The 91,778-nt window shown below is 30.3% G+C and carries 82 protein-coding genes; 41 read left to right on the top strand and 41 right to left on the bottom strand.

The window, feature by feature from the left end; translation table 11 throughout:
• Positions 1–203: 203 nt before the first annotated feature.
• The 4 genes from EAH69_RS09610 to EAH69_RS09595 form a co-directional block, all read right to left on the bottom strand.
• Positions 204–926: a GLPGLI family protein gene (locus tag EAH69_RS09610; protein ID WP_121934985.1), complete on the bottom strand. Its 723-nt coding sequence runs from the start codon at positions 924–926 to the stop codon at positions 204–206.
• 169 nt (positions 927–1,095) lie between these two features.
• Entirely contained in the window at positions 1,096–1,824 is a 729-nt protein-coding gene (locus EAH69_RS09605) for a GLPGLI family protein (protein ID WP_121934984.1), read from the bottom strand.
• A 60-nt stretch (positions 1,825–1,884) separates the two neighbouring features.
• Positions 1,885–2,583, bottom strand: coding sequence for a GLPGLI family protein (locus EAH69_RS09600; RefSeq protein WP_121934983.1), 699 nt, complete (start codon positions 2,581–2,583; stop codon positions 1,885–1,887).
• Between the two features lie 83 nt (positions 2,584–2,666).
• Positions 2,667–3,389 carry a GLPGLI family protein gene (locus tag EAH69_RS09595; protein WP_121934982.1) on the bottom strand — a complete coding sequence of 241 codons (723 nt, stop codon included), beginning with the start codon at positions 3,387–3,389 and terminating at the stop codon, positions 2,667–2,669.
• Positions 3,390–3,887: 498 nt separating this feature from the next.
• Between EAH69_RS09595 and EAH69_RS09590 the strand changes: the two genes are divergently transcribed.
• Both EAH69_RS09590 and EAH69_RS09585 read left to right on the top strand, forming a co-directional pair.
• Positions 3,888–4,583, top strand: coding sequence for a zinc metallopeptidase (locus tag EAH69_RS09590; protein WP_121934981.1), 696 nt, complete (start codon positions 3,888–3,890; stop codon positions 4,581–4,583).
• Positions 4,584–4,661: 78 nt separating this feature from the next.
• On the top strand, positions 4,662–5,228 hold the full coding sequence (locus EAH69_RS09585) for a hypothetical protein (protein WP_121934980.1): 567 nt from the start codon (positions 4,662–4,664) through the stop codon (positions 5,226–5,228).
• Positions 5,229–5,274: 46 nt separating this feature from the next.
• Here the strand turns inward: EAH69_RS09585 and EAH69_RS09580 are convergent, their stop codons facing one another.
• The 3 genes from EAH69_RS09580 to EAH69_RS09570 all read right to left on the bottom strand — a co-directional run bounded on the left by EAH69_RS09580 (position 5,275) and on the right by EAH69_RS09570 (position 8,800).
• Positions 5,275–7,050 carry an AMP-dependent synthetase/ligase gene (locus tag EAH69_RS09580; protein ID WP_121934979.1) on the bottom strand — a complete coding sequence of 592 codons (1,776 nt, stop codon included), beginning with the start codon at positions 7,048–7,050 and terminating at the stop codon, positions 5,275–5,277.
• A 125-nt stretch (positions 7,051–7,175) separates the two neighbouring features.
• On the bottom strand, positions 7,176–7,412 hold the full coding sequence (locus tag EAH69_RS09575; RefSeq protein WP_121934978.1) for a hypothetical protein: 237 nt from the start codon (positions 7,410–7,412) through the stop codon (positions 7,176–7,178).
• Between the two features lie 11 nt (positions 7,413–7,423).
• Positions 7,424–8,800, bottom strand: coding sequence for an MATE family efflux transporter (locus tag EAH69_RS09570; RefSeq protein WP_230466771.1), 1,377 nt, complete (start codon positions 8,798–8,800; stop codon positions 7,424–7,426).
• 155 nt (positions 8,801–8,955) lie between these two features.
• On the opposite strand from EAH69_RS09570, the gene EAH69_RS09565 reads away from it, so the two are divergent.
• Positions 8,956–9,918 carry an NAD(P)H-dependent flavin oxidoreductase gene (locus tag EAH69_RS09565; RefSeq protein ID WP_121934976.1) on the top strand — a complete coding sequence of 321 codons (963 nt, stop codon included), beginning with the start codon at positions 8,956–8,958 and terminating at the stop codon, positions 9,916–9,918.
• A gap of 3 nt (positions 9,919–9,921) precedes the next feature.
• Positions 9,922–10,785: an acyl-CoA thioesterase gene (locus EAH69_RS09560; protein ID WP_121934975.1), complete on the top strand. Its 864-nt coding sequence runs from the start codon at positions 9,922–9,924 to the stop codon at positions 10,783–10,785.
• Here EAH69_RS09560 and EAH69_RS09555 read toward each other — a convergent pair.
• Positions 10,782–11,348: a DUF4126 domain-containing protein gene (locus EAH69_RS09555; protein WP_317124740.1), complete on the bottom strand. Its 567-nt coding sequence runs from the start codon at positions 11,346–11,348 to the stop codon at positions 10,782–10,784. The two genes, EAH69_RS09560 and EAH69_RS09555, sit on opposite strands and share 4 nt — an antisense overlap.
• A gap of 399 nt (positions 11,349–11,747) precedes the next feature.
• On the opposite strand from EAH69_RS09555, the gene udk reads away from it, so the two are divergent.
• The 6 genes from udk to EAH69_RS09525 are packed head-to-tail and all read left to right on the top strand — an operon-like array spanning position 11,748 to position 19,254.
• A complete protein-coding gene (udk, locus tag EAH69_RS09550) occupies positions 11,748–12,368 on the top strand; it encodes a uridine kinase (protein WP_121934991.1) in 621 nt (206 codons plus the stop codon).
• The gene (locus tag EAH69_RS09545; protein ID WP_121934973.1) at positions 12,368–12,745 is read left to right on the top strand and encodes an FtsB family cell division protein; all 378 of its coding nucleotides are present in this window, start codon (positions 12,368–12,370) and stop codon (positions 12,743–12,745) included. The genes udk and EAH69_RS09545 overlap by 1 nt, the downstream gene beginning before the upstream one ends.
• Positions 12,738–14,015, top strand: coding sequence for a methylmalonyl-CoA mutase family protein (locus EAH69_RS09540; protein WP_121934972.1), 1,278 nt, complete (start codon positions 12,738–12,740; stop codon positions 14,013–14,015). The genes EAH69_RS09545 and EAH69_RS09540 overlap by 8 nt, the downstream gene beginning before the upstream one ends.
• Positions 14,016–14,042: 27 nt before the next feature.
• On the top strand, positions 14,043–15,212 hold the full coding sequence (locus EAH69_RS09535) for a class I SAM-dependent methyltransferase (protein WP_230466770.1): 1,170 nt from the start codon (positions 14,043–14,045) through the stop codon (positions 15,210–15,212).
• 57 nt (positions 15,213–15,269) lie between these two features.
• Entirely contained in the window at positions 15,270–17,417 is a 2,148-nt protein-coding gene (locus EAH69_RS09530) for an FUSC family protein (protein WP_121934971.1), read from the top strand.
• A gap of 37 nt (positions 17,418–17,454) precedes the next feature.
• Positions 17,455–19,254 (top strand): ABC transporter ATP-binding protein, encoded by a 1,800-nt coding sequence (locus tag EAH69_RS09525; RefSeq protein WP_121934970.1) that lies wholly within the window; start codon positions 17,455–17,457, stop codon positions 19,252–19,254.
• 32 nt (positions 19,255–19,286) lie between these two features.
• On the opposite strand, the gene EAH69_RS09520 is transcribed toward EAH69_RS09525, so the two are convergent.
• Both EAH69_RS09520 and EAH69_RS09515 read right to left on the bottom strand, forming a co-directional pair.
• Positions 19,287–19,505 carry a hypothetical protein gene (locus EAH69_RS09520; RefSeq protein ID WP_121934969.1) on the bottom strand — a complete coding sequence of 73 codons (219 nt, stop codon included), beginning with the start codon at positions 19,503–19,505 and terminating at the stop codon, positions 19,287–19,289.
• Positions 19,459–20,025 (bottom strand): hypothetical protein, encoded by a 567-nt coding sequence (locus tag EAH69_RS09515; RefSeq protein WP_121934968.1) that lies wholly within the window; start codon positions 20,023–20,025, stop codon positions 19,459–19,461. The genes EAH69_RS09520 and EAH69_RS09515 overlap by 47 nt, the downstream gene beginning before the upstream one ends.
• A gap of 120 nt (positions 20,026–20,145) precedes the next feature.
• Between EAH69_RS09515 and EAH69_RS09510 the strand changes: the two genes are divergently transcribed.
• The 5 genes from EAH69_RS09510 (at position 20,146) to EAH69_RS09490 (ending at position 26,480) form a co-directional block, all read left to right on the top strand.
• The gene (locus EAH69_RS09510) at positions 20,146–20,838 is read left to right on the top strand and encodes a hypothetical protein (RefSeq protein WP_121934967.1); all 693 of its coding nucleotides are present in this window, start codon (positions 20,146–20,148) and stop codon (positions 20,836–20,838) included.
• Between the two features lie 146 nt (positions 20,839–20,984).
• Entirely contained in the window at positions 20,985–22,367 is a 1,383-nt protein-coding gene (locus tag EAH69_RS09505; RefSeq protein WP_121934966.1) for a TolC family protein, read from the top strand.
• Between the two features lie 4 nt (positions 22,368–22,371).
• The gene (locus tag EAH69_RS09500) at positions 22,372–23,364 is read left to right on the top strand and encodes an HlyD family secretion protein (protein ID WP_121934965.1); all 993 of its coding nucleotides are present in this window, start codon (positions 22,372–22,374) and stop codon (positions 23,362–23,364) included.
• Positions 23,365–23,370: 6 nt separating this feature from the next.
• Positions 23,371–24,552 carry an ABC transporter permease gene (locus tag EAH69_RS09495; RefSeq protein ID WP_121934964.1) on the top strand — a complete coding sequence of 394 codons (1,182 nt, stop codon included), beginning with the start codon at positions 23,371–23,373 and terminating at the stop codon, positions 24,550–24,552.
• Positions 24,553–24,587: 35 nt separating this feature from the next.
• A complete protein-coding gene (locus EAH69_RS09490) occupies positions 24,588–26,480 on the top strand; it encodes an ABC-F family ATP-binding cassette domain-containing protein (protein WP_121934963.1) in 1,893 nt (630 codons plus the stop codon).
• Between the two features lie 64 nt (positions 26,481–26,544).
• Here the strand turns inward: EAH69_RS09490 and EAH69_RS09485 are convergent, their stop codons facing one another.
• Positions 26,545–30,261 carry a metallophosphoesterase gene (locus tag EAH69_RS09485; protein WP_121934989.1) on the bottom strand — a complete coding sequence of 1,239 codons (3,717 nt, stop codon included), beginning with the start codon at positions 30,259–30,261 and terminating at the stop codon, positions 26,545–26,547.
• 25 nt (positions 30,262–30,286) lie between these two features.
• Here EAH69_RS09485 and EAH69_RS09480 point away from each other — a divergent pair, with 25 nt between their 5' ends.
• Positions 30,287–31,477: a Pycsar system effector family protein gene (locus EAH69_RS09480; protein ID WP_317124739.1), complete on the top strand. Its 1,191-nt coding sequence runs from the start codon at positions 30,287–30,289 to the stop codon at positions 31,475–31,477.
• A gap of 5 nt (positions 31,478–31,482) precedes the next feature.
• Here the strand turns inward: EAH69_RS09480 and EAH69_RS09475 are convergent, their stop codons facing one another.
• The 4 genes from EAH69_RS09475 to EAH69_RS09460 form a co-directional block, all read right to left on the bottom strand.
• Positions 31,483–33,792: a hypothetical protein gene (locus tag EAH69_RS09475; RefSeq protein WP_121934962.1), complete on the bottom strand. Its 2,310-nt coding sequence runs from the start codon at positions 33,790–33,792 to the stop codon at positions 31,483–31,485.
• A 69-nt stretch (positions 33,793–33,861) separates the two neighbouring features.
• Positions 33,862–34,617 (bottom strand): peroxide stress protein YaaA, encoded by a 756-nt coding sequence (yaaA, locus tag EAH69_RS09470; protein WP_121934961.1) that lies wholly within the window; start codon positions 34,615–34,617, stop codon positions 33,862–33,864.
• 21 nt (positions 34,618–34,638) lie between these two features.
• Positions 34,639–35,259 (bottom strand): L-threonylcarbamoyladenylate synthase, encoded by a 621-nt coding sequence (locus EAH69_RS09465; RefSeq protein WP_121934960.1) that lies wholly within the window; start codon positions 35,257–35,259, stop codon positions 34,639–34,641.
• Positions 35,260–35,394: 135 nt separating this feature from the next.
• Positions 35,395–36,486: a M42 family metallopeptidase gene (locus EAH69_RS09460; RefSeq protein ID WP_121934959.1), complete on the bottom strand. Its 1,092-nt coding sequence runs from the start codon at positions 36,484–36,486 to the stop codon at positions 35,395–35,397.
• Between EAH69_RS09460 and EAH69_RS09455 the strand changes: the two genes are divergently transcribed.
• The 4 genes from EAH69_RS09455 (at position 36,485) to EAH69_RS09440 (ending at position 40,085) form a co-directional block, all read left to right on the top strand.
• Positions 36,485–37,189 carry a DUF4294 domain-containing protein gene (locus tag EAH69_RS09455; protein ID WP_230466769.1) on the top strand — a complete coding sequence of 235 codons (705 nt, stop codon included), beginning with the start codon at positions 36,485–36,487 and terminating at the stop codon, positions 37,187–37,189. The two genes, EAH69_RS09460 and EAH69_RS09455, sit on opposite strands and share 2 nt — an antisense overlap.
• A 69-nt stretch (positions 37,190–37,258) precedes the next feature.
• On the top strand, positions 37,259–38,245 hold the full coding sequence (gene pfkA, locus EAH69_RS09450; protein WP_121934958.1) for a 6-phosphofructokinase: 987 nt from the start codon (positions 37,259–37,261) through the stop codon (positions 38,243–38,245).
• 46 nt (positions 38,246–38,291) lie between these two features.
• Positions 38,292–39,296 (top strand): type I glyceraldehyde-3-phosphate dehydrogenase, encoded by a 1,005-nt coding sequence (gap, locus tag EAH69_RS09445; RefSeq protein WP_121934957.1) that lies wholly within the window; start codon positions 38,292–38,294, stop codon positions 39,294–39,296.
• A gap of 195 nt (positions 39,297–39,491) precedes the next feature.
• On the top strand, positions 39,492–40,085 hold the full coding sequence (locus EAH69_RS09440) for an RNA polymerase sigma factor (protein ID WP_121934956.1): 594 nt from the start codon (positions 39,492–39,494) through the stop codon (positions 40,083–40,085).
• Between the two features lie 291 nt (positions 40,086–40,376).
• On the opposite strand, the gene EAH69_RS09435 is transcribed toward EAH69_RS09440, so the two are convergent.
• The gene (locus EAH69_RS09435; RefSeq protein WP_121934955.1) at positions 40,377–41,828 is read right to left on the bottom strand and encodes an aminoacyl-histidine dipeptidase; all 1,452 of its coding nucleotides are present in this window, start codon (positions 41,826–41,828) and stop codon (positions 40,377–40,379) included.
• A gap of 87 nt (positions 41,829–41,915) precedes the next feature.
• Between EAH69_RS09435 and EAH69_RS09430 the strand changes: the two genes are divergently transcribed.
• Positions 41,916–44,144 carry a T9SS type A sorting domain-containing protein gene (locus tag EAH69_RS09430; RefSeq protein ID WP_121934954.1) on the top strand — a complete coding sequence of 743 codons (2,229 nt, stop codon included), beginning with the start codon at positions 41,916–41,918 and terminating at the stop codon, positions 44,142–44,144.
• A gap of 58 nt (positions 44,145–44,202) precedes the next feature.
• Here EAH69_RS09430 and EAH69_RS09425 read toward each other — a convergent pair whose 3' ends face one another.
• Positions 44,203–45,237, bottom strand: a complete 1,035-nt coding sequence (locus EAH69_RS09425; RefSeq protein ID WP_121934953.1) for a M28 family peptidase — start codon at positions 45,235–45,237, stop codon at positions 44,203–44,205.
• 135 nt (positions 45,238–45,372) lie between these two features.
• Between EAH69_RS09425 and EAH69_RS09420 the strand changes: the two genes are divergently transcribed.
• Together EAH69_RS09420 and aspS are read left to right on the top strand one after the other, a co-directional pair.
• Positions 45,373–47,058, top strand: coding sequence for an amino acid permease (locus EAH69_RS09420; RefSeq protein ID WP_121934952.1), 1,686 nt, complete (start codon positions 45,373–45,375; stop codon positions 47,056–47,058).
• Between the two features lie 126 nt (positions 47,059–47,184).
• Positions 47,185–48,945 carry an aspartate--tRNA ligase gene (gene aspS, locus EAH69_RS09415; RefSeq protein ID WP_121934951.1) on the top strand — a complete coding sequence of 587 codons (1,761 nt, stop codon included), beginning with the start codon at positions 47,185–47,187 and terminating at the stop codon, positions 48,943–48,945.
• Between the two features lie 66 nt (positions 48,946–49,011).
• Here aspS and EAH69_RS09410 read toward each other — a convergent pair whose 3' ends face one another.
• The 6 genes from EAH69_RS09410 to EAH69_RS09385 all read right to left on the bottom strand — a co-directional run bounded on the left by EAH69_RS09410 (position 49,012) and on the right by EAH69_RS09385 (position 53,939).
• Positions 49,012–49,461 carry a c-type cytochrome gene (locus tag EAH69_RS09410; RefSeq protein ID WP_230466768.1) on the bottom strand — a complete coding sequence of 150 codons (450 nt, stop codon included), beginning with the start codon at positions 49,459–49,461 and terminating at the stop codon, positions 49,012–49,014.
• Between the two features lie 98 nt (positions 49,462–49,559).
• Complete coding sequence (locus EAH69_RS09405) at positions 49,560–50,120, bottom strand: biliverdin-producing heme oxygenase (protein WP_121934949.1); 561 nt, start codon at positions 50,118–50,120, stop codon at positions 49,560–49,562.
• Positions 50,121–50,243: 123 nt separating this feature from the next.
• Positions 50,244–52,406 carry a S46 family peptidase gene (locus EAH69_RS09400; RefSeq protein ID WP_121934948.1) on the bottom strand — a complete coding sequence of 721 codons (2,163 nt, stop codon included), beginning with the start codon at positions 52,404–52,406 and terminating at the stop codon, positions 50,244–50,246.
• 223 nt (positions 52,407–52,629) lie between these two features.
• On the bottom strand, positions 52,630–53,160 hold the full coding sequence (locus EAH69_RS09395; protein WP_121934947.1) for an adenine phosphoribosyltransferase: 531 nt from the start codon (positions 53,158–53,160) through the stop codon (positions 52,630–52,632).
• A gap of 60 nt (positions 53,161–53,220) precedes the next feature.
• Positions 53,221–53,622 carry an acyl-CoA thioesterase gene (locus EAH69_RS09390; RefSeq protein WP_121934946.1) on the bottom strand — a complete coding sequence of 134 codons (402 nt, stop codon included), beginning with the start codon at positions 53,620–53,622 and terminating at the stop codon, positions 53,221–53,223.
• Between the two features lie 53 nt (positions 53,623–53,675).
• Positions 53,676–53,939, bottom strand: coding sequence for a hypothetical protein (locus tag EAH69_RS09385; RefSeq protein ID WP_121934945.1), 264 nt, complete (start codon positions 53,937–53,939; stop codon positions 53,676–53,678).
• A gap of 254 nt (positions 53,940–54,193) precedes the next feature.
• Here EAH69_RS09385 and dnaA point away from each other — a divergent pair, with 254 nt between their 5' ends.
• Genes dnaA through EAH69_RS09370 form a run of 3 tightly spaced genes read left to right on the top strand, consistent with a single transcriptional unit; the run spans position 54,194 to position 56,808 of the window.
• Complete coding sequence (gene dnaA / locus EAH69_RS09380; RefSeq protein ID WP_121934944.1) at positions 54,194–55,621, top strand: chromosomal replication initiator protein DnaA; 1,428 nt, start codon at positions 54,194–54,196, stop codon at positions 55,619–55,621.
• Positions 55,622–55,645: 24 nt separating this feature from the next.
• The gene (locus EAH69_RS09375; RefSeq protein WP_121934943.1) at positions 55,646–56,092 is read left to right on the top strand and encodes a low molecular weight protein-tyrosine-phosphatase; all 447 of its coding nucleotides are present in this window, start codon (positions 55,646–55,648) and stop codon (positions 56,090–56,092) included.
• An 8-nt stretch (positions 56,093–56,100) separates the two neighbouring features.
• Positions 56,101–56,808: an SAM-dependent methyltransferase gene (locus tag EAH69_RS09370; protein WP_121934942.1), complete on the top strand. Its 708-nt coding sequence runs from the start codon at positions 56,101–56,103 to the stop codon at positions 56,806–56,808.
• Here EAH69_RS09370 and EAH69_RS09365 read toward each other — a convergent pair.
• A complete protein-coding gene (locus EAH69_RS09365) occupies positions 56,805–57,449 on the bottom strand; it encodes a SanA/YdcF family protein (protein WP_121934941.1) in 645 nt (214 codons plus the stop codon). The genes EAH69_RS09370 and EAH69_RS09365 overlap by 4 nt on opposite strands.
• 101 nt (positions 57,450–57,550) lie before the next feature.
• Here EAH69_RS09365 and EAH69_RS09360 point away from each other — a divergent pair, with 101 nt between their 5' ends.
• The 3 genes from EAH69_RS09360 to EAH69_RS09350 all read left to right on the top strand — a co-directional run bounded on the left by EAH69_RS09360 (position 57,551) and on the right by EAH69_RS09350 (position 59,104).
• Complete coding sequence (locus EAH69_RS09360; protein ID WP_121934940.1) at positions 57,551–58,342, top strand: HipA family kinase; 792 nt, start codon at positions 57,551–57,553, stop codon at positions 58,340–58,342.
• Positions 58,320–58,703, top strand: coding sequence for a DUF3037 domain-containing protein (locus EAH69_RS09355; RefSeq protein ID WP_121934939.1), 384 nt, complete (start codon positions 58,320–58,322; stop codon positions 58,701–58,703). The genes EAH69_RS09360 and EAH69_RS09355 overlap by 23 nt, the downstream gene beginning before the upstream one ends.
• Before the next feature lie 74 nt (positions 58,704–58,777).
• Positions 58,778–59,104, top strand: coding sequence for a single-stranded DNA-binding protein (locus tag EAH69_RS09350; RefSeq protein WP_121934938.1), 327 nt, complete (start codon positions 58,778–58,780; stop codon positions 59,102–59,104).
• Between the two features lie 61 nt (positions 59,105–59,165).
• On the opposite strand, the gene EAH69_RS09345 is transcribed toward EAH69_RS09350, so the two are convergent.
• The 8 genes from EAH69_RS09345 to EAH69_RS09310 all read right to left on the bottom strand — a co-directional run bounded on the left by EAH69_RS09345 (position 59,166) and on the right by EAH69_RS09310 (position 67,320).
• On the bottom strand, positions 59,166–60,389 hold the full coding sequence (locus EAH69_RS09345) for an aminotransferase class V-fold PLP-dependent enzyme (protein WP_121934937.1): 1,224 nt from the start codon (positions 60,387–60,389) through the stop codon (positions 59,166–59,168).
• Between the two features lie 153 nt (positions 60,390–60,542).
• Positions 60,543–61,862: a Fe-S cluster assembly protein SufD gene (sufD, locus tag EAH69_RS09340; RefSeq protein WP_121934936.1), complete on the bottom strand. Its 1,320-nt coding sequence runs from the start codon at positions 61,860–61,862 to the stop codon at positions 60,543–60,545.
• A 108-nt stretch (positions 61,863–61,970) separates the two neighbouring features.
• The gene (sufC, locus tag EAH69_RS09335; RefSeq protein WP_121934935.1) at positions 61,971–62,726 is read right to left on the bottom strand and encodes a Fe-S cluster assembly ATPase SufC; all 756 of its coding nucleotides are present in this window, start codon (positions 62,724–62,726) and stop codon (positions 61,971–61,973) included.
• A gap of 110 nt (positions 62,727–62,836) precedes the next feature.
• Positions 62,837–64,294: a Fe-S cluster assembly protein SufB gene (gene sufB / locus EAH69_RS09330; RefSeq protein ID WP_121934934.1), complete on the bottom strand. Its 1,458-nt coding sequence runs from the start codon at positions 64,292–64,294 to the stop codon at positions 62,837–62,839.
• Between the two features lie 3 nt (positions 64,295–64,297).
• Positions 64,298–65,206: a hypothetical protein gene (locus EAH69_RS09325; RefSeq protein ID WP_230466767.1), complete on the bottom strand. Its 909-nt coding sequence runs from the start codon at positions 65,204–65,206 to the stop codon at positions 64,298–64,300.
• Positions 65,163–65,492, bottom strand: coding sequence for a HesB/IscA family protein (locus EAH69_RS09320; RefSeq protein ID WP_121934932.1), 330 nt, complete (start codon positions 65,490–65,492; stop codon positions 65,163–65,165). Before EAH69_RS09320 ends, EAH69_RS09325 begins: the two co-directional genes overlap by 44 nt.
• 106 nt (positions 65,493–65,598) lie before the next feature.
• Positions 65,599–66,573, bottom strand: a complete 975-nt coding sequence (trpS, locus tag EAH69_RS09315; protein ID WP_121934931.1) for a tryptophan--tRNA ligase — start codon at positions 66,571–66,573, stop codon at positions 65,599–65,601.
• Positions 66,574–66,675: 102 nt separating this feature from the next.
• Positions 66,676–67,320, bottom strand: a complete 645-nt coding sequence (locus tag EAH69_RS09310) for a carboxypeptidase-like regulatory domain-containing protein (RefSeq protein ID WP_121934930.1) — start codon at positions 67,318–67,320, stop codon at positions 66,676–66,678.
• A gap of 93 nt (positions 67,321–67,413) precedes the next feature.
• On the opposite strand from EAH69_RS09310, the gene EAH69_RS09305 reads away from it, so the two are divergent.
• The 3 genes from EAH69_RS09305 to EAH69_RS09295 all read left to right on the top strand — a co-directional run bounded on the left by EAH69_RS09305 (position 67,414) and on the right by EAH69_RS09295 (position 69,652).
• Positions 67,414–68,358, top strand: coding sequence for an energy transducer TonB (locus EAH69_RS09305; protein ID WP_121934929.1), 945 nt, complete (start codon positions 67,414–67,416; stop codon positions 68,356–68,358).
• Positions 68,359–68,508: 150 nt separating this feature from the next.
• Positions 68,509–68,700 (top strand): C4-dicarboxylate ABC transporter, encoded by a 192-nt coding sequence (locus EAH69_RS09300; protein ID WP_121934928.1) that lies wholly within the window; start codon positions 68,509–68,511, stop codon positions 68,698–68,700.
• Positions 68,687–69,652 (top strand): PstS family phosphate ABC transporter substrate-binding protein, encoded by a 966-nt coding sequence (locus EAH69_RS09295; RefSeq protein ID WP_121934927.1) that lies wholly within the window; start codon positions 68,687–68,689, stop codon positions 69,650–69,652. The genes EAH69_RS09300 and EAH69_RS09295 overlap by 14 nt, the downstream gene beginning before the upstream one ends.
• A gap of 58 nt (positions 69,653–69,710) precedes the next feature.
• Here the strand turns inward: EAH69_RS09295 and EAH69_RS09290 are convergent, their stop codons facing one another.
• From EAH69_RS09290 to EAH69_RS09280, 3 genes are all read right to left on the bottom strand, one after another.
• Positions 69,711–70,286: a nuclease-related domain-containing protein gene (locus EAH69_RS09290; protein WP_121934926.1), complete on the bottom strand. Its 576-nt coding sequence runs from the start codon at positions 70,284–70,286 to the stop codon at positions 69,711–69,713.
• A gap of 97 nt (positions 70,287–70,383) precedes the next feature.
• Complete coding sequence (locus EAH69_RS09285; RefSeq protein WP_121934925.1) at positions 70,384–71,346, bottom strand: PorP/SprF family type IX secretion system membrane protein; 963 nt, start codon at positions 71,344–71,346, stop codon at positions 70,384–70,386.
• A 35-nt stretch (positions 71,347–71,381) separates the two neighbouring features.
• On the bottom strand, positions 71,382–74,447 hold the full coding sequence (locus EAH69_RS09280) for a T9SS type B sorting domain-containing protein (protein ID WP_121934924.1): 3,066 nt from the start codon (positions 74,445–74,447) through the stop codon (positions 71,382–71,384).
• Positions 74,448–74,564: 117 nt separating this feature from the next.
• On the opposite strand from EAH69_RS09280, the gene EAH69_RS09275 reads away from it, so the two are divergent.
• Both EAH69_RS09275 and EAH69_RS09270 read left to right on the top strand, forming a co-directional pair.
• Positions 74,565–76,151, top strand: coding sequence for a peptide chain release factor 3 (locus EAH69_RS09275; protein ID WP_121934923.1), 1,587 nt, complete (start codon positions 74,565–74,567; stop codon positions 76,149–76,151).
• 67 nt (positions 76,152–76,218) lie between these two features.
• The gene (locus tag EAH69_RS09270) at positions 76,219–76,950 is read left to right on the top strand and encodes a DUF4197 domain-containing protein (protein ID WP_121934922.1); all 732 of its coding nucleotides are present in this window, start codon (positions 76,219–76,221) and stop codon (positions 76,948–76,950) included.
• 19 nt (positions 76,951–76,969) lie between these two features.
• Here EAH69_RS09270 and EAH69_RS09265 read toward each other — a convergent pair whose 3' ends face one another.
• From EAH69_RS09265 to EAH69_RS09250, 4 genes are all read right to left on the bottom strand, one after another.
• Positions 76,970–79,168 (bottom strand): ATP-binding protein, encoded by a 2,199-nt coding sequence (locus tag EAH69_RS09265; RefSeq protein WP_121934921.1) that lies wholly within the window; start codon positions 79,166–79,168, stop codon positions 76,970–76,972.
• A gap of 33 nt (positions 79,169–79,201) precedes the next feature.
• Complete coding sequence (locus EAH69_RS09260; RefSeq protein ID WP_121934920.1) at positions 79,202–79,903, bottom strand: hypothetical protein; 702 nt, start codon at positions 79,901–79,903, stop codon at positions 79,202–79,204.
• A 159-nt stretch (positions 79,904–80,062) separates the two neighbouring features.
• Positions 80,063–81,937: a S9 family peptidase gene (locus EAH69_RS09255; protein WP_121934919.1), complete on the bottom strand. Its 1,875-nt coding sequence runs from the start codon at positions 81,935–81,937 to the stop codon at positions 80,063–80,065.
• A 119-nt stretch (positions 81,938–82,056) separates the two neighbouring features.
• Positions 82,057–82,863 carry a hypothetical protein gene (locus EAH69_RS09250; protein ID WP_121934986.1) on the bottom strand — a complete coding sequence of 269 codons (807 nt, stop codon included), beginning with the start codon at positions 82,861–82,863 and terminating at the stop codon, positions 82,057–82,059.
• Between the two features lie 295 nt (positions 82,864–83,158).
• Here EAH69_RS09250 and EAH69_RS09245 point away from each other — a divergent pair, with 295 nt between their 5' ends.
• The 3 genes from EAH69_RS09245 to EAH69_RS09235 all read left to right on the top strand — a co-directional run bounded on the left by EAH69_RS09245 (position 83,159) and on the right by EAH69_RS09235 (position 85,799).
• Complete coding sequence (locus EAH69_RS09245) at positions 83,159–83,467, top strand: hypothetical protein (RefSeq protein WP_121934918.1); 309 nt, start codon at positions 83,159–83,161, stop codon at positions 83,465–83,467.
• Between the two features lie 103 nt (positions 83,468–83,570).
• A complete protein-coding gene (locus EAH69_RS09240; protein WP_121934917.1) occupies positions 83,571–85,115 on the top strand; it encodes a SulP family inorganic anion transporter in 1,545 nt (514 codons plus the stop codon).
• 48 nt (positions 85,116–85,163) lie between these two features.
• Complete coding sequence (locus tag EAH69_RS09235; protein ID WP_121934916.1) at positions 85,164–85,799, top strand: carbonic anhydrase; 636 nt, start codon at positions 85,164–85,166, stop codon at positions 85,797–85,799.
• A 49-nt stretch (positions 85,800–85,848) separates the two neighbouring features.
• On the opposite strand, the gene EAH69_RS09230 is transcribed toward EAH69_RS09235, so the two are convergent.
• Positions 85,849–86,313, bottom strand: coding sequence for a type I restriction enzyme HsdR N-terminal domain-containing protein (locus EAH69_RS09230; protein WP_121934915.1), 465 nt, complete (start codon positions 86,311–86,313; stop codon positions 85,849–85,851).
• 3 nt (positions 86,314–86,316) lie between these two features.
• Between EAH69_RS09230 and holA the strand changes: the two genes are divergently transcribed.
• From holA to EAH69_RS09210, 4 genes are all read left to right on the top strand, one after another.
• Complete coding sequence (gene holA / locus EAH69_RS09225) at positions 86,317–87,327, top strand: DNA polymerase III subunit delta (protein ID WP_121934914.1); 1,011 nt, start codon at positions 86,317–86,319, stop codon at positions 87,325–87,327.
• 95 nt (positions 87,328–87,422) lie between these two features.
• A complete protein-coding gene (trxB, locus tag EAH69_RS09220) occupies positions 87,423–88,367 on the top strand; it encodes a thioredoxin-disulfide reductase (RefSeq protein ID WP_121934913.1) in 945 nt (314 codons plus the stop codon).
• Positions 88,368–88,521: 154 nt separating this feature from the next.
• Positions 88,522–89,631: a TlpA family protein disulfide reductase gene (locus EAH69_RS09215; protein WP_121934912.1), complete on the top strand. Its 1,110-nt coding sequence runs from the start codon at positions 88,522–88,524 to the stop codon at positions 89,629–89,631.
• Between the two features lie 190 nt (positions 89,632–89,821).
• The gene (locus tag EAH69_RS09210; protein ID WP_121934911.1) at positions 89,822–90,406 is read left to right on the top strand and encodes a GLPGLI family protein; all 585 of its coding nucleotides are present in this window, start codon (positions 89,822–89,824) and stop codon (positions 90,404–90,406) included.
• Between the two features lie 38 nt (positions 90,407–90,444).
• Here EAH69_RS09210 and EAH69_RS13950 read toward each other — a convergent pair whose 3' ends face one another.
• The gene (locus tag EAH69_RS13950) at positions 90,445–90,621 is read right to left on the bottom strand and encodes a hypothetical protein (protein ID WP_230466764.1); all 177 of its coding nucleotides are present in this window, start codon (positions 90,619–90,621) and stop codon (positions 90,445–90,447) included.
• Positions 90,622–91,778 lie beyond the last annotated feature (1,157 nt).

The following is a 91,778-nucleotide window of genomic DNA, read 5'->3' as shown; positions in this document are numbered from 1 at the left end:
TTTACTTTTCTTGCCATAAAAAATGCCCCCAAAAGTGTCTAACTTTTTGGGGGCAGTGTATTTTTAGTTGGCTTTTTTGTTTTGAATCTATTTCATCATATTATTATAAAATCGGAGTGAGAAGCTGAAATATATTCAGCTTGACAATAACTTAAATACAAAGCAAATTCATCATATTGAACTTGTTTCAAAATCGCATCGTATTAATCAATCTTTGTTTCAACTTTATTGTTTTTGATTTCCTCGAATTTCTTATTCTGTTCCTCTACAATTTTATTAAATTCTTTCTGAGAAACCACTTTTCCTTTTGTTGGTTTTAGAATTTTTAATTGAGGCTCGATTGAAATTTTATCGGCAATAAATGTACGGTGATGACGACCATTTTTATTATTAAAATAATGTGTAAATTTAACTATCAAACCAGGTAATTCACCGTATCCATTTGGTCCAAATTTTAAGGATAAACTAGGAACAAACCAAGCTTCATATTCTAAATAATCATTTTTATAAGTAGCTTTTCTTGTTTCATACCCTAAATGCGTTCCTCGTTCCCGCTCTATTTTCCATTCGACTATATTCAATAAATCTTTGATAATATATTTACCGTTGTAATCAGCCTCATAAATATATTCTCTTGTTTCTAAATTAAGATACGTTTTTCCTAATGGACCAGAAATAGCTGGTTTTTCCATTTCTTGCGAATTATTTACACGCTGTACATCTTCAAAAACTGCTTCGTTTTTGTCGATAAATAAAGTATAATAAGTGATTATTTCGTTCGAGTTTTTATATAAATTCAGTAAATGTTCATCTTTTACAATAGAGATATCAAACGAATTTTTGTAACTGTATTCAACAACAACTTTATCTTGTGCATAATTAAATATAAAAAATAGTAGAAATATTAATGTTAATTTTTGCTTCATAAAACAAATATACTATAAAAGCCAACTTTATAGTTGGCTTTTATATTTTGACTCTGTTTCATCATATTATTATAAAATCGGAATGAGAAGCTGAAATAAATTCAGCTTGACAATAACTTTAATACAAAGCAAATTCATCATATTGAACTTGTTTCAAAATCGCATCGTGTTAATCAATCTTTGTTTCAACTTTATTGTTTTCAATTTCAGCTTCTATTCTCAGGATTTTATTAAAATAAACTGTAAAATCATCAACCATCATCAATTCCCCTTTTGTTGGTTTAATAATTTTAGCTTTATCATTTAAATCAACTTTAGTTGCTGTATATATATGCTGATGCACACCATCATCTTGATCTAAAATTATTTTCAATTTTAAAATCAATCCTGGTAATCCAAAAATATTTCCAGGTCCAGTTTTATATGGTAAACTTGGCGCAAACCAAGCTTCGTATGTAATATTAAAACGTTTGGCTACTGCTTTTTTAACATCGTATCCTAAAATTTTATCATATTCTCTTTCTAATAACCAATTGTATTTAGTAACGGTATCTTTTACAATAAAGTTTTTTCCTTTAAAATTAATTGGATCTAATGTATAATTCTCCAATATATTATTATACAAATTGGCTGAAGGAACACTATAAGGTTCTACATCAAATACATTTTGACTATTATTAATTTTCTCTATTGAATTAAAAATTGATTCTTCTTTTGTTGTGATTAATTGATATTCTCCTGTATTTTTATTTGAAGCTTTATAAATTGCTAAAGTTCTAGCATCTGAAGATTTTGTAAGATCGTATTTATAATTAAAGATATAGTCAACAACTAATTTCTCTTGCGCATAATTAGATATAAAAAATAGTAGAAATATTAATGTTAAATTTTGCTTCATAAAACAAATATACTATAAAAAGCAAACCTGTCATCTTGAACTCGTTTCAAGATCGCATTGTTAATCAATCTTTGTTTCTACACCTATATTATCCGAATTTTGTTTTGCTTCCAATTCATTATTTAAAATTTTGAACTTTTCTCTCGAAATTTCAATTCCTTTGGTAATTGGTTTTAATTCTAAATTTTTAACAATTTGAATATTTGTAGCTTTAACTATATAGTTAGGTTCAATACTATCATTCATAAACGTTTCAACTCGAAGAACTAAACCTGGCAAACCAATATAATCTTCTGGACCAAATTTAGCTGGTAAATCAGTAGCATACCAAACTTTTATACTCCAATTATCTTTTTTATAAGTAGCTATCTTAACATTATAGCCTAAATATTTAGAGCTTTCTCTCAGTAAAGTATAATTATATTTTACATTAATTGAATCTGAAACTATATAAGTTTTGTTACCAATTGTTTCCTCTTTTTTGGAAATATTATTCGTAAAATCATAAAAGGTATTTGGTGTGAAATTTCCAATTATTTTAAATTTATTCCCTTGATTATTCAAAATTTTATCAATTTTATAATAATAACTTTTTCCCTTAGTAATTTGTAATTTATAAGGTTTTGGTTCTTTTAAGAATTTATAAAACTCATCTACAACCCCAGTTTTATCTTTTTGTCTTTGAATAATAGACAATTCATAATCAATGATTAAATCATCTTGTGCTTGTAAAAAAAAATGAAACAGATAAAAATGCAACTGATAGTAGTTTTTTCATTTAATGTAAATTATTATTTTTCAAATAAATAAATAAATAAATAAATAAATAAATAAATAAGGTTTTAATCTATTTTCTTATTCACTCTATTATTAAGCATTTCTTGTTGTCTTTTCATCATTTCCTCAACATATTCATTATAACCTTCTTTCGAAATAACTTCACCTTTTGTTGGCCTCTCAATTTTAGCCTTATCATTAATTTTAACATCAAATGCAGTCGTTATTTTCTTGTGTCCTTGTGCATCAATTTCAGTTAACTGAAGAATAACACCAGGTAATCCGTTGAATTTAAAAGGTCCACTTTTAAAATTTAGACTTGGAGCAAACCAAGCTTCATAAGTATATTTCCCATCAATTGCAATTGCTTTTTTTACATCATAACCTAATAATTTTGATTTATCCTTTTGAATTGTCCAATTGTAAGTTGATAACGAGTCAGAAACAATAAAAACCTTACGAATCATATTTTTTAACTCAACTAATTCTTTTGTTTCATAATTAACATAATAAGAATCTTTTGGTGGTAATATTGATAATTTACCTACACCTTTGTCTTGCTGATTATTTAATTTTTCTATTGGATTAAATACTGCTTCTGTTTTGGAAGTTACCAAACTAAATTCGGCGGTATTTTCGTTTGAGGATTTATAAAAATCAAGAGTTGAAGATTTATCTGCTTTGCTTAAATCAAAAGCATATTCAAATTTGTATTGAATTTCTAATTTTTCTTGCGCATTAACAAAGAAAACTGAAGCAAACAAAGCAACAGATAGTAATTTTTTCATATTTATGTTTTAATAAAAATATATAAAAAAAGTATAATCCTTTATGAATTATACTTTTATTTAATTAAAATTTAACATTATTGCAATATTGTTAAATAATATCGTAATATTTTAAGGCATTCCAAATTCCATCCTCATCAGCCGAAGTTGTAGTAAAATCAGCTGCCTGTTGAATATTTTTTTCAACATCGCTTATTCACCATAAATTGATAAATCTAACTTTATTTATGATAAAATCTCATATATATCCACAATCTTACCTTTATCTATCACTTTTATTAATAATCGTGAATATATTTTTCTAATAAGATAATTTCATTGAAATTTAACATCTTGAATAAGAAGTAAATCAAAAATAAAATATGTATTTTACTTTAAAATTACAGCTTCTATAGCCTAAAGAATCTGAATTTATATATTTTTGTAAAGGTTATTCTTGTTGGAATAATTTTTGATTAAGTATTATTACAAAATTACAAATTAATTATATTTTAAAAAATGGGTGGATATTACATTCTAATCGGATTGTTCATGCTTATCAGCATGGGTGTATCTTCACAATTAAAAAGAAAATTCGCAAAATACTCTAAAACGTTTTTAGCAAACGGAATGAGTGGACGAGAAATCGCCGAAAAAATGCTTGCAGATAATGGAATTACTGATGTAAAAGTAATTTCAACTCCAGGTCAGTTAACTGACCACTACAATCCAGCAGATAAAACTGTAAATTTATCGGAAGTTGTTTACCACGAACGTAACGCTGCCGCTGCCGCTGTTGCTGCGCACGAAGTTGGCCATGCGGTACAACATGCTGTCGGTTACAGTATGTTACAATTTCGCTCGAAAATGGTTCCTATGGTGAATATTGCATCAAACTTAAATCAATGGATTTTAATGTTAGGTGTAATGACTATGGCTGGATCTGGAAATACAACATTATTATGGATTGGTATCGCATTATTTGCTGTAACTACGGTTTTTGCTTTAGTTACTTTACCTGTAGAATACGATGCATCTAACCGTGCATTAGCTTGGTTTCAGAAACATAATATGTTATTACCAAACGAATTTGACGGAGCAAAAGACTCATTAAAATGGGCTGCACGTACTTATTTAGTTGCTGCTATTGGATCATTATCACAGCTAATTTACTTTGTGTTAATGGCAGTTGGTGGCGGAAGAAATGACGATTAATAAAAGAAATCATATTGATAAAAAAGAGTCTGAATTATTCAGGCTCTTTTTTTATTTTATTTTACCTATTTTTAAAACATGAGAAAATTAGGTTTAGGGCTTTTATTAGCTGCTGCAACGATTAATGCACAAGAAAAAGAAATACCATCAAAAGTATTTTGGAATAATTTACAAAAACATTGTGGAAAAGCTTACGAAGGAAAATTAGCAGATTTTGTTAAGAATGATGATTTTTCTGGAAAAGAATTAAAAATGCATGTAATTTCATGTAAACCAAATGAAATTAAAATTCCATTTCATGTTGGTGATGATCATTCTAGAACTTGGGTTTTAACTTATGAGAATGATGTAATTAAACTAAAACACGATCACAGACACGAAGATGGTTCTGAAGATAAAGTAACTCAATACGGTGGAACGAATCCAAATCCAGGTTTTGAAAAATTTCAAATGTTCCCTGCTGATTTAGAAACTCACCAAAGAATTCCTTACGCATCTACAAACGTATGGTGGATTACATTAGACGAAAAAAAATATACTTACAACTTACAAAGAGCTGGTTCTGATAATAAATTCACAGTTGAATTTGATTTAACGAAAGAAGTTGAAAAACCACAAGCACCTTGGGGTTGGACTGGTAAATAATAATTTATTTAATAAAAAACCTGAAGAAATCTTCAGGTTTTTTTGTTTATTTTTTATCGTATAATCGATTGTAAACATCTTGGTATTTAGCTAAAACGAATTTACGTTTCAATTTTAAAGTAGGCGTTAATAACCCTTCATCAACTGTCCATTCTTCCGGAACTAATTCAAATTTTTTGATTTGTTCCCAATGTCCAAAACCTTGGTTATAAATATCAATTTCTGATTGTATTTCTTTAATCAATAATGGATCTTTTGCAAGCTCTTCATTAGACACAGAAACATTAATTCCTTTTGAGACTAAGAAATCTTTAGCTACATCAAAATTTGGTTTAATGATAGCGCATGGCATTTTTTCACCATCACCAACAACCATTACTTGCTCTATAAAACGAGATTCTTTAAATTTATTTTCGATAACTTGTGGAGCAATATATTTCCCTCCAGAAGTTTTAAACATTTCTTTTTTACGGTCTGTAATCTTTAAAAGTCCATTTTCTAACACACCGATATCTCCTGTTTTAAAATATCCGTCTTCTGTAAATACTTCTTTTGTTTTTTCTTCATCCTTATAATAACCAGAAAAAACTGATGGTCCTTTCACCATAATTTCACCATCATCTGCAATTTTCACATCTAATCCTGTTAGTGGTTTCCCTACAGTTCCAATTCCAAACCATCCTTTTTCCATTTTATTAACCGAAATAACTGGAGATGTTTCAGTTAAACCATATCCTTCTAAAATAGGAATTCCAGCTCCCCAAAATAAATGATTTAGTCTTGGTGCTAAAGGCGCTGAACCTGAAACCATACAACATAATTCACCTCCAACACCTTCTTTCCATTTAGAGAAAACAATTTTAGATGCAATAGCGTGTTTTAATTTAAATATGGAACCATGATTAGCATATGGATCGTAACCTTCTACAAGACTTAAAGCCCACATAAATATTTTAGTCTTTAAACCACCTGCTGTAGAACCAGTGTTATAAATTTTATCATATACTTTTTCTACTAAACGAGGAACAACTGTCATTACATGAGGTTTCACCTCTTTCATATTTTCACCTAAAGTCTCTATACTCTCTGCATAATAAATTCCATTTCCTATATATTGATATAAATAAATCAACATACGCTCGAAAACGTGATTAATAGGTAAAAATGACAAAGATTTTGCCAATGGAGGAAAAACGGGAACACGTTCAGCACTACGAATTGTATTAGAAACAATGTTGTCATGAGTTAATACAACACCCTTTGGACGACCAGTAGTACCTGAAGTGTAAATTAAAGTAACTATGTCAGAAGGTTTAATTAAATTCTTTAAACTTTCTACTTCATGTTGTGTAGAATCATCACTCCCTAAATCTAAAATTTCTTTCCAATTTGCTGCACCTTCTACTTGATCAAAAGTGTAAATAGCAACTAATGAAGATACCTTATCTTTAACATCTGAAATTTTTTTGAATAATTCGGCATCAGAAACGACACAAAATTTAGATTCTGAATTATTTAATATATATTCAAAATCCTCAGGAGATAGAGTTGGATACATTGGAACTGATATGGCACCAACTTGCTGCATACCAATATCTGCAACATTCCATTCTGTTCGATTGTTAGAAGTTACAATCGCGATTTTATCTTGGGGTTTGATTCCTAGTTTTAGTAATCCTCGACTGAATGCATTAGCTTGTCCAATATATGATGCTGTAGATGTTTTAATCCATTCACCATTTACTTTCGTAACTAATGCATCCTCTCGAGGCGCCTTCTCCAACTGATAATAAGGGAAGTCGAAAAGTCTTTTAATTTCCATTGATATTTTCTCGTTTTTTTGTTAATGCCAAAATAAGACTATTTTTAAATAAAACAATAACAATTATCGAGAAATAACGTATTTAATACACCAATATTAAATACATTTATCAATTAAAGACAACATTACTCATCTCCTTCTAATTCAGCCATTTCTTTATCATAGAAATCTAAAGCTAATTCAATTAAAGCCGCTACCTCTGTATCGAAGTCCTCAGCATCTTCTTCATCAGATAAATCTTCAAACCACTCTACTTCATCAGTTTCTACATCTAATAAAAAACGTGGATAATCTGTATGTAAAATAAAGATTTTATCTGGAAAATCTGAATTGTCAGCGATTAAAAACTTTGGTAATTCCATTGTATATAATTTTATGAATTTTCAATAATTAATTTTTTTGTTTGTTGATGGAAACGGTAAACTAACATAATTGCAGAAACAGTAAGTCCGATTCCTAAACCTATCCACATTCCGAATGCACGCATTTCAAAAACAATCGCCAATACAGTTCCAATTGGTATTGCAATTAACCAATATGCTACAAATGTAAGAATTGATGGAACACGAACATCGGTCATTCCTCTCAATGCACCTAAAACTACAAGTTGTAAACCATCTGATAATTGAAATAATGATGCGATTATCAATAATTGTGCTGCAAGATTGATTACTTCAGTATTTTCAACATAGATTGTAGGTAACTGATAACGTAATAAAATAAATCCTAATCCACAGACAAACATAAATCCTATAACCATCCATACACATGACCAACCAGCCTCTCGCAATGTTTTGTAATCTTTTAAACCTAATTGATTACCAATACGAACAGTTGCTGCTACACCTAATCCAGTACACATCATAAATGTTGTTGAAGCTAAATTAATAGCAATTTGATGCGCAGCTAAATTAACCTTTGCCAATTCTTGATCGGCTAATGAATTTGTAAACGTATATCCACATATGAATGCAGCTGTTGAAAAGGCACTCATTTCAAAGAAGGAAGTTAAAGCAGTAGGAATTCCAATATTTGAAATCTTTTTAAAATATTTTTTCTGAATATTTTTAAATGAAACAAGCTGTAAAACTTCACGTGTTTTACTAAAATTAAAAAGCACGACTAATAAGAAAACCATCATTACAACACGAGCCACAAATGTTCCCCAAGCTGCACCTTCAACTTCTAAACGAGGGAATCCCCAGTTTCCATAAATCCAACCATAATTAAGACCTATATTGACAATATTTCCTAAAATAGTAGCAATTGTTACAGGAATTGTAAGTGATAAACCTTCTGATAACTGTCTAAATGATTGAAAAATCATCAACGGTATCATCGAGAAAGTCATAATATTTAAATAAGGTATACAAGCATCTATTACATCAACAGGCTGTTTCATGTAATGTAAAAGTGGTTTTGCAAAAGTGATTAAAAGAAACAGTAAAATAGATAATGATACATTTAATATTAAACTGTGTGTAAAATAATTTGCAGCACTTTTCTTATCACCTTTTGCATCTTCAGCAGCAATTAATGGAGAAAGAGCAAAACTAAATCCAAAAGCAAAGACTAAAACTGCAAAAAATAATGAATTTCCTAAAGAAGTAGCAGCTAAAGCAACTTTACTAATACTTTCATCTTTAATATTATCAAATTTACCACCCAATCCTCCGACCATGATAGTATCAATGATATTTACAGAAATCTGACCAGCTTGTGTTATCATAACTGGTATTGCCAATTTCATGTTGCGTTGTAAATGTTCCTTTAAAGTCACGAGTTAAAATTTATACAAAGATAATTTAAGGTATCATACTTTCTTAATAAAATAATTATTCACGCATAATATTCTTATATTTTTATAACTTGCAAATCAAATAACCACAAAAAAAATATTTCATTATGACATTTGACGAGTTTAAACAGAATTTAGAAATCCCTCTAATTTCATCTCCAATGTTCTTAGTTTCAAGAACTGAACTAGTTATCGAAGCATGCAAAAACGGAGTTTGCGGAACTTTCCCTTCATTAAACGGAAGGTCTTCTGAAGATTTTGAAAATATGCTAATAGAAATAACGACAGAGTTAAAGAAATTTGAGGAAGAAACTGGTAAAAAAGCTGCCCCATTTGGTGTTAATATTATTGTAAATCAAACGAATCCACGTATTCAACCTGATTTAGAATTATGTGCAAAATATAAAGTACCATTAATTATCACCTCTTTAGGAGCTGTTAAAGAAATTGTAGATGCAGTGCATGCATATGGTGGGTTGGTTTTCCATGATGTGATTAAAAAACGTCATGCTGAAAAAGCGAGTGAAGCCGGTGTTGACGGTATTATTGCTGTAGCAGCTGGTGCTGGTGGCCACGCTGGTACTTCTAATCCATTTGCTTTAATTGCAGATATAAAATCTGTTTACAATGGTCCAGTAATTTTAGCTGGATGTTTAAATACAGGTAATGATGTGGCTGCAGCATTAGCAATGGGAGCTGATTTTGCTTATATGGGAACTCGTTTTATAGCTACAAAAGAAGGATATGCAGATGATGCTTATAAAAATATGATTATTGATTCTACCTTAGAAGATATCATTTACACTCCGCATGTATCAGGAGTAAATGCTAATTTCTTAACGAAAAGTTTGGCTTTAGCAGGAGTCGATTTGACGGAAGAGAAAGAAGAAGATTTTTCTAAGTTAAATGGTGAAGGACAAAAAGCATGGAAAAACATTTGGTCAGCAGGACACGGAGTTTCTGGAATCCATGATATCCCTACAACAAAAGAATTAATAGATCAAATTAAAGCTGAATACAAAGCTGTTCTTCAAAAAAACAAAGAAGAATTAGAAAAATTGAAATATTAATAAATGAATACAACTACTGAACTAATCAACCTAATAACACTAAAAAAAATTGGTGAAAATTTATTTGAAGGAAGAAGTTCATACATGGGTAGTCCAAACGTTTTTGGTGGACAAGTAGTAAGCCAAGCTTTATATGCAGCTTACCAAACTGTCCCAGAAGATCGTTTTTGTCACTCGTTACACTCTTACTTTATTTTACCGGGAAATTTAGAAATTCCTATTGAATATGAAGTAACTATTCTTCGTGATGGTGGAAGTTTCACAACACGTTCAGTAACTGCAAAACAAGAAGGAAAAGCTATTTTTATGATGGCTTGTTCTTTTCAGATAGAGCAAGATGGATATGAGCATCAAATTGATATGCCAATTGTTAAATCGCCAGAAGAATTAGTAAGTTGGACTGATATTTTAGAACAATTTGGTACATTATTACCAAAAGCAATTCATAATTTTATTGCTGCTGAACGTCCATTAGAATTTAAACCAACAGTGATTCAGAATCCATTTGAAAAAGTAGATTATGAACCAATCAGTAATACATGGATTAAATTTAACGAAGCTGATATGGATTTATCAATTCCAACAATTCAACAATTATTAGCATATTGTTCAGATTACAATGTATTAGCTACTTCTTTATTACCACACGCTTCTAAAGCACATTTTGGTAATACGCAAGTTGCAAGTTTAGACCATTCAATTTGGTTCCACAGAAATACAGATTTAAAAGATTGGATTCTTATAAATGTAGAATCCCCAAGCGCATCAAACACAAGGGGATTCAATAAAGGTTCTATTTTTAATCGTTCTGGCAAACTGATTTGTAGTATAACTCAGGAAGGTTTAATGCGACCTAAACAAGCTTAAGAGTTAGGATTTTCAAGTAAAATTTCTGCACGTTTTTTTACTTTCTTCCAAACTCTAATTACAGTTATTACAAGTATTATAGCGATAATAAATGCCAATGGTGCAATTACAATCGCTATAATACTTAAAAATAACGATCCTAATGTTTCACCAGTATTTACCAAAAAGTTGCCTATACCTCCAGTAGTGGTTGTAGATATAGCCCTAGCTGTCGCTGTGGTTGTACTAATTGCAGCAGCTGTACCACCACCTGCAATAATTGCTAAAGCCCAAGTTGCTACTTCATTCATTTCTGTCAGCGTTGCACCTACCGCAAATGTACCAGCTACTGCAGCTAAAGGCACAGAAATAGTATCTAACATATTATCAATTACAGGAACATAATAGGCACCAATTTCTATTATCATTGCAATACCTAATGTAATAATCGCTGGCCAGCTACCAACCCATTGTAAATCTTGGTCTATTTCAATATAATTACCTGTAAGTTTAGTTGCTAAACTTAAAATAAATAAAGGCAGAAAAACTCTAAAGCCTGAGGCTGCTGCCAAACCTACTCCCAAAAAAAGGGATAATAGCGTACTTCCTGAAAAGAAATCCATAGTAATTTTGTTTTTTTTGTGTGGTTTTATACTATAAATATATGATAAAATTCTATTTTTTATCCGTTAAATTTTCTTTTCCTTTGCAGACGGTTTGATTTTTAAAATCGAATATTTAAAATTCAGTCGTAACCTATACCTAACGATTCTATAAATGAATGTCTCATTCACTCTATGAATACAATTCAAAACTCTGAATTTTAATTGTCAAATTTTTGACTTCATTCCACCAAATCTGTAAGAATAGTGATTAATTTCGTTTCATTATTGATATTTTTTTATCTTTAGATGAAATTTAATTAAGAACGAATCTTGCCAGTAAATAAAATGGATAATAATAACAAAAATACACGTTCAAAAATGTTAGTTATAGGAATTGCAGGAGGAACTGGTTCAGGAAAAACAACCGTAGTTAATAATATTTTACGCGACTTAAATACAGAAAGCGTAATCGTGATCTCTCAAGATAATTATTATAAAGATAATCACGATATGCCTTTAGAAGAAAGATCAAAAATCAACTTTGATCACCCAAGATCAATTGATTTTGATTTATTAAAGGAACATGTTCGTGCGCTTAAAAATGGAGAAACAATTGAACAACCTGTTTATTCATTTATCACTCATACGCGTACAGGTGAAACTATTTTAACTCACCCACAATCTGTGATTATTGTAGAAGGGATTTTAGTTTTAACTGATGCTGAATTACGTGAATTATTTGATGTAACAATCTTTGTACATGCTGATTCTGACGAAAGATTAATTCGTCGTGTTCGTCGTGATATCCAAGAAAGAGGACGTGATTTAGATGAGGTTTTATCTCGATATCAAGACACTCTAAAACCAATGCACCAACAATTTATTGAACCTTCTAAAAATTATGCAGATATCATTATCCCTAACATGAAAAAAGGACATTCTGTTGCGGTTAAGATCTTATCTTCTGTAATTAAAGAAAAACTGAATACAACTAAATAATGAACAAATTTGTCGGAAAATTTATTTCTTTAGAGAAATACGAAAAATATAAACCATACATGAAATGGATGAAATATGTGATTAACCCATATTTTATTATTAGTGTATGTTTTATTATTTGGATGGCATTTTTCGACCAAAATTCATTAATAACACATAAAGAATTAGACAAGCAAATTCGTGAATTAGAAGCTGATCAAACCTATTTTGAACAACATTTAAAAAACGAAAATGCTAAATTAAAACTACTACAAGACAATCCTGCTGAAATTGAACGTATTGCTCGTGAGAAATTCTTTTTAAAGAAAGACAACGAAGATATTTTTATTATTCAGCAAGAAGTTCATAAAAAACCACAAAAAACAACGAATGAGTAATTTATTTGATGAATTTAATGCCATTTCTGAAAAAGAATGGAAAAACAAAGTTCAAGTTGAATTGAAAGGATTAGAATATAATGAAACTTTAGTTTGGGGAACAAATGACCAAATTAATGTAAAACCATTATACACTAAAAAAGATGTAAACTATTCAGAAATTCAACCATTACCACGTAAAAATTCAGATTGGAAAATCATTTCAAATTATACTGAAAATGATAAACAAGATTATACTTTTTTATATGGTTATGAGATTAAATATAATCAATTAAAAGAAAATAATAACATTCCAAACTATTTAGATTTATTCATTAATTTGGACGAAACTAATAGTATTGATGGTTTAGAAGAGTTAAAAAACTTAAAATATTTAAACTTAGATATTTTTGGATTTTACGCTCAGAATGGGTTATGGCAAACTGAAACAAAGGACGAGGCTTTTGATTTAGTAAAAAAAGCTATTACTAATCCAAATTTCGAAAAGGCGATTGCTATACAAGGAGAAGTTTACCAAAATACTGGAGCTACTCACGTACAGCAATTAGCAATTACATTAGCTCATGCAGTTGAATATTTAGAAAAATTTGGTCCTGAAATCGCAGATAAAATGTATTTCCGTTTTGCTGTTGGAAGTAATTATTTCTTTGAAATTGCAAAATTACGCGCATTCCGTTTCCTTTGGAAATTGATTTTAGATCTATATAATGTAGAAAGTGAAGCTGTTGTTTACACAACAAATTCATTAAGAAATAAATCTAAATTAGACCGTTACAATAATGTTATCCGTACTTCTGTAGAAGCCAATGCTGCTATTTTAGGAGGAAGTGATATTATCAATATTCAGTCGTATGATTCTTTATACGAAACAACAGATTTTGGTTTAGAATTAGCTGCAAAACAGCAACTTTTATTACAAAAAGAATCTAATTTAGACCAATTTACTGATCCTGTTGCAGGTTCTTTCTATATTGAGAGTTTAACAAATCAAATGGCTGATAATGCGTTAGAATTATTTAAGACCATTCAAAATGCTGGCGGATTTATTAAAGCTTTAGAAAATGAAACAATACAAGATTTCATTTATACTAGTGCTAAAAAAGAACAGAAAGAATTTGATACAAACGAAATTAATTTAGTCGGTGTAAACAAATTCAAAAATCCAGATGAAAAGTTAGAAATAGTAAAAAAAGAAAAAGTAGTTAAACCTGCTTTATTTGTACCAATTGTACCTTCTCGTTTGGCTGAAAAAATTGAAAAAAATTCATAAAACAATCTGAATTAAAAGGCAATTTTAATGATTAACAATACAATTTTAACTCCTGAATTTCAGGAGTTTTTACTTTCTATAGAAAAAGAAGACATACGTACGATTGGTTTAAAAAAATCGCCATTTAATGATGTTACATCTGCTGAAGTCGCTCAACAACTAAAAGGTTTACAAGTTGCAAAGCATAAATTTCCTACTTTTTATCAGACAAAAGGTATTTACTTTCCTCCTTCTGTTAATTTAGAACAAGCAAGTTCTGAGGCGACAGCAAACTACAAAGCATCTTTGGTAAAAGGTAAAAAATTAATAGATTTAACTGCAGGTTTAGGAATTGATACAATTGCTTTTTCAAATACATTTGAAGAAGTTATTCATATTGAACAAAATCCTGATTTAAGTGAAATTGTTGCTCATAATGTTTCCATATTAAATAAGAATATCAGATGTTTTAATGGAACTTTTGCTGAATATTTCGCTCAAAATTCTAATGAAAAATATGATCTAATTTATTTAGATCCTGCAAGAAGAAATGATTCTGGAAGAAAATTTATTTTAGAAGATTTAGAACCAAATATTTTAGAATACATTCCTATTTTCTTTGAAAAAAGTAATCAAATAATGGTAAAATTATCACCATTATTAGATTTATCTTTAACAATACAACAAATTCCATCAATTAAAGAAATTCATATCGTTGCGCTTAAAAACGAGGTAAAAGATTTCTTGATTATTTTAGAGAAAGATTTTGAAACCACAAATCCTAAAGTCGTTTGTGTTAATTTAGAATCTTATCAAGATGATTTTTCATATCAATTTGAAGAAGAAGCTGAATCTTACGCATCATTTGGTGGACTAAAAAAATACATTTACGAACCTAATGTATCTATACTAAAAGCTGGTGCATTTAAAAAGATTTGTGACAATTATAACGTATTAAAATTACATCAAAATACACATCTCTACTCATCAGATCAATTGATTGAAAATTTTCCGGGACGAATTTTTAAAATTGAAGAAATTATTAAAAATCCAAAAAAAGAAATTGCTAAATCAAAAGCGAATTTACTTGTCAAAAATTATCCTGATTCTATCGATGTGATTAAGAAAAAATATAAAATTAATGATGGCGGAAAAACCACAATAATTTTTACACAAAGTATCGATGGAATTCATATCTTAAAAACTACAAAAATCTAAAGTTCCAAACCATAAAATCTTTTTATTTTTGTAGCGTAACATTATAAGCCAATACAATTGCAATACAAAACTAAAATAGAGAATTTTATAAATAGTGAAATGTTTTCAGATGGATTGAAAACAGCATTTTCTATAATTTTACCACCTCTTATTTTAGGTTTTTTTGGTAAAATAGATATCGGTGTAAATATCTCATTAGGAGTTATTTTAACACATATGTGCGATATTCCTGGAATTATGAAAGATCGTCGCAATTTTATGCTACTTTCTATCATTTGTACATTTATCATCTCTTATATTACCAAAACAATATTTGAAAACACTTGGTTAATCTTCGGATTACTTCCTCTCATTACATTTTCTATGTCCATGCTTACAGTTTATGGACAAAGAGCTACGAATTTGGGTATGTCGGTCATGCTTTGTTACGTTATGTCGTTATCAAATTCGTCTATAGAGCATGGTTATTCTCCTTTAAATAATTCATTAATGGTATTAGTTGGAGGATTGTGGTATTTATTTATTAGTTTATCAATCTCTCAATTTAGACCATATAAGATGGCTCAACAATCTTTAGCAGATTGTATGAATCACATTGCGGAATATATTCGAATTAAGAGTAAATATTACGATACGACGTTAGATTTTCAGAAAATAACCCAAGAACTTTTAGAGGAACAAATCCTAATTAGCGAAAAGCAGGATATGGTTCGCGAATTGGTTTATAATAACAAAAAACTAATTAAAGACACCACAGTAATTGGACGTTCTTTAGTTTTTATCTTCTCTGATTTAAACGATATTTTCGAAAGTTTTAATGCAACGCATTTTGAATATGAAAAAATGCATGAAAAATTTGGAAAAGATGAAGTTTACAGACAAATTAATAAAGTCAGTAACAAAATTTCTTTAGAATTAAAATCTATTGCTTTTCATATCAATACATCAAGAAAACCAAATTCTAAATTTGATTTTGAAAAAGAACTTTTTAAGTTAAAAGAGCAAATTGATTTATATGATGATGATGATAAAATTGTTTTGAATAACATTTATCTTAATCTAAAACATATAGTACAAAAAATAGGATTTATTCATCGATTCTTCTATGAAGTAAACGTAAAGGAGAAGAAAAAAAATCCCTACGAGCATTTACAACATTTTACTGCTCCTAAAGAATATACGTTTAAAAAATTAAAAGATCATTTAAATTTAAAATCATCTATTTTCAGACATGCTTTACGATTAAGTATAGTTATGGTTTTAGGGTTTTTATTGACTTTTTTCATTCCTAATTCCGAACATAGTTATTGGATTCTTTTAACTATTCTCGTAATTATGAAACCTGGTTTTAGTGTTACAAAAAAACGTAATTATCAGCGACTTTTAGGAACACTATTTGGCGGATTAATAGGAGTCTTTATCGTTTATTTTGTACCTAATCCACTTATTAAATTTGTTATCATGCTAATCTTAATGATTTTTGCATATACTTATTTAAGACATATTTACGTAATTGGAACTTTGTTTCTTACAGCTTACATTCTAATTTCATTCAGTTTTATCACAGAATATAATACGTTTGATATTATTGGAGAGCGCTTGTTAGACACTTTGATCGGTGGCTCAATGGCATTTATTTCAAGTTATTTAATTTTCCCTGCTTGGGAAAGTAAAAACATTCATCAAACGTTTCAAAAAGCGTTGATTGCTAACTATGAATTTTTGTTCAGAATTTTCTCTTTCGTTATTCGACGCGAAATGAATATGACCGATTATAAATTAGCACGAAAAACAGTTTATGTAAACATGGCTAACGTTACATCTGTCTTCCAACGTGTAATTTCTGAACCTAAAAACACAAAAATTAATGCAAAGGAATTAAACCGATTTACAATTTTCAACCATTCTTTCGTGTCATATTCATTAGGATTATTGGAGCTAATGCAGCGTAAAAAGAATTTAATTGTTAGAACTGAACATATCGATTTAATGATTAAAATATTGAATGATTTATATACTGTAATTCTAATTTTTGGAGATTACGAGCTTAAAAATCATCCAAATGATTTATTAAACGATTATCAAACTCCGATTTTATTCAACGAAATTGAAGACCATAACCAAGATTTAATCATGGAAATCTTAGAATTAATAGAAGAAATTGTATTTGATTTAAGAAAAGTTTCCCAAAAGATGAATTGGTAAAAAAAATTGAGCTAAATTACATAACACACTATTCCTTATGAATTTAGCTGAATTATTTAAAAATCTAAAGCCTTATGTTTGGCCCTACAGAACACTTGTAATAGCCACATTAACTTTAACGCTTATAGGTTCTTTTGCGGCTCAAGTAAACGCCTTAATCTTACAATATACTGTAGATTCTGTCAATGAATTAGTTGAAGACGGAAAGGGATTAGATGCAGGATTAAAAATTTTAACTTTTATTTCTATTGTCTTATTAGTGAAAGAAATTCTCAATTTATTTATCACTTTTGGACAAAAATATTTTGGTGAAAAACTTCGAATTTACGTTTCAAGAGATTTAGCACAAGCTATTATCGAAAAAATCTTGACGTACAGAATGGCTTTTTATACCAATCAAGACAATCAATCAGGGAAATTACAAACACGTATTGATCGCGGAATCGAAAGTTTAACACGCTTGGTACAGAATTTTTTCATCGATATTTTACCACTTTTCACAAATTCTATTGTTGCTCTATTTTTAATGTTTAATGCCAATGTTTATGTTGGTTTAGTTGGGCTTTGTATTATACCTATTTATTTTTGGATTACACAACGACAAGCGAATAGATTAGGCGGTTGGAGAAGAAATATGCGTAATTATCGTGAACAAAAATCGCAAGGAATTATCGGTATTATAGACTCTATTACAGTGATAAAATCCTTTAATCGAGAAGACATTGAAGCGAAAAAACAATTAGACATACAGATTCAATTAACCGATAATCAACTACAAACACGTAAAACAAGTTTCTTTTATGACGGAATAAAAACCTTTATCGAACAGATTGGAGTGGTTTTAATTATCATTCTTACAGCATATCTTGTTTTAGACGGACAAATGACAATTGGTGCGATAATGTTTCATATTCTGTTATTTAATAATGTCTCTGCTCCTATCCGTCAATTGCATCGAATTTATGATGAAATGAATGATGCGATGATATATTCAGAAAGCTTTTTTAGTATTATTAATGCGGAAGAAGAAACTGAAACTTCAGGAAATTATATTCCAACCGAATTAAAAGGAGAATTCAAGATAGAAAATGTAGATTTTTATTACCCCAATGGATTGCATGCCTTAAAAAATATAAATATGACGATTCAACCCAATAAAATTACTGCATTGGTTGGATTATCAGGTGCCGGAAAAAGTACTGTTATTAATTTATTGGATAAATTTTATCTTCCAAATAATGGTAAAATCTATTTGGACGGAATTGATATCGAAGAATATGACACTAAATATCTAAGAGAAAATATTGGTTTAGTTCTACAAAAAAATCACATTTTTAATGGAAGTATAGAAGAAAATATTCGATACGGAAACATTGATGCAACTGAAGAAGAAATAATTGATGCTGCTAAAAAAGCATATATACACGATCAAATCTTATTACTTCCTGAAGGTTATCAATCCAAAGCATTATTACTTTCTGGTGGACAACAACAACGTATTGCAATTGCAAGAATGTTTCTTAAAAATCCTCCAATCATCTTTTTAGATGAACCTACTGCAAGTTTGGATGCGATTGCAACAGAGCAAATTAAAAATAGTTTAGATGCTATTAAAAAAGGTCGTACAGTTATTATTATTTCGCACAGCATTTCCCAAATCATTGATGCAGATTATACGTATGTAATGAAACAAGGTGAAGTTGTAGAAGACGGAACACACGACGAAGTTTACAAAATGAACGGGACCTATAAAGAGATTTTTGATGCGATGGCTAAAAGTTTGAACATTGATAAAATCGCTAAAACCATGGACGACGATGACGAAGAAAACTTTTAATAAAAAACGCAACTCAATCGAGTTGCGTTTTCTTATTGTATAGATTTTATATTTTCTAAATAATAATTAATTGTAGATAAACGATTAATTAAATCATAGTAAGTTGGAGAAATTTCATCATCCAAATCATCTTTGTGTACAAGTTTATTATTTTTATAAAATTTTATTTTATTAGTTGATTCACCAAAGATTATGAATTCATTTTTAACTTTTTTTGGTAATGTAAAATCTATTGCATAAACTTTTTGCATAATTAATTTTTAGATAAGCTTTATTTACTTGTGCCGTTTCATTTCTTATTAAATCATCGTATCTGAAGGTTTTATATTGAATTGAACCGTTTTTCTTTAATGAAAATTTCACTCGAACTGTAGCTCCATTATAATAAGTCTCAGAAAATCTAATCTCATCATAATCCAATAAATTTCTATTCACTTTTTGACGAACTAACAATCTAGTTTCAGAAAAAATGGTGTCTTTAGAAACCTTCTCTATTTTCATAATAGGATTCATTTTACTTTCCTTTGGATATTTTTGTGCGTTATATTCCCAGTAAGAAGCTGAATTATAAATAGAATCCCCTTCAAAACTGTAAACTGGATTTCTAAATGGAGGCATTGGCTCTGGTATTGGTTCTTCCATTTCATTATCTCTTAAATAGTTTGGATTATCAATCATTATCCAAGTTCCTTGTACAGCTTCTTTATACATTTGATCATTAGAATTACAAGCTGTCAAAATCGTAAAAATTAAAAGAAATAAATATTTCATTCTTAAATATTATTGTTGAGATAAATATAAGTTTTAAATAGTAAAACTTAATTATTTTGAAAATAAGATTATAATTTTAATAAAATTTTAACTACCTTTAATACAATAAGTTGGTTGTTTATGGTAAGATTTCTGTTAATATTAGGAATTACATCTTTTATGATTAATGGATGTAAAAAAGATAATCAAGAAAATTTTCTTGAAAATTCTGATGCAAAGTTTAATACATTATTAGCATACGACTACGCTATAGATGTTCCTGTAAACAATCCTGGAGTTGTAATACATATTGATTCACTTTCATTTTTTAAATCGGAATCTCTTCAAAGTGATAAATCTAAAGAGACTAAGAATTTAATCTCAAAAATTCAGGAACTTGATAAAAATTTTGATGTATATCAAATAGTAAAGGATAATACAATCAAGATTTTAAACGAGAATAACTATAATTATACAATCTTAGATGATTTTAAAAAATCAGATTTCCCAAAAGAAATAATAAGCAAACATAATTTCAATAAAATCATCAATTTTGATAAATTAAAAGAGAATTACAAACAGGACGATTTAATTTTAATTAACGTAAAAAACGGATTTGACTATAACGAAGAAGATAAAAATAAATATGTCGCTAAAACTTATGTATATATCTATATAATAAATTCAAAAAATAAAACATTAAAGTTCTCTGAATCAATTGCAGGAACAAAATATATAGATGAGGCTAATGAATCTCTTACATCTGATTATTTGGCACAAATAATGAAGCAATCAATCGAAAATACAATGGAAATTATTGATAAAAAATATTAAATACATTGAACTATGCGCCATTTTTTTGGCAACTTTTGGAAGTCCTGAACCCTTAAAAAGTTTCAGGATTTTTAATTTTAATGATATTCTAATATTGACTTTTATTCATGGTATATTTTTTGTTAATTTTTAAATAAAATTATAGGATGCTTATTATTCGATATTTATCTTTTATTCCATTATTGACTTCTATTTCGGGATTTGCACAACAATTGATTGATCCGCAACTTCGATTGCCTGTTGAAAAAGCGATTGAATCAAGTTATGAATTAAAAAATAAACAGCTGGAAGTCGAAAAAAACAATTACCAGTATGACGAAGTAAAAGGTAAACGACAACCAAATTTATCTGCAATTGTGCTAGGTGGTTATCTAAACTCGAATGGAATCATCGATATTCCAACCAAATCAATCGATATTTTGTCTACAGAATTGTTTTCGGGTAATCAAAAATTCAATACCTCAGCAGGATTATTTACTGTCGGAGTTAACGCTACTCAAATTATATTTTCGGGATTACAAATTCCAAATGCTTTGAATGCTATTCAGGAAAAAAGTACTGCTTTAGATTATTTGAAGGAAGCCGAAAAAGAAACTATAACCAAAGATATCTTACAAACCTATGATCAATTGATGTTATTGGTCAAAGTAGAAGAATTAATTTCAAATTCTGCAAAACGCTTGGATAAAGAGCATCTTAAAGTGCAGAAAGCTATTCAAAATGGTTTAGCTATTCCATACGATCGTGAAAAAATAAAATTAGCAATGCTAGAATTAGAAGCTCGACAAGTAGAACTGAATGGTAATCGACAATTACTGTACAAAAAATTAGAAACTTTAACGCATCTGTCTGAACAAGATCTTCAACAAATTCAATATGAAATTGCGCCAATTGATATTCTTGCTTCAAGCTATACTTTAGAAAATAAAAAAGAGTTGAAAGCACTTGAACACTCTGTGAAAGCTTACGAATTTCTGTATCAAAAAGAAAAAGGTTCACATTTACCGCAAGTTTTTGCATTCGCGAATACCAATTACACCTCAATTTTTGGAAGTCGTTTCAAATTAAAAGATGTTGATGTATTAGGTGATGTTAATTTAAAAATGAACCAATTTTCGATGTTCCCTAATATTTTGATTGGTATTGGCGCAAAGTGGGAATTGTTGGATGGCGGACAACATAAAAATAAATTAGCACAAGCGAAAACTGACATTTTAATAAATGAAAACAAGTTAAGAGATTCGCAAGAAAAACTAAATTTATTATTAAGTAAAAATAAAATTGATTATGAAACTTCTACTGAAAAATTAAAAGTAAATAATCAACAAAATACCATTGCAACAAATAATTTAGAAATCGCTTCAAGAAGATTTCAAGAAGGATTAATAGATGTAACCGAGCGTTTGGCTGCCGAAAATGATTATTACAAAGCCAATTTAGGTTATTATGCTCAAATCTTGGATCAACGCTCTAAAACCTACGAATTACTTCAAACTTCTGGAGAATTATTTAATCAAATCTCAAATTAAAATCATGAAAAATACACTATACTATATTTTTGCTTTAAGCGGATTTATACTTTTTACAAATTGTAAATCATCTGACAAGGAAAATAAAAAAGAAGAGCAAACTATTTTTCAAGGTAAAATTGAGCGCGATCAAATTAGCGTTGTAACAAAAATTCCAGGAAAAATAGATCAAATATTAGTTCACGAAGGTGATGAAGTAAAAAAAGGACAAACGCTTTTTATCTTACAATTACCAGAGGTTGATGCGAAGAAAAGTCAAGCAGAAGGTGCTGTAAATTCTGCCGAAGCTCAATACGAAATGGCTAAAAAAGGTGCTACAGATAATCAATTGAAACAATTGCGTGCAAAAGTTGCTGGCTTGAAAGAACAATTAGATTATGCAGAAAAATCAAATCATAGACTAAAAAATATGCTTCGAGATAGTCTTGTTCCACAACAAAGTTATGATGAAGTTTATGCGAAATATCAAGGCGCTAAAAACCAATATTTAGCTGCAAAAGCGGAATTAGCTGATGCCGAAAATGGAGCGCGTGTTGAACAACAACAAATGGCTTTGGGACAAAAAGAGCGTGCTTTGGGAGCTTTACAAGAAGTAGATGTTGCTGAGGCGGAAAGACACATCAAAGCACCGCAAGATATGACGGTTGAAACAATTAATCTAAAAGTTGGAGAATTAGCTTTGGCTGGATATTCTATTGCAAACGGAATTTTAGAAGAAACTACATTTTTTAGATTCACAATTCCTGAGAATAAAATCGGACAATTACAAAAAAATCAAATCGTCAATTTAAAAGTTCCTTATAAAAATAATATGGTTTTGAAAGGTAAAATTGTTTCGATAAAAGTTCTTAATTCGTATGCTAATATTTCGACTGCTTATCCTGATATTGATCAACAACAATCCCAATATGAAGTAAAAGTTGTTCCTGTTGACTATAAACAAGCTACTCAACTGTTGACAAAAGCAAATGTAGTTTTAGATTTTAACGCTAAATAAATTCTGATGAAAACGATTTTTCATTTAATTATACGAGAATTCAAACTTTTCTTTAAGAATCCTGTTTTACCAATTTTATTCTTGGGAGCGCCTATTATGTATGGTGTTCTAATCGGAAATGTTTATAAAAAAGGGAATGTAACTGATTTACCAATTATTGTTGTAGATGAAGATCATACGACGACAAGTCAGAAAATTATTCAGATGTTAGATGAAAATGAATCGGTGAAAGTTGCAGAAGTTTTACCTTCAACATTTGATTCTAAGAATAAAGCTTTAGCAATCGGAGCTGAAGTTGTGGTTGTTATTCCTCGAAACTTTCAGTCTGATGTACAACAAAAAAAAATACCCGAAATCGCTTATTTTGTAGATGCTTCAAACACGTTAACTTCTAATACAGCGTCAATCGCAATCACGACAGTTCTAACAACAATGAAAGCCGGAATTTCGATAGAAACAGCTCGGAAACAAGGTATTCCTGAATATATTGCTACACAAAGTTACGAACCATTCAAATCAACGATGATTCGCCAAAATATTAGAAGTGGAAACTACTTATATTTTATGCTTCCAGGTGTTTTATTAACCGTATTACAACAGGTTTTATTATTAGGTTTAGCACTTTCATTTGCTTCTGAATTTGAAAACAAAACTTTTAATGAATTAATCTCAAAATCATCTAATCCATTTACCATTTTATTCGTCAAAACTTTTCCTTATTTATTTATGTCAGTATTTATATATATGCTGTATTATTGGTTCGGAATGTTTTATGACATGAAATTAGAAACCGAATTTTGGCCATTCTTCACTTCTTCTTTTGCATTTATTTTAGCAGTTTGCTTTTTAGGATTTTTAGTCAGCATTCTCCTTCCAAGTCAACTAAAAGCAACCGAAGTTTTGATGGTTGTTGCAACACCAAGTTTCATTTTAAGTGGATTTACATGGCCTTTAAGTCAAATGCCAAAATGGATTCAAGCAATTTCAGATTGTATTCCATTAACACATTATTTGAAAATATTCCGAATACTTTTCATCGAAAAAGGCGATTCTGCGTTAATTCAACCACATTTAAATAATCTAATTGTAATAGGAAGTATTTGCTTTGTCTTATCTTTGGCCATTCTAATCGTTAAAATAAGAAAAGCTAAACAATCGATGAAACAAATCGAAACAGAAAAGATTTAGCATCTTTTTTTAACTTACAAAACAGATAATAAACCATGAATTTTCTTACAGTTGAAAATCTAACCAAATCATATGGAATCCGAACTTTATTTCAAGATGTAAACTTCCACGTAAACGAAGGTGATCAAATTGCATTCGTTGCAAAAAACGGAAGTGGAAAATCGACATTATTAAAAATCTTAGCAGGATTAGAAACTCCAGATTCTGGAGAAGTTCGTCCAGGTAAAGGTGTTAAAATTTTAATGTTAGATCAAAGTGATGATTTCGATCCAAATTTAAAAGCCGAAGAATATATTTTCAACCATTCAAACGAAGTTTTAGATGTTGTACGCCAATACGACATGATGTTGGAGAATGATCCATCGAATCCTGAATTGATTGATTTAATGGCTAAAATGGATGTTTTAGATGCTTGGAAAGTAGAACCTGTAATTAAAGAAATTTTATCAAAATTAAAAATTGATTTCTTAGATCAAAATATTGGAAAACTTTCTGGTGGACAGCGAAAAAGAATTTCGTTAGCTAAGTTTTTAATAGATTTAAGTTTCGAAAAAGGATATGTTTTATTGATCTTAGATGAGCCTACTAACCACTTAGACATTGAGATGGTTGAATGGTTAGAATTTTTCTTGAACAAGGAAAATAAAACATTGATTCTTGTAACGCACGACCGTTATTTCTTAGATGCAATTTGTACTAAAATCTTAGAAATGGAGGATAAAACATTATACGTTCACTCTGGGAATTACGAAACATATATTACGAATAAGGCTTTACGTATTGATAACCAAAATGCATCGATTGATAAGGCTAAAAACTTGTACCGTAAAGAGATTGAATGGATGCGTCGTCAGCCAAAAGCTCGTACTACAAAATCTAAATCGAGAATTGATGCTTTCTACGATACAGAAAAAGCTGCGAAGCATAAAATTGTAGATCAGAAAGTAAAATTAGAAATGGTGATGACTCGATTAGGTCAGAAAATCATCGAGATGGAAAATGTATCTAAAGCTTTTGGGCAAAAGAAAATCTTAGATGATTTCTCTTACATTTTTGCGCGTGGTGGAAAAATTGGTCTAGTCGGAAAAAATGGCGTTGGTAAAACAACTTTCCTTAAAATGTTAGAAGGAATTGAAGCTGCAGATTCTGGAAACATTGAACGCGGTGAAACTTTAAACATTGGGCATTTTAAACAAGATGGAATTCAATTTAAAGAAGATGAGCGTGTAATAGAATTTGTAAAAGACATCGCAGATTTCTTTCCACTTTCTAATGGAAAAGAAATGCGTGCTGAGCAATTTTTAGAAATGTTCTTATTCTCTCCAGAAACACAACATACTTTTATTTCTAAATTAAGTGGTGGTGAAAAGAAACGTTTACAATTGTTAGCGATTCTTTATAAAAATCCAAATTTCTTGATTTTAGATGAGCCTACAAATGATTTAGATTTACCTACCTTAACCGTTTTAGAAAGTTTCTTAGAAGAATATCAAGGTTGTTTATTAGTTGTTTCTCACGACCGTTATTTTATGGACAAAGTGGTTGACGAATTAATGATTTTTGAGGGAGAAGGAAAAGTTTCTCGCTACATGGGAACGTATACTGAATTCCATATCGAAAATAAAAACAAGCCTGAAACGCAAGAAAATAAAGTACAAGAGGAAATCCTAATTACTGAAAAGGTTGTGGAAAAGCCTAAAGTAATCGATAATAAGCCTCGTAAATTATCTTACAAAGAACAAAGAGAATTAGAACAAATAAATAAGGATTTGCCAATTCTAGAAGCTAAAAAAGATGAATTAACAAACTTACTTTCGGATCCAAATTTAGCTTATGATAAAATTGCTACAATTGGAGAAGAGTTACAAAAAATTGTAGACGAACTTGAGGAAAAAGAATTCCGTTGGTTAGAATTGTCTGAAGAATAATTATTACTTAAAAATATTAAAAAAACCTCATCTTTACGGATGAGGTTTTATTTTTTTATGTAGACTAAAAACCAAAATTTAATCCAAATACAATACGGCCTGGATCAGAACCTTTAAAATAAGATACTCTAGCTGTAATCATTTGTGCTCCATTTAGCCAAATTCCACCGCCATAAGATGAGTGCCATTTACTATTATTTTCTTCATCAAACCAAGCTCTACCATAATCAAAACCAGCATATAAACCCAATCTCATCGGTACTCCAGCTTTAATTTTTAATAAATCCATTCGGACATCTGAAGTATGTAATAATGTTCTGTCACCTACAAATCTACCATTACGATAACCACGTAAATCTTGATCACCACCTAATATTGCACCTTGATAAAATTCATATCCATTTCCGAAAATAGCCTTTCCTTTTACCATAGATGCAACTGTTAATCTTCCATTTGCAGAAAGTTTATGCGTAAATCCAAGATTAACTTCAGAAAAAATGAAATTATTTTCTAGTTTTTCGTTATTCGTTACCCATTTTGCATGAGCTAAGAAAGTCATTCCAAGAGTTGGTAATGATTCATTATCATAATTTCTAAACAAATAATTTGCTCCAACTTCTGTGAAATTTTGACCTCTAAAAACTTCACTATTTATATCAGGTGACACAGCTACGATACGATCATGATTTTCTTCTACTTTTATAAACTTATAATTTGCAAATAAATCTAATCGACCATCATTTCTAAAAATTTTATAAATAGAAGGTCCTAATTCATAACTCTGTTGTCGTACACGATTATAATTCATCCCTAATTCCTTTTGGTTGTTTTCGGTTGTATTTCCTAATCCGAAGAAATTTGTACTGAAAGCAGGTGATGTATAACGACCATTGATATCTAAATTCCATTTACCAATCGCCTTAATAAAAGTACCTTTATAATTCGCCTCGATACCATTCGTTGCAAAAAAGTAATTTAACTTGATTGTATGACGTGACGAAAATGGTTTACGATCAAAACCATTAAATGTATAAGTTGGTGCTAAACCAATTTTAACTCCATCATCTGGATTATAACCAACATTTGGTAACATCGTAAAGACATTATACATTGGCATTTTGTAATCGTATGTATTAATTTCGTAATCGTTTACTAATTTCTTTTGTGTTAAAAATGAAGATGCTTTGGTTGTATTTCCATTTTTATAATCGTAAACTGTTACGTTTCTATATTTTTTCACTTCATAAGTATCGTCATCAATACCTCCAATTAACCTCACTTTAATTGGATTATGCGGTTTACCTTCAACAACAAATTTATCTGAGTCATTTAAACCAAAAATTCTAATTTCTTTTGTCAGATGTTTATCAAAAGTACGGTCCAACACCAATTTTCTTTCCTCTCCAGAAAATATTTTAACTTGCGTTTTGCCTTTAGGTAAACGAGTAATGATAAATTCATCTTTCTCATTAGATCCTTTCAGAATCACAATTCTAGATAAAACTTTGTGATATTCTTCAGCAAAAGTGTGTAACTTATCTTTTCTTGCAAGTATTTTATCTATGACTTCATTGTCATAATCGTTTTTAACTTCAGACGGAATATTTTCAAACGATTTTCTAATAATATCTTCCGATAAATTATTTTGTATAAACGTTGCTTGTTCTTTCCATGCCTCTAAATCAGATGCTTCTAATATTGCTAAATCTAGTGGATAAGGTTCACGATTAAACCATTTTACACTTTTGATATCATCTTTAAAATCTTGCATATGTCTTAAAGGAGGAATACCCATGATTACTTTAAAAAACAACCCGTCGTAGCGAGGAAATGCTTGATCTCTGTCTCTAGGAACTGGATAATAAACAATATCATTACCATTCTGAAATTCTGCCCAACGCCATTGATCCGAATGCCTGTCCCAATCACCAATTAACATATCAAAAAGTCGTGCCTTCATGTACGAATCTTTGTCTACATATGTATTCTTATTCTTCTGAATATTAGCTAACATATCGTCCGTACTAATTATATCATTTGGCGAACCAAAACGTTTTACATCTTGATGCTCGACCATCGGACGTTCTTCAATCATATATAATTCGTCACCAAAACGTTCATTATATTCTTTTAATGCTGTTTGTTTTGGGATATAAAATAACTTTGGTTGTGCATGCAGTATTCCTAATTTTTCTTGCATTGGCGGTACAACCAACGGATAATATGGATTTGTTGTTGTGTAAAAATCCATCAAGAATTTTTCTGTAAATGTATTTTCGAAATCATCAACAACATAATCATTTTTAAACGCTACAGATTGTATAAAACGAGTTGCACTTTTTTTAACTGCGCGCATGTTATACTCTCTATTTTGTTTATCAGTTAATCGTAAAGAATTAGTTTGATGCCCACCTCCCATTCTAATCGGAGTTAATCCACCATAAATATGATTCAAATTAGCAGATTCTACTGATATTTCCTTACTATAAATACTACGAAAATGTCGACCAAAAAAGAATTTATAAATATCATTTTTTCTCGTCATATCTTTAGTATAAACTGAAGCTTTAACCTGTCCCTCGAAAGGATTTTGGTATCCAGGATCTACGTAAACTTTCTTTTCTGGATTAACTTTTTTAGCCAACATTAATTCTGAATCTTCCTCTTTAAATTCATAAAAACGAATTTGAGTTGATCCATTATCATATGCATCTAAAACTGCATAACCTTTTTTACCTAAAGAAAAATCATTTTTACCAACCGCTTTGGCTGCTTGTTCCTTTGACGCTGAACCACTAATTACTTGCCTTAAATTATCTTGTTGTACATATTGTAAATTATGATCATGACCTGAAACAACAACTACATTTTCTCTGTCTTGTAATAAAGTAGAAATACGAGAGGCAAACTCTCTATAATTAGGGTTTTGTAAATCTTGTGGACTTAAACCCGAAGTTGCTCGAATTAAATTTAAGAAACTACCTATAACCGGTAATGGGATATTATTATCAAATGGAAACAATTGTTGGCGGAAACTATATTTCCCTCCATGCGATCCATTAGTTGCTAAAGGATGATGAACAACTAAAAGGGTTGTCCTATTCTGAAACTTATTCAGTTGAGATTCAAATTCATCGAAAAAAGCTTCACGTGTTTTAATGTCACATTTTTCGTTAATTCCTGGATGTTGATCCCAATCTTCTAAATACCATTGAGAATCTAAAGTGATAATTCCTATCGAATCATTTACTTTTATTTTATCAATTCCACAACCGTCTTTTGGTAAAAATATTTTTTTCTGATCAAGATTCTTTTTAATATATTTTTCTTGTGCTTTTAAACCATCTAAACCACTGTACCAATCATGATTTCCTGGCACAAATAAAGTTTTTCCTTTAAAGTTTTTAGCTAAATCAATCTGTAAGTCAAGCTTAGTTCTACCTATTTTATTCTCTTCAGTATCCTTGTTTGGATTTAAACCATTAGGGTATATATTGTCTCCTAAAAATATTAGATATGAGGCTGAATCTGCTTTGGCTAAATCATTTTTAAGTATATTAAAATTTTTTTCATTATCAGGTAAATCCAGATTTCCTGCATCACCAACTAAGTAAAAAGATTGTATTTTATTACCTGTTACCTTTTCAATCGGATTTTCTTTCAAATTCTTACCAAATTGTGCATTATTTGTTGCACAAGCAGCCAGAAAAAAAGAAGATCCTAATAACAGGTAAAGAGGATATTTTTTGTTTATATTATTTAGGCTAAGAAGATTTTTCATACTTTTAATAAATAAAATTTGTAACATGATTAATCAGCTACAAAAAGTAGAAAATTACGTTTTTAATTTATTCAAAGATAACCTTTCTTTTGATTACACTTATCATAATTTTATGCATACTACAATGGTTGTAGAAGCTGCGAAAACATTGATAAATAAGTATGATTTAAATGAAAATCAGACACAAAATATTATCATGGCTGCTTGGTTACATGATACTGGATATACATTATCAATCAACGAGCATGAAAAACATAGTGCTGAAATTGCAAAACGTTATTTAACTGAAAATTTATTCTCTGATGAAAGTATAAATGAAATTTTAGGATTAATTTTAACTACTGAATTAAAATATGTTCCGCAAAGCATTTCTGAATCAATAATTAGAGATGCTGATTCTTTTCATTTAGGACATACAGATTATAATAAATTTGCTGAATTGTTACGAATCGAAATTAAGAAAGTTTATCAAAAAGAATTTTCTGATTTTGAATGGCATCAAGAAAATCGTAATTTCTTTATCAATCATCACCGCTATTACACGGATGCAGCAAAGGAATTATGGCAAAATCAAAAAGATATTAATTTGATGTCAATTCAAAGTAAAATCAATGAAATTGAATTAGTTGGTGAATCGCTGAATAAATACGAATTAAAAAAGAAGAAAAACGACAAGGCACAACAAATGGATCGTGGCGTTGATACACTTTTTAGAGTTACCTTAAGTAATCATACAAGATTAAGTGATATTGCAGATTCTAAAGCAAATATTTTATTATCTGTAAATGCAATTATTATTTCTATTGCTTTATCTACTCTAATTCCAAAATTATCTGCTCCAAAAAATGAATATTTAATTATTCCGTCATGTGTCTTATTAGTTGCTAGTGTTGCTTCGATAATTTTTGCAATCTTATCTACAAAGCCGAATGTAACTTACGAAAACTTTACAGAAGAAGATTTACAAAAACGAAAAGTGAATCTTTTATTTTTCGGAAATTTCTATCAAATGTCGCTTGATTCTTACGAAGAAGCTATGAACGAATTAATGAAAGATCGCGATTATGTTTACAATTCTTTGACGAGAGATTTATATTATTTAGGTAAAGTATTGGAACGAAAATATCGCCTATTAAGCGTAACATATACTATTTTTATGATCGGAACTATACTTTCGGTTTTAGCATTTGGTATTGCATTATTTATGAATAATTAAGTTGATTAAAACTTATCATATTTCTCAATTATATTATCATAATTTATCGGTACTCGGATTGCCAATAAACCTCCAATTCCTTGCAGATCTCCAACTTCTAAATATTCAATTTCATCAAGTAAATATCCACGTTTGATAAGTTCTTTGATGTAAATTGAATATTCATCCTTTAAAAAATCATCTGTATAAATTACACATAATTTCCCCGGAACATTTATTCGCTCTTCAGAATCTTTAATAAATGCTTTATTGATTCTTTTCTTTATAATTTCATATTTAGCATTATTGTATCCATCAACATCAAAACGTTTTTCATCCATTTTAAAAATAATATCTAAACGCATATTTGTTGCTAATATTAATGATGCTACTTCAATCTTAATTGGCAAATTAGTTCTTAATAAATAATATTGTTGTTCCATCGCAATCATTGCTTGCAATTGCCAAAAACGAATATCTTTTACATCTTGATACGCAAATTCTTTCGTCGGATTAATTGATTTACCAACGTATAAATTAAAATCAACTCCATCGGTTTTAAATCGTTCGTAATAATGCGGGAAAATCGCTTGCGCATCATTTTGATACAAATCTAATTTTGAAGACAACAATTCATTAAGTCTAAAAATAGATGTATCAAACTTCTTACGTTCGACATAATACAATCCAGTAATTTCATCTAATTTCCCTAAATACTCTGCTATAATCGATTGATCATTTTCTTTAGTATATTTTGGAATTTCAGGATGAATTTTTAATGATATATATTCAAATATTTCACGTTCAAAATAAATTTTATCTACATGTTCTATACGATTTAAGAAACCATTTAATTTCTCTATATAATCCAAAAACTTAACTTCATTTGTACGAGAAAATAATTCATCACATACTTTTATTAAGAAGTTAATCTGATTTTTGTAATCAATTTTCATACACTGATTTCGTAAAAAAGACGAACCTCTTACATCAATTTCACCATACATTGGATATACATCTTGAAACTGAATTTGTGTTTTCTTTTGTATTGTATCAGGATTCATAATTACCTCCTTTGCTCTTCTTTTAAATTTCCATTCGACACTTGGATGCAAGGAAGTAAACTCTGTCTGTATAAATGAATTTACCTGATGATCGAAATCGCTGTAATATCTAAAAATAGACCCTTCAATTAATGGTAAAATCTCACGAATTTGGTTTGCATTAATACGATTAAAAGCACCTGATTTGGTTGAAACGATTTCTAAAATTCCCAAAAATTCACCATTTTTTCGCAACGGATACATAATTATACTATTATATCCATTTGCTAATAAATTTTTAGCTAAAACATCTGTTGGATTTTTTTGTAGATAAGATTTTGCGTTTGAGATCACAAAATAGTCAGTGTGATTCATCACACTTGTCAAATTATTACAAAATATATTTCCGATATAAAGTATTTTAGTTTCATTTAAAACCATACTTTTTGTCATAATTGGCAACTGAAAATCAACAATTGCATTGATATCCGAATTAAATGAAGAAAAACCAATTTCTAAGTGAGATAATTTAAAAATAGATTTAAAAGAATTTTCCACATCAGTATTAATTTGATCTGTTGATTCACGAGAAGTTAATAATCTCGTTTTTAAATTAGAAAGCGCAATTTGAGAGGTGTTATCAAATAAAGTAGAAAGTACAATCCCTTTTACTATCCAAGAATTTACAGGAAAATATTGATACCACAAATCTGTATTTTCGTAATTATTCAATAGATCTTCAATCTGATCTATACTTAATTCAAATTTAGAATTTATAGGTTTAATTTCAAGGTATTCAAAACTATACATCACAGTTAAATACGTAAAAAAACCTTTTCCATTATCTACTTCTAAAAGATTAGTATGATCTAACTCTATATTAATATTGTAATATTTAGAAAGAATAAAACAACAACAAAGCTTGTAATAATTTTCTTCTGTAAAATCATGAAAAAATGATTTAATTTTTGTTCCTTGATCTTCTATAATTACTCTTAAATCTTCACTTGGAAAATAAAATTTATCAATTAAGGGAAAACTTAACGCTTTTAATGAATTCCTCATTAAAGCTTTTGGCATAATTCGCTCCATAATTGGAGCAATATCCGTCAATGTATATTCGAATTCTTCAATAGTATCAACACCATCAATCAACTCTGGTAAAGACTCTTTAATATAATCCAAAATTACTTTAAGCTCTCCAATATTATTATCAGAAGCCTCTATTTCTGCAATGATTTGACCAATTGAAAATTTAATTTTAAATGGTAATTGAAAACTATCTCTATTCATAAATTATAGACTAAAATAAGAAAAGACTGCTTAAAAGCAGTCTTTTCTTATTAATATATTCAATTAATTTTATCGTGTAAAAATTAATAAATTCTCTTTGGAAAGGTTTTCATCATAACGATACCCATCTACATCAAATGCTTTTACCTCATCTAATGTTTGTACATTATTTTCTGCACAATAACGAGCCATAGCTCCACGAGCGTGTTTAAAATACATCATAATTTTCTTTAATTTCCCGTCTTTATAATCCTGGAATTCAACCTCAACCATTGGTACTTTCAATGCTTTTTTATCTAAAACTTTCGCATATTCATTACTTGCTAAGTTTAAAATAAACTCGTCTTTTTTCAATTTAGAATTGAAGAATGGAGTTAAAATTTCTTTCCAAAAACCATATAAATTTTTAGAACCATTTACATCCAATTTCGAACCCATTTCTAAACGATACAACATTATTTTATCGGCAGGACGTAACATTCCGTATAAACCTGAAAGTAAAAACACATTTGTATTCATGTATTTTTGAGCATCTTCTGACAAAGTTTCAGCATTTAAAGCACGATAAACTTCACCTTTAAAAGCTAAAGCTGCAGAAACAGATTTTTTTGCTGTTGGCTTTACACTCCATTCTTGATTACGCTCTACATTCATATCAGCAATATCTTTAGAAATCTTCATTAAAGTTTCCAAATCAGTTGCACTCATTTCTTTCATTACATTCATGATTTCTTGCGAATGCTCTAAAAATTGAGGAGTTGTCGCTTTCCAATCTGCATTGGTTTCTAAACTCATCATTTTAGCAGGCGAAAGTAAAATCTTCATATCGTATTATATTCTTTTTAATTATAAATAGTCTTCTATATCTCCTTTTCCTTCACGTAAAACTTCTACTCCATCTGTCATATCAACAACAGTAGAAGCAACATTATCACCGTAACCAGAATCTACAATTGCATCAACTAAGTTATCCCATTTCTCATAAATTAATTCTGGATCAGTTGTATATTCTACAATTTCATCTTCATCATAAATAGAAGTTGAGGCAATTGGATTTCCTAACTTTTCTACTATCATACGCGGAACTAAATGATCTGGCACACGAATACCTACCGTTTTCTTCCCTTTATAAGCTGAAGGTAAATTTTTAGAAGCATTCATAACAAACGTAAAAGGACCTGGCAACGCACGTTTTAAAATCTTAAATGTTCCATTATCAATTGGTAAAGTATAATTTGATAAGTGACTTAAATCGTTACAAATAATCGAAAAATGAGCTTTATCTAATTTAACACCTTTTAATCGTGCTAACTTTTCCATCGCCTTTTGATTTGTAATATCACAACCCAAACCATAAACGGTATCTGAAGGGTAAATTACTAAACCACCATCACGTAATATTTTTACTACTTGATCGATTGCTTTTTCTTGAGGGTTTTCTGGATGAATTCGGATATAATCTGCCATAGTCGATTGTTTTCTCAAAGATACGAAATAATGTGTTAGCCGATGGTATCACTAATTTTACTTGTTGATGAATTAATAACTAAAATTGATAAAAAAAGCTACCCGATTGGATAGCTTTTTAAGATGTATTACATTTTAGTAATTATGGTATTTAAAACTTTGACCGTTTTTTATTTCTTTTACTGATTGATAAATCAATTCAATAACATTTTTTACATCTGATTGATGAACCATTTCTACTGTTGTGTGCATATAACGTAATGGTAACGATATTAATGCCGAAGGAACTCCTCCATTACTATACGCAAATGCATCTGTATCTGTTCCTGTAACACGAGATGCCGCTGCTCGCTGAAATGGAATATCGTTTTGTTCAGCAGCATCAATAATTAATTCTCTTAAATTATTTTGAACCGCTGGTGCGTAATAAATTACTGGTCCGTCGCCACATTTTTGCTCACCTTCTTTCGATTTTGTAATCATCGGTGTTGTTGTATCATGTGTAACATCTGTAATAATTGCTACGTCTGGTTTAATTGTTTGTGTAACCATTTCTGCACCACGTAAACCAACTTCTTCTTGTACTGCATTTACAATGTATAAACCATAATCAATCTGATCCTTGTTTTCGAATAATTTACGAGCTACCTCAGCAATCATAAATCCTCCCATACGGTTATCAATCGCACGGCAAACAAAGTACCTATCATTTAAAGTAAAAAATTCATCTGGATATGTAATCACACAACCAACGTGGATTCCTAACTCTAAAACTTCTTCTTTAGAAATACATCCACAGTCAATCCAAATTTTATCTTGAGTTGGCGCTTCTTCTTTCCCTCCTTGGCGTAAATGAATTGCAGGCCATCCAAAAACACCTTTTACAATACCTTTCTTTGTATGAATATTTACAACTTTAGAAGGTGCTATCATATGATCAGAACCTCCATTGCGAACTACATAGATTAATCCATCTTCAGAAATGTAATTCACAAACCAAGAAATCTCATCAGCGTGAGCTTCAATTACAACTTTATAAGGTGCATCAGGGTTAATTACTCCGTAAGCAGTACCATAATTATCAGTTCTAATTTCGTCTACATATGGTTTAACATAGTCAATCCAAACCTTTTGCCCTTCAGACTCGAAACCGGTTGGAGATGCAGTGTTTAAGTATTTTGATAAAAAATCTAACGATTGTTGATCAAATAAATTATTTGTTGCCATGATTAGTTTTATTTCAAACAAATATACTACTTTAGGAACAATTTTTGAGGCTGATATAGATATGAAGTTTTATTTCAATTTACTCCTAATTTTGATAGGTTTTAATGTTGCTGATGCCCAGATTTTTGGGTTAGATATGGGAGTCTCTGCTAATCGCGAGATTAAGAATGATACGATTATTGATGGAAATTTAGTTATTGCTGATACGATACAATTACATGATTCACAATTTTACTCTGTTCAACTAAAAACAGATTTAGAAAAAAAGTATTATTTCTGGCTACGTAAGAGAGTAAGAGATGTGTGGCCGTATGTACGAACTGCTGTAAGAGAATATAATTCTGTTATGGACACAGTAAATACAATGGATCGTAGACGTGACCAAAGACGTTTTATTAAAGATCGTCAAAAAAAATTAGGTGATCAATTTGAAAATCAATTGAAAAACATGACCGTTTCTCGAGGTCAAATTCTAACTAAACTTATTCATAAGGAAACGAATAAAACTACATACGATATCATCAAAGAACTTCGTGGAGGTGTTTCTGCATTTTTATATAACACCGCTGGAGGCGCATATGATATAAACCTTAAACAAACTTTTGACCCGAAACGTACAAGAGAGGATTTATACATTATTGTTATACTCCAAAGAGATATTGCAGATGGCGTTCTACAGCCAATTTATGATGATAATGAATAAGGAATAAGGAATAATACTTATTCGTAAAAAACTTTATCATTATATTTGAAATAATAAAAGGGAAAAACTGTGACAAAAACTACTATAAAAAAAATAGGTGTATTAACCTCAGGTGGTGATGCACCAGGAATGAACGCTGCTTTAAGAGCAGTTGTTAGAGCATGTAAATATTATGAAATTGCTTCTATTGGTATTATGCATGGATACGAAGGTTTAATTCATGATGATATGATTGAATTGGGCCCTCGTGATGTGAAAAATATTATAAACCAAGGAGGTACATTTCTTAAAACTGCACGCTCAGAAGAATTTAGAACAAAAGAAGGTCGCCAAAAGGCTTATGAAAACCTAAAAAAAAACGACATTGATGCTTTAGTTGTAATCGGTGGTGATGGTTCTTTTACAGGTGCTAATATTTTTCATCAAGAATTTGATGTACCATTTATAGGGGTTCCAGGTACAATCGATAACGATATTTTCGGAACTGATTACACAATTGGTTACGATACAGCTTTAAATACTGTTATTGAAGCTGTTGATAAATTGCGCGATACTGCAACATCTCATAATCGTGTGTTTTTTGTAGAAGTTATGGGCCGTGATGCAGGTTTTATTGCATTAAATAGTGGTATAGCTTCTGGTGCACAAGATATTTTAATACCTGAGCAAAAAGATAGTGTTGAAGATTTATGTAATTCTTTAGAACGTTCTGAAGAAACAGGTAAAAAATCGAGTATAGTTGTTATTGCTGAAGGTGAACAATTAGGTGGTGTATATGAAATTGCAAAACAAGTACAAGCAAGGCATCCAGAATATGATATTCGTGTTACAGTTTTAGGACACATTCAGCGTGGAGGTTCTCCTACATGTCAAGATAGAGTCTTAGCATCTCGTTTAGGGATTGCCGCTGTAGAAGGTTTATTAGATCATAAAACAAATCTTATGGCTGGTATTCGTTCTAATAAAGTTGTATTTACTCCTATTGATGAAGCGATTAAAAAACACAACGAAATTGATGAAGAATTAATCAAAGTAGCAAATATACTTTCTATTTAATTCAAAATCATTACTTTTAAGAAAGGGAAAAAAATATATATAAATTATGTCAAAAATTAAAGTTGGAATCAATGGATTCGGACGTATCGGAAGATTAGTTTTCCGAGTGTTAGCAGAAAGAGAAAATTTTGAAGTTGTTGGAATTAATGACTTAGTAGATGCAGATTATTTAGCATACATGTTAAAATATGATTCAGTTCATGGAGCATTTAAAGGTGAAATTTCTGTTGAAGGAAATACATTAATTGTAAATGGTCAAAAAATTCGTGTAACTGCAGAGAAAGATCCTGCAAATTTAAAATGGAATGAAATTGGCGCTGATTACATTATTGAAGCAACAGGAATCTTCATGACTAAAGAATCTGCTGGAAAACACATCGAAGCAGGTGCTAAAAAAGTAATTTTAACTGGACCATCTAAAGACGATACACCAATGTTCGTTATGGGAGTTAATGAAGATAAATTAACTGCTGAAGATACAATTATCTCTAATGCTTCTTGTACTACTAACTGTTTAGCGCCTTTAGCTAAGGTAATTCATGAAAACTTTGGTATTGCAGAAGGATTAATGACAACAGTACATGCAACTACTGCAACTCAAAAAACTGTTGATGGACCATCAAGTAAAGACTGGAGAGGTGGGCGTAGCGCAATGAACAATATTATTCCTTCATCTACAGGTGCTGCAAAAGCAGTTGGTAAAGTTATTCCTGAATTAAATGGTAAATTAACTGGTATGTCTTTCCGTGTTCCTACGGTTGATGTTTCTGTTGTAGATTTAACTGTTCGTTTAGAGAAAGAAACTAACTATGACGAAATCAAAAAAGTGATGAAAGATGCTGCTGATGGACCTTTAAAAGGAATTATTGGCTATACAGAAGACGCTGTAGTTTCTCAAGATTTCGTTGGAGATGTCCGCACAAGTATTTTTGATGCTGGAGCAGGAATCATGTTATCTCCTACTTTTGTAAAATTAGTTGCGTGGTATGATAACGAAATGGGATACTCTAACAAGGTTGTAGATTTATTAGAACACGCCTCTAAAATTTAATTTTTTAATAAAATATCATACAATTTATTCAAAGCTCTTCAATAGAAGAGCTTTTTTAATATTTTTTTATGTTAAAATTTTATTTTCATTAATAAATAATTCTATATTTGATTCATTAACAAAATAAAACTAATGCCTATAGAATAGAAATTCTACTTTTTATTAAAAATAACACAACGACATAATTTAACACATATGAATTACGAGGACGATTCTCTACTTATATCTTCGTACCAAGATGGTAACGAAGATGCGTTACAAACGTTAATAGAGAAATATAAAGGTAGAATATATAGTTTTATTTACTCAAAAGTTTTAGACAGAGATGTTACTGAAGATATCTTCCAAGATACATTTGTAAAAGTAATCTTAACTTTAAAAGGAGGAAAATACAATGACGAAGGTAAATTTTTACCTTGGGTAATGCGTATTGCCCACAATCTTACCATTGATTATTTCAGATTAAATAAACGTTTTAACGTAATACATGAATCTTCAAATTATAGTGAAGATTATAATATTTTCGATTACATCGGTGTAATGGACGAATGTTCTGAAACTAAAATCATCAAAGACCAAATTGATTGTGATTTGAAAAAATTAGTAAAACAATTACCAGACGATCAACGAGAAGTTTTAGAATTAAGAATTTTTAAAGATTTAAGCTTTAAAGAAATTGCTGAAGAAACTGATGTTAGTATTAATACTGCATTAGGTAGAATGCGTTATGCATTAATCAATTTAAGAAAAGTTATAGAAAACAATAATATTATTTTAACAGTTGACTAAATAATAAATCAAATCATTTAGCGTTTAAATTAAAATGATTGATAAGAACATGAAAGAAGCTAAACCAATTTTAGAACCTAAACAGTCAACAATAGAAAAAATATTATCATACTCAAAAAGTGTAAATGCTTTACAGTTAAATTTATTTAAGGAAAAGTTTATTGTACATTTAAATTAAACATATTGTTTTTATTTCAATAAAAAATCCGAAGCCAAAAGCTTCGGATTTTTTATATTTTATATTGAAGTTTTATTCTAAATATTTCTAGAATTAGAACATCCATAATCTATTCAATTAGATGGAATTTGTTCTAAAACTTCTAATAAGTACTTCCAATATTTTTGAACAGAAACAATTTCAACTTTTTCATCTGGCGAGTGAGCTCCAGAAATATTTGGACCAAATGAAATCATATCTAATCCTGGATAATTTGTTCCAATAATTCCACATTCTAATCCAGCGTGACAAGCTACAACTTTAGGTTCTGTCCCATTTTGTTTCACGTAGATTTCTTTCATAATCTCTAAAATCTCAGATTGTGGATTAGCTTTCCATCCAGGGTAAGCTCCAGAAAAAGCAACTTGGAAACCTGCTAATTCAAAACTAGCTTTTAAAGTTTCAGCTAATGCCATTTTGTTAGATTCTACAGAAGAACGTGTTAAACATAAAACTTTTACATTTCCTTCGATAACCTCTACTCTAGCAACATTATTTGAAGTTTCAACTAAACCTTCAACATCCGGGCTCATTCTGTAAACTCCATTAAATGCAGCCATAATTCCTTGAACAAAGATTTTAGAATCTACTAAAGACATTGCAGATGTTAATGCATCTGTTTCTTCTAAAGCAATTACCATATTTGGTTCAATCGTTGCGTACTCTTCAATAATTTCAGCTCTTAAAGATTCATAAGCTACTTTAAAAGTTTCAACATTAGAAGTAGGCATTACAAATTTAACCCAAGATTCACGAGGAATTGCATTACGTAAACTTCCACCTTCCATGTGGGCAATTTGACCACCATTTGCTATAGCTAAAGTTAAAATACGAGCAATTAATTTGTTAGAATTTCCTAATCCTTCATGAATTTGAATTCCTGAGTGACCACCTTGTAATCCTTTTAATTCTAATTTAAATGTTGTCCCTTCAACAGATTCAGTAACATATGTTTTCTTTGCAGTAACATCAATTCCACCAGCACATCCGATATCTAATTCGTCATCTTCTTCAGTATCTAAGTTTAATAAAATAGATCCCGATAAGAAACCTGCTTTTAAACCTAATGCTCCTGTCATTCCTGTTTCTTCGTCAATCGTAAAAAACGCTTCAACGGCTGGATGAGGAATATCTTTAGATTCTAAAATTGCCATAATTGTAGCAACTCCAATTCCGTTATCCGCACCTAATGTAGTACCATTTGCAGTTACGAATTTGTTATCTTCAATGTACATTTCGATACCTTGAGTATCAAAATCGAATTCTACATCATTATTTTTTTGACATACCATATCCAAGTGCGATTGCATAACAATTGTTTTACGATCTTCCATTCCTGGATAAGCAGATTTTTTGATTAATACGTTTCCAACTTCATCAGTTTCAACTTTCAACCCTAAATCTTCACCAAATTTGATGATAAATTCACGTACTTTTTCTTCTTTTTTAGAAGGTCTTGGAACTGCATTTAATGCTGCGAAATTTTTCCATAACGCTTTAGGTTCCAATGCTAATATATCAGACATTTTTAATAATAATTTACCCCAAAATTAAGAAAGAATTAATTATTATGAGTACATTAGGAAATAATTTACACTATACATTAATAAAATATGAAGAAATTTTTTCTACCACTTATATTAATTGGTACATTATCTTTTGCGCAAATTACTGAACAAGGAGAAATTTATAGCCAATCTTATCAATTAAAGAATAATGTTCCTACAATAGAAATGCCTCAATTTGATTTAGATGCTTTAAAAGCAGAAGATCAAATAAACGATCAATTAATCACTAAACCTTTTCGTTTTGGTAAAGATTTTAAAGTAAATTATTCACCATCAACTCATGGATCTTGGATAACTTTACCTAATGGAGACAGAATTTGGAGATTAAAAATTATTTCTCAAGATGCTAAAACCTTAAATTTCTTATTAAAAAACTACAGATTTTCTAATAATGCAAAATTATATTTACACAATGATGATGGGCAATTTTTAGGTTATTACACTTCAAAAGAAAATACAAAGGAAAAACAGGTTGCAACTTGGCCAATTGATGGTTCTACTGTTACTATAGAATTTTATGAACCTGCAAATGAAGTTGGATTATCGACTTTTGAAATTGCAGAAGTTGTACATGGTTATAGAACAGTAAATAACATTAAAACACCAACTAAAGGTTTAAATACATCTGGACATTGTAATGTTGATGTAAATTGTACTGCTGGAGATGAATGGGAACAACAAAAGAATGCTGTTGCTTTAATTTTAAGCGGAACAACAGAATGGTGTTCTGGAACTTTAGTTACCAATACTGCAAACGATGGAACTCCATATTTTTTAACAGCTAATCATTGTTATAGTTCTGCAACTCCAGCTTGGACTTTTAGATTTAAATGGATTAGTGAAAATCCTGATTGTGCAACTACCGCTCCTAGTGGTGATGGACCAAGAATTTACAGTTTAAGTGGTGCTGAAATCAAGGCTAGAAATCCATCTACTGATATGATGTTGTTAAAATTAACTAGTGAAGTTCCAACAGATTGGGAATTAGTTTGGTCAGGATGGGATAGATCTGGAAATATTCCAGAAAATGTTACTGGCTTACACCATCCAGATGGAGATATCATGAAAATTGCACAATATTATTCTCCACCACTAAAAAAAGTTAGAAGTGGAATTTCTGCTTGGGAAATTCCTGCTTGGGATTTAGGAGTTACTGAAGGTGGATCTTCTGGATCTGGATTATTCGATCACAATGGACGAATCATTGGTCAATTATATGGAGGTTATGCTGCTTGTAGCGGAACTTCACCTAATAACCAATATGATTTTTATGGAAGAATAGATGCTTCATGGGAAGGTGGCGGAAATGCATCTAGCCGTTTAAAAGATTGGCTAGATCCTATTAATTCACAGGTAATGACAACAGATCATTATGTAAAAGAGTTACTTGCAAATGATATCAGTATCAATTCTCAAACTACTGTTGCGGATTGTGATGGAAATATTGCTCCTTCAATAGTAGTTAAAAATGTTGGTTCACAAGCAATTTCAAACTATCAATTAAAATATAAATTTAATGAAGATGCTGAAACGACTTTATCTTTTAATGAAACGTTAGCTGCTGGAGAAACAAGAACTATAAATATTGAAAATCAAGAATTTTCAGCTGGGACACATAGTTTTAGATCTGAAGTTGTATTGGATGGAGATTTAAATCCAAATAACAATATTTCGTTAAGTAATTTTAATGTATTAGAAACTCTAAACACCAATAAAGTTACCTTAAATCTAGTAACAGATCGTTATGCAGAAGAGAATTCTTGGTATTTATACAATTCTCAAAATCAAATTGTGCAATCTGGAGTTAATTTAACAAATTCAACTACTTACAATATCAATTTTGACAATTTAGCTGAAGATTGTTACAAATTTGTATTAGAAGATAGTTATGGTGATGGTATTTGTTGTCAGTACGGAAACGGATCTTATTCATTAACATTACCTAATGGAGAAGTTATTGCTTCTGGTGCTAGTTTCGGAGATGAAGCTGTAGTCAATTTTAAAGTAAGTGGTACATTAGGTATTTCAAATCTTGCATCAAACGAAATTGCTGTTTATCCAAATCCTACAAATGATATTATTAATTTAGAAGTAAATAATAATTTAGGAAAATACACCTATGAAATCTATTCTGCCTTAGGACAAAAAGTAAAACAAGGTAATGGAATAGGAAATCAAAAGGTTAATTTGAAACAATACGGAAAAGGTACATTCGTAATCAATATTAAAACAGAAAACGGAAAAACAATGACGAAAAAAATTATCGTTAAATAATTCCAATTTCATATAACAAAAAAAGACCTTCAATTACTGAAGGTCTTTTTTATTTATATTATCTACCTGTAGTTGGCATCGGAGATTCCTTATCCACAACTGGTCTATTTTCTGCATTTGCTAATTTCCAAATAGTATTGAAAGCTAACTTTGTTCTACGCGTTAATAAATCATATTCAATTTTATCTGGTGTATCTGTTGGACGGTGGTAATCATCATGAACTCCATTAAAGAAGAAAACAGATGGAATACCGTGCTTCGCAAAATTATAGTGATCTGAACGGTAGTAAAAACGGTTTGGATCATCTGGCGTATTGTAACGCATATCTAAATTAATTCCTAATCCATCATTAGCTGCTAAAACCGCTTTATGTAAATCTGAAGATAACATTTCTGAACCAATCACATAAACGAAATCTCTTGTTGCATCGTTGTGTTCGTGATCAACACGACCAATCATATCAATATTTACATTTGCAATTGTATTAGCTAATGGAAAAATTGGATTATCTGAATAATATTTAGAACCTAATAATCCTTTCTCTTCACCAGAAACGTGTAATAATAAGATTGAACGTTTTGGACGAATTCCTTTTTTCTCTGCTTCACGGAAAACACGACCAATTTCCATTACAGCAACAGTTCCTGAACCGTCATCATCAGCACCTGGATATAATTTTCCATCTTTAATTCCGTCATGATCATAGTGAGCAGAAATTACAACAATCTCTTCTGGTTTCTCAGAACCCTCAATGAATCCCATTACGTTTCGCATTTCACCTGCAACACGTTTAAATGTAGCAGCAGGAATTATTTGAAAATAATCTCCTTTCGGCCCATTAATTCCTAATTCTTTATAATAGTTAGAAATGTAATTACCAGCTCTTACTTCACCAGCAGTTCCGGCATTTCGTCCTTCCATTTCTGGTCCAGCTATAATATAAAGTTGTTTCTTTAATTGTACCTCAGAAACCTGATCTACATACTTAGGTAATATTTTTTCATATTTTTCTGTAGACATTTGTTTTTGGCTGTTACAACCTGTAGCCGTAAAAAATGTTAGCGCAGTTAATGCAATTAAAAATTGTTTCATGTGAATTTATTATGATATTAAATCAAGTTTACTGAATATTATTCAGTTGAACTCTAATTATATTATAAATAAACAAAAAATAATCGAATTTTTGTATCTTGTTTCTATATTTGTGCCTTAAATTTTATTCCCTTTATGTCCCAGTTATTCAAGAAAAAATCAGTAGATCAAATTCTATCTGATGCCGAGAAAAACACCAACTCACTACAAAAAACTTTAGGAGTAACTGACCTTGTAAGTCTTGGAATTGCAGCAATCGTAGGTGCTGGAATCTTTAGTACTATTGGTTTAGCCGCATTTAATGGAGGTCCTGCAATTTCACTATTATTTGTGTTTGTTGCATTCGCTTGTGTTTTCACAGCATTATCTTACGCTCAATTTGCAAGTACAGTTCCTGTTTCAGGATCTGCTTATACTTACGCATACGTTGCTTTTGGAGAATTATTCGCTTGGATAATAGGTTGGGCATTAATATTAGAATATGCAGTATCCAATATGGTTGTTGCTATCTCTTGGTCGCAATATTTTGTATCCATGTGTGAAGGATTCGGAATCCATATACCAAAATGGCTTACAATGGCGCCACAATACGCAACTGAAGCTTATCAAAAATCATTAGAAATTGGTGTTGATAAACTAAGTGGCGTAGAAAAAATTGCATTAGAAGCTTATAAAACAGCCCCAAATATTGGTGGATTACCAATTATTTTCGATTTGCCTGCTGGTATTATTACAGTACTTGTTACGATGTTAGTTTATATCGGTATTAAAGAATCTAAGAAAGCGAGTAACTTTATGGTTATCGTTAAAATCGGAATTATTTTAGCCGTAATTATTGGTGGTGCATTCTTTGTAAAACCTGAAAACTGGACACCTTTTGCACCTAACGGATTAGGTGGTGTAATGGGTGGTGTAGCTGCTGTATTCTTTGCTTTTATTGGATTTGATTCGATCTCGACTACAGCCGAAGAATGTAAAAATCCTCAACGCGATTTACCTCGTGCTATGATTGCATGTTTAATTATTTGTGCTGCATTATACATATCTATCACATTAATATTAACTGGTATGGTTAATTATACAGAATTAAATGTAAAAGATCCATTATCATATGTTTTCCACTACGTAGGATTTGATCATATGGCTGGTATTATTTCTGTAACATCAGTAGTTGCAATTACAAGTGCATTATTGGTTTTCCAATTAGCTCAGCCTCGTATTTGGATGACTATGTCTCGTGACGGATTAATTCCAAAGAAATTTGCAACCGTTCACCCTAAATACAAAACACCATCTTACGCTACAATTATCACTGGTATTGTAGTTGCAATTCCTGCTTTATTCCTTAAAATGGATTTCTTTGTTGATTTAACTTCTGTTGGAACATTCTTCGCATTTATCGTAGTTTGTGGTGGAGTTTTATACATGGATAAAACAGGATTATCTGAAAAATCTAAATTTAAAGTTCCTTACATCAATGGTAAATATATCGTTCCATTAGCATTTATAGCTGGAATCGTTTTAACATTTATCTACGGACAAGATTCTTTAGAACAATGGAAAACATTAGGTTCTATGGATTTAATTGCTCATAAATCATTAGTTGTTATCTTTTGGATTGCGTTTTTAGTAATGAGTATTTTAAGTTTCAAACATAACTTCTCATTATTACCTGTAATTGGCATTATGATTAACTTATATTTAATGAGTGAATTAGGTGCTAGTAATTGGATTATTTTCGTGATTTGGTTAGCTATCGGATTAGCAATTTATTTTATGTACGGACATAAACACAGTAAATTAAGACAACAAAATTCTTAATCTATATTTTCTAAAGCGATTCAGATTTGAATCGCTTTTTTTATACATTTAATCCATTCAAAATAGTAGATAAACTTCTTTATTTCACCTCAAAACTTTACATTTGCACTATAAATTTTACGACAGATGTTTAGATCACATACTTGTGGAGAATTAACACAAGCCAACATTAATGAAAAAGTTACGTTAAGCGGATGGGTTTCAACGTTACGTGATAAAGGTTTTATGATGTGGATTGATTTACGTGACCGTTACGGAATCACGCAAATCATCTTAGATGAAGAACGTTCTTCGACAGAATTATTTGAAACTGCTCGTTCATTAGGACGTGAGTTCGTAATTCAAGTAACTGGTACAGTTATCGAAAGAGCTTCTAAAAATCCTAACATTCCTACAGGAAATATCGAAATTTTAGCAGAAAGCATTACAATCTTAAATGAATCTGCCTTACCTCCATTCACAATCGAAGATAATACTGATGGTGGTGAAGATATCCGTATGAAATATCGTTACTTAGATATTCGTCGTAATCCAGTTAAAAATAAATTAATCTTCCGTTCAAAAGTTGCGCAGGAAGTTCGTAAATACTTAGATGCACAAGATTTCGTAGAAGTTGAAACGCCAGTTTTAATTAAATCTACGCCAGAAGGTGCGCGTGATTTCGTGGTTCCATCTCGTATGAATCCAGGTGAATTCTACGCGTTACCACAATCTCCACAAACATTCAAACAATTATTAATGGTAGGTGGTTTAGACCGTTACTTCCAAATTGTAAAATGTTTCCGTGACGAAGATTTACGTGCAGACCGTCAGCCAGAGTTTACACAAATCGACTGTGAAATGTCGTTTGTTGAACAAGAAGATATTATGAATGTTTTCGAAGGTTTAGCGAAACACTTATTATCAACTTTCAAAGGATTAGAATTTGATCAATTCCCTCGTATGACATTTGCAGATGCAATGCGCCGTTATGGAAATGATAAGCCAGATATTCGTTTCGGAATGGAATTCGGTGAAATTACTGATTTAGCGAAAGGTAAAGATTTCAAAATCTTTGATGAGCAAGAATTAATCGTTGGTATTGCTGCAGAAGGATGTAACGCATACACACGTAAAGATATCGATAAATTAATCGAATGGGTACAACGTCCACAAATCGGTGCTACTGGTTTAGTTTGGGCTCGTTACAACGAAGACGGAACGTTCAAATCTTCTGTAGATAAATTCTACTCTCAGGAAGATTTAGCTGCTTGGGCAGAGCGTATGAAAGCAAAACCAGGTGACTTAATGTTAGTAATGTCTGGAAACACAAACAAAGTTCGTGGTCAATTATCTGCTTTACGTATGGAAATTGCAGAACGTTTAGGATTACGAAATCCTGAAGTTTTTGCTCCATTATGGGTTGTAGATTTCCCATTATTAGAATGGGATGAAGAATCTGAAAGATACCACGCAATGCACCACCCATTTACTTCTCCTAAACCAGAAGATATGGAATTAATTGCAACAAATCCAGGTGAAGTACGTGCTAATGCTTACGATTTGGTATTAAATGGAAACGAAATTGGTGGAGGATCTATTCGTATTTTCGATAAAGATATTCAAGCAAGAATGTTTGAGTTATTAGGATTTACACCAGAACAAGCTGAAGCTCAGTTCGGATTCTTAATGAACGCTTTCAAATATGGTGCGCCACCTCACGGAGGTTTAGCATTCGGATTTGACCGTTTTGTATCGATCTTAGATGGTTCTGAAACAATTCGTGATTACATTGCATTCCCTAAAAACAATTCAGGTCGTGATGTAATGATTGATGCACCATCAACTATTGACGGAACACAAATGGACGAATTATTTATTGCTTCTACTTTTACAGGAAAAGAATAATTTTTCACATAGAAAATAACTAAAAAGCCAACTCTTACGAGTTGGCTTTTTAGTTTATATCATTTATTATTTCGATGGACTTGGAGTCACTGGAGCCGCAGGAGCTATATCAGTAAATTTCTTCGGTTTTATATTTCCTTGGTGACATGTAAAACAAGAAACTTTTTGTTTATCTGCCGGATCGTAATCAAAATGTTTTTTATTCAATTCATTTGTCATTGTAATCATATGACGAGCATAATCTTTTTCTTTCTTCGCATCAGAAGAAAAATCCATTTTACCAGTTTCAGGATTTGCTGCGTGGCAATGATTACATTTAACACCTAATGCTGCGTTATACTCGCGCATTAATCCTTTTAATTCATCTTCAGAAATGTCTTGTGGTAAAACTTTTAAGTTTGCCCATTGCGACTCTACCTTTCCTACTTCTTTCCCTTGATCAACTTTTCCTTTAGTTACTGAGGCACAACTTGCAACTACAACTAATACAGCAGCTAAAAATCCTAATTTTTTCACTATTATGTTTTCTTATGTAATCACAAGTTAAAGCAATTTTAACAATAAATATACCCTAAATCAAAATTTGAAATTGATATAAATAAAGTTTTATTAATTTAATCTGTACAAGCAATCAAATATTGATAGGCTTTTACAGCACCTTGTAATGTATCTTGTTTCTCGTTTTCGTCTATAATTTGTTCATTCAAGTAATTTACAAAAGCTTTCCAAATTGGACCAATATCTTGACCATAATGACCAAAGTAGTTAAAATTAGCAGTTTCTAAATCAGGATATTTTTTTAATTGCTTTGCGATTACCATTCCTCCTAACATCGAACCTTCAATAACATACAAAGCACCTAAAGCTTCTGCACGATTTTTTAAATGATTAATAGTACCAATTTCCTTCGGAGATAATTTCAATTCTAATATATCTTTCTCTATTAAACTTAATTTATTAAAATTGATTCTGTTTAATAATTCTTTATCCGAATTATTCAAAAACGCATGAATTTCAGTTTCATATGCTTTAATAAATTGATGATTTACCACTAACATTTTGTAGTAATTATCTTGCGTAAAAGTTCCGTCAAACAATTTATTTGATTCCAACTTCTGCTCTATTTCATCGTGATATTGCCTTGTTTCTGTCTTTAATAATTCTGTAACCATCATAATTCAGGATTCATTTCTAAACCAATAAATATACTGCATTAAATAAATTATTATCTCATCTAAAATCATAAAAAAACCTCCAGAAAAGTCTGAAGGTTTTTAATTATATATTTAAAAATTGTATTATTCTACAATTGTTAATTCGTCGATAATGTTAGTCGCACCAGCGTATTTGTCTACAACCCATAACACGTAACGAATATCTACAGAAATTGTACGTTGTAATTTTGGATCAAAGATTACATCACCAGCCATTGCTTCGATATTTCCGTCGAATGCTAAACCGATTAACTCTCCTTTTCCATTCATTACAGGAGAACCAGAGTTACCACCTGTAATATCGTTGTTTGATAAGAAGTTGATTGGCATATATCCATCTTTATCAGCGTAACGACCGTAATCTTTAGCTGCAGCTAATTCTAATAAACGCTTTGGATTTTCGAATTCTGCATCACCAGCTTTGTGCTTCGCTACAACTCCTTCCATTGTTGTGTAGTAGTTAGCAGGCGCATCTGGTTGACGGTTTGGATTTAAACTTTTTGGTAAAGCTTGGATTGATCCGTAAGTTAAACGTAAAGTTGAGTTTGCATCTGGATATAAAATATCACCGATTTTAGACTCGCGTAAACCTTTCACTAATAAACGGAAATTCTTTGCGTAAACTTCTTCTAATTGTGCTTGTTCTTCAGTTTTCTTTGCTTGACGCTCTACTAAAGAAGAAGATAAAATGTATAAAGGATCTTTCTTTAAAACCTCAACATCTGGAGAAATTAAGAAATTCTTCACTTGTGCAGCATCTGCAAAGAAAGAACGAGAAACCGCTTCTTCAACAAAAGATGTAAAATCGTTTCCGTTTCCTTTTGCTAATTCAGCAACGTAAGGTGATAAACCAGCTTCAGCTCCTTTAGAAGCATATAAATTTAATTGAGCAGCTAATACATCTTTCTCTAAAGGTAAGTGCATTTTACCGTAAATCGCTTCAATCATTGCCTCGATTTGAGGTAACATTTCAGCACGTTTTGCATCGTTTGCATCAGCATAATTTTCAATCGATTTACCTAAACGGTAAGGCGCAGATGCTAAAGCAGCAGAACGCATTAAGATAGCTAAGTAATTATTGTGACGCGCATCTAAATTAGTTTTAGCATAGTAATCATTTAAATTTTTGATTACATCTCCATATTCAGCTTTATTAGCTTTTTTGTTCGCCCATTTGTTAAATTTAGCCTCTAACTTAGATTTTTTCGCAACTGTTTGGTGCTCTTTTAAAGCCACAATCATTCCGTCACGGTTTTTCCAGTAGTTTGCTAAACCTGCAAATTTAGAAGCGTAATCGATATTTACTTTTTGATTTTGCTCTTGGTATTTTTTAATGTTATCCATACCAACTTTAGAAGCCTCTACCCAAGCTGGGTAAGCGTAATCGATGTTTTGAGCAACACCTTGCGCTGGCATCCAACGGTTAGTACGACCTGGGTAACCTAAAATCATAGCGAAATCATTTAACTTATAACCTTTTAAAGAAATTGGTAAATGGTGCTTTGGTTTTAAGGGAACATTGTTTGTTGAATAGTCTGCAGGATTTCCATCTTTATCTGCATAAACACGGAACATAGAGAAATCACCTGTGTGACGAGGCCACTCCCAATTATCTGTATCTCCTCCAAAACGACCAATCATATCTGGAGGTGTACCAACTAAACGTACATCTTGATAATCTTGGTAAACGAAGTAGTAATACTCGTTTCCTTGGAAGAATGAACGAACAGAAACCACATATTTTCCGTTTTCGCTGTTTTCTTTTTCGATTTTAGCAATTTCTCTGTTGATTGCTTTCTCACGATCAGCTTCAGACATTTTTTCATTTACAGTTCCTAAAATACGTTTAGAAACATCGTCCATACGAACGAAGAAACGAACTTTTAAATTATCTGGTTTTAACTCCTCAGATTTATTCTTTGCCCAAAATCCGTTTGTTAAGTGATCATTTTCTGGTGTAGATAATTGTGCAATATTTCCGTAACCACAGTGGTGATTCGTTAAAACTAAACCTTGGTCAGAAATAATTTCGGCAGTACATCCACCTCCAAATTGAACAATTGCATCTTTTAATGAATTATTGTTAATGCTGTAAATCTCTTCAGCAGTTAACTGTAATCCTTGCTTTTGCATATCGCGGTGATTTAAACGCTCAATGAACATTAAAAACCACATTCCCTCATCCGCTTTAAGCTTCATTGGGAAAAACAATACTGCAACAAGTGTTGATAGTAATAGTTTTTTCATTTCTTTTATACTTAATACGGTGCTAAAATACATTAGATATAATATTTGTCCTAACAATGTAGTTAAAATCAGTAATATTATACGGATTTGAATAAATAGTACATAAATTATTAATAATATTTCAAATATTTACTAACTCTATCATCTTACTCTATTTTTAAATAATATTCATAAAAAAAGGCTTATTCTAACGAATAAGCCTTTAATCTATAATAGTATACTATTAGTAAGTTGTTAAAGAAACAATATCTTGTGTAAATGAAGTTAATTTATCTGAACCATTTAAGAATTCTAAATTTACGATGAAAGAAAACTGTGTTACTTTTCCTCCACATTTCTCTACTAATTTAGCACAAGCTTCTGCCGTACCTCCTGTTGCTAACACATCGTCGTGTACTAAAATACGCATATCATTTTTTATATACGTTTCATTCACTTCAATTGTAGCTTGTCCGTATTCTAAATCATAAGATTGAGAAACTGTTGGAGGTGGTAATTTACCTGCTTTACGAACTAATATAAATGGAACTCCTAATTTTTGTGCAATCTGAATTCCGTATAAAAATCCTCTACTTTCTATTCCACAAACCGCATCAATTTTACCTTTCGCTTTTTCTACAAATGCATCTACGATATCGTTCGATAATTCTGCATCTAAAAATAATGGCGTAATGTCTTTATATTGAATACCTGGTTTTGGAAAATCTGCTACATTAGCGATTGTCTGATCAATACGACCTTGAAGAGTTGACATATTTAATATTATGTTTTGTTAAAGCCCAAAGTTAAAGAAAATCTACTATAAATAGTCTTCTTAGAATCCTAAACTTTCCCACATTTCATTAGGAATTCTTACAGGTCGCTTTGTTTCGGCATTTATACAACATAATGTTGTATATCCTTCATTAATCAATTTTTCTTGTTCATTATAAATCTTATAATCAACTTTTATACGCACCCCTTCCATTCTTTCATATACAATAGCCTCTATCGTAATCAATTCATCATATAAAGCACTACCAATAAATTTAGAATGTAAATCCAAAATTGGCATTTGTATTCCTTGCTTTTCCAATTCAGCATACGGATAACCTACATCACGTAACATTTCTGCTCTACCAATTTCATAAAATTCAGCATAATTTCCATGGTACACCACTCCCATCTGGTCTGTCTTAGCATAAGTTACACGGTGTTTTACTCGAAAAGTTTTCATTATAATATTGCTATAAATAAAATAAGCTATTCCTCTATATATAAAGAAATAGCTTATTCAGTAATTTTTTTGTAATCCATCCAACTAAAAGATGGAGAAGAATTTTGTTGATTATCTTCCCTAGAAAAATCGTATTGAATATGTATTAAAGTAGAAAAAGTTGGATTAGCAATTTCATAAACAAAAATACGAATCAATTCATTTTCTTGTGATTCAACAATATTTTTTAAAGAAAATTGATTTAATATCCCAATGTCTTTTAAATGAGATTCAATTTTAGTTGTTGCTTGGTCTAATTGTTCTTGTGTAAGTGTCATATTGCAAATTTATTCTAACTAAATTACACTTACAAATTAATGATAGATTTGAATAAATTATTTTGATATCATTTGATTCTAACTAATTATATTTATTGACAATATATAATACAAACTATTTTCTAATATATCAATACCTAAAGTGTTTTTTTTATTAAAAATTTGTTCACATTTTTGTAATCTATCGGTTGGTTTTTCACCTTACTGAGTTTCAATTCTTTAACTTTTAATTTTATTAATTTTTGGACTTAAGTATGACAATTACTGCAAACTCCGTGTGGGAAAACTGTTTAAAATACATCAAAGATAATATTGCTGAAGATGCGTTTAATACATGGTTTTTACCTATACGACCTGCAAAAATAAATGGTAATATTTTAACCATTCAAGTTCCTAGTAAATTCTTTTACGAATGGCTAGAAGAACATTACATCAAAATATTAAAAAGCGCCCTTCAACGTGAGTTAGGTAGCGATGCTAAATTGGTATATAGTATTTTGATGGATCAAAAGACTCAAGGTCGTGATCCTTACACTGTTCGCATTCCAAGTTCTAATAAAGAAAAGCCTCAACCACAAGAAGTTGATGCGCCAATACCTATGGATAAAACGAGATTAATGAATCCGTTTGTTATTCCTGGTTTACAAAAATTAAAGATTGACTCTCAACTAAATCCAAACTACACTTTTGATAATTTTATCGAAGGTGAATCTAATCGTTTAGCTCGTGCAGCAGGTCGTGCGATTTCAAAACGTCCAGGAGGAACATCATTTAACCCATTATTTATATATGGTAGTGTTGGTTTAGGAAAAACTCACTTAGTACATGCTATAGGTTTAGAAGTTAAAGAACTACACCCAGACAAAACAGTATTGTACGTATCAACCGAAAAATTTACACAACAGTTTATTGAAGCTGTTAAAAACAATAATCAAAACGATTTCATCCACTTTTATCAAATGATTGATGTATTAATTATGGATGATATTCAGTTTTTATCTGGAAAAACTAAAACGCAAGAAGTTTTCTTCCACATCTTTAATCATTTACACCAAAGAGGAAATCAGATTATCTTAACTTCTGACAAATCTCCAGCAGATATTCAAGATATGGAACAGCGTTTAATTTCTCGTTTCAAATGGGGATTATCAGCAGATTTACAAAATCCTGATTACAACACTCGTTTACACATCTTAAAACAGAAATTAGAGAAAGACGGAATTATTTTCCCAGATGAAGTAATGGATTATATCGCTCAGAATATTGATACCAATGTTCGTGAATTAGAAGGTTCATTAAACTCAATCATTGCTCAAGCAACATTAAATAAAAGAGAAATTACTTTAGAATTAACTGCTCGTACTTTATCTAAATTAGTACAAACAGCTCGTAAAGAAATTTCTATCGATTACATCCAAAAAACCGTTTGCGAATACTTTAAAGTTTCGATGGATGATATTCAATCAAAAACTCGTAAACGAGATGTGGTACAAGCAAGACAATTAGCCATGTATTTTGCAAAACAATATACTAAAGCGTCTTTAGCAAGTATTGGTTCACAAATTGGTAAAAGAGATCACGCGACAGTATTACACGCTTGTAAAACAGTTAAAAATTTACAAGAAACTGATAAAGCTTTCCGTGGTTACATCGAAGATATTTCTCGTAAAATTGCAGATTAATTTTTCCTATAAATTATCAATACAATGAAAATTTTAATGGTTTGCTTAGGTAACATTTGTCGTTCGCCTTTAGCTGAAGGAATTTTACAAGCTAAAGTTGGAGATAACCATTTAGTAGATTCTGCAGGGACAGGAGATTGGCATGTTGGTGAACAACCTGATCGTCGTTCTATTGCTGTTGCTAAAAAATATGGTGTAGATATTTCAGACCAAAGAGCAATGCACTTTAATCCTATTTTCTTCGAAGAATTTGATCTAATTTTTGCGATGGATAAACAAAATTCTATCGATTTACAACAATTAGCTCGTACTGAAGAAGAACGAAATAAAGTAAAATTAATCTTGAAAGAAGGTTTAGGAGAAGCAAATAATGTTCCTGACCCTTATTACGAAAATGATGAGGCTTTTGAACAAGTCTATCAATTATTAGATAAAGCAACAGACGGCCTTATCGAAAAATACAATTTATAATACCCAAAATGACAACTTCAAAAGTTTATCTTATCCCAAGTTTATTGGGAGAAAGTCCATATAATAGAGTTTTACCAGAGTTTAACTTAGAAATTATTCGTTCTATCAACACATTTGTGGTTGAAAACGAAAAATCTGCACGTAAATTCATCAAACAAGTTTGCCCAGAAAAAGTTCAATCTGATTTAGATCTTTACATTTTAGATAAAGATACAAATCCGCAAGAATTATTTGAATTGGTTAAATTATTAGACCAAGGAAAAACAATCGGAATTATTTCTGAAGCTGGATTACCTGCTGTTGCAGATCCAGGTGCACAATTAGTAAAAGTAGCTCAAGACAAAAAAATTCAGGTTGTTCCTTTAGTAGGACCATCTTCTATATTAATGGCTTTAATGGCTTCTGGAATGAATGGACAAAACTTCGCTTTTCACGGGTATTTACCAATAGACAAAAATGAACGTAAAAAACGTTTAGGACAGTTAGAAGCAGAAAGTTCTAGAACTGGAGTTGCACAAATATTTATGGAAACACCGTATAGAAACAATCAAATGATTGAAGATTTAACTAAAATCTTACGTACTGACACTAAAATTTGTGTGGCTTGTGATATTACTTTAGAATCTGAAGATATCAGAACAAGATCAATCAAAGATTGGAAAAACGAAAAATACGATTTCCATAAAAGACCAGCAATCTACGTGATGCAGGCCTAATTAATTGAATCTTTACTGTCAACCAAAACATCAGGTTGACGATCATTAGAAAAATCAAGCATTGCTTTAATATTTGCAAAGACCTCTCTGAATTTATGTTCATTGAGGTTTTTATATTTAGAGCCATCTGCATTATAACCTACACAATCAACACCCATCATTTTTCCTAAAAATGTAGCACGAGTTAAATGGAAATTCTGAGTAATATAGATAACTTTATCAAACTGGAATATATGCTTTACACGATAAACAGTACTATACGTATCCAGTCCACCAGTATCTAAATACGTTCTTTCAATCGGTACTCCATTTTCTAAAATATATTTCTCCATAACATCAATTTCATTAAAATTCTGATTCAATCTTTCACCAGAAAGAATAATAATATCAATTTTATGCGAATAATATAAATCTAAAGCTGTATCTAACCTATCTTTTAAGTAGGTACCTGGTGTTCCATCAGCATTTAATTTCGCACCAAAAACCACTCCTACTCTATATTTATTAGGAATATCAAATTTATCTTGAAAAATAAAACGAGAAGTATACGCTTGTAAAGCAATTAAAAAAACAAGTAACCCAATAGCTCCTAATATAAATATGGCTGAAACTCTTGTTACTATAAATTTTCCTATACGCATTTTCCTATTAAATAACCTTGTACAAAGATGATTTATCTGAATAATAAATCAAAAAAATAAAATGCTAATTTTATACTAAATTTGTAGACTTTTAAATTACAATGAAAAAATTAGATTTACGAACAGTTACTGTTGAACGCTATTTACAGGCATTGAGAGAAGGCGGTTCACTTCCTGCATTAGCAGATGCTGATGACGGATTTAAATATGTTTTAAAATTCAAAGGAGCAGGTCACGGACCACGTATGTTAATTTCCGAATTATTAGGAGGTGAAATTGCTCGTAAATTAGGCTTTAAAGTTCCTGAATTGGTTTTTGCTTTATTAGATGTTGATTTTGGTAGAACTGAAGCGGATGAAGAAATTCAGGATTTATTAAAATTTAGTGAAGGAACTAATTTAGCTTTACATTTCTTATCTGGTTCTATAAATTACGATCCGGCTGTAATGCCAGTTGATGATAAATTAGCCTCTCAAATTGTTTGGTTAGATGCATTTATTACCAATGTAGACCGAACGTATCGTAATACAAATATGTTGATGTGGAACAAAGAATTATGGTTAATTGATCATGGTGCTGCCTACTATTTTCATCATTCTTGGGACAATTGGGAAACATCAGCAAAAACTAAATTTCCGCAAATCAAGGATCATGTTTTACTTAAAAATGCAATAAAATTAGAGGAAGTTGATGCTGAATTTAAAGCTATTTTGACTTGTGATTTTGTGGACGAATTAGTCAATCTAATTCCTGATGAATGGTACGAAACTGAAGCTTATAATATGTCAATTTCTGAAATGAGAGAAACGTATAAAGCTTTCATCGAATTACGATTAGAACACTCTATTAACTTTATAAACGAAGCAAACGATGCCAGAAAAAATCTTGTATGAGTACGCCATCATCCGATTTGTTCCTAAAGTAGAACGAGAAGAGTTTGTCAATGTTGGTGTAATTGTTTTTTCGAAAAGAGAGAAATATTTAAAAGTAAAATACTTCATCAATGATCAACGAATCAATGCTTTTGCACACGATTTTGATTTATGTTTTATTGATTCTAATTTAAAAGCTTTAAGTCAGATTGCAGAAGGATCTAATGTTTACTCTGGTGTTTCGAAATTCGAAATTCAAGAACGTTTTCGTTGGTTAACTGCCGTAAGAAGTTCATGTATTCAAACTTCTCGCCCACATCCAGGTAAAACATATAATCTGGATAAACTATTGGAAAAATTATATCGTGAGCATGTCGTTTAAGTAATTAATAACCTATTAGTTAATTTTATTTACGTAACTTAGTGATATACATTTAATTTAAATTATTTATCGCCATGAGTACATTAAGAAACAAAGTTCAATTAATTGGACATGTAGGACAAGATCCAGAAATAAAAGTTTTGGACAACAACAAGAAATTGGCTCGATTGAGTTTAGCGACAAACGAAAGCTATTCCAATGCTAAAGGAGAGAAAGTAGAACAAACTACTTGGCATAATTTAGTCGTTTGGGGTAATTTATCAAACATCGTTGAGCAGCACGTTACAAAAGGAAAACAAATAGCTGTCGAAGGGAAATTATCGTATAACGATTATACAACCAAAGAAGGTATTGTGAAACATGTAGCTGAGATAGTCGTAGAGGAAATTATATTGTTATAATCCAAAACAGGAAATGGGAACCCAAGGCTTCCCATTTCTTATATAGTTAAATTGATATATTTTATCCTAACATACGAATTGCGGTTTTTAAACCATCAATAAACGTATCAATTTCTTCTTTTGTGTTGTAGATACCAAACGATGCACGTACTGTTCCAGGAATCCCGAAATGGTGCATAATTGGCTGCGCACAGTGATGCCCCGTACGAACTGCAATTCCTTTTTTATCTAAAATCATTCCGACATCCGATGAATGAACACCATCTAATTTTAAATTGAAAGAAACCGCTCCAGCGTGTTTTGCATCCTTAGCATAAATCACAACTTCTTCAAATTCTGATAAACGCTCAATTGTATAATTAACTAATTCTTCTTCGTAATCGTGAATCGCTTCAATACCGATTGAATTGATAAAATCTACTGCTGCTCCTAAACCGATTATACCGGCAACGTCAGGTGTTCCTGCTTCAAATTTGAATGGTAAACAAGCATATGTAGAAACTTCCATCGTAACATCTTTAATCATCTCTCCACCTCCATGGAAAGGTGGCAATTGATTTAAGATTTCTTCTTTTCCGTATAAAATTCCGATTCCAGTTGGTCCGTACATTTTATGTCCAGAAAACGCTAAGAAATCAGCATCTAAAGCTTGTACATCAATTTTTGTATGCGGAACAGATTGCGCACCATCAATTAAAACCCAAGCACCTTTTGCGTGTGCTTTTTTGATAATTGTTTCAATTGGATTTACAACTCCTAACGCATTCGATACTTGATTAACACAAACCAATTTCGTTTTATCCGTTAATAATTCGTCCAATTTCGCAATATCTAAAATACCTTCAGCCGTTAACGGAATGTATTTTAACTTTGCTCCGGTACGTTGAGTAACCAATTGCCAAGGCACAATATTCGAATGATGTTCGATTTCAGTAATGATAATCTCATCATCAGCCGTTAATAATTGACCAATTGTATTCGCTACTAAATTGATTGATTCTGTTGTACCACGTGTAAAAATAACTTCATGATCGTGTTTAGCATTGATAAAAGCCTGAATCTTACGACGAGATTCTTCCATTAAATCAGTTGCTTCCTGGCTTAATGTGTGAATTCCGCGATGAACATTCGCATTGTATTTTTCGTAATATTCGTCTAAAACATCTAATACAACTTTTGGCTTTTGAGAAGTAGCTCCGTTATCAAAGTAAACTAATGGTTTCCCATTAACTTCACGATTTAAAATTGGAAATTGACTTCTTATATTTTGAATATCTAATGACATTATTATAAAGTTTTAAGTTATGAATTATGAGTTATGAGCTTTCTCAAAATTAAGAACAAAAAAAGTAAGTATTCAAAATTGCTTTAAATACTTACTTTATATTTTAAAATAAGTTTACTTAAAACTTATTACTTAATACTTATAACTCAAATATTAATTTAATTCGAAATCAATATCTACACCTAATTTAGCTGCAATCATATGATTTACGACATTTTGTATTTCTTCAATTGCTACACGTTGTAAAGCATCAGATGCAAAAGCATATAATAATAAAGCTTTAGCTTCTTTTTGTGGAATACCACGTTGTTGCATATAGAATAAAGAATCTTCTGCTAACTGACCAACAGTACATCCGTGAGAACATTTTACATCATCAGCAAAAATCTCTAACTGAGGTTTTGTGTTGATCGAAGCAGTATCAGATAATAATACGTTGTTATTTTGTTGGAACGCATTTAATTTCTGAGCTTCTTTGTGAACGAAAATTTTACCGTTGAAAACACCTTCAGATTTACCATCATAAATTCCTTTGTATAACTCGTGAGATTCACAGTTAGGGAAATTATGCTCAACAAATGTGTGGTGATCCACGTGTTGTTTATTCTCGATCATTGTAATACCATCCATTACAGAATTACAGTTTTCTCCGTTTTGGAAGAAGTTTAAATTGTTACGAACAATTTTCCCTCCAAAGGCAAATGTGAAAACGTGTGCACGAGAATCGCGTTCTTGGTTGATGTATGTATTATCAATTAACGAAACGTTATCTGTATCGTTTTGGAATTTATATAAGAATAAATCAGCGTTTTTACCTACGTTAACTTCCGTTAATGCATTCGTTAAGTTTGCAGTTTCGTTTAAAGTAACGTGTTTCTCGATGATTTGAACTTTCGCTTGATCTCCAATTACAACTAAATTTCTTGGTTGTAATAAAGCTTCTTGCGTATTTCCTGTTGCGATATATAACACTTCGATTGGTGTTTCTACGATTTTATTTTTAGCAACTTGTACGAAAAATCCTTCCGTTGCATACGCATTATTTAAAGCAACAAATGCTTCATTTTTTAATGCAATTTTTCCGTAGAATTGTTCTACAACTTCTTGGTAAGGAGCATCAACTAAAACCTCGCTTAAAGGTTTAATTGTAACTTCTTCTGAATCGATAGAAGATAATGCTGCATCAAATTTACCGTTTACGAAAACAACTTTGTTTGAGTCTAAGTTGTTTACAAATAAACCGTTGATTGTTTCAGCATCAACTGTTGCTTCTTCAGCGTTTAAAGTATAATCTACTTTTACTAAAGGTGCAACATTTGTATATTTCCATTCTTCGTCCTTACGTTTTGGGAAACCTTCGTTATTGAAGATTTCAATCGCTTCCTTACGCAATCCATCCACGGTTGGATTTGTTTGGTTCGCTTCTAAAAACGCATTATGACGAGAAACTAAATTTTCTTTTAAATCAATCATCTTTTATTAGATTTTAGATTCTAGATTCTAGATGTGAGATTTTAGATGTGAAATATTAGATAAACTAATTTCTAACTCCTAATTTCTAACTTCTAACTTCTAAAATAATTAGATTCCTGCCTCTTCTTTAACCCAGTCGTATCCTTTTTCTTCTAATTCTAAAGCTAATTCTTTACCTCCAGATTTGATGATTTTTCCGTCCGCTAAAACGTGAACGAAATCAGGAACGATGTAGTCTAATAAACGTTGGTAGTGTGTAATTACTAAAACTCCGTTGTTTTCATTTTTGAAAGCGTTAACCCCTTCAGCAACGATACGTAAAGCATCGATATCTAATCCAGAATCAGTTTCATCTAAGATTGCTAATTTTGGGTTTAACATTAACATTTGGAAAATTTCGTTACGTTTTTTCTCACCACCAGAGAATCCTTCATTTAAAGAACGAGATAAGAAATCTTTTTTGATACCTAATAACTCAGCTTTCGCACGAATTTCTTTTAACATTTCTGAAGCTCCCATTTCTTCTAAGCCTTGCGCTTTACGCGTTTCGTTGATAGAAGTTTTGATGAAGTTTGTTACAGAAACACCAGGAATTTCAATTGGGTATTGGAACGACATGAAAATACCTTTTTGCGCTCTTTCTTCTGGAGCTAATTCTAAGATCGATTCGTCATCTAATTGAATATCTCCGTCAGTTACTTCGTAATCTTCTCTACCTGTAATAACATTAGATAAAGTTGATTTACCAGCACCGTTTGGTCCCATAATTGCGTGAACCTCACCTGGATTGATTTGTAAATTTAAACCTTTTAAAATTTCGCGCTCCTCGATACGAGCGTGTAAGTCTTGTATATTTAATAACATTTTTATTCAGATTTGAGATTTGAGATGTCAGATTTTAGAACTGCTCATCTACTAACCTTATATTATTGTTAATTTCTAACTACTAAATTCTAACTTCTAGTTTCTAAAAATTATCCTACAGAACCTTCTAATGAGATTTCTAATAATTTTTTAGCCTCTACAGCGAACTCCATTGGTAATTTATCTAATACCTCGCGGCTGAAACCGTTTACAATTAAAGCAATTGCTTTTTCTGTATCGATACCACGTTGGTTACAGTAGAATAACTGATCTTCACCAATTTTTGAAGTTGTTGCTTCGTGTTCTAATTGAGCTGTTTTGTTCTCAATTTCGATGTAAGGGAAAGTATGAGCTCCACATTCGTTACCCATTAATAATGAATCACACTGAGAGAAGTTACGAGCTCCTTCAGCACCTTTCATTACTTTCACTAAACCACGGTAAGAGTTTTGAGATTTACCAGCAGAAATACCTTTCGAAATAATTGTAGACTTCGAATTCTTTCCGATATGAATCATCTTAGTTCCAGTATCCGCTTGTTGGTAGTGATTAGTTACAGCGATTGAGTAAAACTCACCTGCTGAATTATCACCTTTTAAGATACAAGATGGATATTTCCAAGTTACGGCAGAACCTGTTTCAACCTGAGTCCAAGAAACTTTTGCATTTTTCTCACAAACTGCACGTTTAGTTACAAAGTTGAATACACCTCCTTTTCCGTTTTCATCACCTGGGAACCAGTTTTGAACTGTTGAATATTTAATTTCAGCATCATCCATGATTAATAACTCAACTACTGCAGCGTGTAATTGATTTTCATCACGCATTGGTGCTGTACAACCTTCTAAGTAAGATACGTAAGAACCTTCGTCTGCGATTAATAATGTACGCTCGAATTGTCCTGTACCTGCTGAGTTGATACGGAAGTACGTTGATAATTCCATTGGACAACGTACACCTTTTGGAATATAACAGAAAGAACCATCAGAGAAAACCGCAGAGTTTAAAGCTGCATAGAAATTATCTGTTGGAGGTACTACTTTACCAATGTACTTCTTAACTAATTCTGGGTGCTCTTTGATAGCCTCAGAAATAGAACAGAAAATAATTCCTTTTTCTAAAAGTGTTTCTCTAAACGTAGTTTTTACTGAAACTGAATCAAAAACTACATCAATAGCTACTCCAGTTAAACGTTTTTGTTCGTCTAAAGAAATTCCTAATTTCTCAAAAGTTTTTAATAATTCAGGATCAACTTCGTCTAAACTTGCTAATTCTTTTTTAGGTTTTGGAGCAGCATAATATTGGATTGCTTGAAAATCTGGCTTTTCGTAAGTTACGTTCGCCCATTCAGGCTCTTCCATTTTTTCCCAAGCACGGAAAGCTTCTAAACGCCATTCCGTCATCCATTCTGGCTCCTCTTTTTTTGCTGAAATAGCACGCACGATGTCTTCATTTAATCCAACTGGGAATTCTTCATATTCCATTTCAGTCGTCCAACCAAACTCATATTGTTTTTGGCTAGCAAGATCTTCACGTAGATCGTCTTCTGTATATTTTGTGTTACTCATTTTCTAAAACATTGTATAGGCAAACGTAAATTCTATAGGCTTTTCTTGTAAAGCCGGATTGCCTAAATAATTGAAACTTTTAATACGGTTTTCTTTATCTAAAGAAATATGGAACTTTTCTTTTCCTTGTAATACGATTGCAAATTTGTTTGTTCCGATTGATTTAATTTGAGATTCTTCTCCTTTTAATAAATTAATCTTTAACGTATTTGCATCAACTTCTGGAACATAGTCTGTAATTACCAATGGAATTTTAAAATTCGCATCATTGAAACAAACTTTATTAATGTCTTGACCAATTGATCGTGTAATACGACAATTATGCATCAAGCGATCTTCTGTACCTACGTTGTTTTCTGTATATACTTTCTTTAAAAGAACATTACCTTCTAACCAAACAATTTCAAATTTTTGATTTGGTTTTTCGATATACATTTTATCATCATTGTAATAAAATGTGTTTAGTATTGCATTTTTTCCTTGGTAATGAATTACCTCTTTTGCAATTACACCTTCTTTATAATCGTATTTTACTTGTAAAGCATTCCCAATTTGTTCACTAATCTCGAACATATCAAGTGTTCCATCCTGGTTATAAAGCGCTTTGTAAACAGGCGTTTTAATCTTAGGATTCGCATTACTTGTAATTGTAATGGATTTAACTCCTTTATAATTTACATCTAAAGCATTTATAAAGTGTTTTACTCCAAAAATTCCAAAAAACATATTCTCTGCATAAGCCGAATTTACTTTTTTAGAATCTTCATTTACATTAAATGTCTTTAAAGTTTCAGAATTGATGGTTTTCTGAGCGAAAACCATCAAACCTTGTATCATTAAGACTATGAATGCAAACTTTTTCATAAGATTAAACTGCGAAGCTTTCACCACATCCACAAGTTCTACTTGCATTTGGATTGTTAAAAACGAATCCTTTTCCGTTTAATCCTCCTGAATATTCTAAAGTCATACCTACTAAGTATAAGAATGATTTCTTATCAACTAAGATTTTCACTCCGTTATCTTCGTATAACTTATCTTCTGGTAGTTGTTCTTTATCAAACTTTAAGTCGTAAGATAATCCTGAACATCCTCCACTTGTTACACCTACTCTTACAAAAGACTCTTCGATAGAAGATCCTTCTTCTTGCATAAGTGAAGCGATTTTATTTTTAGCTTGTTCTGTTACTTTAATCATCTTGAATAAATCTTTTTATGATTCTTATATATTACAAAATTACGATTTAGAAATAGATTAAATAAGCATATAATATAAATTATAACAATAGCTTAACTACTTAAATCTATATCTTTAAACCTAATTGATTTCTTGTTCTTTTTAAAACACTTTGTGCAACTTCACGTGCTTTAGAAGCTCCAGTTTCTAAGAAAGCGTCTAATGTTGCTTTATCTTCCATTAACTCATTGAATTTTAAACGAGCAACTGCGTATTTTTCTAAAATCAATTCGTATAATGCTTGTTTTGCATGACCGTATCCATAACCACCTTTTAAGTAGTTTTCACGCATTTCTTCAATTTGCTCTGGAGATGCTAATAATTTGTAAATCGCGAAAACATTGTCTGTATCTGGATTTTTTGGATCTTCCAAAGGAGTCGAATCCGTTTCAATAGACATTACTTGTTTACGTAATTGTTTTTCTGGTAAGAAAATATTGATGAAATTATTACGAGATTTACTCATTTTATTCCCATCAGTACCAGGAATAATCATTACTTGCTCGTCAATTTTTGCTTCTGGAATAACAAAAGTTTCTCCCATTTGGTTATTGAAACGAGATGCTACATCACGTGTAATTTCTAAATGTTGTAATTGATCTTTTCCTACTGGAACTACATTTGCATCGTATAATAAAATATCAGCTGCCATTAAAATTGGGTAAGTAAATAACCCTGCATTAACGTCTGCTAAATAATCTTGCTTGTCTTTGAAAGAGTGTGCTAAAGTTAATCGTTGGAATGGGAAAAAGTTTAATAAATACCACGTTAACTCTGTTGTTTCTGTTACATCTGATTGACGGTAAAAAGCTACTTTTGAAGTATCTAATCCTAAAGCCAACCAAGTAGCAGCAACTTCGTAAGTGTTTTGTTTTAAAACCTCCGCATCCTTAATTTGTGTTAAAGAATGTAAGTCTGCAATAAAGATAAATGAATCATTTCCTTCTTGTTGAGTCATTTCAATCGCTGGTTGAATTGCACCTAAAATATTTCCTAAGTGCGGAGTTCCAGTCGCTTGAATTCCCGTAAGCACTCTAGCCATTTCTGTTGATTTTTATAAGTTAGCAAAGATAATGTTTCAATGCCAATCAGCGAAATTTAAACGAAAGTTTATGGGAATTTTATTTTTAATGATTAAAAATTACTAATCATCAAAAAATGTAGAACGAATTTTGCGATAAGGCCAAGTAATTGTATTAATTACTCGTTGCTTAAAAGTTGGTTTATAGATAATTTCTCCCAAAATCAAATCATCAGGATGTTCTAATGGTATTATTATTTCTTGTGAAAGTTCTTCTTCTTTATATAAAATTTCAATTCTATTTTCAGATTCTTTCGCAATCAAAACATATGTTTTCAAATTTTTCGGAACTTTTAATTCAAATTCTCCATTTTCATTCGAAAATGATTCGATCGGAAAATCCTTTAACGTAATTTTTGAATCCATAATTGGAAATCCATTCGCATCACTAACTCTTCCTTTTATCTGAATAGAATCTTGCTGACCAAAAACATTTGTTACAAATAATCCAAAACCAACCATCAACAATCTTAGTCTTATTAAAGATGATAGAAATTGAGGTTTTACTACCATCTTACCACACAATTTGCCTTCTCTTTTAACTAATTTAAGAACCTGATTTTCTGAAAGCTGATCTAAATTATAAACATGCTTTTTACACAAAGAACAATACTTTGCACGATCATTACCTCCTAAATTGTTCCAGTTTTTACGACAAGGTCGTGGAATTTCGATCATAATTCTTAAGATTTTGTTAAAAATAATCATTTTTTAAAAATAATTAAAATACTAACCAACCTTTTTAAAAATACTCGCATCTATTCATTGAATCGATTCACAAACCCTTAAAATTTTATTAATATGGAAAACAGAAAATTTTTAGATATACTTTTCGAAAATCGAAATAAATCTTACGGTGCTTATGAATTAAGAATTACAGAAAATCAATCTTTAATGAAAGCTTTATTCATTGGATTTGGAATTGTTGGTTTAGGAATGGGAGGATTTGTTTATTCAAACAAAATGGATAAAATTAATTATACAAATCATGATAAAACAGTTACAATTGTTTTAGACGGAATTCCACCTTATGAAATGGAAAAAGAAAAAATTGTTGAACCACCAGTAGAACCACCAACAGAAGTAAAACGAGAACAATTAGACACAAAACAGATCAAGGAAATAATGCCTACTCCTACTGAAGCTCCAAAAGAGCAAGAAACTATTGTAGATCGTAAAGATTTAGAAGGTGCTGATTTAGGAGCTGAAAATAGAGAAGGAACAATTGCATCTACAGGACAAGTTGGTGGAGGTGACGTTAGTGAAGGTGATAAAAATGTATCTGGATCACAAAATAATGCTGAAATTCCGAAAGGACCTGAAACGAAAGCACCAGAAGTTGTAAAAAAAGCTATTACTACTAAAAGTGCAAAAGTTATGGCAATTTATCCTGGTTGTGAGAAAGAAGCGAAAAACGGAAATGAAGCTTTAACAAAATGTTTAAGTGATAAATTATCGAACGAATTATCTTACAATATGGATGATTATGCTGCGATTGCTGAAAGAGAAAACAAGACGAATGCAGTTGCGAAAATGCAATTTATTATCAATAGAAATGGAGAGATTACGCAAGTAAAATCGGCAAATGGTAGCGATGTTTCTTTAGGGAAAGAAGCGAAAAAAGCGTTAGAAAAAATCAATAAAGATTTGCAACGAAAAGGTAAAAAAATTAAACCTGCGAAATATCAAGATGATACAGATGCTGACTTAATTTTCTCAATTCCGGTTCGTTTTCAACAAATGTAATAATACAATTTTTAGTGTTTCTATAATAAAGTAGAGGTTCGGATTTCGTTCTTCTACTTTATATTTTAATACAGATTTAACTAAAAATATTCCAATAACACTTATCATAACTTTATTAAAAGCTTAGATTTTTGTATTTTCGTAGCATATATGAATAAAAATATTGCCTACGGAATTATTGGTCTCGGATATGTTTTAATCGGGATTTTTACTTGGACTTTTAAATATTTTATCATTCAATTGGATGATATCAAAGCTACTTTATTCGGAATTCTATTTATCATTTATGGTTCATTTAGAGTTTACCGTGCAATAAAAGGATACAGAAATGATCAAAAATAAAATATTAGCATTAGGTGGAATTTTAGCCATCTCATTATTTACAAATTCTTGTAATAAAAAAGAAGAAGTAAAAGTTGAAGAAAGTAAAACCAAAGGAATTGATAAACCTTTACATACTTATGGTACTTTAAAAATCACAGCTGATCCTAGTTACGAAAACGTAGTAAAGGCAATCACTTCAATGTATCAAATTGATTATCCTGAAGTAAAATTTGATTATGATTTTAAAATTGAAGAACTTGCAATTCAAGATTTATATGAAGGAAAATCTGAATTTGCCATTGTAAGTAAACCTTTAACTAAAGATCAGGAAACTTACTTATTCAATAAAACTAAAATTTTATACAAGGCATCACCAATTGGGATGGACGCTACAATTTTTGTTACTTCTATCGAAAATCCAATAGAATCTATAAGTGTAAAAGATATTAAAGCAAACGTTTATAATGAAAACCCTGACATCAAGTTAGTTTTTGATTATCCTAACTCTGCTAACTTTAATACATTAAATGATCGTTTAGGTATTACTCCTCCAAAAGGACAAGCTATTAAAGCATTAAAATCTGCTGAAAATGTGATTGATTTTGTTCAGAATGATAAAAAAACGATTGGTATTATTGGTTTAAACACTTTATCTGATACAGATAATCCTAAAGTAAAAGATTATTTAACAAAAGTTAAAATATTGAAAGTTGTAAACGATAAAGGTGAAATTTTTGAACCTATTAATCCTAATTTAAGAAATGGAAAATATCCATTCCATCGTTTAATTTACTTCTTAAAAAATGAAAAAGGGTTTGGAATTGCTGCTGGATTAACTCGTTTTACTGGTTCGCAACAAGGACAATTAATTATCTTGAAAGAGAATTTACAGCCTTATTATTTATACAAACGTGAAGTTCAAATTAATTCAAATTCACTTGAGCCAAAGAAAGAAATTAAAGCTAATTAATATAAAAAAGCACCACAATCAAAATTGATTTTGGTGCTTTTTCTTTATATAATATCTATTACTTGTTAGAATTTAAATTATGTTTATTAATCGTATCAATTATAGCTTGTTTCATATAGATATTCAATTTTATCTCATCATAAGTTTTGAATACTTTTAGTAATCGATTAGAATAAATTACAGGCGTATTTGATTTTATTTTTAAATCCGCACGTTCGGTAAATACAATTATTGAATAAAAATCTATCGGTAATAAACCTTTTAATACGTAATGCATCGCATAAATATGTCCTTGATTCTGTTTGATAGGATTATATAACTTAAACTTCTTTTTATATAAATACTGCGTCCAATATTCATTGTATTCAGAACCATAAATAGAACCTTTATAATTCTTCGTTTCAATTACAAAAATCCCATAATCAGAAACGATAATATGATCTATTTGCGAACTTTTTCCTTTAATATCAAATACTACATCATTGAAAATAGTATATCTATTTTTATCTAATTTCTTTAATTTCTTTCTAACTTCTCTCTCCCCTATATTTCCTAATATCTTTGCTGATGAAGGTGGAAAAAACACCAAATACAACATGGCGATAATTAGAATAATAAAAATCACAAAACCCATAATCTCACTTCAAAATGAGTGCAAAGGTAATTGATATGACAAAAACAAAAAAAGGGCTCGAAAAATCGAACCCTTTTATATTATTATCAAGTAATTTTTAGTAATATCTATCTCCCCAAGGATTTTGTAAATCAAACCCAAGACTAAATAAGAAACCTTGTTTACGTCCATCTACTTGGAAATCTGACAACCCTATATCGTAAGCCATACCCGCTTTTAACGAACCAACTTTTACTTTTAACATTGGCGAAACAAATAAAGGCTGATTGCCATTGTTGTCTAATCCTTGTTTATATCCAACTCCTACTCCTACACCTTGACCATTATCTCCGAAGCCGAAATTCGCTAATAAATTAACATCTAAATGACGATCTGAATTTGAGTTTAAGTTATAGACCACAGATGGTTCTAAACGAATTCCTTCAGTTATATACCAATTATATCCTAAATTAAAGTAATACCAAGTAGGTAAAGGTTCTATATTATTCATAAAATATAAATTTTCACCTAATGGAATATCTAAAATTGACATTCCTGCAGTAAAATTCATATACTTTACAGATAAACCTAAATTTAAGAAAAATGCGTTATAAGAATCTGTTTGTAAAGCAGGATCATTTGGATTTTCAGCAACTACTCTTGAAAAATCAAATCGTTGAGAAACATTTGAAGCTCCAACCCCAAAAGAGAATGCACTTTCTTCTGCTTCTTCAGAATATGAACGATCATCTAAAGGAATATGATATGCAGCAGTTAAATTAAACCCTGTAAGTTTAGTTGCTCCATTTCTGTCATTAAAAAAGTACGCACCAACTGCTAAACGATCCACGATAGTTCCGTGTGCACTTACTGTTTGTGTGCTTGGGCTATCTGGTAAATCATCCCATTGATTTCTATGCGTTCCGTTGATAGAAATTACATTAGGATCTTGACCTGCATATGCTGGATTAATTAGCATTTTATCACCAACTAAATAGTGATTATAAAATGGCAAACCTTGTTGAGCATACACGTTCTTAACAGAACATAGTAGTAAACATAGTATAGCGAACTTTTTCATATTGTGTTAATTATAAATAATAATTAATTTTTTGACTACTTATTAGATTTTATTGTAATATATCCTTGATATTTTAATTTAATCACTGCTTTGTTATCAATATACTCAATAATATACCAATAAGAATCAGAATTTAATGGACGATTATTAATTGTACCATTCCAATTTAATACATTTTCTCCCTCAGCGGTATAAACTATTTTACCGTAACGATTAAAAATCTGAATTCTAACATTAAAATTAGTATTAACACCAATAGGACGCCAATTATCATTAATTCCATCTCCATTTGGAGAAATAAAATTAGGTAAATTTAAATAAACTATATCAGAAATTGAAATTAAAGCACATCCATTTTCTCTTACATAAATAGTGTATGATTTACCTTTCTGAATACCTAAAAATTTATTTGATGATTGCCATATTTTACCATCTAAAGAATATTCTAAAATCCCTCCATTTCCATGCGCAATGATTTCAATAGAATCTAAATTTAAGATAATTTCTTCAATAGTTGGTTCTGGGGATGTAGTAACTATTAATGATTTTTGAGTAATACAACCAAATTCATTTTCAACCTCAACTATGTAATTTCCTACAGCTAAAGAAAATTGATTTCTAACTCCAAAAATCTCAGTTCCATTTTGATCAAAAACGCGAGCAATTGTATAAGTTGATAAATCTAAAACATACAACTGTCCTGTACATGTAAATACATTTTGGTCGATATCTAACTCTAACATCGGATAAGCAGAATATTTAAATTCAACTTCTTTTGTTCCACATTGATTCGGATCTAAAAACTTTACAGAAACCACCCCATTATTTGCAATTATCGCTTGTACATATTGTGCGACAGTTTGCTCTGTTTGTAAATTTGGATTAGCAATTAAAATTCTTGAAATATATCCATCCAAATAATTTTGCAATTCTGTAGAATCTATTGTTCCACAAAATCTAAATGGATTATTTGTAATTTCTTGTTGAATTGAATTTAAATCAACGTTTAATTCAGATCCACGATTAATTATTACTTCTTTTGTTGTTACACAATTAACATCTTCATAAAAATCAATTGAAAATGTAGCTTGATTAGCCGAACCAAAAGCAATTGGATATACTTGATTTAATGAAACACTCGTTTGATAATTTGCGACTTCATTACCAAATAATTCAATTAATGATTCGCGAGTGAAAATAATTGTATTATCACAACTTGCTGTAAGTTCACGTGATGAATTATTAATTTCTAATTTATTTACACGTATTAATTCAATAGTAAATTCAACTGTACAATCCTCCGAATTTAATTTTAATACAACCTTAATTCTCCTCTCAGCTTGTAAATTATTAACTGATGTAATCTCAACATTAGATTCATCATAAAACTTAAAATCATAAGTAGAAATAGACCCAGCATTCAAAATATTTTGTAATGCAATCTGTTTTAAATCTTGATTAGTATAATTAATTATAGATGAAGCTTCAACACAAAATTCTTGTATTATAATTATTTCTCTATTTAAAGCAATTGAACTTTCTTTGATATTAAAATTAAATTGTCTTGTTGTTGGGCAACCTTCCTCTACTCTCACTTCAATCGTACCATTTCTATTGCTACGAATTGTAGATAAAAGTTCGTTGTATTGAATTAAACTTCCTTGATAATAGAACGTTAAATTCGCTGTCGTTCCATTTTTGATTTCTGCTATTTTCTGATCAATTAATTCTTGATTTAAATCAACTAAACAAGCTGTTAAATTTGCATCTAAAATTGGCAATGTAGATGTTTTATTAATCGTAATTGTACCAGTTGTCCCAATACAACCTATCGCATAATGAACAGGAATATAATTCAATACAAGTTGATCTCCATTAATAGTAACATTATCACCATCAAAAACTTCTGTGCCATTTGGTAAATAAAATTTGATATCATAATCTTCGTCATTTATCACTTGTGTTAAAAGTCTTAAATTAAGTTTGTCAATCTTAAAAGTTGGATTACACGTTTCTATAATTGGATTACGATCAGTAATATATTTGATATTTCGAACTGAAAAATCGAAAGTCGAAGATGTTTCACAACCGCTATTTCCAACGTATTTTACTTTCCCATAAATACGTGTAAAATGATCAGATAAAGAAATTACTTCTCCATCTGCATATCTCCTACCATTTAGTTCAATATATTCAATCACGAAATCATTTACATCACCATGATTTGTAACATTATCACGAATAATTTGATCATAATTTATAGTAAATTGTGGCCCACAGACTTCGTAACTTGCACTATTAAAAAAGAATAAATAATTAGGTTTGAACGAAATCGGAATTGTATAAATGTAAATTAATTTGCCTGAAGCATCTTTTACTTGTGCATAAATTGTTTGCTCCGTTGCAACAGTACTTCCAACAGGTAAAATTGTCTGAAAACTTTGATCTTGATATAACGTAACATTCGATGAACCTGAATGTGAAGTCACAGCAGTTATAATTTCATCAAAAGTATATCCTTCTGTATCACATTTATTATTAAAGTTATTTAATGTACGTTCTTCAGCGACATTAATTTTGATGGCAAATGGATTTTCAATTGTATTTCCGTAAACAGCTATTACAATAGTTTCACCTTCCAATAACTGTTCAGCCCCATGAAATCCTTTTGCATAGCCATTTCTATTTGATACAGTATAACTTTCACAAATTTGCGCATCATCTTCTTTTAATCCTTTAGTCGAAGCATCACCTTCAACTGATCTATGTGATGTTATTGTTGTCTTATCTTCAAAAATACTTTCTGGAAGTTTATCTTTTTCAAGTTTCCAAACATAAAAACTAAAACTTGGATCTGCTGAGATTAGATCAAAAGCAAAAGCCATATTATAATTTGCCTTATATGAAAAATATTTGAATCTAGTTTCAGAATGGGATATTGTACAATTCGATTTTGGCTTTATTCCATTTATAGGGTAATAATCTAAATGTAAATCTTCAAAAAATAAACCACCTTCTAAAGGTGTAATCTTAGGGTAATTCTGTGCTTGAACAGTCACAAATAAAAGCAAGGCAAGTATAAAGCTGTATATATTTTTCATCTACTAGGTTTAATATTTGTAAATATCATTAATTATTAATTGTAAAAGAAATGTTTCTATTCAGACTTTAATAATCGTATAGAAAAAATTATCTTTGCAATCTGAAAATTGTAAAGAATGTCTTTAGAACAAGAAATAAATAAACGTAAAACTTTTGGTATCATTGCCCATCCTGATGCCGGAAAAACAACTTTAACAGAAAAATTATTATTATTTGGTGGAGCTATCCAAGAAGCGGGAGCCGTAAAAAGTAATAAAATTAAAAAAGGTGCAACTTCCGATTTCATGGAGATCGAGCGTCAACGTGGTATCTCGGTAGCTACTTCTGTTTTAGCATTCGAATATAAAGGTAAAAAGATTAACATCTTAGATACTCCTGGGCACAAGGATTTCGCAGAGGATACTTATCGAACTTTAACAGCAGTAGATTCAGCAATTGTTGTAATCGACGTTGCGAAAGGGGTTGAGGAACAAACAATCAAATTAGTTGAAGTTTGTCGTATGCGTAACATTCCTATGTTAGTATTCATTAACAAAATGGACCGTGAAGGTAAAGACGCTTTCGACTTAATGGACGAAGTAGAAACTAAATTAGGTTTATCTGTAACTCCATTATCTTGGCCAATTGGTATTGGTGCAACTTTCAAAGGTATTTATAACATTTGGGAGAAAAACATCAACATCTTTACAGGAGATAACAAACAAAAAATTTCTGAAACTACACAAATTGAAGATTTAGCTAGTCCAGATTTAGATACTTTAATCGGAACAGATTATGCTGAAAACTTACGTAACGAATTAGATTTAGTTAACGGAGTTTACCCAGAATTTGATAACGAAGAATACATGAAAGGTAATTTACAACCTGTATTCTTTGGTTCTGCATTAAATAATTTTGGAGTTCGCGAATTATTAAACGCTTTCGTAGATATCGCTCCTACTCCACAATCTAAAGAGACTGACGTAAGAATTATAGAGCCATACGAAAATAAATTCTCTGGTTTCGTATTCAAAATTCACGCGAATATGGATCCTAAACACCGTGACCGTTTAGCGTTCGTAAAGATCGTTTCTGGAAAATTTGAACGTAATACAAATTACTTACACGTAAGAAACGGAAAATCGATGAAATTTGCTTCTCCTAATGCGTTCTTCGCAGACAAAAAAGAAGTAGTAGATGAATCATTTGCTGGTGATATTGTAGGTTTACATGATACAGGTAACTTCCGTATTGGTGATACATTAACTGCTGGTGAAAAATTCAATTTCAAAGGAATTCCTGCATTCTCTCCGGAACATTTCCGTTACATCAACAATGCTGATCCAATGAAAGCTAAGCAATTAGAAAAAGGTATCGACCAATTAATGGACGAAGGTGTTGCGCAGTTATTTACATTAGAAATGAATAACCGTAAAGTTATCGGTACAGTTGGTGCATTACAGTATGAAGTAATTCAATATCGTTTAGAGCATGAATATGGAGCAAAAGCTACTTACGAACCATTTTCTGTACACAAAGCTTGTTGGGTTGAGGTTGAAGACGAAAACACAGAAGAATTCAGAGAATTTAAACGTGTAAAACAACGTTATTTAGCTCGTGATAAATATAACCAATTGGTTTTCTTAGCAGATTCTGCTTTCACAATTCAAATGACACAAGAAAAATTCCCTTCAGTGAAACTACACTTTGTAAGTGAATTTTAAAATATTTATAACGAACCCTACTTTAGGGTTCGTTTTTTGCTATTAGTCAATTTTATTTATAATAACTATGAAAAAAATATACTTACCACTTTTACTATCTGGACTATTTTTATTCTCAGGGTGTGCTGAGTTACAAACTGCTTCACAAATTTCTGGAATGATCAATCAGGTTGGTGGATTAAATGGAATTTCAAACGCTCAGATTTCATCTGGATTAAAAGAAGCTTTAAACTTAGGTTTATCTGAAGGAATTTTAAAACTTGGTCAGAAAGATGGTTTTAAAAATAATGCGTTAGCCAAGATTTTATTACCTGAAGAATTACAAGGTGTAGAAAAAACTTTACGTAGTGTTGGATTAGGAAGTTTAGCTGATAAAGGTTTAAATTTATTAAACGAAGCTGCTGGAGATGCAGTTACTGAAGCTGCTCCTATCTTCAAATCTGCGATTACTGGAATGTCTTTCCAAGACGCAACTGGAATTTTGATGGGTGGTGATAATGCTGCTACAAATTACTTACAACAAAAAACTACATCACAATTAACTGCTGCTTTTCAACCAAAAGTTGCTAATTCTTTAGGGAAAGTTGGTGCTGATAAAGTTTGGAGCCAAATTATTACAAAATATAATGCTATAGCTGGAAAAAATATTAACCCAGATTTAAATGGCTACGTTACAGAACAAGCTGTAAAAGGTGTTTTTAATATGGTTGCTGAAAAAGAAGCTGGTATTAGAAATAACTCTGCCCAACGTTCTACAGACTTATTAAAACAAGTATTTGCTTTACAAGACAAAAAATAATTTCAATTAAAAAAGGGAATCAATTGATTCCCTTTTTTAATGTTGGTATTTTGAATTTCATAATAAATTCTGTACCTATATTTTCTTTACTTGTATATTCTATCGTTCCGTCTAATCTTGCCATCATACGATAAACAATAGACAACCCTACGCCACTTCCTCGAAATCCATCAGTATTACTCATTCGAGAAAATAATTTAAACATTTTCTCTCTATCCGATTCTTTTATTCCAATTCCGTTATCCTTTATTTTATAAGTAATAAAGTCTTTTTCCGATTCCGAGCTAATTTCAACTCTTGGTTTATCAGCTTTAGAAGAGTATTTAATTGCATTATTTATCACATTCAAAAAGATTTCATAAGCCATCGTTTTATCTGCAAAAACATTATGTAAATTATTTAATACAACTTCTGTATTAGGTAAATTATTATAAATTTTAGATTCGTAAACAATCCTATTTATTAATTCATCACAATTAATTTCTTGCAATACAATTTCAGATTTTTTCATTTTACTCAATAACAAAATTTCTTCCATCATTTCAGTTAAATTATCAATTTCTAAAATCACATTTTTTAATCGATCATAATTTAAATTCTCTTTTTCTAAAGAACGTTGTAACATTTGACAATTCAACTTCATTACAGCTAATGGTGTTCTTAAATCATGAGAAATTGTATATGAAAATGCATCTAACTCTTCGTTTACATTTTTTAATTGATTGTACAAATCAGCAATTTTAAACGATTTAGTTAATGAAGTTTCTAAAATTAAAGTCACAATTTCTTTAATAACTTCAATTTCTTTCTTTTTCCAACTTTTTGATTCTTTATTTGAAATTTCGTGCCAAAGAGAAAAATCATTTCTTGGCTCTATACTATTTATACCATCATAAACAGAAATATGAGATTTTAATTTTTTCGGATTTCCAGCCCAATCAATTGCTTTCTCCATTTCTTTTTTCGTCCAAATTAAAAAGCTACCATTGTCTTTATTTAGAAATTTAAAGATAACACCTGCCGCTTTTGGACCTATATTTAATTCAGATTCAAAATCTTTATAAAACGTATTTGATACATATAATTCTAGCTCTTTATTTTCTTTAGCCCAACGTCTAATTACTAAAATCTCTTCATTAGATGGTACATCTCCATAACTATAAATTTTACCATCTTTTACAAAAGCAACACCATCTGCTTTTGAGAATTTTAGCATTCCGTCAAAATTATTGATGATCTTTTCATAATCGTCTTCAATTAGAAGTGTCTCTTTAAGACGAACTAGCAAAGAATTAAATTCTTGTTTGAATTTTATTTCTTTTTCATATTTAAAATTAACAAAAGAAACGCGAGATAACTTTGTTAATGCTAAACATTGTAAACGTAGATTGATTGGAATATGTTTTGGCTTTTCGTTATGACAAGCAACTAATCCCCAAAGTTTACCATTAACAACAAGTGATACTGAAAAACTTGCTTTAGCATTAAAATTTCGCAAGTATTGTAAATGTACTTTGGATAAAGCTCTAAATTCTGAATGAGTCAGATCGATAGATTCATTATTTTTTGATACTAATTGGACTCTTTTTCCATCAATATCAGAAACCAATCTATTTCTTTTTTTTAAATAAAGTGACCTTGCTTGTGAAGGAATATCAAATTCAGGAAAATGTAGACCTAAATAACTTTTAAATCCTTCGTCTACTTCCTCCGCAATACAAACTCCACTTCCATCTTCTAAGAATTTGTAAACTAAAACACGGTTATATCCTATAATAGATTTAATGGATGATATTAATTTTTGCCAGTTTTCCTTTATTGTATTTGAAAACAAAATATTTTCAGCATAAACATCAAATGAAGGTCGGAAATCTGGATCTATATCTTCTTCCAATTCAATGTAAAAGTTATTTTGGTAATGATAAACAATCACAAAATAACTTTTACCATTGATTGAATAGTATTCTTTTTGGTAATTTCCTTCTTTTCTATGATGTATTGAAGTAAAATCTATATCGAATTGAAATAAATCATTTAATTCAGAACCTAAAATCTGATCAAGTGAATATTGATTGTTTAAAATCTCTGTGATATTCTCAGACACGAATTTAATTTCAAATGAAGTAACATCAACGCCAATAACGTATCCTAAATCGTTTATTTCATTTAAAAAATGAATCGGCTCATCCTCGCAGGTTTGAAATTTTAGATTATTCATTAATTCGTTTAGGTATTAGAATTAGATTAAGTATTATTTCATTTTAAGTCGTAGTATATAATCTTCAAGTGAGTTTTCTTCTGTTTCTATTAATTCAAATTCATCAATATTAACTAATTTAGAATTAAAGAATTTGAAAACTTCTTCTGATTTCAAGCTTGAATCAATTTTAATTCCACCAAATTTGATTCTTTTCATATAAACATAAAAATCGTAATCGATAATATTTTCGCCTACATAAGTGTTAACCACTTTACCTTTCCATTTTATATCAAAAACTCCAAATTCTTCTGTATCTAAAAAAGTAATTTCATTATTTACAACAACGTCTTTTCCTAACATTGAAATTCCGAATGCAAAATCTTCTTCTGGATTTGATAAATCAATTGGTAAAGTGTCTAATAAAAAAGTCTGATTATTTAAATTAGCAAAATCTAATTTGTCTGCATCCGATGCAATTGGAATTCCTTTGTTTGCCCAGAAAGTACTTGACAAAACACAGTGGTCATAATTAATCCAATGTGACTTTTCAGTCATCTCATCAGAAACATCATCAATTTCTTCTATAATATCTGCATATTCATCTTCTTCATCGTATTGATCTGATTCAAGATGAAGATCCATTACGATGTTATAATTCTCATCTAATCGTGCATTCCAAACAAAATCTACCACTTTATGTCCGTTGATAAATGGGCTATTACTGAAATATATTTTGTTATTCTCTTTACTCATAATACGGATTTTATTCCAAGTCTGAATTTACGACCTTTAATTATACAATACAAAAAAACAAGTAAGAATATAATAACTAATCTACTTTTAAAAATTCAATTATCTAAAAATCAATAAATTAAAAAAGCGAGTAAAATTACTCGCTTTAGATTTATTATATTATAAAGTTTCCTTTAACCATTTATAAAACTCTGTATGCCAAATCACTGAATTTTGAGGTTTTAAGATCCAGTGATTTTCTTCAGGGAAATAAACCATTCTTGATTTAATTCCTTTTAATTGTAAAACTTGAAAAGCCTCTTGTCCTTGTCCCATTGGTACACGGTAATCTTTTCCTCCAATATAAACTAACATTGGCGTATTCCATTTATTTAATAAAGCTGGATTACTTGGGTCGAATTGAGAATATGTTTTCTGAGCTACTTTATTATCAGTTTCCCAATAAGCACCACCTGCATCCCAATTTGTAAAGAAAACTTCTTCTGTTGTTCCGTACATAGATTTTAAGTTAAATACTCCGTTGTGAGAAATAAATGATTTGAAACGACCTTCGTGAATTCCAGCTAAGTAATAAACTGAATATCCTCCATAAGATGCTCCAATAGCTCCTAAACGATCTTTATCTACATAAGACTCTTTAGATAAATCGTCGATAGCTGCTAAGTAATCTTGCATTACTTGTCCACCCCAATCTTTAGAAATTTGCTCGTTCCATTCTACTCCATGTCCAGGCATACCACGACGATTTGGAGCAATTACGATATAACCTTGCGCAGCCATCAATTGGAAATTCCAACGTGTAGAATAATATTGAGTTAAGGCAGATTGTGGACCACCTTGACAGTATAATAAAGTTGGATATTTTTTAGTTGGATCAAAATCTGGTGGATAAATCACCCACGCCAACATATCTTTTCCGTCTGTTGTTTTAATTGTACGCGCCTCTACTTTACTTTTAGCAATAGAATCAAATAATTCCTTATTCTCGTTAGTTAATTGAGTTAAAGCTCCTGATTTTAAATCAACTGAATAAATTTCAGCGGCATGATTCATATCCGTTTTAGATACAATAGCTTTATCTCCTACTATTGAATACAGACCCGCAATATCAAATTGACCTTTTGTAATTTGTTTAACTGAAGGTATTTTTTTTGTTTTGAAATTTACATCAACTTCAAATAATTGCATTGTTCCGCCAACTGCAGCATTGAAATAGATTTTCTTACCATCTTCAGCCCATTTATAACCTCCAACAGTTCCGTCCCAATTCTTAGTTAAATTAATTTCAATATCACCTTTGCGAACGATTAAGTCATTTTTATCAGCTTCGTAGCCATCACGCTCCATCGATAAAAAAGCTAAATCGCCTTGAGAAGAAAAACTTGGTGTGTTATCATAACCCATTTTTCCTTCTGTTATATTTTTAGTTTCTTTTGTAGCTAAATTATATTCGTAAATATCAGTATTTGTACTAGTTGCGTAATCAACACCAAATTTCTTTTTAGAAACGTATAAAATTTTAGATCCATCAGGTGTCCAAACATATTCGCTAACGCTATATGGTTGATCCTTTAAAATATCTAATTTTTCATTTGAATTTGTAACAAATAAATGCTCGTATTTACCATCGTTCCAAGTATCCCAATGTCTATAATTTAATTCGTTATAAATCTGAACATTTGATTTGTCCATTTCTGGATAATAATCTTGCCCAAAAACTTTCTGAAGTTTTACTTCTTCAGTTTCAGCTTTTAATCCATTTTTAGAAACTGAAGTATCTTCAATTAAATTCTTATATTCTTTTATTTCAGATGCTTTACCACCTGCTAAAGAAATAATATAAGTCTTAGTTGTATCTTCTTGCGTTTTTACGTTTGTAGAAGTTACTTTATAAACTACATTTTTTTTATCCTTTGTTACACCAACTGGCGAAACTTTTTTTACTTGCCATAATAACTCTGGTGTCATCACTTTTTGAGCCATAGCCGAAGTAGACAAAATTAAACTTGCTACTAAAAAAGAAAATCTATTCATAATAATTCAACGTATTCTATGGTAAATGTACCCTTTTCATTTTTAATAATACCAATCGAAAATAAAAAAGCCACTACTTATTGTAATGACTTTTTATATGATCTATCTAAAAACTTCTATTAAAAGTTAATTTGCTTCTTTGGTGTAAATACAGGAATAATTGCTCCGAAAACAATGTTTTGCTGAGAATAAAAGAAATCTTGTTGTGCTTTATCAGATTTTGAACTTGTAGTACGAATATCATCCATATCAATATATCCACCTTTTAACTCTGCTTGAATAAAGAAATAATCCCAGAAAGTGAAGTTAATACCTACCATCGCTCCTACTCCAAAACCAGATAAATGAAACTCATCATAACGATCTTGTCCCATTAAAGTCGTATTTGTTTTTGGATACAAAATACCACCACCGATACCTTCTGTTAAATTAACATCTATTCCTTTTCCATTTTTTGAAATTGGGAAATGAACTAAATTATCAAAACGACGAATTTCGATATTCGCATAATTTAAACCATCTGTATGTTCAAATTTTAGGAAATCTTCAGTTAATTGCATATCATGATTAGAATATGAACCATCAAATTCAGAACCATTATTGATATAACCATTCATTTTAGCAAATTGATTTTGATCCATTACATATTTCATGTGATCAATACCAAATGAAATGTTCCAATTATCATGGAAAAAATATCCTAATCTAAAATTGTATTGAGGAATTGTCATTTCAGCAGGATTAATGAATTTTAAACCAAAATCTGATTGACGATCATGAGCAACTACATTGTCTAAAGTAAAGTCGTAATTATCTCCCTTAAATCTAATATCTGATTTAGAGTATTGCCCATTATTCCATCCCCAGTAAACATAAAATTTACCTTTATTTTCTTTTCCTTGTCCTAGTGCAAAAACACTAAACATCCCTATTAATAATGCTATATATACTTTCAAAATATAAATTTTGTGCAAATTTATTGCTTGTTTTCCTAATTTCAAGTTGAAAATTCAAAATGTTTATCATATTTATTAATATTTTTAATCAGTTTAAAAACATAATTTTAGATTTTATAAATGGCGAAAAGAGATAAAGTTTTCATAAATTTTACATTAGTTTTTTTTATTTTGTCATCTATTCTCTTATTTTTGCTCCGCTATGAATTTAAAAGTAACAAAACATTTCTACAGCATTTTCTTTTCCCTGATCTTAATCTTTTCGATGAGCATCAGAGGATTTGCTGGTTATGTAGATTACGCTGATAAAATTCAAAAAAATAGCTGTGTATTAGATTTATCAGAAGATGATGATGATAAATCAAACACCTATACAAATACAAATTCTTCAGAAGAAAACGAAAATCAAGGTTCAACAATGTTTGAAATTCTTGAAAAGATTAATGAAGAAGTAAACTATTGCTTCAAATTTACTGAAAACACAAAACTTACCAAAGATCAAGTATTCTATCACTTAGATCTATACTCGCTTTTAAAGCCGAGCCTTATCACTCCGCCTCCGGAGGTTATTTAACGTTAACGATATTTCGAATTTACAACTATGTTCTAGCTAGAAATGGCTCAGAATAAGGTTGCTGTATTCAAACATTTTAATTTTAAATAATTTAATTCATCTTATGGATCTTTTTAAAACTTGGAAAAAAGACATACCTGCGAGTATTGTTGTTTTTTTCGTGGCTCTACCATTATGTCTTGGTGTAGCCTTAGCCAGTGGAGCACCTGTATTTTCAGGTATTATTGCTGGTGTAATCGGTGGTATTGTAATCGGTTTTTTATCTAAATCTCCAATCGGAGTATCGGGACCTGCAGCTGGTTTAGTTGTTATTGTACTTAATGCTATTACAGACTTAGGAGCATACGAATTATTTCTTGTTGCTGTCGTATTAGCTGGTATTTTTCAAATTTTATTGGGAATATTAAAAGCTGGTGTTATTGGATATTACTTCCCTTCATCAGTAATTAAAGGTATGTTATGCGCAATTGGTATTTCTATCTTTTTAAAACAAATTCCATTAGCTTTTGGTTATACTGAAAAATTTGATCTATTAAATTTTTCTTTTGATAAAATTACCACAGGAGCTATCGTTATTACAGCAATTTCATTATTTATTTTAATTGTTTGGGATAATGTTTTAGGAAAAAAATCTGCTTTCTTTAAATTATTACCTGGATCTTTAGTTGCTGTTTGTATTGGAATTTTATACCAAATAACTATTGGTGAATCAAACCACGAGGTATTCTCTATCGATCACAATTTATTAGTTAAAGTTCCTGTTCCAGAATCAGTAACTGATTTCTTAGGTCAATTTACTTTACCAGATTTCGCTTCAGGTTTAACTAATCCTTTAGTATGGCAAGTAGCATTTACAATTGCTGTCGTTGGATCTTTAGAAACTTTATTATCTGTTGAGGCAACTGATAAAATTGACCCATTAAAACGTCAAACTCCTACAAACCGTGAGTTAATTGCGCAAGGTGTTGGTAATTCTTTATCTGGTTTAATCGGTGGTTTACCTATTACACAAGTAATTGTTCGTTCATCTGCAAATGCAATGAGTGGTGGTTTATCAAAATTATCTACAATCTTACATGGTGTATTATTATTGGTAAGTATTGTATCTATCCCAATGTTCTTAAACTTAATTCCTAATGCAGTTTTAGCATCTATTTTATTGGTTATTGGTTACAAATTAGGTAATCCAAAACAATTTTTAGACATGAAAAAATTAGGAAAAGATCAATTAATTCCTTTCGCTGTAACTGTTATTGCAATTTTAGCAACAGATTTATTAAAAGGTATTATAATTGGTTTAATAGTGGGTGTAGTTGTTTCATTAATAAAATCTTACAATAATTCTCACGTAATGTTAGTGAAAGAAGGAAGTGTTTTCCACATGAATTTAGCTGAAGAGGTAACATTTGTTAATCGTGGTGCTATCGTAAAAGAATTAGATAGATTAGAGCCAGGTTCAAACCTTGAAATTGATGTACGTAAAACAAAGATTTTAGATTATGATATCGTTGAATACTTTGATGAATTTAAAGTTAAAGCGAAAAATAATAACATTAATATTCGATTAATTTCGGAAAGAGGTATCGTTGATAATCCTCAGTCATTTAGAGAATTCTTTGGTTACGCAATTGTAGCTGGAGCACACTAAAATTAATAATAAAACAAACATTTTTTGAACACAATAAAATATAATATAATGAAAGCACATACTTCAGAAACTCAATCTACAATTACTCCAGAGAAAGCATTACAATTCTTACAAGAAGGTAATGAAAGATTTGTAAGTAACTTAAAAGTAAATAGAAACTTATTAGAGCAAGTAAACGATACAAGAGAAGGACAATGGCCATTCGCTGTTGTATTAAGCTGTATTGATAGCCGTACTTCTGCTGAATTAATTTTTGATCAAGGGTTAGGAGATATTTTCTCTGTAAGAATCGCTGGAAACTTTGTTAATCAAGATATCTTAGGTTCTATGGAATTTGGAGCTAATGTAGCTGGAGCAAAAGTAATCGTAGTTCTTGGTCACTCTAAATGTGGAGCATTAAAAGGTGGTTTAGATGCAGCAGTAATTAACACTACTGAAATGAATAACTTAAGTCACTTAGTTAATCACTTTACTCCAATCATCGACGAGATTATTCAAGATGGTGAAGATCGATCTTCTAAAAATGCTGATTTATTAGAAAGATTAAACGTTTGTAACGTAAAAAAATCTATCGAAGTTATTCGCGAAGAAAGTTCAACTTTAAGAAATCTTGAAGATGAAGGTAAAATTAAAATCGTTGGTGCAAACTACTGTGTTGAAACAGGAGTTGTAACTTGGTTATAAGATAATCTTCGATTAAATTCGATTTTTATAAATGTAGTTAAGCCACTTCTTACGAAGTGGCTTTTTTATTTAGTGGCAATTCTCTTAAAAATTGATAACGCTTATTCTCATAATCCATCACACAATAATAATGATTTAAACCATTTGAAACCATTAATAATTCGCTTCCGATGATTCCATTATAACGCGCAATTTGATCAAAAGTTTGTTGCGTAATTTGTACCGATGGTCGTTTACATTCAACCATTATATAAGGTTTCGCTTGTTTATAAACCACAATATCTGCTCTTTTTCGCATTCCGGTTTGGTTTACGGGAACTTCCAAAGCAATGCTACTAGCCGAATAACCAAGGGTATCAATCAAATAAAAAATAATATGTTGCCTTACCCACTCTTCTGGTGTATAAACCATCCACGTTTTTCGAATTCTGCAAAAGATATAACTCGAATCTTGGTCATTTCTCATTCGAATTTGGTAATTTGCCGGAAAATTTAATTGCGTTAATTCTGTCATTTTATGAGTGCTGTAGAATCTTTAATCAAAGATATAAAAAACAAAAAGTTTTCACCCATCTACTTTCTTGCTGGCGAAGAACCTTTCTTTATCGATCAAATAACTGAAGCTTTAGAAGCAAATGTTTTAACCGAAGAAGAAAAAGGTTTTAATCAAACGATAATTTATGGACAAGATGTAGATATGAGCCAAGTAATTGCTATTTCTAAGCAATATCCGATGGGTGCCGACAAAGCTTTTGTTTTGGTAAAAGAAGCACAACATTTAGCAAAATCGATTGAAGATTTAGATGCCTACGCCAATCAAGTCCAAGATTCAACAGTTTTAGTGCTGAATTATAAAGGTAAGAAGTTAGATAAACGTACTAAAATCTACAAAACGCTAAATAGCAAAAGATATTATCACGAATTTAAACCTTTATACGCGAATGAAATTCCAGGTTGGATTGATGAACGAATTAAATCGAATCAACAAACAATTGATCAAAAAGCTAAATTCTTATTGGCTGAATATGTTGGATCGGATTTATCTCGTTTATACAATGAGTTAGAAAAACTAAAAACGATTGTTGGAAATTCTCATACCATTTCGGTTGATGATATCGAAAAACATATCGGAATCAGTAAAGAATATAATAATTTCGAATTACGTTCGGCAATCGAAACGCGTAATATCGAAAAAGCTTTTAAAATCATTAAATATTTCGAGAAAAATCCAAAAGACAATCCAATGGTCGTTACAATGACAGTAATATTTTCATTGTTTACCAACGTCATTCAATATCATATTTTAACGGATAAATCAAAAGCGAATGTGGCAAAAGAAATCGGAATTAATCCTTTTTTTGTGCAAGACTTAGCAGTTGCTGCCAATAATTATCCCTTAAAAAAAGCGACTCGAATTATTTCTTTGATTAGAGAATATGATATGAAAGGAAAAGGTGTAAATTCGTCAGGAAACGTAACTTCATCAGAATTATTAGTTGAATTGATTTATAAAATCATCAATTTCTAAAATCGATTTCACGAATTAAATCATCATAAATAACAATATTCACATAGATAAAATCCTAATTTTATCACTTAAATTTGTAATAGAAAAATAATAATATGAGCTCAAATATTTTAGATACAATTATCATTGGTTCAGGACCTGCTGGTTACACAGCTGCGATTTACGCTGCACGTGCAAACATGAATCCTTTAGTTTTAACTGGTATGGAGCCAGGTGGACAATTAACTACAACTACAGAGGTAGATAATTTCCCAGGTTATCCAAACGGAATTACTGGTCCAGAATTAATGGCAGATTTACAAAAACAAGCGGAAAGATTCGGAACTAAAATTCAATACGAATATGTTACAGAAGTTATTTTCGGTGAAAACAACGGAGATGTACACACAGTAAAAACGAATACAGCTGAATACCAAACGAAATCTGTGATTATTTCTACAGGTGCTTCTGCTAAATATTTAGGTTTAGACGACGAAAAAAAATATGCAGGTAGTGGAGTTTCAGCTTGTGCAACTTGTGATGGTTTCTTTTACCGCGGTAAAGATGTTGCAGTTGTTGGTGGTGGTGATACAGCTGCTGAAGAGGCAACTTACTTAGCTAAATTGTGTAACAAAGTTTATTTATTAGTTCGTAAAGACGAAATGCGTGCTTCTAAAGCAATGCAAGATCGTGTAGCTAATACGCCAAATTTAGAGGTTTTATATAACCACGAATTATTAGGTTTAGATGGTAATCAAGTAGTTGAAAAAGCTAAAATTATCAATAACGTAACTAACGAAGAAAACGAATTGATCGTTGACGGAGTTTTCATTGCGATTGGTCACAAACCGAATACAGATTTATTTAAAGGTAAATTAGACATGGACGAAACCGGTTATTTAATTACACAAGGACGTTCTTATGCAACTAATATTCCTGGAGTTTTTGCTGCTGGCGATGTGCAAGATTCTGTTTACCGTCAGGCAATTTCTGCAGCGGGTTCAGGTTGTGCTGCTGCTTTAGATGCAGAACGATACGTTGCTGAATTCTTTGAAGGATAAGATTTAAAATCTATTTTAAATAGTAAAGCTCAACTTTTATTAGTTGAGCTTTTTTTATACAATAAATTGTTAAGGTTAGTTAATTAAATTTTAAACTTGATTTTAAGATAAATTAAATTTCAACTATGTGTTTACATTTATTAAAATTAATACAATGAAACACTTCTTATCGCTATTTATCTTCTCTACTTTCGGAATATTAAATGCACAAAAAATTCAATTGACAATTACATATGATAGCATCCAAAATGGGGATAAATTTTATATCAATAGAGAATTGCCAAAAGAATACTACTCTGCTATTATTTTCGATTCTGCTTTCACAAATAATAATCAACTAAATATTAAATTTGATCAGCAAAATATCGCTTCTCCTTATCGATTAAACACAGCATTTATAGATAATTTTTCTGCATCTTCAGAAGTATTTTATTTGAAGAATAAACCAATAAATCTAAAATTAAAGAATTTTCAAAGCTCAATTAAAAATGATATTCCTGAAAGAGTAACTTACGAAAAACACTTTGCACAAAATTTAAGAGAATGGAAGTCATACAATGATTATCGAGGTCAATTATTCTTGAAGTATAAATTTGATACACCAAAAGCAGATCAAGATTCTTTGAATAATTGGTATAAAAGAAATTGGTTGGAAGAAATAGATTTATTAAAATCATATATCAATACTAATCCAAAATCAGAAATTGCACTTTGGAAAATCATCGCTAAATACGAGTCATATAAAGATTATACTTACGATGATCTTTTAAATCAGTTTGATCCTATCATTAAACAATCTTATCCATACGCAGTATTAATTCAAAATATTCATCAGAATAAAGTTTTTGGAAAAGGAAAAACATTTCCTGAAATGAAAACTCTTAAATCTTTCGATGGACAAACTTATCAAGCAGATTTTTCTAAAAATAAATATACATTAATAGACTTTTGGTTCGGAACATGTAAACCTTGTTTGCTAACGTTTCCAAAGTTAAAAGAACTTTATAGCACTTATCATTCAAAAGGATTCGAAATACAAGCAATAGCAGCCGAACATACCAAGTATGTTAACCAAACTAAACAAGTCATTGAGAAATACGAATTACCTTGGTTGAATGCGTTAGATGAAAATAGAACATTTTCTAATGCCAATAAAATTACATCTTTCCCGACAAGTTATTTAGTCGATCAAGAAGGAAAAATCATTCTGAAAGATATTAGTTTAGAAGAGTTAGAAAAATTCTTAGCGAATAATCTTAAATAATAGTAATTTAAAATAAACCGCCAATCAGATGAAACAACTTTTATTTACACTTCTAGTAATTGGATATCAATTTAGCTTTGCACAAACAAAAAAAGAAAATATATGAGCAATTTACATGACTGAATTTATTCTCAATAATGATATCATCGAGCAACTTCTTTCTGCGTATAAAGAATAAGCGAAAGCCGAAATTGAAAAAGGAATATTTGTAAATTTTGAATTAGAAAGTAATGGAGAAATGTCGAGTTTTAAGCCTGAAATTAAGTTAAATAATTCGCAAAATAACGATGGATTAATTTATCGAGAAATTGTTGCATCAGAAGCCAATCCTCTATATAAAGATTATAACAAGAATGAGTTTTACAATGTAAGAGAATTTGGAGGTAAAACATTTTTCATCAAAGATCAATTAACGGATTACAACTGGAAATTGACCAAAGAAAAAACTACGATTAATGGCTACAATGTAACAAAGGCTACTGGTACAGATGATGAATTTCAAAATTTAGTCGTATGGTATTCGAACGATTTACCTTATCGAGATGGCCCCTATCGATTTGCAAATTTACCTGGATTAATTGTAAAAGCAGAATTTAATACAGCTGATTTTAAAGCTATATTCACATTAAAAGAAATTAAAATATTAGATAAACCGATAAGTATTACTTTACCTACAAAAGGAAAAATAGTATCAGATAAAGAGTTTATAGACGAAATCGAAGAATTAAATCGAAGATATAAAGACGTAAATCAAGGTGTCGATACTTCTAAATAATAAAAAATCCTCAAGTAAAATAATAATTTACTTGAGGATTATATTTTGTATAAAAAAATAATTGACTTTTTCTTTTGTTGTAATAATTCTGCATTAATAAAAGGAGATAATTTCAAAGGCATTTTATCCCATTCTTTATAATTTCTTCTCATATATCCATTTTTACCTAAAAATCTAGCACTAAACCATATTGATTCTTCTGTATCATTATACACTTCAACAGAAATATAAAAAGTTCCTTTTAAAATAATATTATTCTTTTTTAAAGAAATGGAGAAAACATTATTATCTAAATCGTCTTGATTAATTTCATAAAATAAATCTTCATTAGAAATAATAGTATTAGGTTTACCTTCTTTCTCATCATTTATCCTTAAACGAAACGCTATTTTTCCTGATTGTGGTAATTTAGAGAACCCTAAGTTAACTTTATCTAATTGCGCTGAATCTTTAACTGATAAACGTACTGCAATTTCTCTAATCCTATTTGTATCAGTAATTGGATTAAAATCTACATGGACTGTAGCACCTGAATTTCCAACTTTTATTTTCTTTATAGATTTATTAAATATTGAAACTTCATTTAATACTATAATTTCTTCTTTTAATATTATAGTTTAATCATCTAAATTCTTATTAGCTAAATTTATGTTTTTTATTTCATATCCAACAGCATCAACAATAATATAATTAATATTTTCAGATTTATTAAATGAAAAATTCCCAACACTGTCTGTAGTCGTTAGATAACTATTATCATCAGCATAAATTGAAATATAGGATAATCCTTTAATTGATTCTTAAGAAAGGATCTTTTCGTTTATTAACTGAGCATTTACAAAAAAAGTGAAAAATGTAAAAAAGTAGAATAGGCTTTTAATATATATAATTAAATTTTAAAATATAAATATATAAAATTGTCAAATATTAAGTTTCTAAGTTATACAATCATAATTTAATACCTTAAATAAAATAGAAAATAGGGTGTAAAAGCAGTATCAAGATTTAGAACAAAATTCATTATGCTCTAATCAATTTACTTTTTACTTCATACAAAATAACGAAAACCGAAGTTAGAAATTAGATACTAGAAATTAGAAGCTAATAATTAATTCTAATGCTGATTTAGGAATTAGGAATGATTGATAAGGCGTAAGGCGAGGTTAGTGAATAGTGAATAGTGAATAGTGAATAGTGAATAGTGAATACAAAAATAAATTTTTCATTTTTCACTTTTAGTTATTCACTAATCCCTTTATATTTTACAAAAGAAGTTAGAACTTAGAACAAAAGTAATTTTTCTAATAATTATACTACTTTTTACGTAATACAACTAAACACGTATAACTTACAACGTAATACGTAACATCCG

It is taken from the genome of Faecalibacter macacae (assembly GCF_003687725.1).
Taxonomy (GTDB): Bacteria; Bacteroidota; Bacteroidia; order Flavobacteriales; family Weeksellaceae; genus Empedobacter; species Empedobacter macacae.
This window is presented reverse-complemented; position numbering and strand designations above follow the sequence as displayed.

What these genes read in the sequence shown, in the direction of transcription:
- EAH69_RS09325 (WP_230466767.1), bottom strand. Translation starts at nt 65,206, where the DNA reads ATGCAAGTAGAACTTGTGGATGTGGTGAAAGCTTCGCAGTTTAATCTT.
- EAH69_RS09240 (WP_121934917.1), top strand. Translation starts at nt 83,571, where the DNA reads ATGGATCTTTTTAAAACTTGGAAAAAAGACATACCTGCGAGTATTGTT.
- EAH69_RS09310 (WP_121934930.1), bottom strand. Translation starts at nt 67,320, where the DNA reads ATGATTATTTTTAACAAAATCTTAAGAATTATGATCGAAATTCCACGA.
- EAH69_RS09495 (WP_121934964.1), top strand. Translation starts at nt 23,371, where the DNA reads ATGAAAACGATTTTTCATTTAATTATACGAGAATTCAAACTTTTCTTT.
- dnaA (WP_121934944.1), top strand. Translation starts at nt 54,194, where the DNA reads ATGACAATTACTGCAAACTCCGTGTGGGAAAACTGTTTAAAATACATC.
- EAH69_RS09255 (WP_121934919.1), bottom strand. Translation starts at nt 81,937, where the DNA reads ATGAATAGATTTTCTTTTTTAGTAGCAAGTTTAATTTTGTCTACTTCG.
- EAH69_RS09375 (WP_121934943.1), top strand. Translation starts at nt 55,646, where the DNA reads ATGAAAATTTTAATGGTTTGCTTAGGTAACATTTGTCGTTCGCCTTTA.
- EAH69_RS09270 (WP_121934922.1), top strand. Translation starts at nt 76,219, where the DNA reads ATGAAAAAAATATACTTACCACTTTTACTATCTGGACTATTTTTATTC.
- EAH69_RS09360 (WP_121934940.1), top strand. Translation starts at nt 57,551, where the DNA reads ATGAAAAAATTAGATTTACGAACAGTTACTGTTGAACGCTATTTACAG.
- EAH69_RS09430 (WP_121934954.1), top strand. Translation starts at nt 41,916, where the DNA reads ATGAAGAAATTTTTTCTACCACTTATATTAATTGGTACATTATCTTTT.
- EAH69_RS09575 (WP_121934978.1), bottom strand. Translation starts at nt 7,412, where the DNA reads ATGGAATTACCAAAGTTTTTAATCGCTGACAATTCAGATTTTCCAGAT.
- EAH69_RS09295 (WP_121934927.1), top strand. Translation starts at nt 68,687, where the DNA reads ATGATCAAAAATAAAATATTAGCATTAGGTGGAATTTTAGCCATCTCA.
- EAH69_RS09595 (WP_121934982.1), bottom strand. Translation starts at nt 3,389, where the DNA reads ATGAAAAAATTACTATCTGTTGCTTTGTTTGCTTCAGTTTTCTTTGTT.
- EAH69_RS09605 (WP_121934984.1), bottom strand. Translation starts at nt 1,824, where the DNA reads ATGAAGCAAAATTTAACATTAATATTTCTACTATTTTTTATATCTAAT.
- holA (WP_121934914.1), top strand. Translation starts at nt 86,317, where the DNA reads ATGAGTGCTGTAGAATCTTTAATCAAAGATATAAAAAACAAAAAGTTT.
- EAH69_RS09560 (WP_121934975.1), top strand. Translation starts at nt 9,922, where the DNA reads ATGAATACAACTACTGAACTAATCAACCTAATAACACTAAAAAAAATT.
- EAH69_RS09565 (WP_121934976.1), top strand. Translation starts at nt 8,956, where the DNA reads ATGACATTTGACGAGTTTAAACAGAATTTAGAAATCCCTCTAATTTCA.
- EAH69_RS09570 (WP_230466771.1), bottom strand. Translation starts at nt 8,800, where the DNA reads ATGAAATTGGCAATACCAGTTATGATAACACAAGCTGGTCAGATTTCT.
- EAH69_RS09485 (WP_121934989.1), bottom strand. Translation starts at nt 30,261, where the DNA reads ATGAAAAATCTTCTTAGCCTAAATAATATAAACAAAAAATATCCTCTT.
- trxB (WP_121934913.1), top strand. Translation starts at nt 87,423, where the DNA reads ATGAGCTCAAATATTTTAGATACAATTATCATTGGTTCAGGACCTGCT.
- aspS (WP_121934951.1), top strand. Translation starts at nt 47,185, where the DNA reads ATGTTTAGATCACATACTTGTGGAGAATTAACACAAGCCAACATTAAT.
- EAH69_RS09465 (WP_121934960.1), bottom strand. Translation starts at nt 35,259, where the DNA reads ATGGCAGATTATATCCGAATTCATCCAGAAAACCCTCAAGAAAAAGCA.
- EAH69_RS09275 (WP_121934923.1), top strand. Translation starts at nt 74,565, where the DNA reads ATGTCTTTAGAACAAGAAATAAATAAACGTAAAACTTTTGGTATCATT.
- EAH69_RS09510 (WP_121934967.1), top strand. Translation starts at nt 20,146, where the DNA reads ATGGTAAGATTTCTGTTAATATTAGGAATTACATCTTTTATGATTAAT.
- EAH69_RS09455 (WP_230466769.1), top strand. Translation starts at nt 36,485, where the DNA reads ATGATTAGTTTTATTTCAAACAAATATACTACTTTAGGAACAATTTTT.
- EAH69_RS09365 (WP_121934941.1), bottom strand. Translation starts at nt 57,449, where the DNA reads ATGCGTATAGGAAAATTTATAGTAACAAGAGTTTCAGCCATATTTATA.
- yaaA (WP_121934961.1), bottom strand. Translation starts at nt 34,617, where the DNA reads ATGAAGATTTTACTTTCGCCTGCTAAAATGATGAGTTTAGAAACCAAT.
- EAH69_RS09385 (WP_121934945.1), bottom strand. Translation starts at nt 53,939, where the DNA reads ATGACACTTACACAAGAACAATTAGACCAAGCAACAACTAAAATTGAA.
- EAH69_RS09425 (WP_121934953.1), bottom strand. Translation starts at nt 45,237, where the DNA reads ATGAAACAATTTTTAATTGCATTAACTGCGCTAACATTTTTTACGGCT.
- EAH69_RS09440 (WP_121934956.1), top strand. Translation starts at nt 39,492, where the DNA reads ATGAATTACGAGGACGATTCTCTACTTATATCTTCGTACCAAGATGGT.
- EAH69_RS09420 (WP_121934952.1), top strand. Translation starts at nt 45,373, where the DNA reads ATGTCCCAGTTATTCAAGAAAAAATCAGTAGATCAAATTCTATCTGAT.
- EAH69_RS09300 (WP_121934928.1), top strand. Translation starts at nt 68,509, where the DNA reads ATGAATAAAAATATTGCCTACGGAATTATTGGTCTCGGATATGTTTTA.
- EAH69_RS09390 (WP_121934946.1), bottom strand. Translation starts at nt 53,622, where the DNA reads ATGAAAACTTTTCGAGTAAAACACCGTGTAACTTATGCTAAGACAGAC.
- EAH69_RS09345 (WP_121934937.1), bottom strand. Translation starts at nt 60,389, where the DNA reads ATGTCATTAGATATTCAAAATATAAGAAGTCAATTTCCAATTTTAAAT.
- EAH69_RS09535 (WP_230466770.1), top strand. Translation starts at nt 14,043, where the DNA reads ATGATTAACAATACAATTTTAACTCCTGAATTTCAGGAGTTTTTACTT.
- EAH69_RS09250 (WP_121934986.1), bottom strand. Translation starts at nt 82,863, where the DNA reads ATGTTTAGTGTTTTTGCACTAGGACAAGGAAAAGAAAATAAAGGTAAA.
- EAH69_RS09490 (WP_121934963.1), top strand. Translation starts at nt 24,588, where the DNA reads ATGAATTTTCTTACAGTTGAAAATCTAACCAAATCATATGGAATCCGA.
- EAH69_RS09585 (WP_121934980.1), top strand. Translation starts at nt 4,662, where the DNA reads ATGAGAAAATTAGGTTTAGGGCTTTTATTAGCTGCTGCAACGATTAAT.
- EAH69_RS09290 (WP_121934926.1), bottom strand. Translation starts at nt 70,286, where the DNA reads ATGGGTTTTGTGATTTTTATTATTCTAATTATCGCCATGTTGTATTTG.
- gap (WP_121934957.1), top strand. Translation starts at nt 38,292, where the DNA reads ATGTCAAAAATTAAAGTTGGAATCAATGGATTCGGACGTATCGGAAGA.
- EAH69_RS09460 (WP_121934959.1), bottom strand. Translation starts at nt 36,486, where the DNA reads ATGGCAACAAATAATTTATTTGATCAACAATCGTTAGATTTTTTATCA.
- EAH69_RS09215 (WP_121934912.1), top strand. Translation starts at nt 88,522, where the DNA reads ATGAAACACTTCTTATCGCTATTTATCTTCTCTACTTTCGGAATATTA.
- EAH69_RS09350 (WP_121934938.1), top strand. Translation starts at nt 58,778, where the DNA reads ATGAGTACATTAAGAAACAAAGTTCAATTAATTGGACATGTAGGACAA.
- EAH69_RS09500 (WP_121934965.1), top strand. Translation starts at nt 22,372, where the DNA reads ATGAAAAATACACTATACTATATTTTTGCTTTAAGCGGATTTATACTT.
- EAH69_RS09525 (WP_121934970.1), top strand. Translation starts at nt 17,455, where the DNA reads ATGAATTTAGCTGAATTATTTAAAAATCTAAAGCCTTATGTTTGGCCC.
- EAH69_RS09515 (WP_121934968.1), bottom strand. Translation starts at nt 20,025, where the DNA reads ATGAAATATTTATTTCTTTTAATTTTTACGATTTTGACAGCTTGTAAT.
- EAH69_RS09520 (WP_121934969.1), bottom strand. Translation starts at nt 19,505, where the DNA reads ATGCAAAAAGTTTATGCAATAGATTTTACATTACCAAAAAAAGTTAAA.
- EAH69_RS09540 (WP_121934972.1), top strand. Translation starts at nt 12,738, where the DNA reads ATGAGTAATTTATTTGATGAATTTAATGCCATTTCTGAAAAAGAATGG.
- EAH69_RS09545 (WP_121934973.1), top strand. Translation starts at nt 12,368, where the DNA reads ATGAACAAATTTGTCGGAAAATTTATTTCTTTAGAGAAATACGAAAAA.
- EAH69_RS09230 (WP_121934915.1), bottom strand. Translation starts at nt 86,313, where the DNA reads ATGACAGAATTAACGCAATTAAATTTTCCGGCAAATTACCAAATTCGA.
- udk (WP_121934991.1), top strand. Translation starts at nt 11,748, where the DNA reads ATGTTAGTTATAGGAATTGCAGGAGGAACTGGTTCAGGAAAAACAACC.
- EAH69_RS09285 (WP_121934925.1), bottom strand. Translation starts at nt 71,346, where the DNA reads ATGAAAAAGTTCGCTATACTATGTTTACTACTATGTTCTGTTAAGAAC.
- EAH69_RS09480 (WP_317124739.1), top strand. Translation starts at nt 30,287, where the DNA reads ATGATTAATCAGCTACAAAAAGTAGAAAATTACGTTTTTAATTTATTC.
- EAH69_RS09235 (WP_121934916.1), top strand. Translation starts at nt 85,164, where the DNA reads ATGAAAGCACATACTTCAGAAACTCAATCTACAATTACTCCAGAGAAA.
- EAH69_RS09580 (WP_121934979.1), bottom strand. Translation starts at nt 7,050, where the DNA reads ATGGAAATTAAAAGACTTTTCGACTTCCCTTATTATCAGTTGGAGAAG.
- EAH69_RS09395 (WP_121934947.1), bottom strand. Translation starts at nt 53,160, where the DNA reads ATGTCAACTCTTCAAGGTCGTATTGATCAGACAATCGCTAATGTAGCA.
- trpS (WP_121934931.1), bottom strand. Translation starts at nt 66,573, where the DNA reads ATGGCTAGAGTGCTTACGGGAATTCAAGCGACTGGAACTCCGCACTTA.
- EAH69_RS09280 (WP_121934924.1), bottom strand. Translation starts at nt 74,447, where the DNA reads ATGAAAAATATATACAGCTTTATACTTGCCTTGCTTTTATTTGTGACT.
- EAH69_RS09265 (WP_121934921.1), bottom strand. Translation starts at nt 79,168, where the DNA reads ATGAATAATCTAAAATTTCAAACCTGCGAGGATGAGCCGATTCATTTT.
- EAH69_RS09305 (WP_121934929.1), top strand. Translation starts at nt 67,414, where the DNA reads ATGGAAAACAGAAAATTTTTAGATATACTTTTCGAAAATCGAAATAAA.
- sufB (WP_121934934.1), bottom strand. Translation starts at nt 64,294, where the DNA reads ATGAGTAACACAAAATATACAGAAGACGATCTACGTGAAGATCTTGCT.
- EAH69_RS09400 (WP_121934948.1), bottom strand. Translation starts at nt 52,406, where the DNA reads ATGAAAAAACTATTACTATCAACACTTGTTGCAGTATTGTTTTTCCCA.
- EAH69_RS09245 (WP_121934918.1), top strand. Translation starts at nt 83,159, where the DNA reads ATGAGCATCAGAGGATTTGCTGGTTATGTAGATTACGCTGATAAAATT.
- EAH69_RS09610 (WP_121934985.1), bottom strand. Translation starts at nt 926, where the DNA reads ATGAAGCAAAAATTAACATTAATATTTCTACTATTTTTTATATTTAAT.
- EAH69_RS09260 (WP_121934920.1), bottom strand. Translation starts at nt 79,903, where the DNA reads ATGAGTAAAGAGAATAACAAAATATATTTCAGTAATAGCCCATTTATC.
- EAH69_RS09505 (WP_121934966.1), top strand. Translation starts at nt 20,985, where the DNA reads ATGCTTATTATTCGATATTTATCTTTTATTCCATTATTGACTTCTATT.
- EAH69_RS09370 (WP_121934942.1), top strand. Translation starts at nt 56,101, where the DNA reads ATGACAACTTCAAAAGTTTATCTTATCCCAAGTTTATTGGGAGAAAGT.
- EAH69_RS09435 (WP_121934955.1), bottom strand. Translation starts at nt 41,828, where the DNA reads ATGTCTGATATATTAGCATTGGAACCTAAAGCGTTATGGAAAAATTTC.
- EAH69_RS09590 (WP_121934981.1), top strand. Translation starts at nt 3,888, where the DNA reads ATGGGTGGATATTACATTCTAATCGGATTGTTCATGCTTATCAGCATG.
- sufD (WP_121934936.1), bottom strand. Translation starts at nt 61,862, where the DNA reads ATGATTGATTTAAAAGAAAATTTAGTTTCTCGTCATAATGCGTTTTTA.
- EAH69_RS09405 (WP_121934949.1), bottom strand. Translation starts at nt 50,120, where the DNA reads ATGATGGTTACAGAATTATTAAAGACAGAAACAAGGCAATATCACGAT.
- sufC (WP_121934935.1), bottom strand. Translation starts at nt 62,726, where the DNA reads ATGTTATTAAATATACAAGACTTACACGCTCGTATCGAGGAGCGCGAA.
- EAH69_RS09355 (WP_121934939.1), top strand. Translation starts at nt 58,320, where the DNA reads ATGCCAGAAAAAATCTTGTATGAGTACGCCATCATCCGATTTGTTCCT.
- EAH69_RS09475 (WP_121934962.1), bottom strand. Translation starts at nt 33,792, where the DNA reads ATGAATAGAGATAGTTTTCAATTACCATTTAAAATTAAATTTTCAATT.
- EAH69_RS09320 (WP_121934932.1), bottom strand. Translation starts at nt 65,492, where the DNA reads ATGATTAAAGTAACAGAACAAGCTAAAAATAAAATCGCTTCACTTATG.